Annotated in this window: 97 protein-coding genes, 8 tRNA genes and 1 pseudogene (2 of these 106 cut by a window edge); 83 read left to right on the forward strand and 23 right to left on the reverse strand. The window is 42.1% G+C overall.

The window, feature by feature from the left end:
• Together AB4Z50_RS04730 and AB4Z50_RS04735 are read right to left on the reverse strand one after the other, a co-directional pair.
• A protein-coding gene (locus AB4Z50_RS04730; RefSeq protein ID WP_441876316.1) for a peptidoglycan DD-metalloendopeptidase family protein crosses the window boundary here: on the reverse strand, positions 1-48 show its start. 966 nt of this gene lie to the left of the window's left edge; the window shows 48 of its 1,014 coding nt (coding positions 1-48); the start codon lies at positions 46-48; the stop codon falls past the left edge of the window.
• A 207-nt stretch (positions 49-255) separates the two neighbouring features.
• Complete coding sequence (locus tag AB4Z50_RS04735) at positions 256-2,517, reverse strand: O-antigen ligase family protein (RefSeq protein WP_441876318.1); 2,262 nt, start codon at positions 2,515-2,517, stop codon at positions 256-258.
• Between the two features lie 272 nt (positions 2,518-2,789).
• Here AB4Z50_RS04735 and galU point away from each other — a divergent pair, with 272 nt between their 5' ends.
• The 26 genes from galU (at position 2,790) to AB4Z50_RS04865 (ending at position 31,468) form a co-directional block, all read left to right on the forward strand.
• Complete coding sequence (gene galU, locus AB4Z50_RS04740; RefSeq protein WP_441876321.1) at positions 2,790-3,671, forward strand: UTP--glucose-1-phosphate uridylyltransferase GalU; 882 nt, start codon at positions 2,790-2,792, stop codon at positions 3,669-3,671.
• An 86-nt stretch (positions 3,672-3,757) separates the two neighbouring features.
• Entirely contained in the window at positions 3,758-4,582 is an 825-nt protein-coding gene (locus AB4Z50_RS04745) for an ABC transporter permease (protein WP_441876324.1), read from the forward strand.
• Positions 4,572-5,849 (forward strand): ABC transporter ATP-binding protein, encoded by a 1,278-nt coding sequence (locus AB4Z50_RS04750; protein ID WP_441876327.1) that lies wholly within the window; start codon positions 4,572-4,574, stop codon positions 5,847-5,849. The genes AB4Z50_RS04745 and AB4Z50_RS04750 overlap by 11 nt, the downstream gene beginning before the upstream one ends.
• 13 nt (positions 5,850-5,862) lie before the next feature.
• Positions 5,863-8,046: a methyltransferase domain-containing protein gene (locus AB4Z50_RS04755; protein WP_441876330.1), complete on the forward strand. Its 2,184-nt coding sequence runs from the start codon at positions 5,863-5,865 to the stop codon at positions 8,044-8,046.
• Between the two features lie 3 nt (positions 8,047-8,049).
• The gene (locus AB4Z50_RS04760; protein WP_441876333.1) at positions 8,050-10,095 is read left to right on the forward strand and encodes a glycosyltransferase family 4 protein; all 2,046 of its coding nucleotides are present in this window, start codon (positions 8,050-8,052) and stop codon (positions 10,093-10,095) included.
• A 32-nt stretch (positions 10,096-10,127) separates the two neighbouring features.
• On the forward strand, positions 10,128-11,723 hold the full coding sequence (locus AB4Z50_RS04765) for a glycosyltransferase family 2 protein (RefSeq protein WP_441876336.1): 1,596 nt from the start codon (positions 10,128-10,130) through the stop codon (positions 11,721-11,723).
• Positions 11,724-11,736: 13 nt separating this feature from the next.
• Positions 11,737-12,495, forward strand: a complete 759-nt coding sequence (locus tag AB4Z50_RS04770; RefSeq protein ID WP_441876339.1) for a hypothetical protein — start codon at positions 11,737-11,739, stop codon at positions 12,493-12,495.
• A 5-nt stretch (positions 12,496-12,500) separates the two neighbouring features.
• Positions 12,501-13,430 carry an NAD-dependent epimerase/dehydratase family protein gene (locus AB4Z50_RS04775; RefSeq protein ID WP_441876342.1) on the forward strand — a complete coding sequence of 310 codons (930 nt, stop codon included), beginning with the start codon at positions 12,501-12,503 and terminating at the stop codon, positions 13,428-13,430.
• Positions 13,431-13,440: 10 nt separating this feature from the next.
• The gene (locus tag AB4Z50_RS04780; RefSeq protein WP_441876345.1) at positions 13,441-15,552 is read left to right on the forward strand and encodes a DUF6020 family protein; all 2,112 of its coding nucleotides are present in this window, start codon (positions 13,441-13,443) and stop codon (positions 15,550-15,552) included.
• 14 nt (positions 15,553-15,566) lie between these two features.
• Positions 15,567-15,917 (forward strand): DMT family transporter, encoded by a 351-nt coding sequence (locus AB4Z50_RS04785; RefSeq protein WP_441876348.1) that lies wholly within the window; start codon positions 15,567-15,569, stop codon positions 15,915-15,917.
• A 45-nt stretch (positions 15,918-15,962) separates the two neighbouring features.
• Positions 15,963-18,158 (forward strand): hypothetical protein, encoded by a 2,196-nt coding sequence (locus AB4Z50_RS04790; RefSeq protein ID WP_441876351.1) that lies wholly within the window; start codon positions 15,963-15,965, stop codon positions 18,156-18,158.
• 23 nt (positions 18,159-18,181) lie between these two features.
• Entirely contained in the window at positions 18,182-19,306 is a 1,125-nt protein-coding gene (locus tag AB4Z50_RS04795) for an FAD-dependent oxidoreductase (RefSeq protein ID WP_441876354.1), read from the forward strand.
• A complete protein-coding gene (locus AB4Z50_RS04800; RefSeq protein WP_441876357.1) occupies positions 19,303-20,295 on the forward strand; it encodes a glycosyltransferase in 993 nt (330 codons plus the stop codon). The genes AB4Z50_RS04795 and AB4Z50_RS04800 overlap by 4 nt, the downstream gene beginning before the upstream one ends.
• A gap of 2 nt (positions 20,296-20,297) precedes the next feature.
• Positions 20,298-21,068, forward strand: coding sequence for a pyridine nucleotide transhydrogenase (locus AB4Z50_RS04805; RefSeq protein ID WP_441876360.1), 771 nt, complete (start codon positions 20,298-20,300; stop codon positions 21,066-21,068).
• Positions 21,065-21,877, forward strand: coding sequence for a sugar phosphate isomerase/epimerase family protein (locus AB4Z50_RS04810; protein ID WP_441876363.1), 813 nt, complete (start codon positions 21,065-21,067; stop codon positions 21,875-21,877). The genes AB4Z50_RS04805 and AB4Z50_RS04810 overlap by 4 nt, the downstream gene beginning before the upstream one ends.
• A gap of 19 nt (positions 21,878-21,896) precedes the next feature.
• Positions 21,897-22,685 (forward strand): glycosyltransferase family 2 protein, encoded by a 789-nt coding sequence (locus AB4Z50_RS04815; protein ID WP_441876366.1) that lies wholly within the window; start codon positions 21,897-21,899, stop codon positions 22,683-22,685.
• Between the two features lie 17 nt (positions 22,686-22,702).
• Positions 22,703-23,446 (forward strand): sugar phosphate nucleotidyltransferase, encoded by a 744-nt coding sequence (locus AB4Z50_RS04820; RefSeq protein ID WP_441876369.1) that lies wholly within the window; start codon positions 22,703-22,705, stop codon positions 23,444-23,446.
• A 16-nt stretch (positions 23,447-23,462) separates the two neighbouring features.
• On the forward strand, positions 23,463-24,020 hold the full coding sequence (gene rfbC, locus AB4Z50_RS04825) for a dTDP-4-dehydrorhamnose 3,5-epimerase (protein WP_441876372.1): 558 nt from the start codon (positions 23,463-23,465) through the stop codon (positions 24,018-24,020).
• A gap of 9 nt (positions 24,021-24,029) precedes the next feature.
• Positions 24,030-25,052 carry a dTDP-glucose 4,6-dehydratase gene (gene rfbB / locus AB4Z50_RS04830; protein WP_441876375.1) on the forward strand — a complete coding sequence of 341 codons (1,023 nt, stop codon included), beginning with the start codon at positions 24,030-24,032 and terminating at the stop codon, positions 25,050-25,052.
• 1 nt (position 25,053) lies between these two features.
• Positions 25,054-25,902, forward strand: a complete 849-nt coding sequence (gene rfbD, locus AB4Z50_RS04835) for a dTDP-4-dehydrorhamnose reductase (RefSeq protein ID WP_441876378.1) — start codon at positions 25,054-25,056, stop codon at positions 25,900-25,902.
• Entirely contained in the window at positions 25,899-26,849 is a 951-nt protein-coding gene (locus tag AB4Z50_RS04840) for a glycosyltransferase family 2 protein (protein WP_441876381.1), read from the forward strand. Before rfbD ends, AB4Z50_RS04840 begins: the two co-directional genes overlap by 4 nt.
• A gap of 100 nt (positions 26,850-26,949) precedes the next feature.
• Positions 26,950-28,356, forward strand: a complete 1,407-nt coding sequence (locus AB4Z50_RS04845) for an undecaprenyl-phosphate glucose phosphotransferase (RefSeq protein WP_441876384.1) — start codon at positions 26,950-26,952, stop codon at positions 28,354-28,356.
• Positions 28,346-29,317 carry a glycosyltransferase family 2 protein gene (locus tag AB4Z50_RS04850; RefSeq protein WP_441876387.1) on the forward strand — a complete coding sequence of 324 codons (972 nt, stop codon included), beginning with the start codon at positions 28,346-28,348 and terminating at the stop codon, positions 29,315-29,317. Before AB4Z50_RS04845 ends, AB4Z50_RS04850 begins: the two co-directional genes overlap by 11 nt.
• Positions 29,318-29,506: 189 nt before the next feature.
• Complete coding sequence (gene cls / locus AB4Z50_RS04855; protein WP_441876390.1) at positions 29,507-30,931, forward strand: cardiolipin synthase; 1,425 nt, start codon at positions 29,507-29,509, stop codon at positions 30,929-30,931.
• A 130-nt stretch (positions 30,932-31,061) separates the two neighbouring features.
• Complete coding sequence (locus AB4Z50_RS04860; protein WP_076271822.1) at positions 31,062-31,244, forward strand: hypothetical protein; 183 nt, start codon at positions 31,062-31,064, stop codon at positions 31,242-31,244.
• 41 nt (positions 31,245-31,285) lie between these two features.
• The gene (locus tag AB4Z50_RS04865) at positions 31,286-31,468 is read left to right on the forward strand and encodes an H-type small acid-soluble spore protein (protein WP_339204576.1); all 183 of its coding nucleotides are present in this window, start codon (positions 31,286-31,288) and stop codon (positions 31,466-31,468) included.
• A gap of 95 nt (positions 31,469-31,563) precedes the next feature.
• On the opposite strand, the gene AB4Z50_RS04870 is transcribed toward AB4Z50_RS04865, so the two are convergent.
• Together AB4Z50_RS04870 and AB4Z50_RS04875 are read right to left on the reverse strand one after the other, a co-directional pair.
• A complete protein-coding gene (locus AB4Z50_RS04870) occupies positions 31,564-31,875 on the reverse strand; it encodes a dehydrogenase (RefSeq protein ID WP_441876393.1) in 312 nt (103 codons plus the stop codon).
• A gap of 75 nt (positions 31,876-31,950) precedes the next feature.
• A complete protein-coding gene (locus tag AB4Z50_RS04875; protein WP_441876396.1) occupies positions 31,951-32,397 on the reverse strand; it encodes a cupredoxin domain-containing protein in 447 nt (148 codons plus the stop codon).
• 167 nt (positions 32,398-32,564) lie between these two features.
• Between AB4Z50_RS04875 and AB4Z50_RS04880 the strand changes: the two genes are divergently transcribed.
• The 6 genes from AB4Z50_RS04880 to AB4Z50_RS04905 all read left to right on the forward strand — a co-directional run bounded on the left by AB4Z50_RS04880 (position 32,565) and on the right by AB4Z50_RS04905 (position 38,160).
• The gene (locus AB4Z50_RS04880) at positions 32,565-33,173 is read left to right on the forward strand and encodes a DedA family protein (protein WP_076271826.1); all 609 of its coding nucleotides are present in this window, start codon (positions 32,565-32,567) and stop codon (positions 33,171-33,173) included.
• Between the two features lie 65 nt (positions 33,174-33,238).
• The gene (locus tag AB4Z50_RS04885; protein WP_339204573.1) at positions 33,239-33,805 is read left to right on the forward strand and encodes a thioredoxin family protein; all 567 of its coding nucleotides are present in this window, start codon (positions 33,239-33,241) and stop codon (positions 33,803-33,805) included.
• 18 nt (positions 33,806-33,823) lie between these two features.
• A complete protein-coding gene (locus AB4Z50_RS04890; RefSeq protein WP_441876400.1) occupies positions 33,824-34,477 on the forward strand; it encodes an MBL fold metallo-hydrolase in 654 nt (217 codons plus the stop codon).
• A gap of 23 nt (positions 34,478-34,500) precedes the next feature.
• On the forward strand, positions 34,501-36,759 hold the full coding sequence (locus AB4Z50_RS04895; protein ID WP_441876403.1) for a Tex family protein: 2,259 nt from the start codon (positions 34,501-34,503) through the stop codon (positions 36,757-36,759).
• A 103-nt stretch (positions 36,760-36,862) separates the two neighbouring features.
• Positions 36,863-37,309, forward strand: coding sequence for an RrF2 family transcriptional regulator (locus tag AB4Z50_RS04900; protein WP_441876406.1), 447 nt, complete (start codon positions 36,863-36,865; stop codon positions 37,307-37,309).
• A 179-nt stretch (positions 37,310-37,488) separates the two neighbouring features.
• Positions 37,489-38,160 (forward strand): nitroreductase family protein, encoded by a 672-nt coding sequence (locus tag AB4Z50_RS04905; protein ID WP_076271830.1) that lies wholly within the window; start codon positions 37,489-37,491, stop codon positions 38,158-38,160.
• Positions 38,161-38,343: 183 nt separating this feature from the next.
• Here AB4Z50_RS04905 and cmpA read toward each other — a convergent pair whose 3' ends face one another.
• The gene (cmpA, locus tag AB4Z50_RS04910) at positions 38,344-38,496 is read right to left on the reverse strand and encodes a cortex morphogenetic protein CmpA (protein WP_441876410.1); all 153 of its coding nucleotides are present in this window, start codon (positions 38,494-38,496) and stop codon (positions 38,344-38,346) included.
• An 80-nt stretch (positions 38,497-38,576) separates the two neighbouring features.
• Positions 38,577-38,939, reverse strand: a complete 363-nt coding sequence (locus AB4Z50_RS04915; RefSeq protein WP_339204568.1) for a hydrolase/acyltransferase — start codon at positions 38,937-38,939, stop codon at positions 38,577-38,579.
• Between the two features lie 131 nt (positions 38,940-39,070).
• On the opposite strand from AB4Z50_RS04915, the gene AB4Z50_RS04920 reads away from it, so the two are divergent.
• The 11 genes from AB4Z50_RS04920 to AB4Z50_RS04970 all read left to right on the forward strand — a co-directional run bounded on the left by AB4Z50_RS04920 (position 39,071) and on the right by AB4Z50_RS04970 (position 41,545).
• Positions 39,071-39,550, forward strand: coding sequence for a SprT family protein (locus AB4Z50_RS04920; RefSeq protein ID WP_441876414.1), 480 nt, complete (start codon positions 39,071-39,073; stop codon positions 39,548-39,550).
• Between the two features lie 27 nt (positions 39,551-39,577).
• A tRNA-Asn gene (locus AB4Z50_RS04925) sits at positions 39,578-39,653 on the forward strand.
• Between the two features lie 5 nt (positions 39,654-39,658).
• Positions 39,659-39,749: transfer RNA gene (locus AB4Z50_RS04930), tRNA-Ser, on the forward strand.
• Between the two features lie 105 nt (positions 39,750-39,854).
• Positions 39,855-39,929: transfer RNA gene (locus tag AB4Z50_RS04935), tRNA-Glu, on the forward strand.
• A gap of 56 nt (positions 39,930-39,985) precedes the next feature.
• Positions 39,986-40,061, forward strand: a tRNA-Lys gene (locus tag AB4Z50_RS04940).
• Between the two features lie 49 nt (positions 40,062-40,110).
• Positions 40,111-40,195, forward strand: a tRNA-Leu gene (locus AB4Z50_RS04945).
• A gap of 180 nt (positions 40,196-40,375) precedes the next feature.
• A complete protein-coding gene (locus tag AB4Z50_RS04950; protein ID WP_076267429.1) occupies positions 40,376-40,693 on the forward strand; it encodes a hypothetical protein in 318 nt (105 codons plus the stop codon).
• A 110-nt stretch (positions 40,694-40,803) separates the two neighbouring features.
• Positions 40,804-40,878 (forward strand) — tRNA-Glu (locus tag AB4Z50_RS04955).
• A 49-nt stretch (positions 40,879-40,927) separates the two neighbouring features.
• A tRNA-Lys gene (locus AB4Z50_RS04960) sits at positions 40,928-41,003 on the forward strand.
• 49 nt (positions 41,004-41,052) lie between these two features.
• A tRNA-Leu gene (locus AB4Z50_RS04965) sits at positions 41,053-41,137 on the forward strand.
• A 168-nt stretch (positions 41,138-41,305) separates the two neighbouring features.
• Complete coding sequence (locus tag AB4Z50_RS04970) at positions 41,306-41,545, forward strand: helix-turn-helix domain-containing protein (RefSeq protein WP_339204567.1); 240 nt, start codon at positions 41,306-41,308, stop codon at positions 41,543-41,545.
• Positions 41,546-41,597: 52 nt separating this feature from the next.
• Here AB4Z50_RS04970 and AB4Z50_RS04975 read toward each other — a convergent pair whose 3' ends face one another.
• Positions 41,598-42,170, reverse strand: a complete 573-nt coding sequence (locus AB4Z50_RS04975; RefSeq protein ID WP_441876418.1) for a 50S ribosomal protein L25 — start codon at positions 42,168-42,170, stop codon at positions 41,598-41,600.
• A 369-nt stretch (positions 42,171-42,539) separates the two neighbouring features.
• On the opposite strand from AB4Z50_RS04975, the gene AB4Z50_RS04980 reads away from it, so the two are divergent.
• Genes AB4Z50_RS04980 through AB4Z50_RS04995 form a run of 4 tightly spaced genes read left to right on the forward strand, consistent with a single transcriptional unit; the run spans position 42,540 to position 46,879 of the window.
• Positions 42,540-43,721 (forward strand): glycosyltransferase family 4 protein, encoded by a 1,182-nt coding sequence (locus tag AB4Z50_RS04980; RefSeq protein WP_441876421.1) that lies wholly within the window; start codon positions 42,540-42,542, stop codon positions 43,719-43,721.
• Complete coding sequence (locus tag AB4Z50_RS04985) at positions 43,721-44,818, forward strand: glycosyltransferase (RefSeq protein WP_441876424.1); 1,098 nt, start codon at positions 43,721-43,723, stop codon at positions 44,816-44,818. The genes AB4Z50_RS04980 and AB4Z50_RS04985 overlap by 1 nt, the downstream gene beginning before the upstream one ends.
• Positions 44,811-45,890: a mannose-1-phosphate guanylyltransferase gene (locus tag AB4Z50_RS04990; RefSeq protein ID WP_339204562.1), complete on the forward strand. Its 1,080-nt coding sequence runs from the start codon at positions 44,811-44,813 to the stop codon at positions 45,888-45,890. Before AB4Z50_RS04985 ends, AB4Z50_RS04990 begins: the two co-directional genes overlap by 8 nt.
• A 26-nt stretch (positions 45,891-45,916) precedes the next feature.
• Positions 45,917-46,879: a DUF1861 family protein gene (locus AB4Z50_RS04995; protein WP_441876880.1), complete on the forward strand. Its 963-nt coding sequence runs from the start codon at positions 45,917-45,919 to the stop codon at positions 46,877-46,879.
• A gap of 14 nt (positions 46,880-46,893) precedes the next feature.
• Here the strand turns inward: AB4Z50_RS04995 and AB4Z50_RS05000 are convergent, their stop codons facing one another.
• Both AB4Z50_RS05000 and AB4Z50_RS05005 read right to left on the reverse strand, forming a co-directional pair.
• Positions 46,894-47,232 (reverse strand): L,D-transpeptidase, encoded by a 339-nt coding sequence (locus AB4Z50_RS05000; protein WP_441876427.1) that lies wholly within the window; start codon positions 47,230-47,232, stop codon positions 46,894-46,896.
• Between the two features lie 115 nt (positions 47,233-47,347).
• On the reverse strand, positions 47,348-48,289 hold the full coding sequence (locus AB4Z50_RS05005; protein ID WP_441876430.1) for an NADP-dependent oxidoreductase: 942 nt from the start codon (positions 48,287-48,289) through the stop codon (positions 47,348-47,350).
• A gap of 209 nt (positions 48,290-48,498) precedes the next feature.
• On the opposite strand from AB4Z50_RS05005, the pseudogene AB4Z50_RS05010 reads away from it, so the two are divergent.
• Positions 48,499-48,932, forward strand: a pseudogene (locus AB4Z50_RS05010) (DUF523 domain-containing protein).
• Between the two features lie 73 nt (positions 48,933-49,005).
• Here the strand turns inward: AB4Z50_RS05010 and uraA are convergent.
• Positions 49,006-50,307 (reverse strand): uracil permease, encoded by a 1,302-nt coding sequence (gene uraA, locus AB4Z50_RS05015; protein ID WP_339204559.1) that lies wholly within the window; start codon positions 50,305-50,307, stop codon positions 49,006-49,008.
• A 141-nt stretch (positions 50,308-50,448) separates the two neighbouring features.
• Here uraA and AB4Z50_RS05020 point away from each other — a divergent pair, with 141 nt between their 5' ends.
• The 3 genes from AB4Z50_RS05020 (at position 50,449) to AB4Z50_RS05030 (ending at position 55,041) form a co-directional block, all read left to right on the forward strand.
• Entirely contained in the window at positions 50,449-50,877 is a 429-nt protein-coding gene (locus AB4Z50_RS05020) for an NfeD family protein (RefSeq protein WP_339204558.1), read from the forward strand.
• 6 nt (positions 50,878-50,883) lie between these two features.
• Positions 50,884-51,810, forward strand: coding sequence for an SPFH domain-containing protein (locus AB4Z50_RS05025; RefSeq protein WP_441876435.1), 927 nt, complete (start codon positions 50,884-50,886; stop codon positions 51,808-51,810).
• A gap of 201 nt (positions 51,811-52,011) precedes the next feature.
• Positions 52,012-55,041, forward strand: a complete 3,030-nt coding sequence (locus tag AB4Z50_RS05030) for a carbohydrate-binding protein (RefSeq protein WP_441876438.1) — start codon at positions 52,012-52,014, stop codon at positions 55,039-55,041.
• A 95-nt stretch (positions 55,042-55,136) separates the two neighbouring features.
• On the opposite strand, the gene AB4Z50_RS05035 is transcribed toward AB4Z50_RS05030, so the two are convergent.
• Positions 55,137-56,894 (reverse strand): sensor histidine kinase, encoded by a 1,758-nt coding sequence (locus tag AB4Z50_RS05035; RefSeq protein WP_441876441.1) that lies wholly within the window; start codon positions 56,892-56,894, stop codon positions 55,137-55,139.
• Between the two features lie 16 nt (positions 56,895-56,910).
• Complete coding sequence (locus tag AB4Z50_RS05040) at positions 56,911-58,485, reverse strand: response regulator transcription factor (protein ID WP_441876444.1); 1,575 nt, start codon at positions 58,483-58,485, stop codon at positions 56,911-56,913.
• Between the two features lie 196 nt (positions 58,486-58,681).
• On the opposite strand from AB4Z50_RS05040, the gene AB4Z50_RS05045 reads away from it, so the two are divergent.
• The 13 genes from AB4Z50_RS05045 (at position 58,682) to AB4Z50_RS05105 (ending at position 81,525) form a co-directional block, all read left to right on the forward strand.
• Positions 58,682-59,671, forward strand: coding sequence for an ABC transporter permease (locus AB4Z50_RS05045; RefSeq protein ID WP_256710846.1), 990 nt, complete (start codon positions 58,682-58,684; stop codon positions 59,669-59,671).
• Between the two features lie 26 nt (positions 59,672-59,697).
• The gene (locus tag AB4Z50_RS05050) at positions 59,698-60,585 is read left to right on the forward strand and encodes a carbohydrate ABC transporter permease (RefSeq protein WP_076267442.1); all 888 of its coding nucleotides are present in this window, start codon (positions 59,698-59,700) and stop codon (positions 60,583-60,585) included.
• Between the two features lie 94 nt (positions 60,586-60,679).
• The gene (locus AB4Z50_RS05055; RefSeq protein WP_441876449.1) at positions 60,680-62,296 is read left to right on the forward strand and encodes an ABC transporter substrate-binding protein; all 1,617 of its coding nucleotides are present in this window, start codon (positions 60,680-60,682) and stop codon (positions 62,294-62,296) included.
• A 70-nt stretch (positions 62,297-62,366) separates the two neighbouring features.
• On the forward strand, positions 62,367-64,430 hold the full coding sequence (locus AB4Z50_RS05060; RefSeq protein WP_441876452.1) for an alpha-galactosidase: 2,064 nt from the start codon (positions 62,367-62,369) through the stop codon (positions 64,428-64,430).
• Between the two features lie 152 nt (positions 64,431-64,582).
• Positions 64,583-65,653 (forward strand): FtsH protease activity modulator HflK, encoded by a 1,071-nt coding sequence (hflK, locus tag AB4Z50_RS05065; RefSeq protein WP_441876455.1) that lies wholly within the window; start codon positions 64,583-64,585, stop codon positions 65,651-65,653.
• Positions 65,650-66,516 carry a protease modulator HflC gene (gene hflC / locus AB4Z50_RS05070; RefSeq protein WP_076267445.1) on the forward strand — a complete coding sequence of 289 codons (867 nt, stop codon included), beginning with the start codon at positions 65,650-65,652 and terminating at the stop codon, positions 66,514-66,516. The genes hflK and hflC overlap by 4 nt, the downstream gene beginning before the upstream one ends.
• Positions 66,517-66,793: 277 nt before the next feature.
• The gene (locus AB4Z50_RS05075; RefSeq protein WP_441876459.1) at positions 66,794-72,301 is read left to right on the forward strand and encodes a glycosyl hydrolase 53 family protein; all 5,508 of its coding nucleotides are present in this window, start codon (positions 66,794-66,796) and stop codon (positions 72,299-72,301) included.
• A gap of 201 nt (positions 72,302-72,502) precedes the next feature.
• Positions 72,503-73,975, forward strand: a complete 1,473-nt coding sequence (locus tag AB4Z50_RS05080) for a glycoside hydrolase family 53 protein (protein ID WP_441876462.1) — start codon at positions 72,503-72,505, stop codon at positions 73,973-73,975.
• Between the two features lie 215 nt (positions 73,976-74,190).
• The gene (locus AB4Z50_RS05085) at positions 74,191-75,906 is read left to right on the forward strand and encodes a sensor histidine kinase (protein ID WP_076267448.1); all 1,716 of its coding nucleotides are present in this window, start codon (positions 74,191-74,193) and stop codon (positions 75,904-75,906) included.
• Between the two features lie 20 nt (positions 75,907-75,926).
• Positions 75,927-77,567: a response regulator transcription factor gene (locus AB4Z50_RS05090; RefSeq protein ID WP_441876466.1), complete on the forward strand. Its 1,641-nt coding sequence runs from the start codon at positions 75,927-75,929 to the stop codon at positions 77,565-77,567.
• Positions 77,568-77,670: 103 nt separating this feature from the next.
• On the forward strand, positions 77,671-79,368 hold the full coding sequence (locus AB4Z50_RS05095; RefSeq protein WP_441876469.1) for a sugar ABC transporter: 1,698 nt from the start codon (positions 77,671-77,673) through the stop codon (positions 79,366-79,368).
• Positions 79,369-79,703: 335 nt separating this feature from the next.
• Entirely contained in the window at positions 79,704-80,564 is an 861-nt protein-coding gene (locus tag AB4Z50_RS05100; RefSeq protein ID WP_076267739.1) for an ABC transporter permease, read from the forward strand.
• A gap of 82 nt (positions 80,565-80,646) precedes the next feature.
• Entirely contained in the window at positions 80,647-81,525 is an 879-nt protein-coding gene (locus AB4Z50_RS05105) for a carbohydrate ABC transporter permease (protein ID WP_076267451.1), read from the forward strand.
• Positions 81,526-82,481: 956 nt separating this feature from the next.
• Here the strand turns inward: AB4Z50_RS05105 and AB4Z50_RS05110 are convergent.
• Entirely contained in the window at positions 82,482-83,783 is a 1,302-nt protein-coding gene (locus AB4Z50_RS05110; RefSeq protein ID WP_441876472.1) for a glycosyltransferase family 39 protein, read from the reverse strand.
• 298 nt (positions 83,784-84,081) lie between these two features.
• Here AB4Z50_RS05110 and AB4Z50_RS05115 point away from each other — a divergent pair, with 298 nt between their 5' ends.
• From AB4Z50_RS05115 to AB4Z50_RS05140, 6 genes are all read left to right on the forward strand, one after another.
• The gene (locus AB4Z50_RS05115) at positions 84,082-84,861 is read left to right on the forward strand and encodes a YheC/YheD family protein (protein ID WP_441876475.1); all 780 of its coding nucleotides are present in this window, start codon (positions 84,082-84,084) and stop codon (positions 84,859-84,861) included.
• 176 nt (positions 84,862-85,037) lie between these two features.
• Positions 85,038-86,000, forward strand: a complete 963-nt coding sequence (locus AB4Z50_RS05120) for an ABC transporter permease (RefSeq protein WP_076267454.1) — start codon at positions 85,038-85,040, stop codon at positions 85,998-86,000.
• A 34-nt stretch (positions 86,001-86,034) separates the two neighbouring features.
• A complete protein-coding gene (locus tag AB4Z50_RS05125) occupies positions 86,035-86,931 on the forward strand; it encodes a carbohydrate ABC transporter permease (protein WP_076267455.1) in 897 nt (298 codons plus the stop codon).
• A 77-nt stretch (positions 86,932-87,008) separates the two neighbouring features.
• On the forward strand, positions 87,009-88,664 hold the full coding sequence (locus AB4Z50_RS05130; RefSeq protein WP_339204532.1) for an extracellular solute-binding protein: 1,656 nt from the start codon (positions 87,009-87,011) through the stop codon (positions 88,662-88,664).
• 127 nt (positions 88,665-88,791) lie between these two features.
• Positions 88,792-90,333, forward strand: a complete 1,542-nt coding sequence (locus tag AB4Z50_RS05135; protein WP_441876480.1) for a response regulator — start codon at positions 88,792-88,794, stop codon at positions 90,331-90,333.
• Entirely contained in the window at positions 90,330-92,108 is a 1,779-nt protein-coding gene (locus tag AB4Z50_RS05140; RefSeq protein ID WP_441876483.1) for a sensor histidine kinase, read from the forward strand. Before AB4Z50_RS05135 ends, AB4Z50_RS05140 begins: the two co-directional genes overlap by 4 nt.
• Positions 92,109-92,150: 42 nt before the next feature.
• On the opposite strand, the gene AB4Z50_RS05145 is transcribed toward AB4Z50_RS05140, so the two are convergent.
• A complete protein-coding gene (locus AB4Z50_RS05145; protein ID WP_441876486.1) occupies positions 92,151-93,029 on the reverse strand; it encodes a LysR family transcriptional regulator in 879 nt (292 codons plus the stop codon).
• Between the two features lie 110 nt (positions 93,030-93,139).
• Between AB4Z50_RS05145 and AB4Z50_RS05150 the strand changes: the two genes are divergently transcribed.
• Complete coding sequence (locus tag AB4Z50_RS05150) at positions 93,140-94,420, forward strand: adenylosuccinate synthase (RefSeq protein WP_441876489.1); 1,281 nt, start codon at positions 93,140-93,142, stop codon at positions 94,418-94,420.
• Positions 94,421-94,443: 23 nt separating this feature from the next.
• Here AB4Z50_RS05150 and AB4Z50_RS05155 read toward each other — a convergent pair whose 3' ends face one another.
• Complete coding sequence (locus AB4Z50_RS05155; RefSeq protein WP_441876492.1) at positions 94,444-94,989, reverse strand: hypothetical protein; 546 nt, start codon at positions 94,987-94,989, stop codon at positions 94,444-94,446.
• Between the two features lie 87 nt (positions 94,990-95,076).
• Between AB4Z50_RS05155 and rbsK the strand changes: the two genes are divergently transcribed.
• The 3 genes from rbsK to AB4Z50_RS05170 all read left to right on the forward strand — a co-directional run bounded on the left by rbsK (position 95,077) and on the right by AB4Z50_RS05170 (position 97,380).
• Positions 95,077-96,003 carry a ribokinase gene (rbsK, locus tag AB4Z50_RS05160; RefSeq protein WP_441876495.1) on the forward strand — a complete coding sequence of 309 codons (927 nt, stop codon included), beginning with the start codon at positions 95,077-95,079 and terminating at the stop codon, positions 96,001-96,003.
• A 79-nt stretch (positions 96,004-96,082) separates the two neighbouring features.
• Positions 96,083-96,793, forward strand: a complete 711-nt coding sequence (locus AB4Z50_RS05165) for an MBL fold metallo-hydrolase (RefSeq protein ID WP_441876498.1) — start codon at positions 96,083-96,085, stop codon at positions 96,791-96,793.
• Positions 96,794-96,813: 20 nt separating this feature from the next.
• Positions 96,814-97,380: a TetR/AcrR family transcriptional regulator gene (locus tag AB4Z50_RS05170; protein ID WP_441876501.1), complete on the forward strand. Its 567-nt coding sequence runs from the start codon at positions 96,814-96,816 to the stop codon at positions 97,378-97,380.
• A 63-nt stretch (positions 97,381-97,443) separates the two neighbouring features.
• Here AB4Z50_RS05170 and AB4Z50_RS05175 read toward each other — a convergent pair whose 3' ends face one another.
• The 6 genes from AB4Z50_RS05175 to AB4Z50_RS05200 all read right to left on the reverse strand — a co-directional run bounded on the left by AB4Z50_RS05175 (position 97,444) and on the right by AB4Z50_RS05200 (position 101,613).
• The gene (locus AB4Z50_RS05175) at positions 97,444-98,124 is read right to left on the reverse strand and encodes a class I SAM-dependent methyltransferase (RefSeq protein ID WP_441876505.1); all 681 of its coding nucleotides are present in this window, start codon (positions 98,122-98,124) and stop codon (positions 97,444-97,446) included.
• Between the two features lie 48 nt (positions 98,125-98,172).
• Positions 98,173-98,724 (reverse strand): glutathione peroxidase, encoded by a 552-nt coding sequence (locus AB4Z50_RS05180; RefSeq protein ID WP_441876508.1) that lies wholly within the window; start codon positions 98,722-98,724, stop codon positions 98,173-98,175.
• 236 nt (positions 98,725-98,960) lie between these two features.
• Positions 98,961-99,395 carry a BclA C-terminal domain-containing protein gene (locus AB4Z50_RS05185; protein ID WP_441876511.1) on the reverse strand — a complete coding sequence of 145 codons (435 nt, stop codon included), beginning with the start codon at positions 99,393-99,395 and terminating at the stop codon, positions 98,961-98,963.
• Positions 99,396-99,512: 117 nt separating this feature from the next.
• Positions 99,513-99,797, reverse strand: a complete 285-nt coding sequence (locus AB4Z50_RS05190; RefSeq protein ID WP_076267468.1) for a DUF4183 domain-containing protein — start codon at positions 99,795-99,797, stop codon at positions 99,513-99,515.
• A gap of 83 nt (positions 99,798-99,880) precedes the next feature.
• Positions 99,881-100,486 (reverse strand): DUF4183 domain-containing protein, encoded by a 606-nt coding sequence (locus tag AB4Z50_RS05195; protein ID WP_441876514.1) that lies wholly within the window; start codon positions 100,484-100,486, stop codon positions 99,881-99,883.
• 236 nt (positions 100,487-100,722) lie between these two features.
• The gene (locus AB4Z50_RS05200; protein ID WP_441876517.1) at positions 100,723-101,613 is read right to left on the reverse strand and encodes an ROK family protein; all 891 of its coding nucleotides are present in this window, start codon (positions 101,611-101,613) and stop codon (positions 100,723-100,725) included.
• A gap of 173 nt (positions 101,614-101,786) precedes the next feature.
• On the opposite strand from AB4Z50_RS05200, the gene AB4Z50_RS05205 reads away from it, so the two are divergent.
• The 9 genes from AB4Z50_RS05205 to AB4Z50_RS05245 all read left to right on the forward strand — a co-directional run bounded on the left by AB4Z50_RS05205 (position 101,787) and on the right by AB4Z50_RS05245 (position 114,221).
• Complete coding sequence (locus AB4Z50_RS05205) at positions 101,787-103,118, forward strand: MFS transporter (protein WP_441876520.1); 1,332 nt, start codon at positions 101,787-101,789, stop codon at positions 103,116-103,118.
• 97 nt (positions 103,119-103,215) lie between these two features.
• Positions 103,216-103,875: a hypothetical protein gene (locus AB4Z50_RS05210; protein WP_441876523.1), complete on the forward strand. Its 660-nt coding sequence runs from the start codon at positions 103,216-103,218 to the stop codon at positions 103,873-103,875.
• Between the two features lie 599 nt (positions 103,876-104,474).
• Positions 104,475-105,761 (forward strand): ABC transporter substrate-binding protein, encoded by a 1,287-nt coding sequence (locus tag AB4Z50_RS05215; protein ID WP_441876526.1) that lies wholly within the window; start codon positions 104,475-104,477, stop codon positions 105,759-105,761.
• A gap of 106 nt (positions 105,762-105,867) precedes the next feature.
• Entirely contained in the window at positions 105,868-106,764 is an 897-nt protein-coding gene (locus AB4Z50_RS05220) for a carbohydrate ABC transporter permease (RefSeq protein WP_441876529.1), read from the forward strand.
• Positions 106,765-107,598 carry a carbohydrate ABC transporter permease gene (locus AB4Z50_RS05225; RefSeq protein ID WP_076267474.1) on the forward strand — a complete coding sequence of 278 codons (834 nt, stop codon included), beginning with the start codon at positions 106,765-106,767 and terminating at the stop codon, positions 107,596-107,598.
• Between the two features lie 84 nt (positions 107,599-107,682).
• On the forward strand, positions 107,683-109,434 hold the full coding sequence (locus AB4Z50_RS05230; protein WP_441876533.1) for a family 43 glycosylhydrolase: 1,752 nt from the start codon (positions 107,683-107,685) through the stop codon (positions 109,432-109,434).
• A gap of 30 nt (positions 109,435-109,464) precedes the next feature.
• On the forward strand, positions 109,465-110,769 hold the full coding sequence (locus AB4Z50_RS05235) for an ABC transporter substrate-binding protein (protein WP_441876536.1): 1,305 nt from the start codon (positions 109,465-109,467) through the stop codon (positions 110,767-110,769).
• A 10-nt stretch (positions 110,770-110,779) separates the two neighbouring features.
• A complete protein-coding gene (locus tag AB4Z50_RS05240; RefSeq protein ID WP_441876539.1) occupies positions 110,780-112,603 on the forward strand; it encodes a cache domain-containing sensor histidine kinase in 1,824 nt (607 codons plus the stop codon).
• Positions 112,596-114,221, forward strand: a complete 1,626-nt coding sequence (locus AB4Z50_RS05245) for a response regulator (protein ID WP_441876542.1) — start codon at positions 112,596-112,598, stop codon at positions 114,219-114,221. Before AB4Z50_RS05240 ends, AB4Z50_RS05245 begins: the two co-directional genes overlap by 8 nt.
• Before the next feature lie 10 nt (positions 114,222-114,231).
• On the opposite strand, the gene AB4Z50_RS05250 is transcribed toward AB4Z50_RS05245, so the two are convergent.
• Complete coding sequence (locus tag AB4Z50_RS05250; protein ID WP_339204507.1) at positions 114,232-115,131, reverse strand: ArsR/SmtB family transcription factor; 900 nt, start codon at positions 115,129-115,131, stop codon at positions 114,232-114,234.
• A 180-nt stretch (positions 115,132-115,311) separates the two neighbouring features.
• Positions 115,312-115,343: the end of a hypothetical protein gene (locus AB4Z50_RS05255; protein ID WP_053372108.1), read on the reverse strand. 196 nt of this gene lie beyond the right edge of the window; 32 of the gene's 228 nt are visible here — the last part of the coding sequence; its start codon lies off the right edge, out of view — the gene reads right to left on this strand; the stop codon is at positions 115,312-115,314.

The following is a 115,343-nucleotide window of genomic DNA, read 5'->3' on the forward strand; positions in this document are numbered from 1 at the left end:
GCCGCGCAGCACGACAAAAGACCATTTTGGCTTCTGGACTCGTTTCAATAGACTTCTCCTTCCTACTTAAGATTGGCTATAAACGATCAGAACGTTCTATTGCTATTTATTCTTAAACGAAGTAAAACATGCCATAAAACTTGCGTGAAACATACAAGAAACTTGCGTGAAACTTGTATGAAACGAGAAAGACTGCCCGTCGCACATGAATTGTGCAAGCGGGCAGTCTTTGTAATACGAGATCATTACAACACTTTATTGTGCCGAAGCAAGCTCTATTTGGGCAACTGCTTCCTCAATACCTGGTGTCATTGCAAATGTACGTCCTTGCTGCTGCTCGGCTGGAAGTGAAGCTAGCTGACCGATTCTTCTTTTAACTTCGTTAGAGAGATCGACAACCTGCTGAGCATATTGATTTGCTTTAGCTTCATCCTTTTCTGTAAGTGCAGTTTGATTTGCTTTGGCGTATGAGGTTATCGCAGCTTCATATAGATTGATATCCCAAGGGAATTTTTTGACGCCTTCATTAATCGTTGCTAGGGACTCTTCAAAAAGCCCTTTTTCTTGCAGAAAACGATATTCCGACATTAGAAGGCTTCGATTATAAGGATCATATTTTCTGCCTTCTTTTACAGTACTAAGAGCTTGATCAAGGAATGTAGCGGTGTTCGTTTGCTTATAAGCCTGCTCCAGCCAGTCAGCTTTCGTAAGCTTATAATAAGGCTGTGTTGGTGAAGACTTAATGGCACGATCAAGTATAGGCAGAAGTTGTTCTAAAGAAGTTTGCTGCCCAACTGCCAAATCGATAGCTTTATTATAGTTACTAGTTGCGTTAGTTTCTCGAATCGCAATGACTAGAAGGAATATAGACAATAACGCCATAACCGCTGGATATGCGATTTTTGGCCAAGATTTATTAAGCTTACCATTCATACGTTCGATTATTAGCTTGTGGCTATATGGAGCAAGCATACAACCGAGAGAAATAAAGACGAGAGAGATAATATAAATATAGCTCATATCAAAATCGATCACACTGTGGACTAGCAGCGCCAAAGAAAAAATGAAAAAGACAAAATGGCTGCCTCTAAGCTCGGGATAACGAATAAAGGATCGGATGTATAAAAAATATACAAACGCGAGCAGTCCGACGACTGCTAATAGACCAAGCCAACCGCTCTCCACAAGAACTTGTACAAAGAAGCTATGTGCTTGTCTGCTCCAATAAGGGTTATTCTGATATTGCTCAAACATGGCTTGCCAAGCGCCGCCACCGCCTCCAAGCAGTGGGTAATCCTCAGCTACACGAAGACCGTCTTTGTAAAAGGTTAAACGTTCCAAAACGCTGTGCTGTTGGAGGTTAATATTTTCAAAGCGTGCAGCAATTTTGTCAGGAAGCAGGCCGCGAATAGCACTGCTGCCAAGAAGGCTGATCGCTGCTACAGCAGTAAGTACGATAGTAATGACAGGCACAGCCGCAAAAGACCATTTGTACGAAGAAAGCTTGGTAAGCTTCGTTTCTAGGAAATTAGCAGCTTTGGCATGGTAAAGCATAATAAGGCCAGTAACAATGAGTAGGCCGAGCACAAGTAATCCCCAGCCCTGCATAGGCAGTGAGCTGAACAAGGAAATTGTACTTGGCGCTTTCGTTTCAGTAGGTTGAACTAGTGTAGCTATTTTATCAGCAATCGTTGTTAGTTTTCCAAGGACAGCCATGGAAACCACTACAGATACGCCCATAAACACGATGTATGTAATTTGCTTCGTTAAGCGTAAGAAAGGCAGCACAATAAGCAGCATAACTGGAATAATAACAATTGCACCGCGTGAATATGTGAGCATGAATGAAATCCAAATCGGTACAAGCATGGCAGCATGAATGATTCTTGCAGATGGACGCACGCAGTGAACTGCATAATACAAACTAACTAGAAATAAAGCGACTAGGAAGCCGGCGTATGAGTTTGRGTATTGGAATACCGACGAAAGGCGGTAGCCGTCATGTGCAAGCCATAGCGCATCCTTATAATAGAGTTGACCAAAAAGGTTGAGTAAACCAAATAGAACAATTAAATAAGAAGAGAGCATAACCGCGTATTCAATCGTTTTGCGGGTTAGCTTATTTTCTGCAAAATACAGAGCGCCTATGAATAAAGCAGCAAGTAGGAAAAATACGAGAGTCATAAACTTCGCATAATAGGTTGAAACCGCCTGTAATGATGACAACCAATAAATGAAGGGAAGCAGCATGACGGCAATCGACAAAATTCCGCGATAACTGTTCATCTGTGAGTTGCGATACACATAAAATGCAGTAAAGGCAAGCATCACGTAACCGAAGATGAGTGCTCCATAAATAGGGCCTTCAAAGCTTAATTCGTAGCCGTTAAACAATGCTCTCTCATAGGGGAAGATGACTAGAAATAGAGCGATTCCAATTGCCCCAATCCACCTCAAAAGCGCAAAATCAGCATTTAAAGTGTTCGTATTCCTTTTTGATTTGTTCCGTGCACTCATTCGTATGTACTCCTCATCCATCGTTATGTAGATATGAAACATTTAGCTTTATTTGTATTTTAACAAATGGGGGAGTAGATTACTATATTAGGACAAGCGATTTGTATGTAGTTTACAAATTTGTAGAATATGAGGTTTTGTCGAAATAGAGAGGGAATCGGAAAAATTCTACAATTTATTCGGTCAGGGGCCCAGATTAAGGTATGATTATAGGTGGAATTTTGGTAAGATAACGAAGGTGGAGTAGATTTTATTGGAGGATTTGAAAAGAGATGAAGATAAGAAAAGCTATTATACCGGCAGCAGGTTTAGGAACCAGATTCCTACCAGCAACAAAAGCTATGCCAAAAGAAATGCTTCCAATTGTTGATAAACCAACCATACAGTACATAGTTGAAGAAGCTGTTGCTTCAGGAATTGAAGATATAATTATTGTAACAGGCAAAGGAAAAAGAGCAATTGAGGATCATTTCGATAGTAGTTTTGAATTGGAAAATAATCTTCGTGAAAAAGGGAAATTTGCATTATTAGATGAAGTACAAAGATCTTCTAATATGGCAGATATTCATTATATTAGACAGAAAGAACCAAAGGGGCTTGGACATGCTATTTGGTGTGCTCGTAAATTTATTGGTAATGAGCCTTTTGCAGTTCTGTTAGGAGATGATATTGTTCAAGCAGAGGTTCCTTGTCTAAAACAGATGATAAATCTATTTGAACAAAATGAATCTTCAATTATTGGTGTGCAGCCAGTACCATATAATGAAGTAAGTCGCTATGGTATTGTTGATACTGAATATATCATGGAAAGATTTTATTCTGTTAAAAACATGGTGGAAAAGCCATCTATAGAGAAAGCACCATCTAACTTAGCAATAATGGGGAGATATATTCTAACACCTGCAATTTTTGAAATTTTATCTAGTCAAAAAGTAGGGGCCGGCGGTGAGATCCAATTAACTGATGCTATAGATAAGCTTGGGAAAATTGAACAGGTATTTGCATATCATTTTGAAGGCAAACGTTATGATGTAGGCGAAAAGCTGGGATTTATTAAAACAACAATTGAGATGGGCTTAAAACATGATGATCTTGGAGAAGAGTTACTTGATTATATAATTGATCTTTATCACTCGAAATTTGTTCGATTATGATGATTGTATGTAAATATGCGTATGAAATGATCAAAATAATAGTTTTCAGTGAATTTTAATAACAATAAATGTATATGAGGTAATTTATGTTTGCTAAGAGATTTCAATTAATTCAAAACTATTTATTATCATTATATCAAGCTAGAACGCTTTTGTATGAATTTACAAAAAGAGATTTCCAACAAAGATATAAAGGGTCATTTTTAGGCGTAATTTGGGCAATGATCTCACCATTATTAATGCTAGCTGTGTATAGCTTTATATTTGTTGTTGTATTTAAATCAAGATGGGAAAATATATCAGAGAAAAGTGATTTATTATACACTTTAATGATTTTTTCTGGTTTAATACCATTTACCATTTTCTCTGAATCAGTTAACCGTTCTGTAAGTGTGTTAACTCAAAGTGCAAACTACATTAAAAAAGTAGTAATTAAGTTAGAAATTTTACCAGCAAGCATTGTATTATCCACGGCGATTAATAGTTCATTTTCAATATTACTTTTAGTAATTGGCAAGATTGTTTTTTTGGATACACCTAATGGTGTATTAATATTTGCTCCATTGGTTCTGTTTCCTACAATCATTTTGACTTTAGGAGTATCTTTAATTGTTTCAGCATTAGGAATTTATCTGAGAGATTTAGTGTATATTGTCGGACTTATCATAAATATTCTCTTTTATATGTCTCCTATATTTTATTCAACATCGCTAATTCCAGAAAGATTTAGAGTGTATCTTGAAATTAATCCTTTAAGTCCGATAATCAAAATGTATCGTGATATCTTTATTAATGGACAGTTATTTTCACTTACTAGTTATTTTGTAACATGTATAATAGCTATTTCGTTTTTAATAGTGGGATTAACAGTTTTTAATTTTTTGAGGAAGGGATTTTCTGATGTTATCTGATGAAACAGTTCTAAAGATAAAAGACATAAGTAAGTCATATAAAATGTATGATTCACCAGCTGCGAGATTGTTGGATTTTTTTGATAAAAAAGGAGCAGGCAGATTTGAAGAGTTTCATGCATTAGATAGCATTTCATTTGAAGTGAAACGTGGCGATACCGTTGGGATTGTAGGCAAAAATGGTTCCGGTAAATCAACGCTACTTCAAATACTTGCTGGTACTGTAACTCCTACTTCAGGTTCTATTGAGACAGTTGGAAAGGTTGTAGCATTACTTGAATTAGGTTCAGGATTTAATCCTGAGTTTTCCGGTCGAGAGAATGTTTATTTAAATGCAGCCATTTACGGAATTAGTAGAGAGGCAATACAAAACAAATTTTCAGAAATTGAAAAATTTGCGGATATTGGAGATCATATTGATCAACCAGTAAAGACTTACTCAAGTGGTATGTTTGCGAGACTTGCTTTTTCAGTTGCCATTAATATGGAGCCGGATATATTAATAATAGATGAAATATTAGCAGTAGGCGATGTTGCATTTCAAGCGAAATGTGTTTCTAAAATGAGGCAGTTAAAAGAAAAGGGAGTCACACTATTATTTGTAAGTCATTCAGTAGATTCGATTAAATCAATGTGCAATTCAGCGATTTTGCTAAAAAAAGGGAAGATGATTGAACAAGGAACAGCTGAGAGAATAACTAATCGATACTTAGCAATGGTTAGAGAAGAAATGAACGAAAATGTCGAGGATACTAAACCATTAAATAATGAGCATTTCGTTGAAGAAACAAATGCTCTTAAAGTTAGTGATACAAGTGCTTTTAAATATGGAACAGGAGAAATTAGATTTTTAAGTGCCTATATGAGTAATGAAAAAAATGAGTTAACAAAAGTGTACGAGTTTGGAGAACAAGCTACACTTGTTTGTGAAATAACTTCAGATATTGTTGCAGAAAATATAAATGTTTCTTTTTTGGTTAGAGATATTACTGGAGTTGATTTATTTGGAACTACTATGTTCGATGAGAATGTTACATTGATTTCAGTAATACCAAAAGAAAAAAAACAAATTAGGTTTAAGTTTCCAGTATCTTTGCGACAAGGAAGTTACTCTATATCTGTAGCAGTTAATGAAGTTACAAATCGTGATTATTCTGATACCTATTTGTATGAGCAAATTGATGGTATTACAGCATTTGAGGTTATCCGGAAGCTGGATCGTCCAGTGCATTATAAGGTGTATATTCCAATTGAAATAAAATTATAAGGGTGAATATTTTATGTCTAATAATATATATGAAAATGAAGCATGGTGGCAAGAAAATGGGTTTGATTGGGCAAATGAAGTTGATAAAAGAAGAGCTATGCAACCATTATATGGTATTCAAGAAGTTGTTTTGACCAGTATTTTTTCAAATATGCCAAAACAAACAAAGGTTTTGGAGTTTGGTGTGGGTTTCGGTAGGCATGCAGAATATTTAGATATGATCCCTAATGTTGAATTTTATGGTGTTGATCAAAGCCCAACTATGCTGGAGAGTTTAAAGGAACGTTTTCAAAGCCGTCAAGATTTAATTAACAGGATAACATTGATCGAACCGAGATCGAAGTTACCATTTCCTGATAATTACTTTGATTTTGTATATACAGTTTCAGTGCTAATTCATATACAACCGGAACATTTAAGTGGGATACTAGCGGAATTGGTGCGTGTCTCAAAGCATGGTATTCTCCATTTTGAGAACAATTTCATATCAAACTCTACTCTGCAATTTCCAGATCATAACGGCTGTTGGCAGCATTCAATTATAAAAGAATATGAATTAATAGGACAATCATGCACGTTGATGACTAAAGTATCAGATGAACAGGACTTATATTATACACAACTTACAGATATATGGCCTAAAGGTCATCTGGAAAATCAGGTTATGTTTTCAAGGCTTAAGCTAATGGATCAAAGGATTAGACCTAATATTTTAAAGTTTGAAGGTGAAGTAGGCTGGCGTACACAAGAATTAAAGATGCGTATTGAAAAAGAGATTCAAATGACATCTGAATTAAATGAGTTTCAAGAAAGAGACATACAGAATACGAAAGAGAAAGAAGCTATCAATAAACGTATTTTAGAGCAAGAATTAAAAATTAATAATTTAATTGATGAGAATAACGAAAAAACTGTTATTTTGCAAAATAAGATTACAGAAGAAACTCAGTATAAAGAGGAAAATCTAGTATTACGTTCTCGAGTCATTTATCTTGAATCCCGGCTACACGAGATTGAGTCGTCTCTTGCTTGGAGAATAATAAATAAACTTAGAAATATGGATCGTATCTATCGTTTAACAAAACCTTTGCGCAAAACACTTCATATTATAAGAAAATTAAAGAAAAATGATGTAGTTTCTGTAGACGTATTGCCTCAGAATATGATCCAAGAATCTAAAAATGATGAAATAAAGTATAAAGAATTGATTGGACTATTGTCAGCAGTTCCTTATGAAAAAAACATTTCTATTCACCAGCCAGAGTGGCTTGGGGTCACCAATTCTACAAATGAATTGTTTTCATTCGTAGTGCCGGTCAAAGAACTGCTTGATAGCAAAGAAATTAAATATATTGCTTCACTAATCAATAATAGAAAACCCCTTAGTATTACGTTTAGTGGTTTTGCAATTGGTTATTTTCAACTTGCTAAAATGTTGAAGGAATTAAATCCAAACTTATCATTAAAAATATTTTGGCATGGAAATACAACTCATATGTATGAGGATTACTCTTGGTATAGGTATCAAGAAATAATTCAACTTGTAAATGAAGGTATAATTGACGCATGGGGTTTTGCTAAACAGAGTATGGCAACTTTATATGAACGGAAAGGATTTCCAAGTTTTTTTATACTAAATACAGTTAATCTAGATAAAGAAATACTACGTAAACCTATTCAAGTTGAAGATAAGATTGTTAGGATTGGTGTTTATGCATCTGGAAATACGTGGAATAAAAATGCTTTTACTCAAATAGCGGCAGCTGCGCTAATTGATAATGTTCAAGTAAATGCAATCCCATACACTTCAAGGATGAAAGAGTTTGCTCAGCAATTAAATATTGATTTTAAGGGTATTGAGAATGCTGTGCCGAGGGAAGAGTTATTAAACCAAATGATGACTAATAATATTAATCTGTATGTAACATTTTCCGAATGTGCTCCTTTGCTTGTCTTGGAAAGTTTAGACATGGGGGTTCCATGCCTTACAGGTCCAAATCATCATTACTTTCAAGGAAGTCCACTTGCAGATTATCTAATTGTTAGTTATCCTGATGACCCGGTAGAAATTTCTAAGAAAATCCGGGTTGCTCTTCAAAACAAAGATGAAATAATTCGGTTATATCAAGAATGGAAAGTGGAAAATAATAGACTAGCGAAGCAAAGTATAGAGACGTTTCTTGGAGGAGAGCGTTGAAAAATGATTAAAACATATGTATTTGTTTCTTACGAACTTGCACCTATAAATGCAGGTGGCTGCGGTGTGTTTATTCATTATGCGATACAAGAATTATTAAAAAACAACAATAATCATATTATCTTATTATTAGATATGCCCAAGCATGAATGTGATCTTTATGAAAATAATTGCAAACAAGAGCTACCCAATTTTAACAATCTTACAATAGTTTGTCTTTCGCAGTTATTATTGGACGAGTCTGGCTGCGGTGAAGGATATGATAATGTTTTTTTGCAAAAAAGCTATCGTTTTTATAGAGGATTGGTAAAGTTAACTTCACTGTATTTAATTAACTATGTTGAATTTTTTGACTATGTTGGTATCGGTTATTTTTCTGTACGTGCAAAGCGTTTTGAAGGTGAATTTGCTCAAATAATTTTAACTATTAGGGCACATTGCACCATTGATCTCATGGATATGGAACAGATACCTAATGAATTAAATATCCATAAACTTGAAATGTATCAAATGGAGAAAAGCTCGATACAAAATGCTGATTTTGTAATGGTGCCTTCTAAGGCATGGAGCAACCTGTATATGGAGCGTTACGGTGTTAGACTAGAAAATTTAATTGTCTCTCCTCCACCCGTAATACCTTGGAATGATATAGAATACAGTGTTAATGAAAAACAACAAGATGTTTTATTTTATGGACGTGTATTTCAATTAAAGGGTGTTGACATCCTTGTAGATGCTGCGGTTATGTTTATGTTGAAGAATGTAAGTAACCAATCCTTATTTTATATAGTTGGTTATGACGGTATGGACTTATCAGGTCAGCCCTATCGTAATCAATTGTTAGCACGAATTCCAGAAGAGCTTAGAAATCGATTTGTATTCACAGGACAATTGAATCATAAGGAACTAGAGAAGGTTATTCAAAACGTCAGATTTGCGGTTTTTCCTAATCGTATTGAGTCTTTTTGTTATAGTATTCATGAGTTATATTCATTGGGCATACCTATTATATCTAATAACATACCAGCGTTTAATGATTACTTTCATCATGAAAAGAATTCTTTGGTCTACAATAATACTTCACTTGATCTTGTTTCGAAAATGGAAACACTGTTTTTAAGTAGTGAGCTAAGAAGTAAACTTAGTTATCCTTATTCTGTTATAAACAATGGCACATTTAATAGAACATATGAATCTATTTTTGAGGAAAATAATGATGATTTGAATGCAGATAAAGTTAATAAATATGATTGGAAATGCTCTATTGTTTTATTAAAAGATGAAGGAAATGATATTAGTAATTATCTTTCACTTTTAAATCATCCTGATGTAGATCAAGAAAAGTGTTACATTTTATCATTAGATCCACCAGGAATCCCCGTTTTGTTTCTTGGAGAAATTAGATTCGCCAAACGTTTCGATGGAAGTACTGATCATTTAATGTCGCTCATGCCATATGTTCTAACCTGTTACGAAGGTGATGTTATTGATCCATTATTCATTTCTGTTGCAAAAAGAATTTACTCAAAGTCTTCTGATCTTCGTTTTGTAGGATGCTATTACAGCGGAAATTCTAATATTTCACAGTTTGATTTGTATGAAAATCATAATTATTATCCTTATTCAAGATTGACTAGATCAATTGTAAGTATTGATGATTCATTGGCTAATCTTAGAGATGTCTTTGACAATCGAATGGGCAACTTGGGTGAGATGGAGTTGATAAATAAAAAAGGATATGTTATTCCAAGGGCATACATTGAGATTAGTTCAAAATTCCTTAATATAAATAAGGAGCAATCGGTCTATAAGCTGCACAGATCTACTAAAAATAAGACTTGGAACCCGAATATTCTTTATCCACTTATAAGACAAGCATCGGTTGCTGAAAGTGAGATCAAAGAAATATATATTAAAAATAATTTTAAAAGTTTCTATCATAAGTTAAAAAATAGAACTGATGGTATGGATGGATTAAAAGGAAGAATAGCTGTAAACGTTCTAAGAAAATTTTATTTTGTCGTAAAAAAACTTAGATCTAAAAGATAGCATTCTGGTGTAGGAAGTTGGTATGAAAAATAATGGAAGTTTGGTATGTAGAGTCAGCAAATTCTGAAGATAAAAATATGATGCCGGAAACTTTGGTTGAATGGTTAGATAGTCATGTGACCAAGGTTTTTTGTCATTCATCAGAAACAGATATTGGTGATTGGTTGAAAAGCAAATCAATATATAGATTTTCAGAAGATCAGGTTCCAGTAAATATTCAATTAGGAGAAGGCTTTGCTCGATCATTCTCATTGTCTAATTTAATTATAAAGTTACTAGGTGAGAAAAATACGGATTTAGTTAGGTCCGATCCAATTGTTTTATTTATTCATCAGGACGAGGTACTACCATACTTTATTTTGCAGCACATCTGGACACTAAACAAGCAACTTCATAATGTATTCGTTGTGACTTTACACAATAAGACACTATTAAATCAAATAGAATATCGATTTCCACAATATTGGCATAAGCAAATGGAAAAACAATGTATTTCATATTCACATGCTAATATAGCGTGGGATAAAGTAATATTAGATACTTTGAATCAAAATGGATATAAAGAAGTTATTTATTTTAATCCAATTAATTCTGTAATTTTTGATTGGGAAGCAAGATTAATGGAAATCATCAAGGAGAAACAAGCACATTCATCTAGGTTTCCTGTTAGTAGCAGCATACCTTTAAGGACAATATCTAGTATGGATAACAACGAATGCGAACTTTTAACAGTCATTATTCCATTTTATAACCTTGGATGCTTATTAACTGAGACAATTGAAAGTGTTTTAAAGAGTACATATTCAACGATTGAGATTATTATTGTTAACGATGGAAGCAATGACTCAGAAAGTTTAAAGGTATTAAATGATCTTAGAAATTTTAATAGTGTAGTAAAAGTAATCGATATTGAAAATCAGGGTTTAGCAAATGCACGTAATATAGGTGCACAGGCTGCTACTGGTAAATATATAGCGTTTCTTGATGCAGATGACATGATTCATCCTAGTTATTATACTAGATGCATTCAAATTTTAAATTATTATGTAAATATTTCTTTTGTATACTCCTGGGTTAAATTCTTTGGTTTAAAAGATGATGTTTGGGTGACATTTAATACAGAGTTTCCTTACTTATTAATGTCTAATATGCTAAGTGCATTCGCTGTTATTCGAAGAGAAGACTTTTTGAAATATGGGTTGAATAAACTCGAAATGGATAGAGGTATGGAGGATTACGAATCATGGATATCTATGTGTGAAAATGGTTGCGCGGGAGTAAGTATTCCCGAAGAGCTTGTATTTTATCGTATCAGAAGTGAGTCGATGTCTAGGAAATTTAACCGTAAAATAGTGAATGAATTGTACTCAAAAATCAGTAGTTTCCATAATGAAAGCTATGAGAAATACGGCAAGGAACTATTCAATCTGAATTATGCAAACGGACCAGGTTATTTGTGGAATAATCCTACAATATCATACCCTGGAATTGGATACGTTTCTGAAGAAGGGGAAATTACAAGTGCAAACAATCTTAAATATGAACTTATTCGTATGGCAAACTCAAAAAAAGGGAGATTAATAATTAAATGGTTGATTAAATTAAAAGTAAATAAATGGTTTAAATAGCGGAGTTAGGAATGTGATTACATTGTTGAAAAAAATAGCAGTGATTTTATTGTCAATTTCTTTTTCTTATTCATATTCAAAACTATTCATTGAAATGCATAATGAGTCTGTCTTTAAACATATTTTTATCTATTCTTATTTATTCTTGTTTGGTTTAGTAACCATAACTTACTTACTGAAAAAAAACAGAATGAAGCTTGTCTTATTTAATAAGAAAATAAAAATAATAATAGCTATGTCTTGTTTATTAATAAGTTCAATAGTGATATTGAAAATACCAGTTGATATGAATAAAGAATATGGTATTACCCATATTACTGTCAATGCAATAGGAGAAATGAATCCAGACTCAAAAGGTTCTGAGGTTTGGCTTACTGAGCTAGAAATTGATGGACAAATTTTCGTTTTAAGTACCCTAGATTTGCAAGGTAATTGGATAGTGAAAGACAAAGCAATAGTATCCCAAGGAACTGGTGAACCTTTGATATTAAATATATCAGCAAAAAAGAGTATTCATTTAAAATTTGGAACGCATGCTTGGTCTGGTAAGGTTCTAGTTTCGCACAATAATACCGAACAAAAAGTGGATTTATACTCTCCCGAAAGTGGAAAAAAAGAAGTTCTAATACAGCCAATTGGTAAAAAAATCAATATGTTATCTCGTATTTTAATTATTTCCACATTTACTATACTACTATCATTAATAATATTATTTCTTTCACTAATAATAAATAAGCGATTGAAAAGATACATAAACAAATTTAGGGGTTGAAAAAAATGAGAGTAGCTGTCACTGGTGGCTGTGGTTTTATTGGATCTCATTTGGTAGATTCATTAATTGAGAATGGACATGAAGTACTTGTAATCGATAATCTATCTACTGGAATTTTGGAGAATTTAAATCGTGATGCATTGTTTGTACATACAGATATAACTTCCGAACTGTCTAAAGAAGCACTGAATAACTTTCAACCAGAAGTAGTTTATCATCATGCTGCTCAAGTTAGTGTAATGCAGTCAATGAATGATCCATTGGCGGATGCCAATTGTAATATTATAAACACTCTCACTCTTCTTGAACACTGTAAAAAAGCAAATGTAAAAAAAATAGTATATGCCTCATCTGCAGCAGTTTATGGAAATCCACAATATCTGCCTATAAACGAAGAGCATATACAACTTCCGATTTCATATTATGGTATTTCAAAATATACACCGGAGCATTATATTCGAGTTTTTTGTGCTAATAATAAAATGAAATTCACTATACTTAGATATGCAAATGTTTATGGTGATCGTCAGGACGGTAAAGGTGAAGGAGGAGTTGTTTCTGTCTTCTTAGAGGCTTTAAATTCTGGTTGTGGTATAACTATTCATGGAACGGGGAAGCAGTCGAGAGATTTTATATTTGTAAAGGATATAGTTAGTGCAAATCTCACTGTTTTGAATCAAGGACATGACCAAATTTTCAATGTAAGTACGGGGCAACCTACCAGTATTAATGAATTATTTGAGATTATCACAAAATATTTAAATATAAATATAAGTCCAGAGTACATATCTGGTCGTGAAGGTGATATCGATCATAGCTATCTTGATAATACAATGATTACAAGTGCGACAACATGGAGATCATTATTTACTCTTGAGCAAGGTATTAATTACATAATTAATAAATCAAATGCTACAAGAAAAGTAGCGAAATAGAGAGGTATTTATGAGAAAGGTTCCATTCATTGCACTGACTATTTTTATTTCGGCAGTAATTAATCTTTTTTTTTATAACCATTTCTATTCGGATTTGAAGAATAAAATGAAAGAGAGTTATTTATTTATAATTGCTATATTCGTTCTAATAATTATTGTTTTTAGCTTTAATATTTTAAAATACTTATTACTTAAAGTGAATACTATGACTAGAAAAAATATGATAATACTAATATCATCTAGCTTATTTTTTAGTATTCTTCTTCATGTTACTATACCAATGAAAAGTTCAACTCTAGGCAAACAAACTTCGATTGAAGTAACTGTGCTATCTGAAAAAAATGATTTGGCCTCGGGAACTGAGGTTTGGTTTAACAGTCTATATAAAGATGGAAGTAAAGTCGATTGGGAAAATATAACTTTCAGTGAAAATTGGGTATTAAAAGATAATGTTGTGCAGTACGCTGTTCAAAGTGGTGAAACAATTAAGTGGGATGGAAAAGTTAATGGAAATGTTAGTTTAGAATTTGTTAATCATGCTTGGTCAGGCAAAGTGAGAATAAGCGTTGATGGAAATTCAGAAATTGTAGATTTATACAATGCTGAAGGGGTAACCAAAACATTCAATTATAATGTTGATGTTTCCTATATTCTTAAAGCATATAGTTTTTTTATAGATATTAGTGTATTTTCATTATTGTTTTTTTTACTCTTTATAGTATTAGAATATTTCAAGGTTTCATCTGATACTAGAAACATAAGTATAAAAAGAATACTGTTTTATTCTCTTCCGATCGCAGTTGTATATTCAATTTATTTCTTCACTTTCTTTCCAGCTAATATGAGTGAAGATTCTATAATTCAATGGGAACAAACACATGGTGGAGGATTTAACAATTGGCAACCTGCATATCATACATTAGTCCTTTGGATTTTATATAGTATTTGGTCGTCTCCAGCTATCGTGTCTATAGTTCAGATTTTATTTATGTCATTGACATTTGGAAGTATATTATATAGTCTAGAAAAGTTTGGATTAGATAAACGAATTATTTTTGCATTATTGTTTTTTTACACCCTGAATCCTGTAAATGGAATGATGTCTGTTACTTTGTGGAAAGATATACCTTTCGCAATAATGTCATTGATTCTCGTTTTTATGTTATTTAAAATTTATCAAACTAAATATATGTGGTTTAATACAAAAATAAATATAATAGCTTTTATTTTTGTAATAGTCAATATTGGTTTATTAAGACATAATGGGATTGTTACGGTAATTGGAGTTACTATTTTATTATCGTTTTTATATATTAAACAGTTTAAAAAAAATATCCTAATATTCTCTATCATATTTATCAGTATCTTAATAATTAAAGGGCCATTGTATCAATTGCTGAATGTAGTACCTGCTCCACCACATTTTACTTTTGCATTTCAACTACATCAAATAGGAACAATACTGCATGAAAATGTTCAACTAAATCCTGATGATAAAAAATATTTCGAAAAAATTTTACCAATAAATAATTGGAAAGGGGAAGATAACGTATTCACATATTCAAAGTATTCGGCTAATTATCTATTATTTCATCCAAACCTTAAAGCACAAGTCATAATAGACGACAAAATATTATTTTTAAAAAAATGGCTTAAACTTGTTATGAGTAACCCATCGATTGCAATTAATGATTGGAAAGCTATGACTTCTCTTGTATGGAGGATAAGTCAACCATCAGATGGTTATTTGTATACAGTCCCTAAAGGGATAATTTCTAATAAATATGGGTTAACACAATATAATAGTACATCTTTATTTAAAAATAATATTTTAAAAATTGTTGAGTTTACAGAGAAAAAAGATACGAACTGGTTATTTTGGAGACCAGCTATATTTGTATTTATTGTTATTTTGTTCGGATTCATTTTTATAAATAGAAACAAGGATCTGAAAGCAATTATAGTCATTTCTCCTGTGTTATTTGAAGCTGCAGGCTTATTAATATCAACACCAGCTCAGGACGCGAGATATTTTTATTCAGTTTCACTAATAGCACCAATCATATTTGGACTTTCTTTCATAAAGGTGCGACAACGTAATTCCGATGAAAAAATAAGATAATTGAGGGGTATATAATGATTTATGTATTGTTAATTCTTGCATTAGTATTTAACTTATTAGCTCAATCTCTTCTAAAAAAAGCAGTATTACAAATTAATGTGGATTCAATAAGTGTCGAATTTTTCACAAAGATTTTTGTATCTCCTTTGATATGGGGAGGTGCTATCTTTTATGGTGTTAGTTTCCTATTTTATATTATGGCACTATCGAGGGGGGAACTCAGTAGGATTTCACCAGTATCCCAAGCACTTACTACTGTAGGAGTAGTTCTTATATCTGTTATATTGTTTAACGAACCATTAACAGCCATGAAAATATTGGGGTTATTATTCTTAATAGGTGGGACTATTATTTTATTTATTTAGTTTGGAATAACATAAATATGAAACTTTTATTCGGGGGAGAACTTTTTGTCTATATTTGTTATTAGAAACTACGCTTGTAAAATATTTGGAGCAATAGGAGTCTTGCTTTTACTTTACATATTAGGAATCGTTGTTATAACTGGTTATAATGAAGCGCTGAATTTTAATGGTTTTTATGCTAATGGTTCATTCCAACTTTATAATCCTTTAAGGAGAATGAGCATTGGTGAGACTCCTGGAGTAGACTTTCAATTTTTTCATGGAATCGGTGTTTTGTTTTTTCATTATCCGATTTATAAATTGTTTGGTGAAAATTTATTTGCATCAGTATTTGCAATGTTTGTTGTCTCACCAATATTGTTTTTACTATCATTGGGTTTTGTTCTTAAGATGATATGTCGACGTTGGGATATCACTTTAGGCGTTTTGGCAATTAGTGTTATTTTTTCGCATTATTATCTTCTCCCTTTAATATATCATGGCAATTCTTTGTTAGGAGTTAGAAGTTCAGTCCCTTTGTGGATTTTGGGTTTTCTTCTCTGGAATCAAAAAACGGAAGTAATGTGGTTGAAAAAGAAATATGTCTTTGAAGGAATTGTTGGAATATTGCTTGCGGTGGCGTTTTTTTGCGGTAGTGAGCATGGTTTAGCGTCAGTTGTTGGATATGGCGTTTCTTATTTATTGGGTTTCAAAAAAGAAACTCTATTCAGTCAATTGAAAAGTCTGACGTTAACTGCCCTGTTTTTCTTAATTTCATTGTTTATGTTGTATTTCATTGTTGCAAAACAATATTTTTGGAAACCTATCAAATATGCATTAATAGATTTACCATCTGATCAATTTTGGTACTTTGGAGCGCCCCCAAACGATTTTATTGATTCATTTAAAGACTTCTTTTTATATCCTACAATATATGTCCCAATCATAGTGAGCCTTATATTACTGTTAATTATTCGTAGGAAGAGTTTACCGATTTCATTTGCACTTATATATGGTTTAGTAAGTACCTTCTCAATAATGGGTATATTTGCTGAACATTACTTAACGCCATTAATCAGAATTGAGTTTATTGTCATAGTTTGGATCATTTCTCAGTATAGGATGGTTTTTAAAGAGATAGGTCAAATAGTATTTATTTTAGTCATGATAGTTTGCCTATGTCTATTTTCATTTAGCGATAAAATGCCAACTATGTCAAACTCACTGAAAGCACTAGCATTATCTAATCAACCTAGTGGCATCGAAAGTGCTGAGGGTGTTTTCTATAGTCAAGATTGGTTTGAATTAATCAATACGTTTAATAAATATAAATCGTTCATTCAAACTGAACCATTATCAGATGCGAATTGGGAGAATGGGATAAATAGAAATAAACCATTATTTTTTCTTCCTTATTCAGATATTCTGTTAAATCGTATTCAAAATATGAAGACAATAACTTTTGCGTTCAGCGGAGAGAGAAATATTGTAAATGTATCAAGAGAAGGAAATTGGATGCATATTCTAGTAGATGGCGAAGCATTAAACCCAACTCTCGATGGTCATCCAAATAAAATAAGAATAGGTAGTGGTGGGGATAAAATATGGTCCACATACGCGAGTGTCTTAGAATACGAAACGGATCAATTTCATCCTGAAACTGACTATATCATTCATGCTTTAGGTAAAAAAGGAAGACAGCATTATGTTGATACATTTATCGAAACAAATCCCGATTTTGTAAGAACATTGAATAAATCATTCATATATGAAGAATGGTTGCAGAACAGTCATTGGGATTTTTATGAAGAGTTATTGTTACGTTATGAAGCTATAGAGCAAGTAAATACTGGGATGTTTTGGATGAAAAAGGAGAAAAGTTCTGTAAGAACTTCATTTCAAGAAGGCATATTAGAAAACGAAGAAGCTACGCTTCCAATTCCATACTCTGCTGAAAAACGATTGTTTACTGTTGAAATAGATTATACAGTGAAAAATCCATATAATTTTATACCGATTTTTTCTAAATTACCTCGTTACTTAGTGTATCGTGAGAATAGTATGAATAATTTTGGGGTATCTCTACCTCCTTACGAAACTCAATTTAAATTTCCGCTTTTAGTAGATGGAAACACTACACCAAAATTAAGCTTCAAGACTAGTTCTTTATTACCGGGTGGAAGGCTTGTAGTTTCAAAAGTTAAATTCAGAGAGATACTTTTGTCTGATAAGACCAAACAAATTTTTATTCCAAATAAGTAAATTATTAATTTTAAGGGGTTATTATGAATAAAAATAAATATGATTTTGCCATAATAGGAGCCGGAATATATGGATTATATGCTGCAAAGTTGCTAGGAGAGCGAGGGTTAAAAGTTGCCTTATTAGAGATGGATGCAGAACCATTACAGAGGGCTAGTTACATTAACCAAGCTCGAGTTCATAATGGCTATCATTATCCAAGAAGCGTATCAACAGCAGAAAAATCAGCCCATTATTACGAGAGATTCAATAAAGAATTTAATTTTGGTATTCACAGTCAATTCAAAAAAATCTATGCTATATCAAAATATGATTCTTTGACAAATGCAGAACAGTTTTTGAAATTTTGTTTGCATGTTGATATTCCAGCAGATGAGATTAATGCAAGTAAATATTTTAATAACGGAACAGTTGAGGCAGCATTCGAAACAAAAGAGTACACATACGATGCTGTAATAATAAAAAAATGGTTTATGGAGCACCTAAAAAAATATAAAAATGTCGATATGTTTTTTAATACACAAGTAAGAAAAGTAGAGCAATCTAATGATATGTATAGTATCGTTATCAATGATCAGGAAATAATTTCATCTTTAAAAGTTTTAAACGCAACATACGCAAGTATTAATCAAATTCTAAGTGTTTTTGGACTAGATACTTTTCGAACAAAATATGAACTTTGTGAAGTAATATTAACGAAATCCAATGCAGAATTGAATGGAATTGGTATTACTGTGATGGATGGTCCCTTTTTTTCAGTGATGCCATTTGGTCATTCGGGGTATCATTCGCTAACTTCTGTCAGTTATACTCCACATGAATCATCTCCAACAGAATTTCCAAAGTTTTCATGTCAAAATTTTAGGAGAGATTGTACTCATTTGTCATTACAAAACTGTAATCATTGCGAGATGAGTCCACAAACGGCATGGATAAGTATGAAACAGCAGACACAGAAGTATTTAAACCCAAATTTACAGTTCGAATATCACAAGTCGCTGTTTTCTGTGAAAACTATTCTAAACTCTGCTGAACTTGATGATTCTAGACCTACTGTAATAAGGAAGTCATCAGAGAATCCGACATTTATTTCTGTTTTGTCTGGTAAGTTTAACACAATTTATGATTTGGAGGATGTCTTGCTGTGAAAGAACAGGTATTTGTGTCTGTAGTGTTATATGTTCATAATGAACAAGATTTAATTAAAAAAGCATTGCTTAATATTGATAAGACCATGAGTAAGACATTCTACAACTATGAAATAATTGTAATTAATGACGCGAGCAACGATTTAACATTGCAAGAGATTAGGTCTGCTTCGGAAAATATAGAGTCCACTCTCATTGTACTAAATCTTGCACGTAAACATGGTATCGAGAAGGCAATGATGGCAGGTTTAATAAAATCTATGGGAGACTTTGTTTATGAATTAGAAGGCTCAAGTATAGATTTCAATTTTGAAAAAATTATTGAAATGTATCAAACTGCATTAAAAGGATCAGACATTGTTGTGCTAACACCTTCCTTAAATCCATCCTGGACATCAAAGATGTTTTATAAATTAATAAATAAAATTTCTTATTTGAATCTTGACCTTACCACAGAAACTGCACGTCTGGTCTCAAGAAGAGCACTAAATGCTATGCTAAATTTAAAAGAAAAAGTGCGATATAGAAAGGCGTTATATTCATATACTGGATATTCCAAGAAAAGTATTCTTTATGCACCGAATAATAATGTTGCTGCTCAAGTTAAAAAGTTTAATAGTGAAAATATAGGTACAGCATTTGATATTATTGTCTCTTTTTCGAATTTAGGTCTTAAGTTTGCTCATTATTTATCTATAATCTTCTTTGTATTTAGTATGTTTATGGGGGGCTATGCCTTGTATAACTACATATTCAACGCATATGTAGTACAAGGATGGACTACATTAATGATTTTAATAAGTGCAGGGTTTGCAGGGCTGTTTTTTATTGTTGGGATGCTAGGAGAATACATATCAAGAATTCTGATAGAGATACAAGATCGGCCAGCGTATACGACTAACTCAACAGAAGTAATTAAATCGAAAATAAGAAACGTGGATTTTAATAACAGTGAACTTGAGGTAGCAGTATCTAAACAGGAGGGGTAATTATGAAAACAGCACTTATTGGATTTACAGGTTTTGTAGGCACAACTCTTTTATCACAAACAACATTTGATGATTGTTATAATTCTAAGAATATCGATGAGATTAGAGGGAAGAATTATGATCTTGTTGTTTGTGCAGGTGCTCCGGCTGTAAAGTGGAAGGCAAATCAGCAGCCAGAAGAAGATCTTGCTAATCTTAAAGGGTTAATGTCACATTTAAATACAATAACAGCCAATAAGTTTGTATTAATATCTACAGTAGATGTATATCAAAGACCACTTTCAGTTGATGAAGATACAAAGATATTTGAAGAAACGTTGGAGCCATATGGTAAACATCGTTTTGTCTTAGAGAATTTTGTACAAGACAAATTTGAAGGAAGTAGTATTATTCGTTTACCAGGGCTTTTTGGGAATGGGCTTAAGAAAAATTTTATTTATGATTTGATTCATGATAATTGTCTGCATTTGACTCATTATAAAAGTGTGTTTCAATTCTATGATATGTCACGATTGTGGAAAGATTTGAGTATTGTTATAAGTAATGATCGTCCAATCATCAATTTTGCAACAGAACCGGTGTCAGCGGAAGAGATCGCTCAAAATTGTTTTAAAAGTGTATACACAAATGATAACGGTAAAGCACCTGTTAATTATGATATGCGAAGTAAGTATGCAGGTTTATTTGGACAATCAGGACCATATTTAAGTACTAAGGAAGAGGTTTTTTTACAAATAGAACAATTTGTTGCAAATGAAAGGGGAATAGAATGAAACTAGCGATATCCAATATAGCTTGGGACTCTCATGAAAACGATAAAATGATTCCATTACTTAAGAAATTTGGAGTTAAAGGTATTGAAATTGCTCCAACAAAGCATTGGGATGAACCGGCAACAGCGAAAGAAACTGAAATAGCAAATTATAAAGAATTTTGGGTAAATCAAGGATTTACTCCCATTGCAATGCAATCTTTATTGTTTAACAAAAATCAGTTGTCCATTTTTGGTGATGTAAAGAAAGAGACAATGAATTATTTAGTATCTATTTTAACTCTAGCAAGTAAGTTAGGAATAAAAGCTGTAGTGTTTGGATCTCCAAAGAATCGTCTTATTGGCGGTTCTGATCGTGAAGAGAGATATGGAGAAGCTATCGATTTTTTTAGATTATTGGGAGAACGGGCGACTCAGCTAGGCGTACATCTTTGTATTGAACCTAATCCTGTAAAATACGGTTGCGATTTTATAACAACAACTTTAGAAGGATTAGATTTTGTTAAAAATGTAAAAAGTGATGGAGTGAAGCTTCATTTAGATACAGGTACAATGTTGTTAAATGAGGAAAAACCAGAACTATTAATTCCAGAGTGTCTTCCCTATTCGGGACACTTTCACATCAGTGATCCTTTTCTTAATATACCAGGGAGTTATAATCAAGGACATGAAGCCATTGCAGAAGTCCTACATGATTACAACTATCAGGGATGGGTGTCTATTGAAATGAAAAACGGTATTCTTAGAGACAATAGCGAGGCTTTATTACAAGCATTGGAATATGTAAATAGACACTATACTCAAATATGAGGGTGAGGATTTGTAAGTAATGGCGAATCGGTCAGATTGGATAGTTCCTAAACACGATGTGAAAGAATTTTCAAATAGAAAAAACTCATATTGTGTATGTATCCCTGTCATTAACGAAGGAGAAAAGATTCAGAAACAACTAACTAAAATAAAATCTTTTACGAATATAATAGATGTTATTATTTTAGACGGAGGAAGTACAGATGGTTCTTTAGAAGATGACTTCCTGATAAGTAACGGAATTAGATCAATCCTAACAAAGAGAGATAAAGGGAAATTAAGTGCTCAATTAAGAATGGGATTTGCATATGCTTTGGATCAAGGCTACGAAGGGATTATTACTGTAGATGGCAATAACAAAGATAGTATTGATTCAATACCGTTGTTTATCGAACAATTAAAAAAAGGCTATGACTTTATTCAAGGTTCAAGGTATGTTCCTGGAGGGAGTGAGGTAAACACTCCACTTAGTAGAAAACTAGCGATAAAATTAATTCACGCTCCTTATCTATCACTTATTTCAGGGTTTAAATATACAGATACAACAAATGGATTTAGAGGACATTCAAGGAAGCTTCTTTTAGATCAAAGAGTCAAACCTTTTAGAGAAATCTTTGAAACTTATGAACTTCTAGCTTTTTTATCATACATATCTCCTAAAATTGGAATGAAAGTCATTGAAATACCAGTTAGCAGAGTATATCCGAAAGGTAAAATCCCAACAAAAATTAGTCCAATAAAAGGGAATATGTTATTGTTACGGACCCTAGGTAATCTCTTGTTAAGAAAATACGATGTTGAACAATAGAATAGGGAGGGGAATAATTGAAAGGAATTATCCTTGCAGGTGGAACTGGTTCACGCCTATTCCCTTTAACGAAAGTAACAAACAAGCACTTACTTCCAGTAGGACGTTACCCTATGATCTTCCACGCAATAGCTAAGTTAAAAGAAGCAGCTATTGAAGACATACTTATAGTAACAGGGAAAGAACATATGGGTGATGTTGTGAACCTTTTAGGAAGTGGTAAAGAGTTTGGGCTTTCTTTTACTTATAAGGTTCAAGATGAAGCAGGTGGGATAGCACAGGCGTTAGGTATGGCAGAACGATTCGTCAACAATGATCGAATGGTTGTCATACTAGGAGATAATGTCTTTAGTAATTCAATCGTATCATTTGTTGAAGGGTTTGAAGAACAACAGTCTGGAGCAAAAATTCTCATACAAGAGGTGCCAGATCCACAGCGGTATGGTGTGCCGGAGCTTGCAGGAGAAAAGATTGTATCGATTGAGGAGAAACCCAAGAACCCTAAAAGTAATTATGCTGTAACCGGAATATATATGTACGATAACCGTGTATTTGATATTATTCGTTCCTTAAAGCCGTCGAACCGGGGAGAATTAGAGATTACTGATGTTAACAATGCCTATATCATTTCCAATGAGCTGTCATATGATGTATTAAGTAACTGGTGGACGGACGCAGGGACTCATGCATCATATAGCAAGGCGAATGAACTTTCAAAGGACCTCATTTACGGTGACGAATTTGGAAGATTCAAATTGTAATAGGCGGTGATTGATATTGATAGTAAGAGAGACTAATCTTCCTGGAGTGAAATTGCTAGAACCCGCAGTGTTTGGTGATCATCGTGGATTCTTCATGGAGAGCTATAATGCTAGAACATTTGCTGAGCTTGGGCTTAATTATGACTTTATCCAAGATAATCATTCCCTTTCAGTAGAATTGCATGTTCTAAGAGGTATGCATTATCAGCTTGGACCAAAGGCACAAACAAAGCTTGTTAGAGTTTCTGCGGGTAGGATCTATGATGTTGTCATCGATATAAGACAGGGCTCACCTACTTTTGGACAATGGCAAGGCTTTGAATTAACTGCAGACAATAAACTTCAACTTTTGGTTCCACAAGGATTCGCTCATGGTTTTTGCACTCTAACTCACAATTGTGAAGTTCAATACAAAGTTGATGCCCTCTATTCCCCCGAACACGATCGTGGCATCGCCTGGAACGATCCGGCACTAGCAATCGACTGGCCGACATCTACTCCGATTTTATCGGATAAGGATGGCAAGCATCCGGTGCTTGCCGATGCGGAAATCAACTTTGTATATGAAGGGTGAGTTAGACTCGTGAAATTACTAGTTACCGGCGGTGCCGGCTTTATAGGCAGCAATTTTGTATTGTATATGATTAAAAACTATCCAAATTACGAAATCATTAATGTTGATGCACTCACCTATGCAGGCAATCTTGAAAACCTGCGATCGATTGAGCAGCATTCAAACTATTCATTCGTGAAAGCAGATATTGCTAAACGTTCAGAATTGGAGCCGTTATTCCAACAAGGCATCGACGCTGTTATTAACTTTGCAGCAGAATCTCATGTGGATCGCAGCATTTTACATCCAGAGATTTTCGTACAGACAAACATTCTTGGTACTCAGACGCTTCTTGATCTTACAAAGCAATATAACGTAACTAAATTCGTTCAAGTTTCTACGGATGAAGTGTACGGAACGCTGGGTGAGACGGGGCTCTTCACGGAAGATACGCCGATTGCGCCAAACAGTCCATATTCGGCGAGCAAGGCCGGGGCGGATCTGCTCGTTAGAGCTTATCATGAAACGTTCGGACTAAACGTTAACATAACACGCTGTTCTAATAACTATGGTCCATACCAGTTTCCAGAGAAGCTTATTCCATTGATGATTCAGAATGCGCTTCAAGATAAGCCGCTTCCTGTATACGGGGATGGCCTCAATGTCCGTGATTGGCTTTATGTAGAGGATCACTGCAGCGCAATAGATCTTGTACTTCATAAAGGTGTTAATGGTGAAGTATACAACGTTGGTGGACGTAACGAGCGGAACAACCTGCAGGTTGTTCGCACGATTCTTGAAGAGCTTGGCAAGCCTGAGTCGCTGATCTCCTATGTGAAGGATCGTCTTGGCCATGATCGCAGATATGCAATTGATGCTGACAAGATTCGTAATGAATTAGGCTGGCAGCCGAAATTTAACTATGAGGACGGAATCAAGGAAACGATTCGATGGTACCTCAGCAATACAGAGTGGATGGAGCAGGTTGCATCCGGCTCTTATCAACAATATTATGACACTCAGTACAAAGATCGCCTGGAGGCGAAAGAATAATATGGCTACTTTAAAAATCGTAGTTACTGGTGCGAATGGGCAGCTAGGCCGAGAATTGTCGCAATGGACGACGGATACAGCTGAAATTATTGGATTAAGCCGTAGTGAGCTTGATATTACGAGTCTCCCAGCCTGCCGGAATTTATTTGCACTGCATCGTCCTGATGTTGTCATACACTGCGCCGCCTATACTGCTGTAGATAAAGCCGAGTCCGAGCCGGACGAGGCTTTCCGTGTGAATGCAGCTGCAACACGCAATGTTGCGGTAGCTGCTCGTGAGATCGGTGCAAAGCTTTGTTATATAAGCACCGATTATGTTTTTGATGGAAGCAGCACTGTTCCTTACAATGAATATGATCAGATTAATCCTCAAACGGTATATGGTAAATCGAAATATGCTGGCGAACAAGCAGTACAGACACTACATGATCGCTTCTATATTGTTCGGACCTCATGGGTGTACGGGAAGTATGGCAATAACTTTGTGAAGACGATGCTGAAAATGGCTGGAGAGCGAGATAAGCTTAAAGTAGTTGCAGATCAACTCGGTTCGCCTACCTACACCTATGATCTTGCAGCTTTTTTGCTTGAGCTAGTGCAAACTGATTATTATGGTATTTATCATGCATCCAATAGCGGAGTTTGCTCTTGGTTTGAGTTCGCAAATGCTATATTTGAAGACAGCGGCACAACTATTCTTGTTGAGCCTTGTACGACAGCAGATTTTCCGCGACCAGCACCGAGACCAGCATATTCAGTTATGGATCATACTGCTATCCGCAGTAATGGGCTCAACATGCTGCGGCCGTGGAGAGAAGCGCTTAACCACTATCTCAAAGACAGTGAGTGATATATGCAATGCCAACAGTAAGCGTTTGTATAGTAACTTATAACAGTGCGAAAGACATTCAGAACTGTTTGCAAGCTGTTTTAAAACAAAGCTTTCCTGTTGAACGCATTGTCGTCATCGACAATGCGTCAACTGATGGAACGGCTGATCAAGTGAAGCCTTTTGCAGAGCATGTCCATTTCATAGCGAACACGATCAATAATGGGTTTGCCGGCGGCCAAAACCAGGCTTTACGTGAGACATCCTCCGATTATGTTCTTGTGTTGAATCCGGATGTTACGCTAGACCCGAATTATTTACAAGAAATTATTGGTTTTATGGAACAAAAGCCGGAGGTTGGAAGTGCAACCGGACGGCTTGTTTTTGCGTCTAATATTGTAGTAATGGATAGTGCAGGACTTGGAATGAAACGAACTCGAAATGCATATGATCTAGCCGCAGGCGACCAAGCAGCGGACTGGAGTACAACAAGAGCCGTATTTGGCGTATCTGGTGCAGCAGCGGTATATCGAAAGGCTATGATTCGTGATATCGAATATGATGGTGAATTTTTTGATGAACGCTTTTTTGCCTATAAGGAAGACGTAGATGTAGCATGGCGAGCGCAGAAGCTTGGCTGGACCTCATATTACATACCTGAAGCGAACGCAGTACACCATCGAGGCTGGAAAAAGGGAAGCAGGAGCAACGTTCCGCTGTTTGTACGTCAGCATTCCTATCAGAACCGTTTTTTCACCCTTATAAAAAATGAACCTATCGGTTGGCACTCTCTATTAATAGGGCCGTTAATTCTGGCAACGGAAGCGGTGAAGCTTGGTTATATTGTTTTACGTGAGCCAGGATTGTTACGCTGTTGGTCAACTATTTTCAAATCGCTTCCGAACATGCTTCAAAAGCGTAAATGGATTCAGGAAAAGGCAGTTCATAAACGACATACTAAACATTAAATTAATTTTAAATGGGAAAATGTGGGGTTCTCCTCCTATCCTATTTTTGGTACAATGCAGATAGAGTCGAAATTTAAGAGAATGCGGGTGAACACGGCGAATGCTAAGGCAAAACCAACGGTTTTTGACGCAATTATATATGCTGGCGGATTTATCCTGCACATTGGTCGTCTTTATGGCCGCGTATTGGCTTAAATTTTATAGCGGTCTGCTGCCAAGCTTTAACTCGGTAGCGTTCTCTACTTATTTACTATGGGGAACGATTTATTCCTTTTCAGCAGTGCTGATCGGTTTTTACTTTCAGTTTTATTCKCCCAAACGACGCAAAAATTATTCCTACGAAGTGCTTCGTATTTTACAGATTCAAACGATTAGCTTTTTAGGTTTACTTAGCTTGTTCTTCTTTACCCGTGAAGTACATATCTCTCGTGAATTTCTAGCCATTTTCTTTTTCATGAATTTTATCGCCATTGCGTCATACCGATATTGGGTCAAATCGATCCTCGCTTCATTTCGTCGCAAAGGCTTTAATAAACGTTTTGTGCTTATCGTTGGGGCGGGTTCAGTGGGACGCAGTTTCTATACGAATCTGCAGCAACACCCGGATCTTGGTTATGAGGTAGTCGGCTTTTTGGATGATTATCAAGATGAGCATGCGACTGAGCATCAGTATATGAAGCCGATTATCGGAAGGCTTGATGCTTTGAAGCAAAAGCTCGATATGATGCCTATTGATGAAGTCATCATTGCACTGCCGCTTGAAGCGCATGCGAAGTATGCGGAAATTATTGAAATGTGTGAACGGACGGGCGTCAAGACGCTAATTATTCCTGATTTCTTTGATCTGCTGCCGGCTCGGCCATTTTTTGATAATTTTGCGGGCATCCCGCTTATTAATGTAAGGGATATTCCGCTCGATGAGCTGAGCAATCGGATATTAAAGCGCTGGTTTGATATCGCCTTCTCATTAGTAGCGATTGTTATAACGTCTCCAATCATGTTGTTCGCTGTCATAGGGCTTAAGCTGACATCGCCTGGACCCGTATTGTTTAAGCAGGAGCGGATGGGACTCGATCGCAAAACGTTCCATATGTTTAAATTCCGCTCGATGCGTGTATCAACGGATAAAGTATCAGATACACAGTGGACGGTAGAGAACGATCCAAGGCGCACCAAGTTTGGCAGCTTCCTTCGTCGCACAAGTCTGGATGAGCTGCCGCAGTTTTTTAATGTTCTGCTCGGCCATATGAGCGTGGTTGGTCCGCGGCCAGAACGTCCCTATTTCGTGAATCAGTTCAAAGAGGAAATTCCAAAATATATGGTTAAGCATCAGATTAGACCTGGAATAACAGGCTGGGCACAAACCAATGGCTTAAGAGGCGACACTTCCATACAAGACCGTATTATGTTTGATATTTTTTATATTGAAAACTGGACTTTTTTCTTTGATATCAAAATTATTTTCAAAACGGTACTGAAGGGCTTGATTAACAAAAATGCTTACTAACAGCGATTCAGCATGCCGAGTATCGATTATTATTCCTACATTAAATGCAGGGCCAGAGCTGGAAGAGCTATTAGAGCGATTGAAGCATCAGTCGCTTCCTCCCTTTGAAATCATCATCATGGATTCCTGCTCGGACGACGGAACGCAGGAGCGAGCGCTCAAGGCTGGCGCCCAAGTGATGCGCGTTGAACGCCGTGACTTCGATCACGGTGGTACGCGCAACGTTGCAGCGATGCAAGCACGCGGCGATATTTTGCTTTTTATGACGCAGGATGCCCTTCCTTGCAACGATAAGCTCATTGAAGAGCTGACTCGCCCACTTTTATCTGGAAATAATGTGGCGTATGCCTATGCAAGGCAGCTGCCCAGACCAGAAGCTAATGTGCTGGAACGACTGGCAAGGGAACATAACTATCCGGCACAGTCGCAATTGAAAGCATATGAGGATATTGAAGAGCTTGGGATTAAAACATTTTTTTGCTCCAACGTATGTTCAGCGATTTGGCGTGAGACGTTTGAGACGATGGGACGATTTCAGGAGCCTGTCATCTTTAATGAAGACTTGTTTATGGCTGCCAAATGCATATTGACTGGCTATAAGGTTGCTTACTGCGCAGAGGCTCTAGTGTTTCATTCGCATGACTATTCGATAAAGCAGCAATTCAAGCGTTACTTCGATAATGGAATATCTATGCGATGCAATACATGGATCACGCCTTACAGCGCGGTTGGCAAAGCAGGCTCAAAGCTCGTTAAGCTGCAGCTGAATGAGCTCAATCGAACCGGCAAATGGCATCTGATTCCCAAGCTGATCGCTGAATCAGCAGCTAAGCTGATCGGCTATAAGCTGGGCATGAATTACCGTTTACTGCCGCAGTTTATAACAAGAAGGCTTAGCATGCATCGCCTTATCCTTACTCATATCGAAAATAATAATGCTGGCGTGACAATGAAGCAATAATCCAATCATCAGATTTAATCATTAATCTGCAATACTTCAAATTCTAAAGCTCGTCCGATTAGCAATAATCGGCGGGCTTTTTTTTCATGTTATAAGATTTTATAAGAATAGGTATGTAAGCATGCGTTCAAACTAGAGGGACTTGTAAGATTCTGCACGGTAAGGAGAAAACGAGGTGTTATTTTAACTATGGTGTTCATTTGGCTGTCGGCAATATTAATCGTATATATTATTCAGCTCGCTGTGGTTTTTGTGATGGAGCATCGTCGTCAGGTACAGTTGACTGCATGGCTTTTCATTACATTTATGTTCCCGTTCATAGGCTTTATAGCCTATATCATGCTTGGGAAAGATTTTGTCAGACGCAGGCGTATGGAACGATTTAAGCAGGAGACTATATGCTATGCGAATCAATTATCCCAGCAGGTTACAGAGGCAGCGGATATGAAAAATGAGCAGGTTGAGACACAAAAGAAACTGTTTGCCATGCTTACTGGCTTAGCTCCGTTTCCGATTACCCGTAATAATGAAGCATTCGTTCTGAATAACGGTGATGACACATATGAGGAGATATTGAGAGAGCTGAGACGAGCGACCCATCATATACATATGGATTATTACACGATTAGAGATGATGAAATTGGCCAACGTTTTTTGCAGGTGTTAACGAGTAAGGCGAGAGAAGGAGTGCAGGTTCGAGTCGTATATGATGGGATAGGAAGCCTGCATTTAAGTGATAAGTATATCGAAGAGCTTCATCTTGCAGGAGTTCGGACAAGCTGCTTTTTACCGCCGCGCATCGCTTTTTTTGACAGAAAATTAAATTATCGCAATCATCGCAAAATCGTTGTAGTAGATGGGACCGTAGGTTTTATCGGAGGTATCAATATCGGTGATGAATACTTAGGAAAGGACCCTAAGCTGGGCTTCTGGCGGGATACCCATTTACGTTTAAAAGGGGACTCCGTTTATTACCTGCAGGAGCTGTTCATGAACGACTGGGCCTTCGCGGCAAAAGAAGAGCTGGATGGTAAAGCGTATATGACGCCTCATCATTGCCTAGGAAATGAAAGGGTGCTGATGGTTTCAAGTAAACCGGGACAGCATGCTCATAAGATTGATGAAGTCATGTTTGCTGCGATAACAGCGGCTTTGACGAGGATATATATAACGACGCCTTATTTTATACCTGATTCCAGCCTGCTTATGGGTCTCAGAACTGCTGCACTCAGCGGGGTGGATGTGAGGTTGATTATACCGGGTATTGCGGACTCCAAGCTTGTGCTGCTTGCCACACTATCCTATATGCAAGAGATGCTGGATGCGGGAGTGAAGGTTTATCGCTATGAGAAAGGATTTATTCACTCGAAGGTGATGATTGTAGATCACATGCTGGCCACTGTTGGAACAGCAAATGTAGATATGCGCAGCTTGCTAAGTAATTTTGAGCTGAACGCGGTGCTTTTTGACGAAGGGACGATTAAGAAGCTGGAAACGGATTTTATGGAGGATTTGAAGCATAGCCGAGAATTGGACAAAAAGACCTTTATGAATCGACCGAATCGACAAAAGGCAGCAGAAGAATTACTGCGCATGTTATCGCCGCTGCTGTGAACGATGCATGCTTGACTGCGTTTTCGGGCATATTTTTCGAAGGTGGATAAACCATGTTATTACCGCCGCGAATGCGAAATCAGGCCTACACGGTATACGTATTCGCCAAAACAAATGGGAGGGTATAACTATGACAGATACTAACGACGAGCAAAAACAAGAGGCGGCAGATCCGAAGCATGAGGGTCGAGAGGATTATTTTATGGATATCGACAGAATGGTAAATGAAGGATTAGGCGGCGGCAATGTAACGCTGCAAAACGGCCTTATTGACGAATCAACAACAGATACGATGGAACGTGAATCCAGATAGCAATTGTTCAATGAACTTATAAAAAAGGAGGGGTAGGCAGTATGGACGTAGCACGCGCGAAGCAAATATACGAATCAGAACAGACAGTTAAAGTTCATCTGGATGAGGATTCGGTCTGGATTGAAAATGTCGACGAGGCGAATGGGATGGCAACCGTTATGGTCGGCAACAATCCTGTGAACACAAAGACGGTATCCTGTGACCGATTGAAGGAAGAAGGTTAATCGTTACAAGCTAAGCAACAAGCAGCTGTACAGAAAAAGAGGCAATCCCAATAATAAATGGGAAAGCCTCTTTTTTTGTTTACCCAATAACCATCTTAACCGCCAAAAGCTTCTCTAAACGCGATACAAAGCTGATTGCGATCGACTTCCCATAACTCGGCAATTTCAGCGCTGACATTCTCTTCCCACCAGTCGCATTGGATCTTCCGATTGTCTTTATTTTCGTGAACCCAGATCAGGTTGACAATAACCTTTTTAAAATAAAGTTTTTCAGCTTGCTCCATTTTCTCTTTGGACACCCAAAGTTTCATGCGCTTCACGGTGCGGTATAGCTCGTTGCTGCAGGCTCTGCGGATTTTACGCGCAGTCGGTAAGCCGGCTGTATGTTTTGGCGCGTTAGCTTTCATTATAGACCGACTCCTCTCTACCCCATATGTATGCGCCCGGGGAGAAGGAGGTCACTCGTTACAGCTGTTTGCCTGCTAATCTACTGTGATATATCCAACCATTGGTCCACCGTGGCGCATATCAGTATGGGTCAAGCATAAAATAGGATAAGTCCCCTCTTTTTTGGCAGTGAATCGTACAACCGTCGTTTTGCCTTTTAGTACTTCTCCCTTAATGCCAAGGCCTTCAATGACAAAGGGATGGCTTGCTCCACTTACACCACTAATATGCAGCTCAGTTAGTTCATCCTTTTGGACAACAATTTGACCCGGATCCCAGCGATACATTTCATGCTCTTTGCCGTCAGCGGTTTGTGACTTGTATTCAACCGTAACAATCTGGAAAATTCGCGGCTCTGACGGTTGTCCATCTACCTCTTTTGATCTGTCCCAGCTTAAGTAAACGCCGGTGAATACGATAAGGACTGCAACTACAATAAACAGTTGAATTTGTCGTTTACTTACAATAAAGACCTTTGACATGAAACGCTCACCTCATCCATTCGTATCATTTAAGGCTAGTCTATGCAGGGGCTTGTCAGCACATGACAAAAGTGGAAGGTTGTCTGTATCGTATGTTAGAATAGCTTCAGCGCAGCAAAAGCAAGCGAAAGCCATATTTTATGCAGGAAGGCGGATTGAGAACAGGAATGGATTTTATTCATGAAGTATTGGACAATGTATTGCAATGGGTAGAGAGTCTAGGGTACTTTGGTATTTTGATCGGACTATTGATTGAAGTTATACCAAGTGAAATTGTGCTCGGCTTTGGAGGTTATCTCGTATACAAAGGGGATATTTCCTTCTGGGGGGCAGTGTTGTTCGGTACGTTAGGTGCAATTGGACAAAACTGGATTTTATATTGGATTGGCAGATATGGCGGACGGCCGATCGTCGAGAAATACGGTAAATATATAAAGATCAAACAAAAACATGTAGATATTTCTGAAAATTGGTTTAACAAGTATGGCGTAGGCATCGTGTTCACTGCACGTTTTGTCCCGGTAATGAGACAGGTTATTTCAATTCCAGCGGGTATGGCAAGAATGAATTTTGGATTATTTACATTGCTGACTGCACTTGCGTCTCTGCCATGGTCTATATTGTTTATTTATCTGGGCAAATCACTTGGCGAGAACTGGGATAAAATCGATGAGAAAGCTGCGCCTTATGTACAGCCTGCTATTCTTATCGCAATTGCACTCCTTATTATTTATGTCCTTTTCAAATTTGTACGCTCACGCCGCAAATCGGTATAATAGAACAGTCAACCTTGCATTTTTTTCTGATGAGCAACCATTAAATAGACGAAAGAGGGATTCATATGAGCAAAAGCATTGCAGATAAACTGGGCAAAGGAATTAGCCCGCAACAATTTATTGACGGCATGACCAAAAATAAAGAGCAGTTTTTGGATTGGTCGGAAAAGTTCGTATGGACCGATGAGAGCGACAAGGAATATTTCGATTCGCTTAACAATCGTGATGATCTTCGTGTATTGATACTGATGGCTGATTGGTGTGGCGATGTTGTACGTAATATTCCTGTTGTGTTCAAAGCGCTTGAGAACAGCGGCGTGCCGATTGACGTGCTCATTATGGAAGAGCATCTCGACACGATGGATCAATTTTTGACACTTGGCGGCCGTTCTGTACCTGTCGTTATTGTTGCGGATACAGGCGGAGCAGTGCTAGGTAAGTGGGGACCGCGTCCTACTCATGTTCAGGAAGCTATGCTCGCGTTCAAAAAAGAAAATCCAGACCGTGAAGCAGCTGACTATCAAGAGAAACTGGCGATTACAAGACAGGAAATTGGCCGTCGTTATGGAGAAGGAACTGAATATCAATCCGTTATTGTGAAAGAGCTCCGCACTTTGTTGGAGTCATTTTAAACGAATATGAGTGAGAATATGAAGATTGAAACTTTTACATTAGGTCCCCTGCAAACGAATGCTTATCTCATCACGGTGAAGGAGCCTGCAACGGTAAATGGTGAAGAGGCGCAGGAACGCGGCATCGTGATTGATCCAGGAATGAATCCACGCAAGCTGATTGAGCGCCTAAAAGATGTGAAGGTGGAAGCAATTTTATTGACTCACGCTCATTTCGATCATATGGGCGGAGTGGATGAAGTGCGAAAGCTCGCTGACTGTCCTGTGTACATACATGACTTGGAGGCAGACTGGCTAACGGATCCGCGTAAAAATGGTTCAATGAGATGGCAGGATGTAACGCCTCCGCTTTCAACGGATCCCGCTGAATATGCGCTCGCGGAAGGTCAAACCTTATCGCTGCTTGGACTATCTTTCCGAGTTATGCATACACCGGGGCATTCTCCCGGCAGCGTAAGCTTCCTGCATGGCAACCATCTGTTCTCAGGCGATGTGCTCTTCAAAATGTCAGTTGGCCGAACGGACCTGCCGGGCGGACGTGAACGTGATTTATATGACTCCATTCGCTTGAAGCTGTACAAACTAAACCCAGAAGTCATTGTATATCCAGGACATGGCGGACGTACGACGATTGGTTTTGAAATGGCGAACAACCCATATACGGGTGCATGAAGCATGAGGAAGGGGCATGACGTTTGGCGGATACAAAGGTACAGCATTTTACAGATGATGTAGAAGAGAACGCGGGAAAATCGAAATTGACAGTGGAACAGAAAGCTGCCGAAAGTCAGCGAATTATAACTGGAATAGCTGCACAGTTATCGATCCCGGTCACAAAAGTGAAATCTGCAGTAGGCTTGCTCGATGAGGGCAACACCATTCCATTTATCGCGCGTTATCGGAAAGAGATGACGGGTGAGCTGGATGAGAATGATCTAAGAGCAATCGAAGAGAAGCTGCAATATATGCGGAACCTGGAAGAGCGAAAACGCGAGGTTATTCGTCTAATTGATGAGCAAGGCAAGCTGACTGAAGAGCTGCGCGCTTCGATTACCCAATCGGTTAAGCTGCAAGAAATAGAAGATCTATATCGGCCATATCGGCAAAAGCGGAAGACTCGTGCGAGCGTCGCGAAGGAAAGAGGACTGGAGCCGCTATCAGAATGGCTGTGGTCACAGCCGCGTAGCGGTGATCCGCTTGTTGAAGCTGCCCGTTATGTGAACGAGGAAAAAGGTGTACCGACTGCTCAGGATGCTTTAAATGGAGCTTCGGACATCATTGCAGAAAATATTGCCGATGATGCATCTATTCGCGCTTGGGTTCGCAAATTCACATTTGATCAAGCGCTAATCAAGACAGAAGCAAAAAATGCTGCTGAGGAAACGGTATACGAAATGTATTACAGCTATCAGGAGCCGGTTCGAAAGCTTCCTCCACATCGTGTTCTTGCGATTAATCGTGCTGAACGCGAGGATGTGCTGCGTGTTGCCTTTGATGTTCCTACGGAACGCATTCATGAGCATATCCAGAGAAAGCTGCTTAGAAACGGGACTGCGCAATCTGTACGCGATGTGCTTGTATCGGTCATTGAAGACTCTTATAAGCGTCTTATCTCGCCATCTATTGAGCGTGAGGTTCGTGGCGAGCTGACAGAAAAGGCAGAGGAGCATGCCATTTCCATTTTCTCTGAAAACTTGCGCAATCTGCTGCTTCAACCGCCAGTTCGCGGCAATATCGTGCTCGGAGTTGATCCGGCTTTCCGTACCGGGTGCAAACTAGCAGTCATTGATGATATTGGCAAGCTGCTGGAGGTCGCGGTATCTTATCCAACTCCTCCGAACAACAAAGTGGCTGAAGCTGAGAAGCTCATCAATGGATTAATTGATAAATACAAAGTAGAATTGATCGTTATAGGCAATGGAACAGCCTCACGTGAGACGGAGCAATTTATTGCTGACTTAATAGGCAAGCGCAAAGCGGCCGGAGCGGGCGGCGCTGAGCTTAAGTACATAATTGTCAACGAAGCAGGCGCAAGCGTTTATTCGGCCTCTAAGCTCGCTCAGGAGGAGTTTCCGGCGCTAGACGTCGCAGAGCGCAGCGCAGTGTCGATTGCCCGCAGATTGCAAGACCCGCTTGCAGAGCTCGTTAAAATCGAGCCTAAAGCAATCGGAGTTGGACAATATCAGCATGACGTTAGTCAGAAGCGCCTTGATGAGACGCTTGGCGGAGTAGTTGAATCGGCAGTTAACCACGTTGGCGTCGATGTGAACACAGCATCAGCATCCTTGTTATCCTACGTGGCGGGCATTAATGCTACCATCGCTAAAAATATCGTGAAATATCGTGATGAAAACGGACGCTTCATTAAACGAAACCAGCTGCAGAAGGTACCGCGTCTTGGCGCAAAATCATATGAGCAATGTATTGGTTTCTTGAGAATTGCTGAACCAGTCAATCCTCTAGACAGCACGCCGATTCATCCGGAATCTTATGAGGTTGTAGACAAGCTGTTTATTGAGATGGGTCTTAGCCTTAAGCAGTTAGGCTCAGAGGAGCTAAGAACGAAGCTTGCGGAGCTAGACGCAGATCGTATCGCGCCAACGCTTGGCGTGGGCGTACCTACTTTGCGGGACATCATGGATAGCTTGCTTCGTCCGGGTCGCGACCCGCGTGAAGAGCTTCCTCCTCCGATTTTCCATACTGATGTACTCAATATCGAGGATCTGGCTCCAGGAATGGAACTTCACGGGACAGTGCGGAATGTCATCGATTTTGGTGCGTTTGTCGATATCGGCATCAAAAATGATGGGCTCGTTCATATTTCACAGCTCAGCGATAAATTCGTTAAACGTCCGATGGATGTTGTATCTGTCGGTGATACGGTTACGGTATGGGTGCTTAGTGTCGATTCGAAAAAAGGCCGAGTAAGCTTGACGATGCGCAAGCCTAACTAACGGTTTCCATATATAAAGGGCTTGCCTGTTAGGAGGCAAGCCCTTTATAATTTAACAAGTGCATGGGCATCGCCTACTACCCTACAAAAGGAGTGAGATGACTATGAAGACAGAAAAGGCAAGCGGATCAGCCCATTCAAAATGGTTTGGACTCGCTTTGCAGGCACTCGTTATTTTATCGCACAAATCAGAATGTTATCCAAGTGCGGCTATTGCCGGCTGTTTGAACTCGGAAGCAACACAATTGCGGAAAGTGCTGGCTAAGCTGGCTGCTGGGCAATTAATTGAAACAAGAGAAGGCCGTGATGGAGGTTATAGGCTGAAACGCCCTCCAGAGGCGATATCGCTCGCTGAGGTGTACATTGCTCTCAAAGTAGGAGAACCTCTCTGCAGCGGCATGCTGGATACAATCAGCCTGCATGATGCTGGAATGAATATGAAGTCAGCATTCATGGATATTGCAAATGAGATTGAACAGAATACGATCGAAACACTGCAGCAGTTTACAATTGCGCAGCTTGCTCAAAAAACATTGCCTAATTCTTCTTAAAAAGTAATTAAATTTACTAAAGTTAGTCGATTGACAAAACTATCGACACGACCTATACTGTGTATATAAATGATACAGTTCATCTTTCATTAACTGTGCCGTACGAAGCACAGTATATTCGCGAGATTAACTGAGTAGAATCTTGCACAGATAAAAAAATTTCCTTTGGAGGGAACCATATGACAACAACTCAAAGCAATTCACAAGAAACTCAAACGAATGAACAATTGAATGCAACTTTCTTTGATGTTTTAAATAGCCGTCGTTCTGTACGTGAATACGACAGCAGTGCAGTAATTTCTGAGGAAGAAATCAGAGACATTCTTGCAACTGCGATCAAAGCGCCATCTTCATCGAATATGCAGCCTTGGCGTTTTCTCGTTGTAACTGATCCTGAACTGAAGCAAAAGCTGCTTCCCATCGCATTTAACCAAAAGCAGGTAGCTGCTGCATCAGCGATTGTTATTGTTCTAGCTGATTTGGAAATGTACACGTTGTCCGAAAAAATTTATGGATCTGCGATTGAAGCAGGTTTCATGACTGAAGAAGTGGGCAACAACTTTATTGCGAATTCTACGAAAATGTACTCAGCTTTGCCAGCAGAGCGCTTGAAAGAAATCGTTGTATTTGACACAGGCCTAGTGGCGATGCAGCTTATGCTGACAGCTCGTGCTAAAGGGTATGATTCCGTTCCTATGGGCGGATATAACCGTGATCAAGTGATGGAACTGTTTAATATTTCGGATCGTTATTTGCCGACGTTGATGCTTCCAATCGGCAAAGCAGCAGTAGAAGGCCGTGAAACAACTCGTCTATCGGTTGATGATGTTACATTTTTTAACAAATTTTAATTTATCGATAACCAAACAATAACAAAAAGCGACCCTCAGATAGTGGGGGTCGCTTTTGTTATTCTAACGATAAGTAATTAGGAGTTCGCCATTACATTCTGCTTTATTTCACCGTTTAAACGAGCTAATCCCTTAAAAGTATGGCAGCAGCCCTATACGGTTATGTGGTTGGGCAGTGATCGTTTACTGAAATTCGGTGAATTCGGTTTCGGTGCCTTCTTCCTTTGAACCTTGTTTGTTGCGGTAAAAATACCAGCAGTCATTAAGCAGCTTAATTTGTCTGCGGTCTTTCTTTTGAAATGCACGCATCATTTGATTGCACAGCCACTGTGGCATACCTATCGTTCTCCTTCCCCAGGCCTAACTTGTTGTAATACTACAATATGGGGAAGGGCGTGTGTCCGTGCAGGTCCTACCTATATACTCTGTTCTTCTTCATACTCTTCGTACCACTGTTCAAGCTGAGCTTGCAGAGCACGAATTTCTGTTAAAAGCGAAATAAGCGGATAGGACTTCTCTTGTACGCCGGCAAAATCCTTCTCAAGGCTGTTGATGTAATCCAGGCCTGAGACGATATTAATGGAATTGTCGTGAAGCTCAACATCGTTGCACTCAGCTACAGCATAAGGCAATACTGGAACATGCTCTGCCGTTAGCTTGTCAATTTCTTTATGAAGCCGGAGGTTAAGCGCACTTAGCTGATAAGCGTGCGATTCAGGCATTTCCACGAAAAAGATGATGTCATTTTGTTTCAATAGGACGTAGCGCATAGTTGCCATAATAATTATTGATCTCCCCTTTAGTTTGTTACCGTACATATACTGTAAATTTTCTGCACATTTAATAATTCCTACTTGACAGTGTAGCCTATGCCAGCTTTAAAATTCAAGTAGTTGGGGGAGAATAATGAATGAATAATGAGGCGCTGCAGCAATGGGTTGAGCATATTTCGATAACCTTTTTTAATCGTCCGTTTTTACATCAAGCTACATTCAACAGCCGACTTAAAGCAACAGGAGGACGCTACTTTACAAGGTCCCATAATATTGAGATCAGTCCTCATCAGCTTTCGGCTTTCGGGCATGAAGAAACCGAGAAAATTATTAAGCATGAGCTTTGCCATTATCACTTGCATATATTGAAGCGGGGATACCAGCATCGTGATATTGAATTCAAACAGCTGCTGGCTCAGGTAGGCGGCTCACGCTATTGTCAGTCCTTACCTGAACGCGCGCAGCGTAAGCAGCAGCCATTTCGGTACAAGCTTGTTTGTACCAAATGCGGGATGGAGTATCTGCGCAAAAGGAAGATTGATCCGGCTAAATACGCTTGTGGAAAATGTCGCGGAAAATTAGTGTTAAAAGTGATTGACAATCAAAGTAGTACATGATATATTATTACTTGTCACTTTTACTTTTCCCTGATAGCTCAGTTGGTAGAGCACTCGACTGTTAATCGAGTTGTCACAGGTTCGAGTCCTGTTCGGGGAGCCAGATTTGGAGAGATACCCAAGTGGCTCAAGGGGACCCTCTGCTAAGGGGTTAGACTGCGTAAGTGGTGCGAGGGTTCGAATCCCTCTCTCTCCGCCACATTTTTCTCACAAGTGTTTGCAACGGGAAGACCGTTCATCCGGTCTTTTTTATTTGCCACAGTGGTTGCAGCATCGTGGAAATCTCATTTGAAGTGTTCTGTATGGCCCGTTGGTCAAGTGGTTAAGACACCTCCCTTTCACGGAGGTAACAGGGGTTCGAGTCCCCTACGGGTCACCAATTATTCACACAAAAAAATGTACTAGCTCTTCGGAGCTCGTTTACAATTACAGCGAGAGCCATTAGCTCAGTTGGTAGAGCACCTGACTTTTAATCAGGGTGTCGAAGGTTCGAGTCCTTCATGGCTCACCATTTTCTTGATTAAGAAGATGCGAGCGATGAACGTTCGACTTATAAATGTGCGGTAGTGGTGGAACGGCAGACACGCTATCTTGAGGGGGTAGTGTCCCATGGACGTGCAGGTTCAAATCCTGTCTACCGCACCATAACTTACTCTTTGCCGATGTATATAGGTGAACTTAGAAGGTGCCATTTTGCTTGCACTTTTCTGATAGATGATGCCACTTTATATTCAGATCATAAATCTGACTAGAGAGTGGTTTTTTCGTTATAAGTTGCTCGAGCCGTGAAAACAGATGCATCATTAGAGATGAGGAGCTGTAAACATGAAAATAAACTTAAACTTTACGAACAAGGGACAAGCAGCGATTAGCAAATTTAACAACGAGGAATTGCTTGAGATTTTCGCACGGTACAGCAATACCTTAATGAAAAAATACTCAATCGAAGTAACTGTACCAGCAGAAGGCAATGAAGCAATTATCGAAAGAGGCAAATTATCGGTATTTGTAGACAAAATCGAATGTGACGTTGAAACCTTCTTCAAAGAATTGGGAAGAGACGTTAAGGTGCCGCTTAAGAAAAGACTTACGCCTGAAGACAAGTTAGACAATGTATTTAAGGCTGAAACGATTGAATCGTAAGGCTAAAATTATATTTTAAAAAACTTGAGAAAAAATGCTTGAACTTCTGATGATAAGCTGATATAATCATTTTTGTTGTCTCAAGCATATTTGTTCTCTTAGTTCCAGACGGCCCGTTGGTCAAGTGGTTAAGACACCTCCCTTTCACGGAGGTAACAGGGGTTCGAGTCCCCTACGGGTCACCATTAATCCTCAAAGTGTACCAGCTCTATGGAGCTCGTTGCAATCACACGAGAGCCATTAGCTCAGTTGGTAGAGCACCTGACTTTTAATCAGGGTGTCGAAGGTTCGAGTCCTTCATGGCTCACCATTTTCTTTGATAAGAAGATGTGAGTGAAGGATCGTACAATTTACAATGTGCGGTAGTGGTGGAACGGCAGACACGCTATCTTGAGGGGGTAGTGTCCAATGGACGTGCAGGTTCAAATCCTGTCTACCGCACCAAAGTATATAAATCGTACGGCTCTAGTGATAGAGCCGTTTTTTTTTGTGTGTTCTAACAAAAAAAGAAGCACTACTTATCGTCATATTTAAAAAGTGGGAATACTAGAGGTTGGAATGGTTGATTATATATTTAGACCGTTATATATTTATCGAAGTGGGGGTGTTCAAATGCCGGGGGTTCATAGTAATTTAAAAGAAATCATGAGAGCTAAAGATCCAAACCTATCGATTAGGCAGCTTGCCAAAGATATTGACTATCATTTTGATTCTGTTCGGAAGATGTATAAGGATGAGATGGTTCAATATCCGCGGGATCTGTTATGGAGGTTATGCAAATATTTTGATGTAAGTCCTGGACAGTTTATTGTAGTCGTTCATGACGATAAAGATATAGATCCGGATAAATAAAAGGGAACCCTGTACATTTTGTATAGGGTTCCCTTTACTATTTATATGATAATTATGCGGAAGCGACTGCTTCTTCGGCTTGTGCTTGCGAGATTTTAACTAACATTGCATCAGGATCGGACAAAACTTCGATGCCTTCATGGAAGGAGAGATCAGACACTAGTAAATGATCTCCTATTTTAAGGCCGCTAATATCTACCTCGAATGCGCTGAGCAGATTGTCTGGCATGCAGCGAACCTCTACTTCGTACATCTCAACTTGAAGCATTCCGCCTTCTTTGACACCTGCTGGTTCTCCGGAGAAATGAATCGTTACTTTCGAATCTAAACTCACATTCATATTCAATTGATAGAAATCAACGTGAACAATTTTGTTGCTTAGCGGATCTCTTTGTATATTTTGAATTAATACTGGCTTATTCCCTTTTTCCGGAATAGCTGCATTTAAAATAGCGCGCGGGTTGTGCTTTATGACTGATAATATTTCTTTCTCAGCGACGATAACAGAAATGCTGCCGACATCCTTACCGTATACAATAGCTGGTACCTGTCCTTGCTTTCTTAATAGATTAATCTTAGATTTGCTTAAATCGACCCGTTCGTTTAACTGGATAGTATTGCTCATCATTTGTTGCCTCCTAATCGAATGGGGTACTGTCAAACCGACAATAAAAAAGACCGATTAGCAATAGAATGTCTAATCAGCCCGCTAACGACCATATTTTCTTGTCATATGTTAATTTTATCACAAGTTCTCGACTTGTCAAATCAGTGCAAATCCGGCTCGATTGACAAGAAAATATGGTCGTGTTAAGGTTTAAACAGCAGATAGGAGCGGAATTGCAAGAAAAGGCAGCAACTGAAAGCTGTTAAGTGGTAACACTGGGATAGCTAAAAACCAAAAGCATATCGTTTAATCTCGGAAATAAAGACATCTTTATTTCTTTTTTTTATTGTCATTTGTAAATATTTTAAAAATAAGGGAGTGATTTCATTGAAAAAAGTTTTAATCAAGCGGAATATAGCATTTTTGGGAACGAGCTTGCCTAGAGAATGCGGATTAGCTACTTTTTCTCAGGATCTGATGAATGAGATCGAACAAATTCAAGATTTTAATGCACCACGCATGATTGCGGTTAACAACAATAAGTCCTATGCGTACGGCAATCAGGTGATGGCTCAGATTGGACAGCACAATCGTGCAGATTATAGCAAAATAGCAAATGATCTTAATCAATCCAATATCGATATGTTAGTCATTCAGCATGAGTTCGGCATTTACGGCGGGGAAAGCGGAGAATACGTTTTGGATTTGGCAGCGAAGCTCAAAATCCCGTTTATCGTTATTTTTCATACCGTATTGTCCGAACCGAGCGAGAAGCAGCGTTTAATTATGAAGCAGCTGGCGGATCTAAGCTATAAGGTCATTACGATGGCCCATACCAAAATACAGGATTTGCATGAGGTTTACGGCATAACGCTTGAAAAGATAGAGATGTTCCATCATGGGGTTCCGGTAGTTGCGACCGAATCTAGAAATGAGCTTAAAGAAAGGTTCGGGTATACGAATCGGCAAATCATTTCAACATTCGGTTTTTTAAGCCCAGGCAAAGGGATTGAATATGCCATAGAGGCCATGAGCGGCGTAGTGAAGAAGCACCCGGAAGCACTTTATATGATTTTAGGCAAAACGCATCCTGTTGTGAAACAAGAAGTTGGAGAAGTGTACAGACAGAAGCTGACAGACCTAGTGGAAAAGCTTGGCCTTCAGCATCATGTTAGGTTTGTTGATAAGCATCTGACGCAGGAGGAGGTTGTTCAATCTCTTGTATTGTCGGATATTTATATAACGCCTTATCTTGGCAAGGATCAAGCTGTAAGTGGAACACTAGCATTCGGAATAGGTTACGGCAGGGTGATTATTTCGACTCCGTATCGCTACGCTGTTGAGATGCTGGCTGACGGAAGAGGATTGCTCGCAGATTTCCACAATTCCGCATCATTAGAAAATCATATTGTAACGATACTGGACGATCCGAATCTAAAAGCGGAGATGGAGAGCAAGACGCTCGCTTTAGGCAGTACAATGATGTGGAATGAAGTCGCCAAATCTTACGCGGTACTTTTCCGTGAAACGATGGCACATCATTATGTGTTAAAAGGGAGTGCGGTTTAATGGGAGTAAGTATGATCAAGCCGTTATCAACGAATTATTTGCGCTCATTAACAGATGATACAGGCATCTTCCAGCATACTAAATTCGGTATTCCCGACCGTTCCAAAGGTTATACCTCCGATGATAATGCAAGGGCTTTGATTGCGGCAGTTATGCTCAATAAGCGCATTAGAGATAAGGAATCTTTGAACCTTATAAATACGTATTTGGCCTTTATTCATCATGCTCAAAATGAAGACGGCAGCTTTCGAAACTTTATGGACTACAACCGTTTGTTCATAGAAAAAACAGGCTCTGAGGATTGTCTGGGGCGCTGTTTGTGGGCGCTTGGATTTACACTTTCGGAGCCATCCGTCCCGCATAATGTGCAAAATACATGTAAATATATGATCAATCAAGCGCTGCCGCATGTGCGGAGCTTGAGATCGCCAAGAGCGATGGCTTATGCAATTATCGGCTTAACTTCCATGATGCAGACCGAGAACGCGCTCCGTTATAAGTTCCCATATCCGAATATGGAAAGCGATGATCCAGCCTTTCTTCCAGAGGCTCAAATCGTTTCGTTAATTGAGGAATTAGCGATGAGGCTGCATACGCAGTATCAAAGCAATAAAGGAGAGGGCTGGCAGTGGTTTGAGGATCGTATTACTTATGGCAATGCGATGCTGCCTTGGGCGCTTTTCAAAGCATCACATTTTTCGCATATAGAAGCATTCAGACAAACCGCTAAAGAAAGCTTGGACTTTCTAGCTTTAATTACTTTTGCAAAAGAAGGTTATTTCAAACCCGTGGGCAGTCATGGCTGGCTTGATAGAGGCGGAGAAGCAGCGTTATATGACGAGCAGCCGATAGAAGCTTGCGAGATGCTGTTAGCCTGCTTAGAAGCGTACAAGACGTTAGGGAAGGAAACCTATCGCGAGCAAGCTTCCTTATGCTATGAATGGTTTCATGGGCGGAACTCCCGTCATGAATCGTTAATAGATGCAGAGACCGGCGGCTGTTACGATGGCATACATGCAAGCGGCCTGAATTTAAATCAAGGCTCGGAAAACATTGTTTCATACTGCATGGCTCATGAGGTGATGCACAATGAATAAATTTGCTACGATTCTCGCAGGCGGAGGCGGAACACGTTTTTGGCCTTTATCCCGGCAGGAGCTGCCAAAGCAGCTGATCAATATAAGCGGTACCGACATTATGCTCAATGATACGATTGAACGCTTTAACGGTGTTATTCCGATGGAAAACACGATCGTAGTAACGAATCGCACCCAAGCGGTGCTGCTCGAGAGGATCATGCATAAGAGTGTTCAGCACGTTAACATTCTGGTAGAGCCTGTTGCCAAAAATACGGCAGCGAGCATACTCCTTGCGGCTTTATTTATTGAGAAAAACCATGGTGATTCTCTTATGGTCGTATTTCCATCCGATCATCATATTACCGAATCGGATAACTTTAAGAAAACATTGAATGATGCTTGCATCGTGGCTATGGAGACAAACAAGATTGTTACGATTGGCATCAAGCCTACCTTTCCTTCAACTGGCTATGGTTATATTTCTTGCAAGAAAGACTCTTTCATTAAGGAGCCTTGTCATGTTTATGAGGCAGCCGAATTTGTCGAAAAACCTAATTTTGCAAAAGCGCAATCCTATCTTCAATCCGGTCATTATTTGTGGAACAGCGGTATGTTTATTTGGAAAACCTCCTGCATCATTGATAATTTCAAAAGGTTTCTTCCGAGGCTCTTTAAAACAATGCTCCCTTTAATTGCGTACATGGGCACGGAGCGCGAAGAGGAAATGATTAATGAGATTTATCCTTTGCTGCAAAACATTTCAATCGACTATGGTATTTTAGAGCGCAGTGACGAGGTTGTCGTTATTGAAGGCGATTTTGGATGGAATGATATTGGAAGCTGGGATGCGCTCGGCGCGATATTTCCTCCAGATGAGCATGGAAACATTGTCAAAGCGAACTATGTAGGCATCGACACACAGAACTCCATCATCTACGGCGATGACCGGCTCATTACTACAATTGGAATTGATGGTCTGATTATTGCGGATACCAAGGATGCGCTGCTGATATGTGCCAAAGACAAGGCGCAAGAGGTAAAGGAAATCGTTAGAATTTTGAAGGATAAGGGAATGCACGAATACGCCTAAGAAAGGCTTACATTCAAATGAACCCCATGATGAAGCTGGAATGGATAACGAAAACATGCAAAGAGATGCTGCTAGAATATGAGCCTGCTCAAAAACAAGGCACGAAGCTTTATTTTGCTGGCGTTGGGGACCGCGATGTTTACAATATTACTGCTCCATTCTTGAATGAGGGGGAGCTGTATATTGCCGGCCGTGTGGAAGATCGCCATTCGGAGGAATCCGAGATTATCTTCTTTACATGCAAAGATGGGATATGGACTCCGAAGCTGGATTTGCCTAAGTTTCAGCTGCAGGATCCCTTTATTACGAAAATTAACGGCGAATGGATCTTCGACGGTGTGCATCTTTATTTTGACTCTGAAACATCGAGGTCGATCATAGGCTGGAAAACTGTGCTTTACCGAGGGAAAAATTTGCATGAGCTTGTACATGCTGCAACAGGCCCTTGGAACATGAAGGATATTCGCTTAACACAATTATCTGATGGGAAGATCGGTATTTTTTCGAGACCATTTGGGATTGAAGGCACGAGAGCTGTAATCGGCTTTAGCATCATTGATTCCTTTGAGGAGTTGTCGGAAACAGCTATTATTAAAGCTCCATTGTTTCGTGATCAATTTCTAAAGGATGAATGGGGAGGGGCAAATGAAATTCATTTGCTCAAAAATGGGCATCTCGGCGTATTAGGCCACATCTCTTATACGGATGAGGATTCCAATCTTCATTATCATGCGATGTCATTTGTTCTCAATCCTTGGACGAGAGAGAAGTCACCGGTCAAAATCATAGCAACAAGAAGCGACTTCCCTGAGGGCCCGGCTAAACGCCCGAATTTAGTTGATGTAATCTTCAGTGGTGGACTGGTTCGCAAGGCTAACAACCGAGCGGAGCTCTATGTGGGAGTTAGTGACACGGAGGCGCATCACATCGATATTGCAGACCCGTTCACGGAGTACGAAGCGATGAAGCAAGATGAAGCTGAAAGCTAAAGCTGGCTTCTAGTCTAAGGGCGAATGGTAACACGCGTGCCAATAGGCACTATTTTGGACAAGGCGAGTACATCATCGTTAAACATTCGGATGCAGCCGTGTGAGACGATATGTCCGATGGAAGAAGGATCGTTTGTGCCATGGATGCCATAATGCGGCTTTGAGAGCCCCATCCAAAAGGCGCCGAACGGTCCGCCGGGATTGGGCTGCTTATTAATAATCGTAAATTCACCTGTAGGCGTTTGAGTTACCATTTTGCCGATGCCAACGGGAAAAGCTTGAGTGACGACGTCGTCATCCAGCAGATAGAGCTGACGATCGGAAAGATCGATGATAATACGGTAGTCGGGCATGGGGGACTCACTCCTTTTCTCCTATGTTATGTAGAGCGGTAGCGGTTTGCTTCAAAGATTTAGGCGCGCCCAAAAAAAGAGCCCAAAGGATGTGTCCTAGGGCTCTTTGGTCATTTTATTTTATAGTAAATAACTCTAGCAATATTCTGCCTCGCCCTCGTTTTCCCTCGCATTGTTTATGCGCTTGTTTTACATCTGCTAGAGAATAGACAGTGTTGATCTCTGCTTTGATCGTTCCATCTGCAATGAGTTGAGCAAGCTGTTCAAGGTTAGCATGAGTAGGGAACTTTGTGTTGAATGTAGCAGTTACATTAAACGCCTTGGCTTTTTCTTTGGAGGGAAGCTGCGTTAGTGCGACCAATCTGCCGCCTTGTTTAATAACAGACCATGAATGATCTTCTGTAGTTCCACCGACTGCATCAACGACAAGATCGACATTATGAACTACGCTCTCAAAAGCTGTAGTCGTGTAATCAATGACTTGGTCTGCACCGAGCGACTGAATATAGTCTATATTTCCTGTGGATGCCGTTCCGATGACAGTGGCGCCTTTCCACTTGGCCAACTGCACTGCAAAATGCCCCACACCGCCAGCAGCAGCATGGATAAGTACGGTCTGTCCTGCGCCTAGCTCTCCTTCTGAAAATAAAGCTTTCCAAGCGGTGTCAGCTCCGCCTCTAATGGTAGCAGCCTCTTTCAGCGAGAGTCTGTCTGGCATATGCACCAGCTCTTTTGGCTCAGCAATCGCATACTCTGCATAAGCTCCTTTTACAGAGCCAAATACGCGATCACCTGCTTTAAACTCGCTTACAGCGGAACCGACAGTGTCTATGACACCGGACATGATTGTGCCTGGAATATAGGGAAAGGTTTGCGGAAATCTGGCGTGCATCCAGCCATTTCGGATTTTGTAATCGACAGGGACAATTCCTGCATAATGAACACGTATAAGAACCTCATTATCTTTTGGGACAGGAACGGGGATGCTCTCAAGCTGCAGCACCTCTTCATTGCCATATTGATATACTCGTATTGCTTGCATCGCTTGATCCGACATAGGGAAGCAGCTCCTTTAATTTTTTTATATCGTTCAAATGCTCGGCTATTTGTATATGAGTTAAATGTACCTTGATGCTATTAATGAAGCAAGCAGGCACTTTTTTGCGAATCGTAACGATTCCTTAAGATTAGCTTGCTCAGCTTCTATGGTACAATAAAAGTAATAGATGAATGAACATCATGATTTTTCTTAAAGAGGTGCAGTTTATGATCCTAGTAAGCTCTTGTTTAGCAGGGTATGAGGTAAGATATAATGCAACGCATAGTGTAAATGAAATCATCCAACAATTGGTGCAGCAAAAGAAAGCCATTGCTGTATGTCCTGAATTGCTGGGCGGTTTCTCTACTCCACGAGAATCAGCTGAAATTGTTGGCGGCGACGGCGATGATGTGTTGAACGGTACAGCTAGAGTAGTAGAGAAATCGGGCAGGGACGTAACGGCGATGTATGTGGATGGTGCACACATTACGCTAAAAAAAGCGAAGGATGTAAATGCGGAAGTGATTGTACTTATAATGGAGAGTTTAAAGGCAATAAGAGAACTGGAAATGGGGTTACGACCGCCCTGCTTAGAAGAAACGGCATAAGAGTGATATCCGAAGAGCAGCTTGGGGAATTTTTAGTGGAAATGAGTTTCTAGTAGAAATAAATATTTGAAAAATAATAGAGTCATAAATAAAAAGGAGCCTCCTAGGAGGCCCCGTCTTTCGTGTTTAGTGACCTGATGATTCGTGGTCGTTGGATAGCTTAAGTACGTCAAATACTTTGAACAATAGACTAAGTATAATAGCTACTACGGTTGCAAGCGCCATCCCAGTAAGCGAGAAGTCGCCGATTGTAAGCTTTACGCCGCTAAGTCCAGTCACAAGAACGACGGTTGTCAAAAACAGGTTGGTCGGTTTGCTGTAATCCACTTTGGATTCAACGAGCATCCGGAAGCCGGAAGCAGCGATAACACCGAACAGCAGCAAGGATACACCGCCCATAACTGGCGTTGGAATTCCGGAAATAAGTGCAGAGAATTTACCAGAGAATGAAAGGACGATCGCAATGACAGCCGCGCCGCCAATGACAAAGGTGGAGTAAACCTTTGTGATCGCTAGAACACCAATATTTTCGCCATAGGTCGTGTTCGGCGTAGAGCCTACAAAACCTGATAGAATGGTGGAAATACCGTTGCCCAGCATGGAGCGGTGCAGACCTGGGTCCTTCGATAGATCTTTGTCTACGATATTGCCTGTAACAACCAAATGCCCAATATGCTCGGCAATGACGACAAGCGACGCAGGTGCAATCGCAATAATCGCCGACCAGTGGAACTCAGGGAAAGTGAAATGCGGCAATTGAACAAAGCTATTCTCAGCGAGTTTGCTGAAATCAGTGAAGCCCATGAAATGAGCGAGTACATAACCTGTAGTAATACCGATCAGAATCGGAATAATGCGCATGAATCCACGGAATAAGACGGAACCTAGCACCGTAACGGCAAGGGTGACGGTAGATAAGATTACGATTTTTGGATCCGGGCTCCATACGACGGCAGGATCGGCATCAGTCGGAATAATCCAGCCTGCCATCCGAGCAGCAACTGGAATGAGCTCTAAACCGATAATCGCGACGATTGCCCCCATCGCTGCTGGAGGAAATACAACATTGATCCAGCCGGTGCCTGCTGCTTGGATGATGAGAGCGACAATCGTAAAGATAACGCCTGAAATAATAAATCCGCCTAATGCGGCTGCATAGCTGCCTCCGCCCACTTGATCGCCGATTACAGCGCCTGCTGGAGCGAGAAATGCAAAGCTGGAACCGAGATATGCTGGAATCTTATTGTTGCATATCCAAAGATAAAGAAGTGTTCCGATTCCGTTCATAAGCAAACAAATTGCCGGATCAACACCGAGTATATTCGGTACGAGCACGGTAGAGCCGAACATAGCAAATAAATGCTGCAAGCTTAGCAGTGCGCTTTGCAGAGCAGGCGGTCTTTCATGAACCCCAATTGCTTTTTTCATGAGAATAAGCTCCTTCAATTTAATAGGTTGTCTATTTTTGACCCTTGTTGATTCTACATAGTGAAGCGGGGTTTGACAAGTGTTTTCTTATCATACGCTGGTCATATACGAATACATTAATGAAGAAGGGGAGGTGAAAGGATGGAATTGTGGGTGATATGGCTTATTCTCGCTGGCATACTGATCGTCGTGGAAATGCTGACGCTTACATTTTATTTGCTTTGGCTTGCGATTGGTGCCATAGTCGCTGCTGTCATTGATTGGTTTTGGCCGGGCTCATTTGTCGTGGAGCTGGTGGCTGGGTGTATTATTGTCCTTATCTTAACTATCTTCACTGGTCCAATTACTCGTCGTTTCCATTCCTCAAAAGGTTTTAAGGATGCCGTGGACGAGCTCGTCGGCAAACAAGGAATTGTGCTTGAGGATATTGCGGCAGATGTACCCGGTATCGTCAAGGTGGGAAACGAAACGTGGAGTGCAGCATCGAATGAACGGTTATTGAAGGGTGATACGGTTAGGGTTGTCAGTCGCGGAAGTGCAGTGCTTCAAGTTGAGAAATGGGGAGGCTAACTAGATATGGGTTATATTATTGCTATTATTTTATTGGTTATCGTTGTCGTGTTTGTATCATTATCGATCAAAATCGTACCTCAGCAAAGGATAGGCGTTGTCGAGCGCCTAGGGAAGTTTAATCGGCTGCTTACGCCGGGGGTTAATATTCTAATTCCGATTATTGATCATGTACGAACGTATCATGATTTGCGTATTCAACAGGCGAACGTTCCGCCGCAAACGGTCATTACGAAGGATAACGTACAGGTCAAAATCGATACGATTATTTTTTATCAAGTGACCGGCCCAGAACAGGCTACATATGGCATATCTGATTATGTATACGGGGTGCGAAATATAAGCACAGCTACGATGAGGCAAATTATTGGTAAAATGGAGCTTGATGAAACCTTATCAGGCCGCGAGAAAATATCGACCGACATTCGAATTGCCCTTGATGAAGCGACAGAGAAGTGGGGCGTGCGCATCGAGCGTGTAGAGGTCATTGATATTCAGCCGCCAGCGGACATTCAAGATGCAATGGATAAGCAAATGAAGGCGGAGCGAAGCAAACGAGCAATGGTGCTTGATGCAGAAGCGGCGAAGCAGGATATGATCTTGYGGGCAGAGGGCGACAAGCAAAGTAAAATATTGAAGGCTGAAGGCGATAAGGAAGCCAGAATCCGTCAAGCGGAGGGTCAACGCCATGCGCAGGAGCTGGAAGCGCTTGGCGAAGCGAAGGCTATTCAATCCATTGCAGAAGCTGAGAAAAATCGAATTGAGCTTATACGCTCTGCGGGACTAGATGAGAATGTGCTGACGTACCGCTCACTCGAGGCGTTATCCGATATCGCTCAGGGAGCTGCGAATAAGGTTTTCATTCCAACACGGGCAATCGATACACTTGGCAGCATTGGAGCCATTGGGGAAATGCTTAAAGCGAGCAAATAAATATAGTGATTACAAAAAATGTCTCAGGAGCAGTGTATTCTGCTTTTGGGATATTTTTTTTGCAATCCGATATTATATTTTTCTAAAGTCAGTGGGTTTGCAGTACGAATCATAACATTCTTGGATAGTTCAACATGAGATTCCCCCTTAAACTTAAAAAGAAAGCGCTTTATATTAAACGAGTAAGAGGAGGAAATAATGTTGAGTAGATTTAAATTCAAGAAAGGTTGGTCCATTATTTTTGCATTGCTTGTGTTATTCCAAACGGCGGTCGGTGCGAATACGACAGTTGCTGAGGCGCAGACGCCGGTTGCTGCTGTAAACAGCCAATCCTATGAGGCTGAGGCAGCCATTAATCAGCTTAGCGGTAAAGCAGAAGTTAAGGACTGCGAGCTTGCGGCAGGCTGCTCAGGCAATAAGCTGGTAGGCAGTCTGTGGGGCGGTTCTGCTTTGCAGTTCAACGCTGTGAATGTGGATACTAAAGGGATCTATACGATGACGGTGCATTACATATCGGGCGATCCGAGATCACTAGCCATCAGTGTGAACGGAGGCGGAACCGATCATTATGATTTGCCGAAAACGGCAGATTGGAGCACGCGAGGGACTTACGAGATCCAGCTGGAGCTTCGTCAAGGCGAGAACGTCATTCGTTTCGATGATGAAGGCGGATACGCGCCGGATATTGACAAGATCGAGCTGAAATTGCTGAATGCTGTTCCGGGCACAGATCCGAATGAACCGCCTGCTGGAAGCGGACAAGTGTATGAAGCGGAAGGACCGGACAATAAGCTAGCCGGCAATTCTGCTGTAAAATCCTGCAAAGCGGAAACGGAATGCTCCGGTGGAAAAAAGGTAGGCGACATTTGGGGCGGATCAACGCTGCTTTTCCAAAAGGTTGCTGCTCCAGCAGAGGGGATCTATACCTTGAAGGTGAGCTATATTTCCGGCGATCCTCGGTCATTTTCCATTCGTGTGAACAATAGCGAGAAAGAGACCTATTCCCCGCCTGCGACTGCAAACTGGGATACGGTTGGTGTGTTCAGTATTGAGGTACAGCTGCAAGCGGGCAGCAATACCATTTTATTTGATGATGACGGCGGATGGTCGCCGGATATTGATAAAATCGAAATCATCAGCTCGCAGGCACCGGGTGAAAATCCGGGTGATGTGGATGGGATCGGCAATATTGGCAAGCAAATCGATTCCAGCAAATTTGGCTCGATTAAAGTGGAGCAGCATAAGTCAGGCGTCACTTTAACAAACGGCGTCTACAAAATCATTTATAACACAGAGTCTGGACTTTCAGCGTTCGAATGGAACAACAAGACGATAGCCAAAGGATTGTACAGCAGTATCCAATTGGACAAGCAGCTCGACAGCAAAAACTACGCTGAGCATTTGTTCTCCATGAAAAAAGTTGAAAAAATAAATGACGGTCATGGCAAAGGCATTCGGGTAACGATTGAGAATCGTGAGTCCGGCCTGCCGACGATGAAGCAAATTTATCAAATCTATGAGCGTTTGCCTTATTTTCTTATTAGTCAACAAGTAACGGGTAAAGACATGCTCAGCACAAATGATATGGCTCCTCTTGTCCTTAATGCCAAGGGTGGAATCGATATTGGAAGCTACTCGGATAATAGGGTGCTGGTCGCTCCGTTCGATAATGACGCGTGGTCTAGATACCAAGCGCGGACGATGAATACTAGTCTGAACAACAATAACTATGTCAGCTCAGAATTGACAGCTATTTATGATAATACTAGCCGAAATGGATTGGTTATTGGTTCAGTCACACATGACAAATGGAAAACAGGAATCTATTGGAGCGGTTCTGATAATCGTTTAAACAAGCTTAAGGTATACGGCGGTTTCTCTTCCCCTACCTCGACACATGATACGATTCCACATGGAAAGGTAACGGGAACGACGATTACTTCGCCGCAAATTCTCGTTGGCTACTATGCCGACTACCGCCAGGGCCTTGAGAGCTTCGGTCAAGCGAACGCTGCAGTTGCGCCGCCGCTTGCATTTAAGCACGGTGTGCCAAAGGGTGTGCCTGTGGGCTGGAACAGCTGGGGCGCATATGAAAGTGATTTAAGCTACGATAAAGTAGTCGCTGTGTCTGATTTCTTCAAGAAAAATTTGCAGAAAAATTCCTTCTCGAACAAAGGCAATGTTTATATTAATTTGGACTCCTATTGGGATAATCTGTCCGAGGAGCAGCTGAAGCAAGCAGTTAAGGTTATTAACAAAAATGGGCAAAAAGCCGGCATTTATTATGGCCCTTTTGTTTATTGGGGCGATAACATGAGTCAGGTCGTAGAGGGTACAGACGGGAAATACACGTATGGAGATATTATTTTGCGGGATCAAAGCGGTAGCCCGCTGCCGAAAGTAGACGGCGCCTACGCGATCGATCCGACTCATCCGGGTTCTAAGCAGCGGATTGAATATTATTTCAAACGGTTTCTTGATTACGGATATGAGTATATTAAAATCGATTTCCTAAGCCATGGCTCCTTCGAGGGCAAACATTATGACCCTAATGTTCAAACGGGCATTCAGGCTTACAATCAAGGCATGGCTCATATCAATAAGGTGCTTGGCGGAAAAATGTTCATCAGCGCCTCTATTGCTCCTTTATTTCCGAGTCAATACGCCCACGCAAGACGGATCTCATGCGATATTGACGGCTCACTGAGCCGCACGGAATATCAGCTAAACAACCTTACCTATGGCTGGTGGCAGAACGGAACGATCTATCCGTATACCGATCCAGATTATATGACGCTTGTGAAGGGCGGTTCGTTTGATGCTGCGCAGTCTCGGGTCAATTCAGCGGCTATTTCCGGTACTGTATTTCTAAACTCAGACGATGTCAGCAATCCGGCAGCACAAGAATTGATGAAGAAGCTGCTCACTAACAAGCAAGTTAATGAGGTTGCACTTAAAGGTCAGGCGTTCAAGCCAGTAGAGGGCAACACAGGTACAGGGGCTGCGGATACATTCATCATGCAAGAAGGGAAAGATTACTACCTTGCTGTATTTAACTATACGAATGCCCCTGTGTCGAAAACAGTAGATTTTGCGCGTGTTGGCATTCCATCGTCCTCCAAAGTAAAAGTTACGGACCTATGGACGAATGCATCCAGTCAGGCAGCAGGTCAACTTAAGGTTGACTTGAATGGCGCGCAATCGAAGCTTTACAAAATTACCGTAAAATAAACCAGCAGCAAGAATCATGACTAAGCAGCTATGGCTGTGAAACCGAAAAATCCCTCAAGCAATAGTGCTTGAGGGATTTTTTATTGTCTAGCATTTTAACGTCCAGGAATTTTTATCGTTACCGTCGTGCCAATTCCGAGCCTGCTGTAAATAGAGACGCCATATGATTCGCCGTACAAAAGTTTAATTCGATTGTCGACGTTGCGAATGCCATAACCAGACAAGTTGTCGCTGCTAACCGGCAGCTCTTCTCCGCTATGGCCGCGCATATGCATGCCCATGCCGTCATCGATGACTTTGAGAATGATATCATGGCCGTCGCGATATGCTTTTAACATAATGTTAATTCCGAGCGTGTCGTCCCAAATGGCATGGTTCATCGCGTTTTCAACGAATGGCTGCAGCGTCAGCTTTACGATTGGGCAGGGCAGCACAGATTCTTCGATTTGATAATGCACGCGAATGAGTTCGCCGAATCTTACCTGCTGGATGGCAACGTAGTAGCGGGTAAGCTGAATTTCTTCATGGATTGAAAGTTTGTTTTTCCCTTTGTTGAGCGAGATCCGGTAAAACTTTGCTAGATCCGTAACCATTTTGTTCATTCGCTGATCAGAATTTCGAATGGCAAGCGACGATATGGAGGCGAGTGTATTGTACAAAAAATGCGGATTAATTTGCGCTTGCAGCACATTCATCTCGGCTTCTCGCTTATCGATTTCTTTCTTGTATACGTCGGAAATTAAATTGCTGAGCCGCTGCGCCATCTTCCGCAGCACATTTCCGATTTGGCCAATTTCATCGCGTCCAAGCGGCCTCATGTCGAAGAGATCGAACTCCTCTCTTTCGATGCGCCGGATCATGCCGACTAAATAATCGACGCGTTTCGTAAATTGTCTGGCTGTGGCGTAGATGAACAGCGTCATAAGCCCAAAGCTGATTAACGCAAAAATTAAAATCCGCTTAGCTGTTTTATTCGCCTTGGTAAGGAAGCTGCTGTAAGGGACTAGCGAGATGCTTTTCCAACCGAATTTGGTCGTATTATATACGACAAGCATTTTTTCTCCATTAAAGCTGCTGTCGAATCTTCCTTCTCTAGCGCTCGGAAATTTTTCCTTCACAAATTGATTAAGCGGACGATTTAACATGTTTTTGTCCTTAGCGGACATAATAAGGCCGCTATCATTAACGATTAATATCGTTTTCTCTGATGTTTCTTTCTCCATCAAACGGAAAATATCCGATTCCAAAATGTTGATGGTCAAAATCCCATAGGCATTGTCTAGATTGCTAATATTAAGCATGCGTGTCAGCGTAAACATGGAAGGCTGGTCAACAACAGGGGGCGTTGCTACAAACCGAACATTTCCGTAGCTGTTAAGCAATGAGCGGTACGTAGTTGACCGTTTGAACGCATCATCCATTCGTTTAATGTAAATGCCGTCAGCTGGAAGCGAATCGTTATTAATATAAATAGACATGGAATGAATATCTGGATTTGTAGTCAGCATATTCGAAAAGGTGTTATTAATGTATTGATAGGCATCAACAAACAGAGACGGCTCCTCTGTATAGTTATTCGTTAAGTAAGCGCGCAGCGAATTGTTTAAATAAAGATTTGCTGATAGCTTTGTGTACGTATCCAGCTTATTTTCTAGATTTGAATTGATTTGAGCAACAGACGCAACGGAGTTCGTGTACATTTGGTCAGAAAGCTCGCTCTTAATCGTCTGATAAGAATATAGAACAAAAAACACTAAAGGAATAATGGCCCCGAGTAAAAACATGACAAACAGCTTTTCTCTTAGCCGCAAATTGTTAAAAGGCCTCGTCAGCCAGCCGGTTACCTTTTTCATGCACTCTCACTCCAGCCTATAGATACATTTTCCGAAACTCATTAGGTGTACTGCCTTTGTGCCTATGGAAGATGGAGCAAAAATAAGAGACGTTCTCATACCCGACGCTGTGAGCGACCTCACGCACCTTAAGGGATTTGTCCTTTAACAAGTCAGCTGCCCGGTTCATACGAACCTTCGTTATATAATCAAGAATCGTCTCACCCATTTTTTCTTTAAAAATGCTTCGAATATAGTTGGGTGATAAGTAGACCTCCTTGGCAATCTCCTCGACTGTAAGCGGCAAATGATACCTTTCGTTAATAAGCTTAACGATTTGGTCGGCTATGGCCTGATTGCGGTCAACATCTCTTTCGCTTAAAGTCTTTCTTATTTCTTCGCAGAAGTGCATGACATAAGCTTGAATCTGTGAGGATGAGCTCATCGACGAAATTTCCTTCCAATGGTCCACAAGCAGCAAGTCCTTGAGCGAGCCTGCAAGCAGCATGGAGAAATGCTGCTCTAATGCAGCCATTAGCCGAATAATGGCTCGGATAGTGAAATTTCGATGGATACGTTCCACGCGAATCGTTGAGAAGAGCGCTTCTAACTGCATGGTTACCTGCTTGGCGTCTCCTGACTGCAAGGCGGAAGCAAGCCGAGCTGCAAGCTGCTCGCCATCATCATCCGTTTGTTTGGTAGGCAATAAATCATCCGGCGTTATAACGGCTCCGCCGAGCTTGAAAAACTTCTCCTCATTGCAAGCTCGCGCCTGCAAGTAGGCATCCCAAATAAGATCAAACCCGATATGCGGCGCGGACAATCCTATCGTAATTTGTGCGCCGAAGGAGAGGGAGAGCTCCTCTCGGAACTTCTCCCAGAAATCCATTGCAGCTTTTGCGGCTCTCTGCTCATTGCGCCATTGAAAGAGAACGAATAAAGCATGCGGCTCGCTTTCAACAACAATAAAGGAATCGAGATATTGTCGGACAATAGTCCGCATGAGCTCCACTCTATCGGGAGAGGCTTCGCTTGCTGGCTGTGCCGAAATAGGATAGTCTGCCGGCGCATCTATCGTTGCATAAAAGGCTGCAAACTCCCTGTTTGCACTGAAATCGGATGAGCTAAGCTCCCATTTCCGAATCCAATCCTTTCGCTTCTCTTCATTCGGCTCGCGTATAATACGGGTCATCCATTTTTCACGCAGCCATTCTCCGCCCTGATCTGACAACTGTTCCTCCTCGCATTTTTTCTTTACCTTCTCAATTAACGCAATCAGCTCCTCCATATCTATCGGTTTTAACAAGTAGCCAGTCGCCTCAATGTTCAGCGCTGCCTTAATATACTGAAACTCGTTATGTCCGCTCAAAAATATGATTTTTACGTTCTTATCGATTTGTTTTGCTCTTCTTCCGAATTCCAGCCCGTCCATAATGGGCATGCGGACATCTGTCAAAATAATGTCAGGCTTTAACTCAGAGAGCTTGCTAAGCGCTTCCTTGCCATTTCGCGCCGTTCCCGCGACCGTAATGCCGATTTTGTCCCATGGCACATAATGCTCCATCGTTTCGAGCTCAATGGCTTCATCATCCACTATCAAAATGCTGTACATGCTTGTTCCCACCTTTTATCATGTATCTGTTTTTGAATGTTTATTTAGTTTATCTGCAATACCGCATTTCAACAATGGAGCATATGGAAGTGTGTCGTTTTGAGTTACAAATCGGTAAATGCTTGTATAGAATGGGCAGGGCGGCCGACCTATAATGAAGTCACTAAGCAACGCAAGATTGGCAGGAGGTTATTAAATGGAATCCATAATGAAAGCGGAATCAAGTAAATCTGTTCCACCCAAAAAGAAGCGCAGCATTGGAAATTCAAATGTATGGGGCAGATTGAAGGAACAGCGGCTATTATTTGTGCTCATGCTTCCGGCTTTAATCGTCACACTCATATTTTCTTACGTTCCCATGTTTGGCTTATACATGGCTTTCATTAATTACTCGCCAGGCGGAGGATCGTTTTTTGGACAGTTTTTTACAACAGAGTTTGTAGGGCTGGAGTGGTTTAACTACTTCTTTACGAATGGCGATTTCGTCAGAGTAATGCGCAATACGCTGGCACAAAGCTTTCTATCTCTGTTATTCGGTTTCCCAATGCCGATTATTCTTGCCTTAATGATTAATGAAATGCGCAATGGCTGGTTCAAACGGACGTTTCAAACAGTATCTTACATGCCTCATTTTATTTCGTGGGTCATTGCCGCAAATATTATTATCACGGTACTTTCTTCAAGCGGTGTCATCAACAATTTGTTGACGGGGCTTGGAATTATCGATGAGCCGATTCAGTTTATGCAAAATGGTCCGCTATTCTGGTGGATTATCGCTTTCTCCAACACATGGAAGGACATGGGCTTTAACGCCATTATGTATTTGGCCGCTATCTCAGCTATTAACCCGGAGCTGTACGAGGTGGCGAAGGTAGACGGGGCAAGCCGATTAAAGCAAATGCTGCACATCACGCTGCCGTCTATTAAACCGACCATTATCATTCTTGCCATTTTAGCGGTAGGCGGAATATTGAATGCAGGTTTTGATCAGCAATTTTTGATGCAAAATAATACGGTGCTCCAATATTCGGAAGTTATTGACACGTACACGTACAAATATGGTTTGCAAAACGGAATGTTCTCTTACGGAGCAGCTGTTGGATTATTCAAATCGGTCGTCGCGTTTATCCTTGTTCTAAGCGTCAATAAGATGGCCAAAAAAATGAATGAACAGTCGTTGTTCTAGGACAAACAAGAAAAGGAGAACACTTCATGGCAAAATTTAAAAATGATTTTCTGTTTATGTCGATCGTCTACTTATTCATCATCGCAGTTTTTATCGTAACCTTTTATCCTTTCTGGAACATATTTATCATTTCGTTCAATAGTGCTGAAGATACGCTGCGAGGAAATCTGTATTTGTGGCCAAGAGATTTCAGCCTAGCCAGCTATAAGCAAATTTTATCCGATAGCGAGATTTGGACGGCCATTAAAGTTACGGTGCTGCGGACGCTAATCGGAACGCCACTCGCGGTTATTGTCATTAGTATGCTTTCCTATTCACTAAGTAAACGCGAGCTCGTTGGAAATCGGTTCTGGTCACTGTATTTTGTGTTCACGATGTATTTTGGCGGCGGACTCATTCCATATTACATGGTGCTCAAAAGCTTGCATCTCATTGACAGCTTTATGGTGTTTATTTTACCGGGCATGATGAACGTCTTTTATATGATTATTGTTCGAACCTTCATGCAGCAGCTACCGCAGGAGCTGGATGAATCAGCCAAAATAGACGGCGCTAATTACATGCAAATTTTCTTCAAAATTATATTGCCGCTAACGACACCAGTGCTCGCGACGATCGGCATGTTTACGGCCATTGGCCACTGGAACGCTTGGTTCGATTCCTACGTGTTCACGTATAACTCTGATCTTAAGACGCTTCAGGCCGTGCTTGTAAAAATCTTGAACCAGTATCAAACCAGCTCCATGGTTGGCGATGCGCAGCAGCTCGCTGATGCTTCGAAAAGACTGGCCGTGTCTCCGGATACGATTCGGATGGCGGCAACTATGGTAGCAACGCTTCCGATATTAATGGTTTATCCATTTTTACAAAAATATTTTGTTAAAGGCATGACCCTTGGTGCAGTAAAAAGCTAATGAAGCGGGAACTTTGTTGGAGGTGATGCCGATCACGCTTAAATAGGGATGAAAATGTACTATAATAGAATCACTTAAGAGGGGGATTTATACTATGCGTACTAAAAAATGGATCGTATTATTTTTAAGCATGATCGTTGTCATTTCCGTATTATCAGCTTGCGGCTCCAATAATGCTAAAGAAAAYGGCAACTCGAGTGCTGGCGAGAATAGCGCTGGAAATGACAAGTCTAACGAACCACTGACCATAACCTTTTTCGATAAAAATACGGGAGATAAATTCAGCAACGCGGTAGCGGCAGAAATTACGAAGCGGACAGGAATTACAGTAGAAATTCAGCAGCCAACCGGCAATCCAGCGGAGAAGCTGAATCTGATGCTTGCAAGTGATGATCTGCCGGATCTCATCATGTTTGAGAGAAGCAGTGATTTGGTTAACAAATACATTGAGTCGGGTGCTATCATTCCACTAAATGATTTGATTGAAAAAAACGGCCCAGATGTAGCAAAAATGTATGGCGATGTACTTAACAAAACGCGTTATAAAGATGGTAAAAACTATTACCTTTCCAACTGGTATGGGTTTGAGAATGAGCCCGTATTCGGCTTCAATATGCGTAAAGATATTTTGAAGGAGCTGGCTCCTGATAAAGCAGAAGGCGGAGTGCCTTTCACGGAAACTGAATTCAAGCAGCTATTGCTTGATTTTAAAGCGAAATATCCTACGATGGACGGTAAAGAAACGATTGCTCTATCGATGGATGGAGAAAACTTTGGCGGTACACTAGGCACTTTCAAAGGTATGTTCGGCATGCTGCCTTTCTATGATGAGAATGGTGAGCTGAAGTTTGATGTGAAAGACCCGCAATACCGCAAAATGATTATGTACATGAATGATTTGTACAGGACAGGCCTGATCGATAAGGAATGGGCGATTAACAAAAAGCAAGCTTGGGAACAAAAATTGGCGACAGGTTCTGTATTTGCTTCAACAGGCGCGTATTGGGATGCTGGAGGAGCAAACACGATTCTGAAGAAGGATCGTGGTGAAGAATCACAGCTGTTCCCTTACAAGGTTGTAGCAGATGGCGTAGATCCTGCAAAAACGACATACGGCGGACGCAGCTCACTTGGCTGGGATGCGATTACGATTACGAAGAAAAATAAAAACCCGGAACGCACGATGAAATTTATGAACTTCCTAGCGAGCGAAGAAGGACAATATTTGTTGATGTGGGGAATTGAAGGCCAGCACTGGGATATGAAGGATGGCAAGCATACGCCGCGTCCAGAAGTGCTGCAAAGCTTTAAAGACGATTGGAATGCCTATACAAAGGAATCTGGCATTCGCAAATGGACTTGGTTTATCAAAAACGGAAATGGTTCCGACGGCACACCTTATGACTTAGCGGGCCGCTTCGAACGTGGCGCTGTCGATAAGATGGCACTCAAAAACTTGTCTGACTCGGTGTATGACTCCGTACTCTACGATGGTCTTGGACCGCAGGGAGGAACGCCTGAAGCACTGAATGAGCAGAAGGTTAATGATATTGTGAAGCAGGGGCTGACGAAAGCGATTATGGCGAAGTCTCCTGAAGAAGCAAACAGCATTTTTGATAAAATGCTTAGTGACATGAAGGCTGCTGGAGATGCAAAGGTTGAAGCGATTTATACAACCAATTACAAAAATCGTGTTGAACTTTGGAAATAAACATAATGCAAGCATAATGGAGGCCGGCGCTGCCGGCCTTCTTCCATTATAAAAGAGGAGCGGATGAGCGATGAAGATTGGGCAATTCGAGCTGGAGCAGCGCATGGAGGAATATGTTGTTGATAACGGAGTCATTCAGGCAACCGTACATTTGACGGATGGGCATGTATCGCTGAAGTGGGGCAGCGGTGCGGCGCTGGTTGGCCTTTATGCCGAAGCACGTTATGGTTTGGAGCAGCTTCGCTCTACTTTTTACAGCAAACATGTTGTTAATGAATCGTCTATCCAAGCCATTGAGGATGGATTTGGCAAAGGGCTGCACTGGAGCTTTGAGCATGAAGAGCTTGGCAAGCCATTAATGCGTCAGCATTTCCGTATGTACGAGCAGCTGCCTTATTTGTTAATGGAGCTTGAAGTGGAAAGCGAGCTCGAATGGGAGACGAATGAAATCACGCCGCTAGCCGCATATTTAAATGATGGAAGTATTGCACAATTTGGGGCAGATGCAGGTGCCAGCGAGGAAATCAGGGCCTTATTCGTTCCATTCGATAATGACAAATGGGTTCGTTTTGCCTCACATGCTATTCCTTGCAGCGTACACAGCTATGAGACAACCGCCATTTATCGTGCGCAAAGCAGAAACGGATTTGTTATTGGATCAGTCACACATGATACTTGGAAAACAGGCGTAGTTGTAGAAGGGACGTTCCCTGAGGATCTGGGCAGGCTGCGCGTTTATGGCGGAGCCGCTGATATGCAGACGAGAGATACAGTTGCACACGGAACAATTCGCGGTAAAAGCATTGTTTCTCCGACGATTTTTGTCGGTGCGTTCTCGGATTACCGCGATGGGCTTGAAGTGTATGGCAAGGCGAATGCCGTATTGACACCAGCACTTCCTTGGGAAGGCGGCGTACCGATGGGCTGGAACAGCTGGTCAGCCGTCATGGGCAAGCTTGATTATGATGTGTATACGTATACATCTGATTTCTTCTCCAAACAATTGCAGCAAAATAGCTTTGCTGACGATCAGGGAAGCCTTTACGTCAACTTCGACTCCTTCTGGGACAATTTATCGGAAGAGCAGCTAAAGGATGCGCTAAGACGGGTAAAAGCGAACGGTCAAAAGCCGGGCACTTATTATACGCCATTCGCTTTCTGGGGCAACGATCCGGATACGCCGGTGGAAGGAACAGATGGAGCAGTGCTTTACCGTGAGATTTTGATCAAGGATACAGCTGGACAGCCGCTGCCGAAGCTGGATGGCGCATTTGCGATAGATCCATCGCATCCAGTCGCGCTGGAGCGAATTAGAAAAAGGCTGGAGAGCTTTGTAGATCAGGGCTTTGATTATGTTAAGCTGGATTTTCTGACGCATGGCGCAATGGAAGGCGTTTTCTATGACCCCGATATAAGAACAGGAATACAGGCGTACAACAAAGGTATGGCTTGTGTACGTGAAACACTGAATCCTGAGAAAATTGGCAGACCGTTCTTAATTAATCTGTCTATTGCTCCGCTATTTCCGCATGGCTATGCACACAGCCGCCGTGTATCCTGCGATGCATTCGGAACGATCAATGATACCGAATATATGCTTAACGCGTTAACGTATGGCTGGTGGATTAACGATAGCCTGTATCGTTTCAACGATCCCGATCATGTTGTCCTCTACAAAAGCGACAACCAGCGTGCGATTAGCGAGCATGAAGGGAGAAGCCGTTTGAACAGTGCGGTGATTGCGGGTACCTCGCTTCTGCTCGGCGATGATTACCGAATGGAGGAGGCAGCGCGGCGGGCCAAGGAATGGATGACGAATCCAGAAATCATGGCGTTAGCTAAACGAGGTGTAACCTTCCGTCCCGTTGAGTGCAGCAGTGGGAACAAAAGTGAAAATCTGTTCATGTTGCGAGCAGAGGAAGGGACTTACGTCGCTGCTTTTAATTTCGAAGTAGAGAAGGAAAGCTTGTTGCACGCATCATTTGCAAGAATGGGCATAGATTCCTCTAAGGGGATAGTCGTTCGGGATTTGTGGAGTGGACAGGAGGGGCAAGCCGTGACAGAGGGCGACGGACACCACATTGAGCTGGCACCATCGGAGTCTAAGCTGCTGCTCTATGTACAGGCGCAATAGCGACTAAAATGGATTAATAGCAAGTAAAATGCAGGAAATGAGCTATTTAATACGAAAGCTAAGAAAAATATGACAAAATCGGTTACTTTTTCATCGTTTTCGCGTATTATCCCCTATAGCCATATAAAAGATGCTTGGAAGGGGAGATTTCTTTGAGCTTTACAGATCAAAATCAGAACCTAGGCGAGAATCACAGTATGAGCGGTCGAAGGCCGCCAGAGCTAAAGCCAAGTACGGTTAAAAAAATCGTATTCGGTATCGTCGCCGCAGTTATCGTCATTTATTTAGGAACAACCTCCTTTTACACAGTACAGGAGCAGGAACGGGCAGCCATTTTAACCTTTGGCAAGTATTCGAATGAAACTTCAGCAGGTTTGCATTTCAAATGGCCTTATCCAATTCAAGATGTCAAAATTGTAAAAGCGGAGCTGACACAGCGGATTCATATCGGTTATCGTCAAGTGGGCTCTGAAGCCATTCCAAATGATGATGAAGCGATGATGATCACGGGTGATGAAAACATCGTTTCCGCGGATGCAGTTGTACAATGGAAGATAAGCAACATTCATGATTACTTATACAATATTTCCGATGCGGAGCAGTTTCTGCGAAATGCAGCAAGCTCCTCGATTCGTGCAGTAATCGGCTCGGAGAAGCTTGATTACGCCATTACTGACGGTAAGACAGTCATCCAAGACAAGGTTCGGGAGAAGCTGATTGAGCTGCAGTCCAAGTACAAAACGGGCATACAAATCATTGATATTAAGTTCCAGGATATCGAGCCGCCAAGCGGTCAAGTGGCTGAGGCCTTCCGTGAGGTAACGAATGCACGCGAGGAGAAAAACACAAAAATTAATAATGCTGCGAAGTACGAGAATGACCGTATTCCGAAAGCGCGCGGTGAGGCGCAGGCGCTTCTTGAAAATGCCGAAGGACAGAAGAAATCTCGGATTCTGAACGCCGAAGGTGACGTTGCCAAGTTTAATGCGATATTCGGCGAGTACAAAAAAAATCCGAATGTTACCCAAAGTCGTTTGGTGCTGGAGACGCTTGAAAAAATATTGCCCAACGCGAAAATCTTTATTACGAATTCGAACAGCGATACCGTAAATTATTTGCCGCTAAATGAATTGCTGCGCAGCGGTAGCGGCAGCACGACGACTCCGCCGGTAACAACGCCGCCGCCAGTCACAGAAGCTCCGCAAGGAGGTGACGCACAATGAAAAGAAACCAATGGTTAACAATTATTGTTGTGTTGGTTGTTGTCATATTGGGCTCAGGCTCGATGTATATCGTGAAGGAAGGCGAATATAAGGTTGTGCTTCGATTTGGTGAAGCGATGAGAGCTGTGCCAGAGCCGGGCCTTAAATTTAAGCTTCCGTTTATTGAGAACGTATCGACGCTGCCGAAATATCAAATGACATATGAAAGCACGCCGACGACGATTCTAACGAAGGATCAGAAGCCGATCGTAGTAGACAATTATACGGTATGGCGCATCACAAATGCATCACAGTTTTTAAGAACGGTGCAGTCGGTCAGCGGCGGTATACAGCGGATCGATGAGGCCGTGTACAACTCTGTTCGCCGTAAGCTATCAGAGGTTAATTACGATAATATCATTAGTGAGAACACAGCGCGCGGCAATATTAACGATGAGATTACGAAGGATGTTGTGTCTGCGTTGACTCGTGATAATTATGGTATTGAGGTTATCGATGTTCGCATTAAACGTACCGATTTGCCGGAAGAAAACAAACAAAGCGTATACAACCGGATGATTTCAGATCGTCAATCGATCGCAGCACGCTACTTGTCCGAAGGTGATGAGGAGTCGCGAAAAATTACTTCCAAAGCGGATCGTACAGCTACGGAGCTATTAGCGCAAGCGCAGGCTGATGCCAAAAAAATCGTCGCTGAGGGCGAGCGTGAAGCAGCCGTTATTTATAACAAAGCATACGGCAGCGACCCGCAGTTCTACAATTTCTATCGGACGTTGGAGAGCTATGCGACGACGTTGAAAAACGAGCCAGTTATTATGATGCCTATCGATTCACCTTATGCAAAAATATTATTAGGTCAATAACCGGAAATCCCCTTCGCCTCAGCGTTGGGGATTTCTTTTTGTAAAGGCCAGCTAACGGCATTTTGAGAGTTAAAACTCAAAATGCTGTTTTTTTGCATAGAAAAGGCTATCAAACCTGCATAAATATTGCATTTGTACTGCTTGTAGTATACTTCAAATCCTTTAAAGTAAAGAGGTAATATCTCATAAAGCGATTTTCATTGCCATAAATGACAGCGCTTTATTTGGTTCGTGTTTGACGCAGGGGATCGATAACAGGGATGAAGGGGTGAACCAATTGAGTAGAAGAAGCAGTAAAAAGGGCATTAGTATTTTGGTTATGTTTTGTATCGTATTGGGGTTGTTTACAAGTGTTCATAGGCCTGTAGTTTATGCCGCAGGCACGCCGATTATTGTGCCAAACGGAAGCTTTGAGAGTGATCTTGCTTCGTGGAATACATCGTTTACACCGGCTGAAGGAACGACGCCGATTACGATCCAGGGAAGCTGGATTCCAACCGGAGGCGGTACCAAACGATTAGATTATTGGAGCGCGTCAGCTTATACAGCTAACACGCATCAGACCATTACTGGTTTGAAAAATGGTTCCTACACGTTATCCGCATGGGTAGAGCGCGGAGCAGGATTTAATGAGAGCTATATGTATGCCAAAGACACGGGACTTGCAGAAGTGAAAGCAAATGTGCCGGAAAGCAGCACATGGGTACAAATCAGCATGCCATTAGTCGTAGCAAACAACCAGCTGACATTTGGTTTTTATGCGGATGGCAATGCAAACAACTTTATGGGCGTTGATTTGATTACGCTCGTCTTGGATGAAGCTGCTCCGGCAAGAGCTCTTGAAAATACGAGCTTTGAGCAGGATTTAACAGGATGGGAGACGAGCTTTGGACCAGAAGGCAGCGAGACGCCTATCTCTATTAAAGATTGGACTCCTGAGAATGGCGGCGCGAAGCGTCTGAACTACTGGAGCGCTAACGCTTATACAGCGGATACGTTTCAGACCGCAACGGGACTGGAGAACGGTACCTATACGTTATCGGCTTGGCTTGCAAGAGGCGACGGCTTTACACAAAGCTATATGTACGCGAAAAACACAGGAAGAGCAGAAGTGAAGGTGAATATTCCGGTCAGCTCATCCTCGTGGACCAAAATTAGTTTACCAGTCGTTATTGAAAATAATCAGGTTACGATCGGCTTTTATGCAGACGGAGCTGCAGACAAATGGCTTGGTGTCGATCTGATTTCACTGGTTAAAGAAGAGGAAGCCCAGCTGGAGCCTGTTGGCGTAGCGATTGGCAATCAGGGCTTCGAAGCGGAAGAACCAGCTCAGGTCATCAGCTCCTGGTCAGAGGAAGGCGATATGGACGCTTCCTATACGGAAGCACCGGGCTATTTAAGCAGCTATGGCTTAACGCATTATTCTGATCATGATTATAAGGTGACTACCTCCCAGACGATTACGGGACTAGAGAACGGGTATTACACGCTGACAGCATGGGCGCAAAATGGCGGTGGCCAGCATGCGAGCTACATATTCGCCCGTGACCATGGCACCTCGGAGGCGAGAGCTGCGGTACCGATCGGCAGCACCTGGACAAAGGTGTATTTGCGCGGCATTCAGGTTACGAATGGAACAGCGACGATCGGTTTATTCTCAGATGCAAAAGCAGGCAACTGGACGAAGCTTGATTTTGTCGAGCTGGTGAAGGATGACCAGCCGTACAAATTTCTCAAAGGCGGCGATGTCTCAGAGCTTACTTATGTAGAATCGCAAGGCGGCAAATTTTACGACAGCAAAGGGAATGAGAAGGATTTATTTCAGCTGTTGAAAGAAAACGGCCACGATATCGTACGTCTGCGCGTCTATAATGAACCGGGCAAAGGCCATGGCGACGGCAGCTATTACCGTCCAGCAGGCATTATGGATAAGGCGGACATTCTGAAGCTTGCCAAACGTGCAAAAGCTGCAGGTTTGCAAATTCAATTGTCCTTCCACTATAGCGATTACTGGACGAACGGCGCTACGCATAATATCCCTAACGCATGGCAAACGGCGATTAAGGATTTGGCAGACGATGCTGCAAAGGTGACTAAGCTGGAGGAGCTTTTGCGTGCATACACGTTAGATGTTATGGAAGCAATGGTAGACCAAGGCACGACGCCGGAGTTCGTGTCGTTAGGCAATGAAATGCAATCGGGTATTTTGTTTCCTTACGGCAGAGCGTCTGGAGGGAGCTGGGCTAATCTAGCAAGATTCCTTAAAGCCGGAGCGGAAGAGGTTAAGAAGGCTTCTCCGACCTCAAAGGTCATTCTRCATTTGGATGACGCAGGCAACACGAGCAAATATGAAAACTTTTTTGATGAGATAGAGGCAAGAGAGGTCCCTTATGATATTATCGGACCGTCCTATTATCCGTTCTGGACGGATGACACGATTGAACAAATCGTAGCGTTTTGTAATTATTTCAGCAAAAAATATGATAAAGATATTATGATTATGGAGACTGGATATAACTGGAATCCCACGCTGCCAAATGGCACAATTGGCCAGCTAAACGATAACGGACCATACCCAGCAGATACGAGCTCTCCACAAGGGCAAAAAGAATTTATGATTAATTTATTCAACGGTCTGAAGAGCGTAGATAATGGCAGAGTTATCGGCGATCTATATTGGGACCCGATTATGATTGCTGTGCCGGGTGTAGGCTGGGCAATTAAAGAGATTGACGATCAACCCGATTTGAACGTGGTGTCAAATACGACTTTGTTTGATTTTGATGGCAAAGCATTGCCCGCTCATGATGCCTACAAGCAAAATACGGAAGGGTCGACGCTTGGACATATTTCGGGTGTTGTGCGAGGTGCGCTTGGCAAAAGCATCGCTCATGCGACGATAGCTGTTGATGTAAATGGTACGATGCTGACGACAAAATCGGATGCAGCTGGGAACTATTTCATTCCGGATTTGCCAATCGGCAAAGCCTATACGATTACAGCTGTAAAAAGCGGGTATGAAGGCGGAAATATTTCCGTTAACCTCATGGAACCGGGAGCTTTCACGTCGAATCAGAATATTGCAATGATCGGCGGCGCTATTACAGGAACCGTTAAGGATCAAAACGATAATTCGGTTATTGATGCGAAGGTAAGTACGATCATTGATGGCGTTATATACAGCGTAGTTACGGATAGCTCAGGTCAGTATACGCTTGCAGATTTGCCTGCTGCTCCAAATGTGACTGTGACGGCTGCTAAAGAAGGTTATGTTAGTGAGGGAGCTGTCAACGCTTCGGTAGCAATTGGGTCGACGGCTGCGTCGATTGATTTATCTTTAGCATTAAATTCAGGCACGATAACAGGTACAATCATTGGAAGTGACAAAGCACCAATCGATAAAGCGCAGGTTAGCGTTGCTGCAGCAGGAAAAGTGTATTCCGCATGGACCAATGCAGCTGGTGAATATCGACTAGTGAACATACCTGCGGGAATCAACTATAAGGTCGTTGCCATAAAATCAGGTTATTTAAATGCAGAGTCATCCCCTGTTTCGGTTAAAGTTGGCGAAACGACTAGTGATGTTCATTTGACGCTATTGAATAATCTTGGGGCGATAACAGGTATCGTATTAGACAGCTCATACTCGCCTGTTGAAGATGCGACGGTCATTGCAGTTATGGGTGAGAAAACCTATACCGCAAAGACGAATGCAGCGGGACAATATGTACTTGCTGATGTATTAGGCGGCAATGGTTACGCCGTTTCGGCAAGCAAAGAAGGATATTTAAACGGCTCGGCCTCAGCGGTTGATGTTAAGACTCGTCAGACAACAAAAGCTGGCAACATCATTTTAGCTGCGAAAATACCGTTAATCAATGCTGGTTTTGAGCAGCAGGGTGCCGATAAATACACTCTTCCAGGATGGAACATAACGGGAACAGCAAATGCAACCTTTGCTTCGAAAGATAATCCTAAGGAAGGAAGTTATGTTCTAAATCTTTGGCATGCTGGAGCCTATGAATCGGATGCTAATCAGACGATTACAGGTCTTGCAAACGGTTATTATACGGTTTCAGCATCGTTCTATAATGGCGGTGAGCAGAAGGAATATTATATGTACGCAAAGGACTCGAAAGGTGAACTGGCACGTCTAAATATTCCGAAAACAAATGTAATGACGCCATTCAGCATGGTTGTGAAGGTAGAGCGCGGGGAGCTGACGCTTGGCTTCTACGCAAACGCGAATGCAGGAAACTGGGCTTTAGTTGATGCGGTTGCAGTAGGTTTTCTAGGTGAAGGAACCGGTGCGATCAGCGGTGAAGTGCAGGATGCAGCGGGCAACAAGCTGGCGGATGCTGCCATAAAAACGGTCATTAAAGGAGTAGAATATGCGGCGGTTTCGAGTGCTGCAGGTGAATTCACCTTGTCAGATATACCGCAAGGATCAGGTTATTCTATTGCTGTGAGTAAAGCAGGCTATATCACGAGCTCAGTAACTGAGGTGGCTGTTACCGATAAGCAGGTGACATCTGGAGTAACGATTGTGCTGGAAGCAGAAGCGGGACTGTCACCAACGCCGACGACACCAGTGGATCCAGAACCAACACCAACGACGCCGGTGGAGCCAACACCGACACCGGCCACACCGGTGACACCGCAGCCTACACCAACAGTGCAGGCGGTGAATGTTGATTTGAGGCAAGGACTGAAGAATGATAAGGATCATTCAATCACAGTAACCACGATGCCGACAACGGGAGCTTTAGGCATCATTGCGAATATGGCTGCAAAGCAGATGACAGAGTTAGCAAATGAAGGACTGCAAGCGGTGATTTTCAAAACTGGCTTTGCAACGATCTCGTTCGCACCTGACCTGTTCAAGGATGTAATCAACTCAGCATCAAACAACGTACAATTTTCAGCTGCTAAAGTGGATGCTTCAGACTTATCCAATGAAGTGAAGAAGGCTGTAGGCGACCATACGGTTTATGATTTTAATCTTACCGTCGATGGGGTGAAAGTTCCTCATTTTGATAAGAACAAGGTCATCATCGAACTTCCTTATACGTTGCGTCAAGGAGAAGAGCCTCATAACATAGTTATTTATTACATCAACGAGGATGGTAAGCTGGAAATAGTGAAAAACGCGATATATGATGCTGCGAAGGCGACAATCACTTTTAGTCCATCGCATTTCAGCAAATATGCAGCGGTTTACAAGGCTGTTTCATTTACCGATCTAGCTAAGGCCGGATGGGCACAGCAGAGTATTGAGTTCCTTGCGGCAAGAGGCATCATAAGCGGATTTGAGGATCAAACCTTTAAGCCGACAGATGCCGTAACAAGAGGACAATTCCTGCAAATGTTAATGGGGATTTTGGATACAGCAGCTAAGGGAGATGGACCAGGCTTCTCGGATGTTAAAGAAGGAGCATGGTATGCAGAAGCAATCATAAACGCTCAAAAGCTCGGTATTGTGAAAGGCAAAGATGACGGCAGCTTCGGTGTGCATGATGTCATAAGCCGTGAAGAAATGGCTGTTATGATGTACCGTGCTGTAAAAGCAATCAACGTAAAGCTGAGTAATCTAACAAACGTTGAAGCTTTTGCTGATCAAGCGCAAATAGCTGATTATGCCGCAGAAGCTATTCAACAGATGCAGCAGGCCGGTTTAGTCAAGGGAGTCGGGCAGGGTGTATTTGCACCAAAAGGCCATGCGACAAGAGCACAGGCTGCTGTTATTTTAGAAAGATTGTTTCAAATGATGTATTCTGTCCATTAATTAGTTAGACAACAAACAGGGTATGTCCTTAGATGGATATGCCCTGTTTGTATTAAAAAACCGTTTGATCGTTCACTCATCATGCCTAATCAAACGTATGGTTGAAATAGCAACCAATATGTTGTGAATATGCCCTGTATGGCGTGGAATCGGTTTGATACGATAGCAAAGAACGATTACGAATGAAATCGGAGGTATATGATGTATTTTTCTTTTGAGACAAACCAACAGGCTGACTGGAGCTTGTTTTCTAACGGCAATCAAGTCGCAGAGGGCATCCAGCAGGATCATCCGTCATCTACTGAGTATCTTATGCTTCAACATACCGCTTCTTATTGCTCAGCGGCGTCTAGGACTATTGAAAAGCTTGAGAACGGCTATTATACATTGACAGCATTGACGCAAAACAGCGGAGGACAACAAACCTGCTATATTTTTGCGGAGGCTGTAAGTGGTGAGACTCGAATAACAAGTCTTCCAGTATCATCAGAGTGGATACCTGTCATTATACGAGGCATAGAAGTAAGGGATGGAAAGTGCACCATTGGTCTCTTTACCGAAGGGAACGGCGAGAATTGGTGTAAGGTGAAATCGTTTGAGCTTGTGAAAAGTGATGAGGCTTATGAGCTGCTGAAGGGCGGGGACATCTCCGAGATGCCGCGGATTGAGGAAAACGGCGGTATTTATAAAGATCATCATGAACCGATGGACGGCCTTGAAATATTGAAAGCTTACGGGCATAACATTGTTCGGATTCGACTATATAATGATCCTGGAAACAAAGACTACTGGCCTTCGAATCAGCTGGACGCTAGAGGTTATCAGAACGAGGAAAGAACGCTCGCTTTAGTAAAAAGAGCGAAGGACATGGGATTCCAAATTCAATTCTCTTTCCATTACAGTGATTATTGGACAAATGGTTTAGCTCAGCACAAGCCCCATAGCTGGGAAGGACTTTCTTTTGCGGAGCTGAGAGAAGCCTTATATCAATATACACGAGCCTTTATGACGCGTTTGGTCGAACAAGGAACAGCTCCTGAGTATGTATCGCTTGGCAATGAAATACAAGGCGGCATGTGTTATCCCGATGGTGCTATTGCGAATTGGCTGCAGCTGGCTGAGCTTCTAAAGGCAGGTTATCAAGCGGTGAAGGAAGTATCTGAAACGAGCAAGGTCGTTATTCATTTGGACGGCGCGACTGAGGATGAGAAATACGAGCAGTTTTTTGGCAATTGCGAGCGGTATGGCGTTCCCTATGACATTATCGGACCATCCTATTATCCGTTCTGGACACAGGCATCGGTTCAGCAGCTAGTAGCCTTTTGCAATAAGCTGGTCGCCAGATTTGATAAGGATATTTTGCTCATGGAAGCGGGTTTTAACTGGAGCGCGGTTACGGGTGCCGGCATGCGAGGTCAGCTTGAGAACAATGGGCCAGAGCCGTACGAGAGTACGCCAGAAGGTCAACGTGATTTCATGTATTCTCTGATGAACGGCATTAAGCTGGTAGACGGGGGAAGATGCCTTGGCGTGCTCTACTGGGACCCCGTCATGATTTATGTACCAGGCGTAGGCTGGCAGAAGGATGCTCCTAATGTGGTTGATAACACGACGCTGTTTGATTTTGAAGGAAACGCGCTGCCCTCCATGCTTGCGTACAAATATAACAATTAACGTAAACGAAAGAACCGGGATGTCGGAGTAAAAACCGATATTCTGGTTCTTTTTTTGAAAGAATAGAAATGTTGTGCAATAAAGTAGTTGTAAAAACATAACATACATTTCGATTTTACGGGTTGAATTGAATGGAATGTCCACGTATGGTGAAGAGGAAGAAAATGATTTTTAAGCAGCAGCCCAAATGACATCCAGCAGAGGTGCAAAGCAATATGCCTAAAATTAATTTATTTACTAAAATCGTTGCTCTAATTATTATTATGCTGGTTCCGATTATGCTGCTCTACTTCTACTCTAATAAGACTAGCACCGACATTCTTGGCGAGGAGCTTAACAAGTCGAACACGAATCAGCTCCTATTCTTTCAAAATCAAGTCAATACAAGCATTGATTCGATGGCCCTATGGCCGGACTTATTAATACAGGATCCAGATATTTCGTCGCTTCGCGATATTTTTACGGAAATGCCGGAGCTGAGTCTGGGCATGATTACTTTGATCAAAAGAATTCAAACGAAGCTGGCCATTCAGCAAAATTCATCGAAATGGCGAAGCAGCCTTCATATCTATTCACCGATTCTCCATAGAGATATTTCGGATAATGACGTTGTGCTTTATGACGACGCCGATTTGAAAAAAAGATTAAAGCCTGGCTGGCAAGTGAAGGCCGCTGAAAATAATGAATTTGTTTTCTCTCGTTATGCGGTAACACCGTATTCCAGTTACTTGGACCCAAGCAGCTCGAACCTGGTCATTGAGGTGCAGTTCGACAGCTCGAACATTAAAGATATGCTGGACAAGTTCAAGAGCGATGGCCGCCGAGAGCCATTTTATTATTTGGAAGGCGTCGGCGTTATTTATAATCGCTCGGCAGATAAGGAACTGACGAACAACGTGATCCATTTGTTGAAGCAACAGCCGCTTCAGGACTTGGAAAGCCGTACGATTGATTTGGGCGGGGAAAAATATTTGGTCAATATTGTGAAATCAGAAACGATTGGTTGGCATTTGATCGATTATATTCCGATTTCCGAAATCATTCGGCCTATTCAAAAGACGAATCAATTATTTTATGTATCTTTGGCAGGCTTATTGCTGTTATGCTGCATCGCTGCTTATCTTTTATATGCGCAGGTACAGGTTCCTATTAAGCATCTCATCGTTGGGTTTCAGAAGCTGAAAAATGGTGATTATTCGGTTCGAATGAAGCCGCGTGGCAGGAGCGAGTTTGGTTTTCTTTATACGCGCTTCAACTTAATGGTCGCTCAAATTCAAGAGCTGTTTGAAACGGTATATTTGGAAAAAATTCATGTGCGGGAAGCACGTTTAAAACAGCTGCAATCACAAATTAATCCGCATTTCTTCTATAATTGCTTCTCGTTCATCTCGAGTATGGCCAAGCTTGAAAAGAATGAAGCAGTCGTTGCCATGTCGCATCATTTGTCCAACTATTACCGTTATACGACAAGGCAGGAACGCGATCTTGTTGCGATGTCAGAGGAAATTAATTTTGTGACCAGCTATTTGGAAATTCAAAAAATGCGCATGCCGCGACTGCAGTATTCGATCAGCTTGCCTGCGGATATGCGCCATCTTGAAATTCCGCCGCTGATGCTGCAGCCGCTCGTTGAGAATGCAGTTATTCATGGTATTGAGGCATGGACGGATGCATCTATTATTCAAATAACGGGAGAGTGGCATGAAGAAGGAGCACGGCTTGTCGTAGAGGATGACGGCAAGGGGATGAGCATGGAGGATATTCTTATTCTTCAGCACAAAATGCAAAATCAAATGGATGAGCAAATGGGCTGCGGGTTATGGAATGTTCATCAGCGCATGCACTTAAGATTTCGCGGATCAGCAGGGGTTAGCTTCTCATCTTCAAATCTTGGAGGTCTAAAAGTCACGATTACTTGGTCACCAAGCTAGATAAAAAAAGGGGTTTTCAAATGATTGAAATTTTATTGATTGATGATGAGTCGTACGTTACGGGAAGCTTGGAGAAGACCATTCCCTGGCTCTCGATTGGCGTAAAAAGCGTGTATCAAGCGACATCTGCCTTTGAAGCGCTGGAGCTTCTTGAAGAAAACTCGATAGATATTGTCGTTACCGATATTGCGATGCCGGAAATGAACGGGCTTGAGCTCGTTCAAGAGATCAGCCAGCGCTGGCCTAACATCAAATGCATTCTGCTTACAGGACATTCTGATTTTCAATACGCCAAAAAGGCCGTTCAGCTGCAAGCATTTGATTATATATTAAAGCCGGTAAATGATGATGAATTTGTGAAAACGATATCGGGAGCAATCGAAGCGTTAAAGGATGAATGGGAGCAGGCAGAGAAATATCAACAGCTGCTGTATGATCGCAAATCTGATTTCAAGGTGCTGCGCGCCAATTTTATGGTCGACTTGGTATTAGGCAGACAGCTTTCGCCAAAGACGATTAAAGAGAAGCTGGCGCAATACGAAATTTCTCTTGAGATAGAACGTCCAACTGTCATGATGCTCGTCCAACTGGGCAAACAATTTTCACATCTGGATTATAGCTCTTCCTCACTTATGGAGTTTGCCGTAGGGAATATAGCGGAGGAGTCGTTTGCTCAGCACTTTCATGTATGGCATTGCAAAGCTCCGCATGAATATTTGCTTATTATGGCGCAGCCTAAAACGGAAGCAGGCGAGAAGTCAGAATATAGTGTGGAAAGCCGCAATTTACGTAAAACGATACTTGCCGAAGCAACCAAGAAGCTTCGTACAAATGTGAGCAACTATCTCAAAGGAGATATCTCCATTGTCGTTACGGATTGGTTCGAGTTTCCAAGTGCGATTACGACTGCGTATCGTTCAGGCCTAGGAGCGATGTTCATGATTGCAAATGAAGAGCAGCACTCTATTCATTATTTGGAGGATCGCTCGGGCAAGGATAACACTTTTGTTAAATCGATGGAAAGCTTATATAAGCCGCCTACGATGATAACCTTGCTGGAGTCGAAGCGCTGGGATGCGGTAGAGCAGAAAATTAAAGATGTTTTTGCCGATTTGAAAAATACAAGATTCTCAAGAGAGCATCTATACGAGGTATATTTAGCGCTTACCAATGCTTTTATGTATATTACGCATAGACAGGGCCAATACGTATCCCAAATCAATGAGCTGGGTATCGATTTTATTTTGGATCAAACGGTTGTACTATCGCCTGATCGGCTGGAGGATTGGTCAATTGGTGTATTGCATAAGCTGCAAAGCGTGCTTTCAGTGAAGGAGGAAAGCTCCAAAAGCTTTATCGTTAAGCAGGTGCAGGAAATTGTTGCGAACAACCTTAGCTTAGATACGACTGTAAAAACGATTGCTGATCGCGTGTTTCTTCATCCGGTTTATCTCTCGAAAGTATTTAAAGCGGAAACGGGAGAAAGCTTAAGTGAATGGATCATCGGAATGAAGATGGAGCGGGCGCTTTATTTGCTGAAAAATACGAACAAAAAAATATATGAAATAACGAGTGAGCTTGGTTATCAGAATCCGCAATATTTTAGCAAAACGTTCAAAAAATATTATGGTATGACACCTCAGGAGTTTCGCGAACAGTAAAGTGGTTGTAAAAGGTGCTGATATGTTCGCTTTGTGTCATAGGCTGAAATTGCCCCTAAGCCTATAATTAAGCATGTAGAACATAATCATGAGGGGGATTACAATGAATATGAAAACAAAGAAACGGTTCACGTTCATGCTTTGTATGCTTCTAATCGTATCAGCCATCATTGGCTGCTCGAACAGCGGCAACAAGGCAGAGCCGTCGAATAAGCCAAGCGACAACACTTCCGTGGGCAATGAGGAAAACCCTTACAAAGAGAAATACGATCCGCCGGTTACGATTTCCACTGTATGGGGAGTAGACCCTGCGCTAACCTTCCGTGAGGGAGAAACGATTGAAAACAACGTGGCAACAAAATGGGCACTCGATACGCTTGGTATTAAAGTAGATTCCCTTTGGTCTGTGACAGATACAAATGGAGCATTTGCAACAAAAATGCGTCTTGCGATGTCTTCAGGGCAAAAAATGCCGGATGTTGCTGTCGTTGGTGACAAGCTGCTGGCACAAGATCTAATTGACTCCGGCATGTTCCAAGACGCAGGCGAGCTGTTCGATAAATATGCCGGCGAGAAATGGAAAGCGGCAATGAATCTTGATACCAGCGTATGGAATGCTTACATGCGTGATGGAAAACGAATCGGTATCCCTTTACTTGATTATGCTTACAACAACGACTATGTGCTCTGGATTCGTCAAGACTGGATGGATAAGCTTAATTTGAAAGCTCCAAAAACGATTGCTGAGCTGGAAACGGTAATGGAAGCTTTTAAAAACAATAATCCACAAGGATTGTCGCCAGAAAAAGTTGTTCCACTAAGCGTTGGCTTTAAAACGTCAATGAACACTTGGATGGGTGATCCATCGTGGGTATTTGGCGCATATGGCACACTTCCTGCACAATGGAATGTGGCAGCGGATGGAACTCTGGAATACGGTTCTACGAACGCAGGCATGAAGCAAGGTCTAATTAAACTTAAAGAATGGCGCGACAAAGGTTATATTCCGAAAGAAGCAGCACTTTGGGATGAGAATAAAACGTCTGAACCAGCTGTAGCTGGAACAGCAGGCATTATCCCTGGACCTTACTGGATGAGCGGCTGGCCGCTGCTCGATACAGCAAAAAATGCTGAAGGCGCAGTATGGAAGCCTTATGCGATTCCAACTGGTGAAGACGGTAAAGCAATGCGTCACGGCACTTCCTTTGTAAATGGCGTTATTCTGATTAATAAAGATATGAAAAATCCAGAAGCTTTCTTCACTTACGAGAACTATCTATTCGAAAACCTAGCTGACCCGCAAGAAGGAAGCCCGTTCGAGCTAGGCGCTTTTGAAGGTTATGATTACGCTCTTGATGCTAGCGGCAAACCGCTGTACTTGGATGATGTTCCAGGCGGTGCCATTACGGCTCCACTACGTTATTTCATTGTACGTGACGGTGCGCGTATTCCTGATGCACAGTTTAAAGCATTGCTTAACCTAGCTGACGGTAAAGAAGCAAAAACTTATCGCGAGAAGGAAGTTGTTGCACAGTACGGACCGGAAACGGCACTTGCGGCAACTGTCGTTATGGAGCAAGATGCGATTTCCAAGAAAGATATGTTTGTAGGACCTCCTACCAAAACAATGAAATCACGCATGGACTATTTGAAAAAAATTGAAGCTCAAACGTTTAACGAAATCATTTATGGCGCTAAACCGGCTGAAGCTTTCGATGAATTCGTGAAAAGCTGGAAGTCATCCGGCGGCGACGATATGACGAAAGAAGTTAATGAGTGGTATGCTAGTTTAACGAAATAAGCTTGACGAAATGCGGTCCCTGAGGGGCCGCATTTTTTTGTGTAATGCAGCAAGCTAAATTCACATGTTGGATCGCAAAAGTGGTTGCATTTGTGCCATGAATGTTGGGTTTGTTAGCTACTTCAATTTTTCCGTCGCTGATATAATTTTTATATAAGGAACGCGATGCATACGTGCCGTGAAAGGCTGATTGCGTTCTGCATTTCATCCAGCGGGAGGAACAAAACATGTCTCAGCAGCAAACAATTCAACAAGAAGACATTTCGGTATCTGTTGTCAAATCAAAAGGAAAACCGCTGTTTTATTACCTCATAAAGCAATGGCCATTCCATCTTATGGTGCTTCCATCCCTCGTCTTTCTAATCATCTTCGCATACTTGCCAATGGGTGGACTTGTAATGGCTTTTCAGGATTATAAACCATGGCTAGGCCTGACAGGCTCGGAATGGGTTGGACTGGATCAGTTCCGCTATTTGTTCGAGAGGCAAGACAGCCTGCAGGTGATCTGGAACACGCTAATCATCGCTATTTTCAAAATGGTACTGAATCTTTTTGCTCCATTCGTATTCGCTATTCTTTTAAATGAAATTAGAAAACAGCTTGTCAAACGTTTTGTACAGACGCTAGTCTATCTGCCGCATTTTTTATCTTGGGTCATCTTGGGCGGTATTCTTACAGATCTTCTATCGACGGAAGGCGGGCTGGTGAACCGTCTCCTAACAGGAATATTCGGGATCGAGCCGATCTTCTTCCTAGGCGATGGCGACTGGTTCCGCTTCACCGTTATCCTCTCTGATGTGTGGAAAGAGTTTGGTTTTGGTACCGTTGTATTCCTTGCAGCGCTTGCCAACGTAAACCCATCGCTTTATGAGGCTGCAGAGGTGGATGGCGCAAGCCGCTGGAAGCAGACGCTTCATATTACGGTTCCGTCGATGATTCCGATTGCTATTGTAGTCGGTACACTGGCGCTCGGAAACGTGCTGAATGCGGGCTTCGATCAAATTTTCAACCTTTATAATTCCTTGGTTTACGCGAAGGGCGATATTATTGATACGTTTGTATACCGCACAGCTATTTTAAGCGGCGAAATGGGCTTTGGTACGGCAATCGGATTGTTTAAATCGGTGATCAGCTTTGTTTTAGTCGTTATCTCCTATCGCCTTGCTTACAAACTAGCCAATTACAGAATTTTTTAAAAAATATAAGCAAGATCGCGAAACGAGTTAGCCGTCTGAGGACGCGATGGCCGTTTACGCTAGCAAAAGGAGGACCTGCCGAATGTATCATAAATCACCATCCTATCGCGTTTTTAACACGTTTAATACGATCCTATTGATCGTTCTAGCCCTGCTATGTGTGATTCCGCTGCTGCATGTGCTTGCCGTTTCGCTAAGTGCAAAGGCGGCAGCGGATGCCAATATCGTCGGTTTATGGCCGGTCGATTTTACGTTGGATGCTTACCGAAAAACGACAAGCAATCCGATCTTTCTAAACTCGATGTGGATCGCCGTTCAGAGGACGGTAATCGGAACGCTGTTGACTTTGTTGTTAGCCTTCTTGGCAGCTTATCCGCTATCCAAAGAAAACACCGCATTCCGCGGCAGAAATATTTATGCTTGGCTGTTCGTATTCACGATGCTCTTCAACGGGGGACTTGTCCCGTTTTATATGGTCATTCAAAAGATTGGCCTTATGGACAACTTTTGGGTGCTCGTGCTTCCAGGAGCGGTTAATGTCTTCTTAACCATCCTTATGCTCAACTTTTTCCGCGGAGTACCCAAGGAGCTGGAGGAAGCAGCGCTCATTGATGGAGCAGGTCATTTCCGTACATTGTTCAGCATCTATCTACCCGTTTCGTTGCCGGCCATTGCAACGCTCGCTTTGTTCAGCATGGTCTTTCATTGGAATTCATGGTTTGACGGCCTGCTTTATATCGGAGATCCAAAACGTTATCCGCTGGCCACATTCCTTCAAACGGTTATCATCCAGCGCGATATGAGCTCGATGAGCATGAACCCAGCTGATTTAGCGCTAATCTCACAAAAAACAGTGAAATCAGCTCAAATCTTCATCGGCGCTCTCCCGATACTTATCGTATATCCATTCCTCCAAAAGTTTTTTGTCAAAGGTCTGGTAATGGGTTCAGTAAAAGAGTAATCGAGTAAACACAACACGCACTCACATCCCACCAAAACAGAGGGGCTGTTCCAAACGTAGATTTATCTACGCTAGGAACAGCCCCTCTGTATTTCTGTGTTTTATTGATGAAGTTTAAGCAGAGCAACGCGATTGCTAACTCTAACGAACCGAGCAGTTCTTATTCAAACGTTTCGTAATCGATTAACAATTTAACGAACCCCAGAATCGTTATTTCGGGAAAAGTAACACATATCACCCCAAATAACATGAGATAACGTCACTAGGATTCGTTAGAACTTTAGTAAAGTAGTTTTCAGCCAAATAAGCATCATACAGTTCCTTATAGAAGTAATCAGCGGGTTATGCGCCCAAAATAAAGCGTGTCCCAAAGGGACGAAAGCGTTCCAACGCAAACGCAGCAAACGAGCGCATGTTTAGCTTTAACGTTAGTCCAATTGCGGGTGTCCAGAGGGCGCAGCCCTTGGGGCCCTCCCTTGGAAGGGAGGGTTTGGGTGGGTTCGAAACGCCTTGAAGGTTTGGTTATTGTATTTAAGTAATCAGCGAATTATACACCCAAAGTAAAGCGTGTCCCAAAGGGACGAAAGCGTTCCAACGCAAACGCAGCAAACGAGCGCATGTTTAGCATTAACGTTAGTCCAATTGCGGGTGTCCAGAGGGCGCAGCCCTTGGGGCCCTCCCTTGGAAGGGAGGGTTTGGGAGGGTTCGAAACGCTTTTGAAGTTTGGTTAACAAGTAATCAGCGGGTTATGCACCCAAAGTAAAGCGTGTCCCAAAGGGACGAAAGCGTTCCAACGCAAACGCAGCAAAAGAGCGCATGGCTAGCTTTAGCGTTAGTCCAATTGCGGGTGTCCAGAGGGCGCAGCCCTTGGGGCCCTCCCTTGGAAGGGAGGGTTTGGGTGGGTTCGAAACGCCTTGAAGGTCTGGTAGAAGCCTCTAAAGGTTTGGTTCCTCCCTCTAATGGTTTGGTTGTCTCAAAGAACTTCTCTTCTTCGAACGCACAGCTTCAACTAGCTCATGAATGAGATAGGCTGCATATATCGTGATAAACGCCATAATGAAGTAACCGTATCTTTCAAACGTAATGAATGGCAGTGAAGTAAATATGAAATATAAAATGGTTATTATCAATATAGATAGTTCTTTGCGTTTGCTTTTAAAAATAACGGTCATGAGCAATCCAATTACTCCGAGCAATAGCAGCACGTAGTGATATACGCCCACGATGGGTTTCGAAATATGAAGTACGGGCTTCCAATAATAAGGTACTTTGACCATATCGACTACCCGATCAACGGTGTAATGTTTAATATAACGATTGCGATCCGTTTCAAATCCATAATTTCTAATTTTTTTGGCAAGCTCAGCTTGAATTTCATTGGATTCGATGGCATCTTTCGCCTCGCCTAACCGCGTAAAATCCTCTTTGAATTTCTCTTCTGCACCAGCAGGATATCTCCAATCGATCATAGCTCCTAATACAGATGGATTGCCGGACGAGAGCGTGAGCGGAATAAACTTATCAAATACGACAGCATTTCTTATCCACCAAGGGGAAATGCAAATTAATATTACAGCAGATACTACAATCGCAGGTTTAATAATCTCTTTTATTTTATATCCTCTAACTAGCATGTAGATTAAAAATACGACCGGAAGGAGTGCAAAGTTTGGCCTTGCATATATCCCAATACTTAAACATACTGCTGCAATGGCGAACCAACTCAACTTCTTTTTATCTACAGCTACAATTCCGGTATAAATAAAGAGCCATAAAAATAACTGCCCAAAGGCTTCCGTTAAAATCAAATTTGCTGCCATATAGTTAGGTGCATATAGCGCGAACAGCATGATTGCTATTACACCAATTCGTTCATGGAAAAATCGTCGACAAACTTGATAAAGAAGAATCATCGTTCCTGCCATCATTAAAACTTGAAGAATGCGGAATGCGGTAATTCCGTTCCAATATCCAAATATCTTCATACAAAATGCCAACACCATCGTAAGGGCAGGCATAATAAATACAGTCGAATCTTCTACTTTGTGATAAGTAAATGTACCTTCATTAAGTAATGTCTCGGCACTTCGTATATATTTTACATCATCGTTATTATATTCTTCGAAATTGCCTAAATACATATCGCTGCCTTGCTGGAACGTTATGAATGTTCCTATTGCAATGAAAAACACAACAACAGCTGCTAAAATAATACGGTATAAAAGTGCTTCATTGCCTACTTTTTGAAAAATTTTCATTTCATTGCCCCGCTTTTCATGATTTATAACACTTATAAATAATAATGTGACCTCAAGCTTTGTGTCTAATGGGTCTATTTGGGTTAAACGAGTTCTTTCAAGTTACAACCATTCCTATCATTCCTAGTTTTTATTCTGCTGCTCACCTTTCGCTTATATTAACTCCATTATAACGTGTATCATATGAAAAATGTTCCAATCCGTTGGAAGAAAAATGGATTAGTATATTTGCTGTCTATAAACGTTCGTACAGTTGCACTTGTTCATCCTGTCATAAAGTAAGCTGAGGTGAACTTTTGTGTATAAGAAAAAGTATGCAAGTCGCAATATAAGAGGAAAACTGCGGGTCTGCAAATACTTATGTGCGAATAAAAAATTGAAGCGGTATGTACCGAATACGGTATCATTCAGCCGTGAGCACTTGCAGATGATGCTAAACCGTCATGACACCGTTTATGTCAAGCCAGATATTGGCTCACTCGGTTTGGGCATATTTAAGCTGAAACGGGTGAATTCGGGTTATGAGCTTTATTCAATCGTTAAGAAAAAACAAATACAAAAATTTTATAATTCCGTTTCCGAAGCTTATTCGCAAATAAAGAAAATGAAATCGAGTAAGCTCATTATTCAAAAAGGAATATCATTGGATCGCGTGGATGGATGTCCCTACGATATTCGAGCGATGGTTCAGCGGAAGCCGGAAGGCAAGTGGGTTTGTACGGGTTTAATGGTAAAGGTAGGAGCTCGCCATAAAATCGTAACGAACTATTATCAAGGCGGAGCAATCTATTCGATGAAAAAACTTGGAGAAAGGCAAGGACTTTCTATTGAAGCAACTGATAAGCGGATTAGCAGACTAAGCAAGGTGGCCTTGCGAATATCACGGACATTAAGTAAAAAACGATCGGGTATGCACGAGCTTGGCATCGACTTTGCATATGATCAGAAGCAGCAGTTATGGGTTCTTGAGGTGAATTCCAATCATCCGCAATTTCATCCGCTTAAAAAGCTTGATCCTTCGGCCTATAAAAAAATGAAACATTTTGCTGCCAGCTACGGAAGGCGCGATGCAAAATGAAAAAAAATGTAAAGCAGATCGAGACGATTTCTCGATCTGCTTTTTTTATACTTATTAATGATTGCGCTTACTCCAATGATTGAAAAGTATCATTTTTAGTTGTTCAGATAGCTATTAGTGCGTTTATGATCGCGATAGAATACTAGTAGAACAACTAGAGCAAGGGGGATTGAGTAGTGGCGCAACTATCCGTTAATGAAGAACTATTAAAAAAACCAAAACCTAAAACTAAAAATGCGTTTCTGCGTTTCGCAAAACAATGGGACATTCAAATGATGGTATTGCCGGCATTGTTACTAATCATCGTGTTTAGTTACATCCCAATGTACGGTATATTGATGGCATTTCAAGACTACAGCATCTTCAAAGGTTTTATGGCAAGCGAATGGGTTGGATTAAAACATTTTGACATGTTCTTCAGCTCCCCGGAGTTTTTCAAGGTCATGCGAAATACGGTTATTATCAGCTTGTTGAAATTTTTCATTGGATTCCCGGCACCGATTTTGCTGGCGCTTATGCTTAACGAAGTGAAAAACCTAATGTTTAAGCGGCTGGTTCAAACGGTAAGTTACCTGCCTCACTTTATGTCATGGGTAATCGTTGCGGGACTGATTATGTCAATGCTGTCCACGGACAATGGAAGCATTAACATCGTACTTGAGAAAATGAACTTTATCGATGAACCGATCAACTTTCTATCACTTCCAGAATTATTCTGGTCCATCCTCGTTTCGACTGGAGTATGGAAGGAAATTGGATTTGGCTCCATCGTATATCTAGCAGCAATAGCAAGTATTGATCCTAGCATGTATGAAGCAGCATCTATGGATGGCGCGAGTAAATTCAAACAAATCTTTTTGATCACATTGCCTTCGATCATGCCGGTTGTCCTTATCTTCATGATTCTGGCGATTGGTAATCTACTCAATGCAGGTTTCGAAGACATTCTATTGCTTGCTGTAAACCCTGTACTCAGGGACGTGTCAGATGTTATCGATACGTACGTTTATCGAGTCGGGATACAAAGCTCTAGATACTCATACGCAACAGCGGTTGGATTGTTCAAAGCCGTTATCAGCGTAGGACTTTTGACAATGGCGAACTTTCTGGCACGCAGGGCCGGCAGCAGCTTGTGGTAAACTATACAATTAGCCCGGAAAGGCGGATGATGCAGTGATCAGGCTCAGTTTTGGAGACCGCGTGATGACGGTGACCATCTACATCTTACTAACGTTATTAGCTTTTATGACCTTTTATCCATTCTGGAATGCACTTGTCATATCCTTCAACAGCGGAATAGACACCTCCATGGGGGGCGTAACCTTTTGGCCGCGTGATTGGACTTTAGAAAACTACGGTATCGTATTCAAGGATGAACGATTGGTAACTGCGTTTCTGGTTTCGATCAGTCGGACAGTTGTCGGTACAATCGCATCCATATTTATAACGGCATTATTCGCCTATGGCCTCTCGAAGAAAGAATTGATGGGCCGCAAGTTTTACATGATCTTGTGTATCATTACGATGTACTTCAGTGGTGGACTTATTCCTTCTTTCTTGCTCATTCGTGAGCTTCACCTTATGAATACATTCTGGGTATTCATTATTCCAACACTAGTCAGCGTTTGGAACATGATCATCTTCCGCACATTCTTCCAAGGCTTGCCTGCAGGGCTTGAGGAATCGGCGAAAATCGATGGAAGCGGCAACTGGGGTATTTTCTTCCGCATTGTTGTTCCACTCTCTGGTCCCGTTATTGCAACGTTGTCGCTTTTCACGGCTGTTTTTCATTGGAATGATTGGTTTGGTCCAAGTATCTACATCACCAATGAGAAGCTGCTTCCTATACAAACGATGCTTAAGCAGATTTTGAACTCTAATATCGTATCGGATCAAATGTCACAGCTAGATTCTGCTGCACAAGGGCAGTTAGCCAAAATGAGAACGGTAACGAGCAAATCGTTGTCTATGGCAACGATGATGGTTGCCACGATTCCTATCATTATGGTGTATCCATTCGTTCAGAAATATTTCGTTAAAGGTGTTCTTGTTGGATCATTGAAAGAGTAGCAGGCAGTTTAAGACATGTGGTTTAGAGCGAAAGCTTTGAACATATAAAAATGAGCTTGAAAGGGGATAATAAACAGATGAAAAAAAGAAAACTACTCGTCCCAATCGTCTCTGCATTTATGGCCGTTTCTTTAATGGCAGGCTGTAGCGGTAATTCCGGTAAAACAGAAAACGGAGAAACAGGAAGCAAGCCGGAGGAAAATAGCGGCAATAAGCCGGCATCGGTTTATGAACTTGGCAAGGAGCAGCTTGATTTTACCCTTTATGGCCATTATGACTGGTACACTATGCCAGCATGGGGCGGCGACATTACGAGTACTTGGATTAGAGATACAAAGAAAGTAAACGTAAAACCAATCCACTCCGGTGGTGCGGCTCCACAAAAGCTGAATACGATGATCGCGACTGGCGAGCTTCCTGATGCGATCTGGCTAGAGCGCGTTGATGTTGAGAAATTGCGCACAGCTGATCTGCTTGTTCCATTCGATGACTATCTTGATAAATATCCGAACTTGAAAAAATGGTTGGGCGATGAAGGCATCAACATGCTTCGTTCAGAAGATGGCAAGCTTTATCAATTCCCTAACTGGTATACAAAACAACCTAACGGCAACTCTGGTTATGTTGTAAACAAAAAGATCTACACAGAGCTTGGTTCACCTAAGCTTGAAACAACAGATGATCTGTACAGCTACTTGAAGCTGGTTAAAGAAAAATATCCGAATGTTGTTCCTTACGAGCCGCATTTAGCAAAAGATGGACAAGGCCTTGATGTATTGTACTCTGCATTCAAAGAAAACGATCAGAAGTTCCCAGGTATGCGTGCTGTACCTAACGGCGACAAGCTGACTTCGATTTTCCTTGACCCTGAGTACCGTGAAGCAATGCAGTACACTTCCAAGCTGTTCCGTGAAAAATTGATTACGCAAGATGCAATGACACAAACGGTTGACCAAATTACTGAAAAAGTAATGACTGGCCGTGTAGCAGTATTTGCATCAGCAAGCCCGACTGAAATTGCAATGCAAGCTCATGCTGAGCTTACGAAAAACGATCCAGAAGCTGGATATTTCATGATCTGGCCGATTCACAAAGAAGGCGTTGACAAAAACAAAGTATTCCCTGGTACGTATGGTATGTTAGGCTGGAACGTAACGGTTATTACGAAAAGCGCTAAAAACCCAGAAGCAATCTTCGCTTTCTATGACTGGTTGACTGGTCCTGAAGGACAAAGCGCTTTGATGTGGGGACCTCCAGGAATCTATTGGGATGGCGTAGAAGCTGACGGCGAAACTCCGAAGTTCACAGAAAAATACACTTCTGATGCAGGCGGTCTTGGTAAGCTTCAAGCGATTACAACGAACCTTAACTGGGTTGGTAACACAGTATTCCTAGATACAACAAAAGCTAAATTTGAAGAGTCGTTGCCAGTTGAGCAACAAAACTGGTCTACTCGTTACCAACGTGAAATTACGTGGAAAACGCAATCCAATGCAACAGAATTCATTAACATCGATCCACAGCCGGATACAGAAGAAGGTATCATCCGTCAACGTATCGAGGACTTGTTCCTAGAAGTTAGAGCAAAAGCGTTGTTCGCGAAAAATGATGCTGAAGTACTAGCTGTTCTTGATAAAGGCGAAAAAGATGCTCAAGCTGCTGGTTATGACAAATTGCTAGCTTTCAAAACAGAAAAATGGCAAGCTAACCTTGCAAAAATGAAAGCTGAATAAGCCATAGCTTTTCGTAAAAACGACGGGTATACTAAGATCTTTAGTGTACCCGAGTTTTTTCGTTTTAATAGAACGATGAAATGTTCGATGAACGTAAAGCCTTTGCCTAATTGGAGCTGATAACATCATGTATAAAGTATTGCTGGCGGACGACGAAAAGCTAGATTTGGAAGGTATGCGTGCTTTTATTCCTTGGACAGATCTCGGTATGGAAATCGTAGCGGGTGTGATGAACGGATTTGATGCTTGTAAAGTGCTGGATACGGAAAAAATAGATATTCTTGTGACTGACGTCCGTATGCCTAATATGACGGGGCTTGAGCTGGCTAGACGCGCACTCGAGATGTCGAAGGATATTAAAATTATTTTCGTAAGCGGATATCAGGATTTCAGCTATGTTAAGCAGGCATTGTCGCTTAATGCTGTCAATTATGTTTTAAAGCCGATGGATGATCAGGAGCTGATTGATTCCCTTCTTAAGGTTCGAGATGTTTTGGACCATGAGCAAGAGCGGCAAAATACATATGGTCAAATGGTTCCGATCGTAAAAAATGAATATATGCTGCAATTGCTTGAAGGAACGAGCGATGAAAAAACCATTGAGGTATTGAGTCAAGAATATGAGATGAATCGTTTTCTCTATCCCGGCTTAGTAGCCGTAATTGAAGTGGATGATTTGTCTTGGAAACTGAACGATGAGACGCGGGCAGAGCAGGATGAGATTCAGCAAGTGGTATCGATCTGTAAGGAGTTTGGCATTCAGCATATTTGTAAAATCAGCAAATTCCGGGTTGCGATTCTCATTGAGCAATCGGATAAAGATGTTTTGCCACTCAAGATCGTAAATCGAGTCAACGAACAGCATACCTTCTCCATTACCGCAGGCGTTGGCGAGTTATGTGAATCAATCAACGAATTTTCGACCTCCTATCGTCAGGCAGTTGAAGCATTGGATTTGAAAATGTTTTACGGCAAAGGCAAGGTCATTGGCCACGGTGAGGTTAGGCCGGCAGAGAAAGAGGATGTTAAGCATCTCGATGCGAAGCTGGAAGCATTGTTTGTTGCGATGTCGGGTTATGAGCTCGTTCGCATTCATGATGAGCTGGATGACTTATTTCAGGTTGCCAAAAACTTAAAGTCAAAGTTTACGCTGCGCAACTATGCGCTTTATATCGTAATGAAGCTTGATAATTATTTGCAAAGAACGAATGAAAATGTATTTCAACTGCTTGGCATGGAGCTGAATAATTACGATATCATTATGCAGTTTGAGACGATCAACGATATTCATGTGTGGCTGAGACGCAGGGTTTACGAAATATCCGAAACATTGCAGGCAAACAAGCACAAAAAAAATTGGAAGCTTATTAAACAAATGATTGATTATATGAAAGAACGTACACATGATAACATTACATTGCGTGATTTGGCGGAGCAATTTTCATTATCGCCGAACTACCTTGGCCTTATTTTTAAAGAGGAGACAGGTAAAAACTTCAGCGAATATTTTATTCAACTGCGCATGGAGAAATCGTGTGAGCTGCTCAAAACAACAAACATGAAAATTTATGAGATAGCCGATCAAGTAGGCTATCGTCACTTGCCATATTTCAGCAAACAATTTAAAGAAATGTACGGTATGACGCCGTTGGAGTTTAGACGAAAATGACCAAACATAAGAAGGAGCATCGTTATATTCCGTTTGGGATTAAAATTATGCTCACCTACAGCTTGTTTATCATGGTGCCGGTGATCCTAATTGGCTATGCAGCGAATGTTATTTTTACAAGCTCCATTCAAGAGCGAACCCGCGAGATTAATCTTGGTACGCTGGCTCAGATGAAGGATAATATTATGTACAAAATGGAGGATGTGTCACGTATATCCGGCATGCTTTATTTTGACAGTAATCTTGCATCCTATTTGCGTCATTATGAAGAAGGCTGGGTTAGCTACGAAGCCACAACGAAGCAGCTCCTTCCAAAAATGCAAACAACGGTGGAGGCAGCAAGCAATAAAATGCGCCTTGCAGTCTATCTACATAACAATACATTGCCGGAAATTTATCACAATTATAATAATACCGATCCGCTTAACGCGGAGGGGCCATTATTTGATTTGTACCATATTTCTAGAATTAAGGACAGGGCATGGTATATAGATTACCCCGTGGAGCGGTATGGCGAGACCATGCAGTGGAAGCAGGTTGAAGGGGATACAAAATTCGGGCATATTTCCTTGCTCAGAAGACTTGTTAATATGAATGATCCCATTACGCTTGAGGAAATTGGTTTCGTTCGTATTAGCCTGAGACTTACCGATCTGCTCGAGAGCGTTGATTCTGAGAAAATCGGTAAAGGAACGAAAATTTTTGCACTCAACGAGAATGGAAGAATTATGTTCTCCTCCGGTGATACCGATTTTAATATTGGTGAATCGCTGAGTGAAGCGGAAATGGCGAACTATTGGGCCGTAGAGGAAAAGATTCCACAGCTGAATTGGAAACTGCTCGCACTCGTTCCAACCGATATAATGGAGAAGGCTACGGACAAGGTAAAGTTTTGGACCTTCTTAATTTGCTTGGCTTGCTTTGTTGTATTTTCACTTGCAGGCTTGTATATTTCTCGTTTTTATTCCCGTAAGGTTATCAAAATCGTTCGTGTGCTGGACGCCTTTCAAGAAGGGAATTTCAAGAAAAAGATTCATTTTAAAGGGAAGGATGAATTTACGCGCATTTCCTTCGCTTTAAACGATATGGGTCATAATATTGACGGATTAATTCAAGAAGTCTATATGACAAATATGAAGAAAAAGGAAGCGGAGCTGGAATCGCTGCAAGCGCAAATCAATCCGCATTTCTTATATAACACATTGTCCTCGATCAGTAGATTGGCTAAGTTTGGACAGGTAGATAAGCTGCAGCGAATGGTGCTTGATTTAGCGAAATTTTACCGGCTATCTCTGAATGAAGGTAGAACCGTTATTCCGATTCGGAATGAGCTGGAGCAGATTAATGCCTATATCAATATTCAGAAGACGAAATTCGAAGACGGTATGCAAATCTGGTTTGACATTGATCCTGATATTTTAAGATTTACGACCGTAAAGCTTATTTTACAGCCCTTTATCGAAAATGCGCTTGAGCATGCTTGGTATGGAGCACAGATTAACATTCGAATCGTAGGCAAGATGGAGGGARATTTAATAACCTTCCAAGTCATTGATGACGGCGTTGGCATTAATCCTGAGATTTTACGCCAAATGTCCGATCCTATTGAGAGAGTGAATGTGGGCTACGGGGTTCGGAATGTGGACGAGCGGATCAAGCTTCATTTTGGAGCAGAATACGGCGTGCGGATCGTGAGCAAAAGAGGAATGGGCACATCCATTTCGATTACTATTCCAGCTAGAAAAAAAGATATGGAACCAGAACGTCCTATTTAGAATAGGACGTTTTTTTTATGCATTTAGTTTTTTGCCAAGCGGCTAAGGCAGCAGCTCCAAAAATCGTTTGGATGCTGCGGATTGCGGCACACCGCGAAGCGTTGCGATACCAATGCTGCGTGCGGGGATGGGCGGGATCAGCGGAATTTCGACAAGCTCGCCTGTAGCAAGCTCATCAGCAGCATAGCTGCGAACGAGGAAGGCCAGCCCAAAGCCGCTTCGTGCGAACTTTGCAAGCAGATCCATGCTGCCAAGCTCAAGCTCTGGATTGAGCTTTGTACCATGCCCTGCGGCATACTCGTCAAGGAACTCTCGTGTGCCCGCTCCTTTTTCTAGAAGCAATAACGGGTACTTGCTAATATCCTCAAGCTCGATGGCGGTATCGCCAAGAGATAAATAAGCGGGACCACCGACGAGTATATCTTGCAAGGGCACACTTAACCGAAAGTCTAACTGACTGTCTGAAGCAGGCATATGTACGATGCCAAAATCAATTTTTCCTTCCTTTAGAAGCTGGATGGTTTCAGGGGTCGTTCGATTCGTCACACGAATGCGAATCTCTGGATATTCCGAATGAAACTGCTCCAAATATGGCATCAAATAATGTTTGCATAACGTGTCGCTTGCACCGATACTAATTTCACCGCTTTGCAGGTTGTGCATTTCTGCGAGCATTTTTTCCCCTGTTTCAATAAAGCTATACGCTTGCTCGATATATCGAAAGAGTACCGCGCCTTCAGTCGTAAGCTTAACCCCCTTGGCCATACGGAAAAAAAGCTGGCCGCCTAGTTTTGCCTCTAATTGCTTAATCGTATGCGTGACGGCTGGCTGTGTAATATAAAGCTGTTCTGCAGCGCGCGATAAGCTTCCTGTCTTAGCCGTCCAATAAAAGACGCGATACCACTCCATGTTTACGATCATAGCTATAATCCCACCTAATATGAACTATTAGTTATATCAATTATTTTAATGTCACATCATTCATTATAATAAACCTTAAAGGGCAATAACAACATTAGGAGGCGATTGAATTGACGGTAACCGCTATAGTGGGAGCGAATTGGGGAGATGAAGGCAAGGGGAAAATGACAGATGCGTTAGCTGCCAAATCCTCATTTGTCGTACGTTATCAAGGAGGCAGCAATGCTGGGCATACGATTATTAACAGCTACGGTAAATTCGCGATGAATATGCTGCCGTCTGGCGTCTTTTATCCAGAGATTACGAACGTCATTGGCCCAGGCACAGCTCTTGATATTGAAGTGCTGCTGCGGGAGAGGACTGAGCTGATAGCGCGAGGAGTACCGGAGCCGCAAATTCGAATATCCGAACGAGCACAGGTTGTACTGCCTATTCACCGCTTATTTGACGAGCTGGAGGAGGAAAGGCTTGGCTCAAACGGCTTCGGATCGACGAAAAGAGGCATTGCTCCATTTTATTCTGATAAATATGCGAAGCTTGGCGTACAAGTTGCGGATCTGTATGATGAGCAGCGATTGCTGCAGCGTTTAGAGCAATCCTTGGCAGCCAAGAATGTACTTCTTGAGCAGTTGTACAATAGAAAGCCGATCAAAGCGGAGGAGCTTCTGACCGTGCTGCTCGAGCAAGCGGAGAAGCTGCGGCTTTTCGTTTGTGATACAACGAAGCTGTTAAATGRTGCGTATCAAGCTGGAAAGTCGATATTGCTGGAAGGACAGCTTGGGGCGCTGCGTGATCCGGATCACGGCATCTATCCTTACTCCACATCATCGTCTACGCTGGCGGGCTTTGCGCCAGTAGGCGCGGGTCTTCCACCCTATGCAATTACGAGAATTATTGCGGTAGTTAAGGCGTATTCCAGCTGTGTTGGAGCCGGACCGTTCGTCAGTGAACTGACAGGTGCGGAGGCTGATGAGCTTCGCCGTTTGGGAGGCGACGCAGGAGAATTTGGCGTGAATACAGGGCGCCCGCGCCGAATGGGGTGGTTTGATGCGGTGGCTACGCGTTATGGCTGCATGCTGCAAGGGGCTACGGAAGTTGCGCTGACCAATCTTGATGTTCTAGGATACTTAGATGAAATTCCAGTATGCATAGGTTATGAATTGGGTGGACAAATCATTAAGGATTCATTCCCGGTGACAGCAGCGCTTGCTTCCGCTAAGCCAGTGCTTAAGCGTTTGCCAGGCTGGAACTGCGATATTTCGCAAGCTACAACTTTTGAGCAGTTGCCTGAAGCAGCGCAGCAATACGTTCAGTTTGTGGAAGAAGCTATTGGCGTAAAAGTTGCAAGCGTATCGGTAGGACCGCGTCGTGAGCAGCTAATCACACGATGATTTAGTATAAAAAAAGCAGAATCCTAATTGGATTCTGCTTTTTTGGCGCGTGGCCATAGGCTATAGCTAAAGCTGATGACAAAATCAATGACGAGTATGATCGACCATAAACGAAGCGTGTTAAATAAAACCTCCGTTCGCACCGCATCGCCAACCATTAAAATCATGCCATACAAAATGGCAGCGCCTATCACCCATGCGAGCAAGTGATGCAGCCAGCCATTTCGCTCGTAGCGAGCATGATCTTTGCCATATTTGGGCTTGCGAGCAGGAGCAGGTCCGCCGGCAAAGCGATGAGCGAACCTTTCATCAGCCCATTTGATCATCCGATGTCCCCAAGCGATGGAAACCCCGATATATATTGCAGCCAAGCTATGTGCGAAGGTAGCTGTTGCGCCGCCGCGGAGATCATAAATAGTAGCAATAACCAATGCCAAATCGATGAGAGGTGTTGCAATCAAAAATATAGCGCCAAGCTTTTTTAAACGGAAAATATAGCGGCATAATAAGCCGATAAGTACAAATAACCAAAATCCTATCTCGCAGCCGATAATAAAAGCGGTAATCATGTGAAGATCTACTCCTTCTGTTAAAATAGGTACATGCAGTCAAAAGAATGAAATGAATTGTTAATTAGGGAAGGGTATGAATAAACGATGAAAAAAATACTCGTTGTTGGAAGCATAAATATGGATATCGTTAGTCAGGTCGAAAAATTCCCGCTGCCGGGTGAAACAATCTCGAGTGCAGCCACCTCGTTTTTTCCGGGCGGCAAAGGGGCAAATCAAGCGGTTGCAGCGGCTCGCGCAGGTGCGGAATGTGTGATGATCGGCGCAGTTGGCGAGGATCCTTTTGCTCAGACATTGATCACATCTTTACAAGATAATGGAATTTCCACTAGTCAAGTATTACGCAAGCAAGGAACATCAGGTTTCGCTATTATTACTGTGAATGGTGAAGGCGAAAACCATATAGTTTTATCTGAGGGTGCGAATGGTCAACTGACAGACAAGGATGCAGCCGCGGGTTATGGAGAGTGGTCGGATATTTATGCCGTGCTGCTTCAAAATGAAATACCGTGGGAGACGACGCTATCCGTCATGAATAGTGCTAGCAGCAGCGGCAGTAAAGTATTTTATAACCCTGCCCCGGCAAGGGCTATTCCTGAGCATGTTTTTCCGCTTATTGATACTCTTATTATAAATGAAACCGAGGCGGCTGTTGTTACGGGCTTAACGGTAAACGATGTTTCCTCAGCGCAAGCGGCAGCAGAAGTAGTCATGGGCAAAGGAACAAAAAACGTCATTATTACATTAGGGGAGAAAGGCTGTTTCTATCWAAATAAGCAAGGCGACACAGCTACGATTCCTGCGTTCAAAGTAAAACCTGTTGATACGACGGCAGCGGGCGATACTTTCTTCGGTGCATTCGCCGCTGCAAGCGCTGATGGATGCCAGGCTGAACAGGCTTTGATCTTTGCTGCAGGAGCAGCAGCACTAGCCGTTACGAAGGAAGGTGCCCAAGCATCGATTCCCACTAAAGCAGAAATTGAAGCTTTTCTTCAAAGCGAACAGAAAAATTAAAAATAGGCTTGCTAAAACTAATGGCATTAGTTTATTATAAAACTAATATCATTAGTTTTTGTTGAGGAGGCCATTTGAAATGAGAATGACACGCGAGAAAACGGTTGTACAGCTGACCTATTTACCGAAGGTATTTCCAGTAAATTGTTACTTGGTAGAGGAGGCGGAAGGATTGACGTTAGTGGATGCCGCACTTCCAAACAACGTCAATGCCATCCTGAGGGCAGCGGAACAGCTTGGCAAGCCGATTACCCGTATTGTTTTGACTCATGCTCATGCGGACCACATTGGTTCGCTTGACGGGCTGAAAGAAAGGCTTCCAAATGCACAGGTGTTTATATCCAAGAGAGATGCAAGGCTGCTTAGCGGTGATCATACGTTAGATCCTAATGAGAGCAGCTTGCCCATACGTGGCGGTTTGCCTAAAAACGTTCGAACAAAACCTGATGTTTTGCTGGTGGATGGTGATCGCGTAGGCTCTTTGCTTGCGGTAGCTGCACCGGGACACACGCCTGGTTCAATGGCATTTCTAGATACGAGGAATGACATTCTCATCGTAGGAGATGCTTTTCAAACTAGAGCAGGCGTTGCAGTATCTGGACAGATAAAGCTGCTGTTTCCCTTTCYTGCAATGGCTACTTGGGATAAACAAACGAGTTTGGAGACGGCTCGAAGGTTAAGAGATTTGAAACCATCGTTGCTCGCTGCTGGCCATGGCAACATGGTGCTGCAGCCTAAACGTTTATTGGATAAGGCGATTGCCACAGCGGAACGTTTTTTGGTTAAATAAATAGGAGAGGGGGGGATTCTATGTCACCTAGAAGAGGGCTTGATTTGGCGACTATCGTAGAGGAAGCAGCTACCATAGCAGATGAGCTAGGCATCGAAGAGGTTACGCTGGCGACGCTTGCCAAGAAGCTTGGAGTGCGTTCTCCTTCATTATATAACCATGTGGATGGATTAAACGCTTTGCGCATCCAGCTGGCTATCTACGGTTTACAGAAGCTGCTTGCAGCGATAAATGAATCGTTACAAAATAAAGAAGGCGATGAAGCAGTTCATGCTATTGCTTCTGCCTACATTTCTTTTGCAAGAAAACATCCAGGCGTGTATGAGCTGACGCTGCGCTCGCCAGATGCGGATGAAGCAGAATATGCAGCAATTGGAGAGCAGCTTGTGGATTTGCTCGTTAAGACGCTAAGCTATTATGAGCTTGGGTATGAGAAGGCCATTCACAGTGTACGGGGATTGCGCAGCTTGCTGCACGGATTCGCTTCGATTGAACAAAAGGGTGGATTTGGCATGCCGCAGGCTATCGACGAAAGCTTAAAAATTGTCATCCAAACGTATTTGAACGGTCTCCGTGTTAAATCATGATAGAAAAGAAGCAGGAGCCAGAGATGCTTAATGGAGTGGATAGGCTCCCGCTTCGATATTAAATTAAGGTTTGTTAGCTTTCCAAATATATTTGTATTCTTTTACGCCTAGTTTTCCATTGATTTGATTCTCTTCAACTTTGGCGTCGAAATCCTTGCTTAATGAAGGATCAGTATAGTCAGGATTCCCGGGAATGCCTGTGAGAAACTTAGCAAATTCATTTGTGTCTGGAAAATAGAAAACAGCTTGATTAAACTCTTCAATTTGAATATTTATAAATCCATTACTGTGTAATCTTTCTTTGACCATTTCTAGCGCGCCTGAGTGTATACCAAATATCGTGCCTCCCGAGCGTAGTATTCTGCTATGATTCAAAATGGACGTTGGTCCGCGCCTATCGTAAATAAAATCAAATTGCCCGTCGGTGAATGGCAAATCGGTTTTTGTAGTCGCGTAAATAAATGATATATTATGAGCTTGGCTCTCATCTCGCATGGAGTTGGCAATCTTAATCATTTCAATTGAATTATCAAATCCAACAATCGACTTAGCATGACGTGACATCTTTAGTGTAAAATCGCCGTGTCCGCAACCCGCATCAAGAACCGTATCAAATGCAGGCAGCATTTCAACTAATCTTTCTTCAAATAATTGCTCAGCTGAAATGCCTTCGATCGTAAATACCGCATTGCTTCGATATCCGCCATTTTTTCGTGCAATTCGATCGTACCATTCTATCCCCATCCGTTTACCCTCCTAGACTACTCGAATATGTTCTCACTGGCTTACTGCTTAGGTACATAGAAGCGATATGATGGCAGGCTCAATAGAGATGGGCTCTATCGTCGATTCGAATCTTTCTTGAACAAATCCGTCGCGATTAATTAAAAACTTGGAAAAATTCCACTTGATCCCGTCCCCAGCATATATTTCTGGGTATTTCTCTTGCAGGAAGTGCTGCATCCATTGTCCGCTCGCAGTCTCTGTGTCGAAGCCTTGGAACGGAGCTTGCTGCGTCAGATATTGAAATAATGGAAGAGCTGATGCTCCTCTCACATTCGTTTTCTCAAACAGCGGGAACGTAACTTTGTAGTTGATGTCGCAAAATTGCTTCACTTCAGAATTGCTGCCTGGCTCTTTCTCGTTGAATTGGTTGCAAGGAAAAGCGAGAATTTCGAATCCTTGTTCCTGATATTTTTCGTATAACACCTGCAGATCATTGAATTGACGTGAATAACTGCATTTGCTTGCCGTGTTGACGATCAAGATAACTTTTCCATGGTAGGATGACAGCTTTACTGTTTCTCCGAAAATGGAGATCGCTTGAAAATCATAAATCGACATGTGGTTAACCTCCCTGTGTTACTGATTTATTTTTTCCTCAATAACTGCGCAATATGGAAACCATTTGTATGATTCAATCTATCATATAGCCAAATATTCTATTGGTCTAATATATAAAGAAAATAATGGTTATAGGCAAATGCAATAAACTGTCGATGCCATTAGCAATAATTATAAAGTTAACTAATTATGCAGGAAAGAAAAATCCACATCCTCGTGAGGTTGTGGATTAGAAATCAACTTAATTTTTTGATTATAACAGAAGCATTTACATTTGTTTGAGTGCCACCGGTCAGAGTTTGCAGCGTAACGGCAGCAGTTGAACTATGATTTCGCAGTGTGAGAATACTTCCAGCCGCTAGAGCCATAATAGACTGCCCATTATTTTGCTGAGTACCAGCTCCTGAACCATATATGGATCCTGTAACTAGCGTACCATTTGAAAATAAGGCGAATTGATTTGGTTCTACTCCCGGCACTGAAAAAGTAACTTCGTAATTTCCAGTGGTGGAAACAGTAATCTGACTGGTTCCAGGGGAATGCGTAATACCGGGTGTGAAAATAACACTTGTATCAAAAGTAATATCTGCCTCCACCGGAACCGTTTGAGCACTGATATTATAAATATATCCCGAACCTATTGGGGGAGAGATAGGGTAAATGATCGGCATTCATATTCAACTCCTTATTTATGATTAGAAGCTATGTAAGGAATTAATAACCTCTAATGAAAAACAATGCCGACAATAAAAAAAGAAGTATTGTCGGCACCAAGTCAACAAATTAGGTTAGTTTACTACAAATTCGATTACAATTGGAGTCAAAGGATCGAGTGTATCACCGTCTGGAATAGTAATAGCAGTAGTCGTAACCGTTGATGTGTCTGCAGTTTGAATCTGTGCATTAATATATAGATTGTAGTAGGCGGGAGCAGTTGGAAATGCTGTTGCTGCTGTACCGGTGTCATTCGTTGTTGCTGTTGCAAGAATATTATACGCAGCACCGACTCCAGTTCCGTCCCCTGCTGTGGCACTAAATCTTCTGGCAGCCATGAATGGTTTTGTGATTGGCATATATATCACCTCTCTTCTCTCTACTAACTTATGCTAGTATTCGAAAAAGGGAAGGTTTGAATCGCGGAGTTTAATAGATTGAACTAAGGAACAACGATAGCCGAGAATGTAACGGTTTCGAGAATGATTGGCGTTCCCGAATAAATAGTTTGATTATCGAGATTAATGTTCAAATTATTTTCATTAATGATATACAAACTGCCTGCTTGCAGTATCCCATTAATATAGAGATTGCTATAGCTATTTGGATCATTGCCTACAAATGCGGTTATGAATGCTCCCTCATCGTTTGTAAAATCATCGGCTGGAATCGTGAATTGGGATTCGGCATCTGAGGTCATCTTATAAAAAAATCTTTGGGCAGCTGGTAAAATGATAACAGAAGGGACGATAATAGATCCCGATTCGCTTTGGGGCCCTTGAGGACCTTGTGGTCCTTGAAGACCTTGAGGTCCCTGAGGTCCTTGAGCACCTTGAAGTCCTTGAAGACCTTGAAGACCTTGAAGACCTTGTGTACCTTGATGTCCTGGAGACCCCTGCGAACCTTGTAGCCCTCGAGATTCTTGTGAGTCATGTTGATAGGCAGCATGAGGCTTCTTCTTGAAATTAATGATCTTTTTGTGCTTTTTCTTTCTTTTTATTGGGCATATACGAATTGTTTTCTTCTTTGTAGCGAGTGGATTTCCCAAGCTCATTCATACCTCCCTAAATATTAAACTATATAGGGTATGATATGACGCTATCGAACAGCGGTATGGACTAAACGTCCATTACAATTAGGCTGTAAACTATTTAAATGAAAATAGGTAACGGAGTAACCAACTGTTCCAATATAACTCTATTCATTCATCACGCAAAAAAGGAGCTGCTGTACAAGGCTTATAGCCTCGAACAGCAGCTCCTTCAATATTATAATTTCAACCGCTTAGTAAGCTTGTTGAATTAATGCGGCAGCGCCGATTAGTCCAGCGTCCTGCTGTAGCTTCGCTGGTACGATAGCCGTTTCCCTGCCTGATGGGTTAAGCGCGTTTTTGGATACATAGTCTCTAACGGCTGCAAAAAGTGGTTCGCCTACTTGTGAGACGCCGCCGCCGATAACGATTTTGTTCGGATCAAGAATATTAATTAGCGATACGCATCCCATGCCGATTGTTTTGAATACACGGTTAACGAGCTCGGACATTTGGGGGTCGCCTTGCGCCGCCAGCTCAAATGCTTCTTTGGAAGAAACGTCTCGGCCGAGCAGCTCCGTCGCTTGACGGGCAACGGCTGTACCGGAAGCGACGACTTCCCATGGCGTACCGGCTTGATCCATAATCATAAAGCCAGCATCGCCGGCATTTCCTGTTGATCCAGTAAGCAGCTTGCCATGCATAAAGATGCCGGCGCCAATGCCTGTGCTTATCGTAATAAAGATGAAATGCTCGGAATCCTGTGCAGCGCCGACCCATTTCTCAGCAAGGGCAGCAGCGGTGGCATCATTCTCCATCTTAATCGGCAGCGGCAGATGGGCTTGCAATGCGTCTACAACGGGGAAACCCCACCAGCTTTTTAAGTTTGGAGGGCAAGTCAGCTCACCCTTGATCGTATTAAGTGGTCCGGGTGCACCTACTCCGACTCCTTTAAGCGTCTCTAGTGATAGCCCATTTTGCTCGGCCAGCTGCTTTACCGCGTCTGCAACCTGCGCAAGCATGTCTGCGGGCGTGATCTGCAGATTAGTTTTTAATGAACCTTTCGCAATAACGTTTCCTTGCTCGTCTACGAAGCCAAATGCTATTTTTGTTCCACCAATATCAATTCCTACTGCAATACTCACGTAATACCCTCCAATGATATGAAAATGACTGTGAACCTTTGAGAAAAAGTCTATCATACTACAGGAATATTAGAAAGAACCGAACGTATCAGTGCCTTTTGGAAGCGTATGCTTTTTTGATCAACTAATGCTGTACAAAAAGTGAGGAGTGTAGTAATATCCAATCGAATGAAGTGCTTGAGAGAGGATCCTTTGCGGCGCAAGGGGTCCTCCGTGCGTATATTATCAACCTAGAGAAGAAGGTAGCTGCCCAAATGGAATCCGAGGCCAAGGAAAGTTCGCGAATCATGAAGTTCGGTATGCCAATGACTGCAAATGTATGGAGAAATGCCCGCATCGATTTAGGTGCATCCTGTCTATTCAGCTTATTTAATGTCGTCATGAACCAGTTCTATGTAGCATTCGCGATTCAACAAGGAGCAAGCAATTTTCAAGTTGGATTATTGTCAGCAGCACCTGCCGTTGGTTTATTGTTTTCACCATTTTGGGCGTCTTGGATTGAGAAAGCGAACAACCCAAAACCGTTCGTCGTTATTCCTAATGCCATCGGCAGATTACTGCTGCTGTTGCCGGCTTTTTTCGCTTATCCATCCTTGTATGTAGTGGCTGCGCTTGTATTTCAGCTGTTAATGGGCGTGCAGGCTCCTGCGTATGCGGCATTAGTATCGCGTATGTATCCTTCTGATTTGCRCGGAAGACTAATGGGGTATGTACGGGTGGCAATGGGGATTATTATGATTCCGCTTGCTTACTTTGTTGGCAGCTGGTCGGATGCCTTTGGGCCGTCAGGACCACTCATTGCAGCTTCCATTGCGGGTTTTCTCTCTATAAGTCTATTTAATACACTGAAGCTGCCTGTACAGAAGGCTCCTGATAAACCTGCTTCTCTGAAAAAAACGAGCCGATTCCCGCTTCAGGAGCAGTGGAAGCTTATTAAAGAAAATCGAACGTTAGCTGTTTTTTTAGCGGCGACTACACTTACCGGGTTTGGCAATATGTTTGCAAATCCGTTGTATCAAATTATACAGGTAGATGTGCTTCAGCTTTCCAATTTGCAAATTGGTTATGCTCGTGTCGCTTATTTTACAGCGCTGCTGCTTACGTTCTGGATAGCGGGCTGGATGATCGATCGCATCGATATTAAATATACGCTGTTATGCGGCATTGCAGCTTACGCTATAGTGCCGATGTTATATGGACTTTGGGGCAGCTATGCTGCGGTCATAACCGGCAATGCGATACAAGGAATCGGGGAAGCGATTTGGGATATCGGCATATTGGCATTTGTCTTCCGACTGGCGCCTGGCCGGGAAGCAATGGTTTTCGGGCTGCATTTGATGCTTTTTGGCGTTCGAGGAACGATTGGGCCGACTTTAAGCACATCGCTTTCGCATAGTGTATCTCTGTCGCTGCTGCTGGTTATTGCTTCTATATGCGGATGGATCGGTACGTTTCTATTTATATCAGGCAATTGGAAGCGGAATCCGCTTACTCAAAAAGGTTGATTTTCGCTTCAGTTTCCGTTCATCTCATGTTCATAATCGAATGCTAGAATGTTATGAATAGAAGCTATTCATTACATATTCGTAGGAGATGAACGATATGAACAAATGGAAAGTGATGCTTAGCGCTGTCGTTATCGCTGCTGCTTTGGCAGGCTGCGGAGCTCAGGACGAACAGGTTTCATCCGATCAGCAAGTGGATGCTCAGGGCAAAGTACAGCGGAATGGAGCCAGAGCGGGCATGGGGCAGATGGGGGCTCAAGCGGATTTGATGGGTAAAGTGAAATCGGTGGATGGCCAAACGATTACCCTCTACAAATCGGCTATGGGACAAGGCGGTCCGCCGCAAGGGGATGGAACGGGCAATATGCCTGGAGCGGGCGAGGGGCAGCAGCCTCCAGAAGGCGCTGAACTTCCAGCAGAAGGTGAGGCTCCGCAACCACCCGCTGGTGATGGAACGTCTCCTGAGGGCGGCGGCAGGATGAATATGGACGCTATGTTCTCAGAGGAGACGGTGGACATTCAGGTGACAGATACGACTAAGATTATGACAGTCACCTTCGAGAATGAACAAATGGTCGAGAAAGAAATAGCGCTGGCAGACCTAAAAGCCGATGATATTTTGTCTATTATGCTAACTGACGATACGCAGATTGCAGAATCCATTACTGTTCGTATGGGAGGTTTCGGTGGTTTTGGCGGAGGCGCTGGCGGCGGCAGACAGCCAAGGCAGCAGGAGCAGCAGACAACAACCCAATAGATATCTCTCTTCGTATCGGCCTGCGGCGGTTCGAATAACACAAATAGCAATGCAGCAACTAATGCACCCTCCAAGAGCGAAGCACCTGCAGCGTTAATGCTAATTTAGTCGTTTCACCAACCTATGCACATGAGAAGTAGGCGATCTCAAAACTAGTCTACTCGCTGGTTTCTCTAACGAACTGTATTATGCTTATGCTGCAGAAAATTGCTTTTCTTTCATTTTAACGAACCGTAGTAACGCTATATTATGATTTACAGGGTATCATGAGCTGCTTTCTTCGAAATAACGATTCTGGAGTTCATTAGAATGTTAATCCATTTAGAATGCTTTAAATAAGGCTTAGTAGGTTCGTAAGCTATAAGTATAATAAGGAGAGGACATCATCGTTCTTCCTAAGTCTCGCCATATTATTAGGTCAACCAGAGCTTACTGGTTGGCCTTTTTTTGCTGTGTACACACATTCGGTAACTGCAGCTATCCAAAAATATGTCCATATCATCTATAAATGCGGCATATGTTTGCTTTGCCCCTCCGCTTATGATGAAACCACGGAAGACACCAAGTCTATCCAATATCATTTTTAGGGGGACAAAAAAATGAGTAAAGCACGCAATAAGTTTTCAATGCTGCTTCTAATGGTCACGATCATTGCGCTGGTTGCAGCTGGCTGCAGCGGCAACAAGGATGGCGGAGAGAAGCCAGCAGACGGCGGTAAAAGCTCCGGCAGCGGCAAAAAGACAGAAATTTTGTTCTGGTCACCATTCTCTGGTTCGGATGGCCCGTTCATGAAAAAAATCGTAGACAAATATAACGGCTCGCAAGATCAATATAAAGTGAATTTCGTTATTCAGCCAAACGGCGAATATTACAAGCAATTGGACGTAGCGCTAAGCACAGGCAAAGAAAGCCCGGACATGATGATTATGCACGTTGATCAAGTACCAACCTACGCTAGCAAAGATCAATTGCAGCCGATCGATGAGATTGCAGCGGGCGCAGGCATCAATAAAGCGGACTTTGCAGATGCAGCAACGACGTATTCGACGCTCGATGGCAAGTGGTATTCCATTCCGCTTGATATCCATCCGCTTGTGATGTATTACAACAAAGATTTGTTCGATAAAGCGGGCATTTCTGCAGCTCCAACGAACCGTACAGAGTTTGATGATGCCGTTCAGAAGCTGACGGACAAAGAGAAAGGCGTTTACGGTTATGTTGTTCCAACCTTATGGCCACAGCAGTTCATTTTCCCAACACTAGTATGGCAAAATGGCGGCGAGCTTTGGAACGGAACGGACGTAGCCTACAACTCTCCGGAAGCGGTTGAAATGGTTCAATGGCTGCGCGGCATGGTGGATAACGGCGTTTCGCCTGGGAATGTTCAACAGGACGGCGAAAACACATTGTTCCTGCAAGGAAAAAATGCGATCCAATTCAACGGCCCGTGGATGAAATCACAATTTGATGAAGCAGGATTAAATTATGGCGTTGCCCCTGTTCCACAAATCGGTAAAGCGAAACAAGCGGTATTCGCAGGCTCCCATGGCTTCGTTATTCCAAAAAGCGTAACGGATGCAGCCAAAACAGCAGGTATCGGCGATTTCTTGAAATACGTATCCACAAATTCAATGGACTGGGCGGAATCCGGTCAAGCGCTGGCATCGAAACCAATGCTTGAGAGTGATGCGTTTAAAGCGCTAACGTTCCAAAACAATGTAGCATCGGCATTTTCTTATGTACAATTTGCGCCAAATGTATTGAACTGGGGCACGATCTCTGAGCCAATCTGGGGCGAGCTGAACAATGCATTGCTTGGCAAAAAAGATGCACAAAAGGCTCTTGATGATGCGGCGGCCAAATCGAAGCAAGCAATGAAAAAATAAATATTCGTAAGCAGCGAGGAGGATGGGAATAGCAGAGTCCGTTCCCATCTTCTAAAGCTGCGATTGCTTGTGCTAGAAAATATGGAAAGCGTCAGGGGGACTCCGATTGAAAACGACATTTGCGTCACGATTCACTTCTTTTTTATTCGTACTGCCATACTTAGCAGCATTCAGCATTTTTTTGCTGTTCCCGATTCTGTACGGCGTATATATCAGCCTTCAAAATTTCGAGCTGCTATCAAAGGAACATGAATTTGTTGGACTTGCCAACTACATCAAAATTTTCACGCCAGGCACGTATCTCAACGATATTTTTTTTAGAGGGTTGTGGGTAACCGCTCAGTTTGTCATATTTTCCGTTCCACTCTTAATCATTGTTGGGTTGTCATTAGCGATGCTTGTTAATGCGCTTCCTGCCAAAATTCGCGGTTTGTTTCGTACCTTTTATTTTCTTCCGTACGCGTTGTCAGCTTCCGTTATGGCGGTCATTTGGCTGATGATGTTCGATACGAATGCCGGTTTTCTTAATAGTATGCTTGCGAAGCTTGGCATCAACAGCATACCTTGGCTAACGGATACGCCATGGGCGTGGATCTCACTTATTGTGACGACGCTTTGGTGGACAATTGGCTTCAATATGATTATTTTTATAAATGCACTGAATGAAGTGCCAGAGGATTTCTATGAAGCTGCTTCGATAGATGGGGCAAATGCATGGAATAAATTTACGAAAATAACGCTACCGTCGATTCGTCCGGTTATGCTGTTCATTATGATTACATCGACGATTGCTTCCTTTAATATTTATGCGCAGCCTTATTTATTGACACGCGGCGGACCCGGCGATACGACGAAAGTGCTGCTCATCAATGTGCTGGATCAAGCCTTTTTACGCAAAGAAGTAGGTTCAGCTTCAGCGATGGCGATCGTTATGGCACTGCTCATTATTATTATATCCATCGTACAGTTCAAGCTGACGAGCGGCAGAAAGGGAGAGGTTTAAATGGTAAAGACAAAAAAGTTATGGCTTATCGTGCTTGCCATAATCATTGCGGTATTTTTCCTCCTCCCGCTCGTTTGGATGATTTCAACATCTTTTAAAAATGATTTCGAAGCATTATCTGGGAAAATGAACTTTTTTCCGATAAAACCAACGATCGATAACTTCGTACAAGGCTTGACCGGTGAATTAATGAATGTCCCCATTACGCGCTGGATTGTTAACTCCTTGTCGGTTGGGCTCATTGGCACCATTCTCGTACTCATTATCGATTCTATGGCGGCTTACGCATTGGCGAGATTAAACGATTTGCCGCTTCGCAGAATTATGCTTTCCTTATTTATCGCTTCACTTATGATTCCTGGCGTGCTGACGTTTCTGCCCATGTATTTGGAATTTAATGCCCTCAATTTAATCAATACGTATCCCGCACTGATTTTGCCGGCAACTGCGGGGGCGTTTGGCGTCTTTTTGCTCTATCAGTTTTTCGCTTCCTTTCCAAAGGAAATCGAAGAAGCGGCGCGTATTGACGGAGCGAACAAGTGGCAAATTTATGCTCGCATTTTATTGCCATCCGCCGTTTCTATTATGGTGACATTAGCTATCTTCACATTCATGGGGATCTATAACGATTTTGTATGGCCGCTTTATGCGACAACATCACCAGAGATGCGCACGATCACGGCGGGAATAGCGATGATGGCAACAGGAAGCTATACCCAAAGCTACGGCAAGCTTATGGCAATGACGACAGTCGCAACGCTGCCAGTCGTTATTGTGTTCATTCTTGGACAGCGTTCCTTTGTAAGAGCTATTACACAATCGGCAGTGAAATAATTAATGATTACACCGATATGGCAAGGAGAAGAGACCGATAAGGTCTCTTTCTGTCCATGCTGGCGAGTAAGCGGAGGGAATGGCATGAAACTTAAACGTAAGCGTATAACTCTGATCGCTTCTATGATTGCGGTAATTATTATTATTTTGGGGGCTTGGATCGTGAATAAAATGAATCATGACACTACGGCTGCGGGAGCTTATAATGGGCATGGTGGAACGTTCAAAAATACGTTAGCATCTATGGACACACCAGATCCAAGCATCATTTACGTCAATGGATTTTATTATATGACGTTTACGCATAATGGAACGGATATTATGATTATGAAATCGCGATCGCTCGACTTCAATCACGCAGAGCGGAAGGTGGTATGGTACCCGCCTGTGGATACGATGTTTTCGGCAAATTTGTGGGCACCGGAAATTCAATATATTCAAGGAAAGTTTTATATCTATTTTGCAGCAGATAACGGTGAAAATGAAAACCATCGCATGTATGCGCTCGAAGCGGAGACCAGCGATCCGATGGGCAGCTATGCGTTTAAAGGTCAAGTGACGGATTCGACAAACAAATGGGCTATTGACGGCCTCGCGCTTGAGCATGAGGGGCAGCTGTATTTTGTATGGTCGGGCTGGGATGGCGATTTAAATGTACAACAAAATACGTACATTGCACCAATGAGCAATCCATACACGATTAGCGGACCGCGAGTATTGCTTAGCGAGCCGGATTTGGAGTGGGAGAGAGCAGGCGGACCTCCGTTCATTAATGAAGGCCAAGCGATTTTGAAAAAAGGCGGCCGTGTATGGATTGCCTATTCTGGTGCAGGAAGCTGGACACCGTTCTATAGCATTGGGTTATTGTCACTAGAGCTGGGAGCAGATCCGCTTGATCCGGCGAAATGGACAAAAGCTGAGCAGCCGCTTATGCAAATGGATGGAGACGCTGAGGTTTACGGTCCTGGTCACAATACGTTTGTTGCCTCGCCAGACGGAACCGAGGATTGGATCGTCTATCATGCAACAAGCAGTCAAGGGGACGGCTGGAATAATCGGAAGGCGCGTGCCCAGCGGATTGAATGGCAGAAGGATGGTTTGCCTGTCTTTGGTTCTCCATTATCGCTTGCTTCACCAATTGAAGTACCAGCGGGCACAGGATTAATCCGCGCAGAGCATGCAGCAGCTGCTGATAAAGATAACTTAGTTTTCAGCGGGATATCCTCGTCACTTGATACGGATGCCCCATTATTAGTCCATTACACAAACGATGCGGAAACAGAGCAGCGTATTCAGATCAATGTGAATGATGCGGTTGGTGCAGAAATTATACTTCCACCTACTAAGCCAAATGAAGTGGGATATGTATATGCTTCAATTGCGCTGAATGAAGGGCAAAACAACCTTTCTTTTATAGGAAACCAGGCAGCTAATCTGATCTCGGCGATTGAAATTCCACGTTTTGAAGCGGAGTACGCGCAGTTCTCATCAGACAGTGAGCTTATTGAAAGCTCGACAAAATCGAATGGCCGTTCTGTTCAATTGGCAGAGGGGGATAAGGACGCGATTCGATTTGATCATGTTAGAATTCCGATGGATGGGAAATATGCCTTACATTTAAGTATAGCTAATGGGACTGGAAGCAAGCAGATGCTGGAGCTGAAGGTTAATGGCGGACGTGTACAAAAGATAAGCATTCCCGCAAGCGAGTCAGATGCAGTGCAGCAGATAACCGTAAGCGTAAAGCTGAAAATGGATGACAATGCTTTGCAATTTGGAAATGCGACCGGTCCGCTTGAAATCGATTATATCGATGTTGTATCCGATAGAAACTAACTAACAACTCAGGCAACGGAGGCGCTAAACATGAATATAAAAAAATGGAGCGCGCAGTGTGTCTCCTATACACTAATCGGTCTCCTGGTCATTGCCTTGACAAGCTGCGCCTCCGAGCAAGAAGCAAATCAGAAAAATGAAGAGACGAAGCCTGAGGCTATAAGGCTTGAGTACTGGACGCCGTTTAGCGGCGGCGACAATCAGTTTATGACGGAAATGGTCACACGATTTAATGAAGAGAATCCGGCGATTAACGTTGTGCAAGTAAACTCTCGATTGGATGACTATTACACGAGGCTAAAAACGGCGATAATGTCTGGCAATGCGCCGGAGCTTGCGATTTTGCATCAGACAAGTTTGCCGCAGTTCGTTCAGAACGGCTATATCGAGAATCTGACAGAGCCTGCTAAGCAGATCGGGCTGGACTGGTCGGGCTTTAATCGCAATATTCTCGATTCTACCATGTATGACGGAATCCCTTACGCCGTACCGCTTGATACGCATGCGCTTGTTATGTTTTACAATAAAACCTTTTTGCGTAAAGCGGGTCTAATTGATGAGGCGGATAAGCCATTAATAGGGGCAGGAGCTGCGGGATTTGAAGCTTTCCTGCAGAAGCTTAAGTCTTCGATACCAGCCGACATTGCGCCGATGGCTCAGCCGAGTACTCGGATTGATTCCGTATGGCTTTGGTGGAGCCTTTATAACCAAATAGACGGCGGGGGCAGCTTCTATAATGAGGATGCAAGCGCTGCCGTATTCAACAATCCGCAGGCGCTGCAAGCGCTAAGCTATATGAATGATTTATACAAGAAAGAGCTTATTCCGCCTGATATTAATGATGCATTCAAGCTTTTTTATGATGGAAAAGCTGCGGTGCTAATTACAGGGATGTGGGGAACGGGTGCATTTGAGAAAGCAAAAAATTTGGACTTTGGCGTAATTCCAATGCCTGCGCTATTCGACCGCGCTGCGGTATGGGGGGATTCGCACACCATTGCCATACCGACCAAGCATGGGATGACGGATGAGAAGAAGCGAGCGGCGCTTACTTTTGTTAAATGGTGTGTAGAAAACGGTGCGATGTGGGCGGAAGCGGGCCATGTGCCAAGCATGACAAAGGTCGTTGCCAGCGAACCGTTTAACAGCTTGAATTACAGAAGCTCTTATGCAGCCTCCGCAAACTATGTAGCTTATTGGCCGCGTCATGTCCGGCAATGGTCGATCGTTGAAATTTTAATTCAAGAATTTGAAAAAATGAATTATTCGGAGCAAACGCCTGAGGAAACGCTGCAAGCAGCCGTGAAAAGGGTGAACATCGAGCTGAGGAAGTAAGGAGATAGCTATGAAGCGGGTACTCGCGGTGATTGGGTGGTTCAAAAATCAGGAGCTGGCACGAAAGCTCATCCTCATAAACTTCATACTCATCGTGCTTCCACTCAGCGTTATGGGGTATTTCGCCTTCACTCGGTTTGCTTCGACGCTTGAGCAGAAGGTCGGCGACTATCAACTGCAGACCATGAAGCAGCTGACGCTAAATCAGGATACTTATATGGCAGAATTAGATCGTTTGACGCTTATGCCCTATCAATATGAGCAAATTACAGCTTTTCTAGAGAGCAAGCGAGAGCAGGGTCAGGCTTTATCACTGGAAGAGATTAAGCAATTAAACAGCTTTGTCTCCCAAGTATTTCTGAACGGCCGCATCGATATTGTAGGCGTCTCGTTATTTGGGGAAAGCGGCGCATCCTATGTTGTACTGCCAGAAAGCCAATATGTCACGACGTATCGACTAGATGAGAATGCGCAGTGGCTCCAAAACGAGAAGGGCGGCAATGGACAATCCATTTTTATTACAACCCACAATATTCAGTCTACCAGCGGAACGGTATACCCCGTGTTCTCAATTGCAAGGGAGCTGCGCAGCTTTGATAGCGGGAAAAAGCTTGGATATATCGTTATTGATGTAGATCCAACGGTCATTCATAAGATGATATCGCAGGTTACGCTCGGAACGAAGGAAGCTTTATATATTATGGATCAAGACGGTGGAGTCGTTGTCGGTAAAAATCGAACGATGCCGCAAGAGGCTTTGGGAGGCCTTTATAAGGATAAAGCGCCGGAAGGGGTTACACATGCTGCACTTAACGGAGAGCGGCAGCTCGTTTCTTACGTGACGTCATCGATCACCAATTGGACGACAGTTGGAGTCGTTCCGGTGTCGGAGCTGATGAAGGACAGTTTAATTATGCGGAATTCGATTATTCTGTTTGGTGTCATCTGTATGGGCCTTGCTATGCTTATGTCGGTATTCCTTGCGTTTCGAATAACAGAGCCGCTGCGGGGTTTGATTAGGCTCATGCGCAAGGTGGAACGCGGCGATCTTCTCGTATCCTTTCCCGTCAAGCAATGGGATGAAGTTGGCCATTTGGGCAAAGCGTTCAATACGATGGTATCCAAGCTAAGCGAGCTTGGTTACTTGCTTTATGAGACAGAGATTCGTGAGAAGGATGCGCAGATTGCGGCTTTGCAAAGCAAAATCAATCCGCATTTTTTGTATAATACGCTTGGATCGATCAGTATGTATGCAGAAGTCGACGGCAATCAAGAGGTTGTCAAAATGACGAACAATTTAAGCAGGCTGCTGCGTTACAGCTTGAGCAGCCAGAAAGAGCATGTCAACCTTGAGGATGAGCTGGGACATGTCTTGGGCTACATGACGATTCAAAAAATGCGCTATGAGGATCGGATCGATTTTCGATTAGACCGAGACGAAGCTTCTTTAACCTGTACGGTCATTCCCTTAATTATTCAACCGATTGTCGAGAATGCCATTAATCACGGCATCGATCAAGGTGTGGGCAGCGGACAAATTACATTAACCTGCAAAATTGAAGAAAACGTGCTGCGTATTGTCATTGAAGACGATGGCATTGGAATGACGGAGGAGCAGCTCGCGGATATTCGCCGTCGGCTGCAGCATTCGAAGGATTTAGGAGGCAGCTCCGGCAATGGATTATTAAATGTCCATCGCAGAATTGTTCTTCATTATGGTGAATCGTATGGATTAACGCTGGAGAGCATGCCATATCAAGGCTTGAAAGTAACGATGACTTTTCCTGCTGTATTTGAGAAGCCTGATCAAATGAAAGGGGATGCTCATGCCTAGAATCGTTATTGTAGATGATGAATCGATATTTCGAAAAGGCTTGCGCAAAATGATAATAGAACTCGACCCGGAATGGGAGGTCGTTGGTGAAGCGCGGGATGGTTATGAAGCATTGCAGCTGGTGGAGGAACTTGAGCCAGAAGCTATTCTGACGGATATTCGGATGCCTCGCATGGATGGCATTCAATTGCAGCAGATGATGAAGGAGCGTTTTCCGCATGTGTTATGCGTCGTTATCAGCGGGTTTGATGATTTTGTCTATATTCAGCAATCGATGAGGCAAGGCGCGAAGGATTATATGATGAAGCCGATTGAGCGCGAAGAGCTGGATAAGGTGCTTCAAATGCTTAAAGAGAAAGTGCAGCTTAACCAAGAGGTTCCCGTCAGCAACCCCCATCGTGATGAGCACCGGATTAGGCAGCATGTCAGTGAACATCTGTTAACCGGCCTTCTGAAGGGCAGCGTAAATGAAGCGGATTTGGAGCTGCTTCGGACCATTGGGATTGACTTTCATCAACCTTACTTCACATGCATGGTTGTGAAATTAGACAAAAATTCAATCGGCAGTGAGCGGTATAATCAAGCTGATCCTTCTTTGTTTCAATTATATATTCAACAGCTCGTGCAAGAAGTGCTGAGCAGGAGAACAAATGGCTTTTGTTTCATCATGTCGGAGACAGAAGTAGCGGCGCTGCTAAATATTGAGGACAGCGACCAAGCGATGGCTGCCGTGCGGGAAATTGGCGAGACGATTCGCAGACAAATTACAAGCTTGTCAAATATGACGGTTACGATCGGCATAGGCCAGGTGGCAAAAGGCTTTAAATCGATATCCGATGCGTACAACGAAGCGGAAATTGCTTTGCTTCACAGGCTCATCGTTGGCGGAGATAAAGTGTTGGTCTACAGTGATTTAGGCACGGATGACCGTTTCAAAGGCGAGCTGAAAACATGGTCGTGGGAGAAGCTGGATCTGGCCATAAATGAGGGGAAGCTGGAACAGGTCGCGGCGGCAGCCCATGCTTTCGTAAGTGAGCTTTGCCTTGATGCCAAAACGCCGGAAACCGTGCATCAGCAGCTATGCAAGCTGCTCATTCATTATTATGAGGCAGCAGGGCGGCTGCGGCTAACGAAGCAGTGGCTGGGCATGAAGGATATGAAAACCGTTCTATTTGATATTTGCTCGATCTCTTCCAGGGAAGAGCTTATGGATGCATGCTCACAGCTGCTCGTTCGTTTAGCCGTATGTATCGCTGAGAGTACGGTGCAGCCTGAGCATGATCCAATTGAAAAATCGATTCGATATATTGAACAGCATTATTCCAAGGCGCTGACGCTTAAAGAGGTAGCTGATTCCGTCTATTTAAATGCAGCTTATTTCAGCACCTTGTTCAAGAAGCAAACCGGGAAATCCTTCGTTGAGCGGCTTACTGAGATTCGAATCTTTGAAGCAAAGCGGCAAATGGTTCAAACCGATAATAAAATTGCGACGATAGCTGAACATACGGGCTTCACGAATATCCGCCATTTTAACCGTGTGTTTCGCAATGAAACCGGTATGTCGCCAAAGGAATACCGTGAAGATATCCATATCAAACCGAATGTTATGCAGAACTAGCTACTAGCTGCTAGTAGGCGACGTAAACTTGAATGTCCTGATCATAATTTCCGAATTGTTTGCCGAACATACTTAACCCTCCGCTGTGGGTTGCAGTCTCCGGCGCACATATGCGGAATCTGATGTCGTCGCCAAAGCCAACATCAAGATCCGTTATCGTCCGATCAGACATCCGAATGCCATCGATGAAGGAGCCTCCTGAGTCGATGGTTATTTGTTTCAGCAAGCCATGCTGAGTCCCCAAATCCCACCAGCTAGGCGTATACACACCCTTTACTGCACCGAAGTCTCCTGGACAAGTCCATACGCCGAGCAAGATGTCATTAATATAAAAGGAAAGATCGGAAGGCCAGTTCTCGTTGTAGTGCGGTGCTTCCGAGCATATTTCAAGCGATATGGAAATGCTTTTTGCTGATTGTTTTCCTACTAAATAATTAGGAATACGATATTCAATATAGCCGCTTCCGAACCACAGGTGGCATGCCTTCACATGTTCAGGATCGGAGAAGTAGCGCGGGTCATCCACCATGCCGATAATTTTGGTGTCCGATGTCAGTCCGCAAGTAGGCTTTACTTCATAAGAGGAATATTGACCAATTGGAATGGATACGGCATACCTATTTTGAATGGTTTGCTCCTTCACACGAAATTGCAGCGTAGCAGAATCGAGTGTGAGATGGCACACCTTTTGGCGGCCTCTCGTGCTGGGCACACTTTCTGTCGTAATAATGGATGCTTCTTCTAGCTTCTGAATATGTTTAGTCACAATGGCTGACGAAATGCCTAGCGCTTCAGCTATTTCTTTAATGTTCATTGGTTTAATATTTAATAATTCAATGATCTTCACTCTTGTGTCCGATGCAAAGCATTCAAGAAATTTGATATTGCGGCTGTTAACCTCTATGTTCATCGATTGATCCTCATTCCGTTATGTTTGCTAACATTATATAATTCGAAAGTTAATTACACAACTCAAATGTTTACTAATTAAAGCGTTTGAACGTTGTAAACAAAAGAAGAGGGTGTCCTAATGGTCTGTATAGACCAAAAGGATCACCCTCTTCGTATTTCGGTATATGGGAAGTCTAGATTAATATAGGGAAATGGTTAGAGTGTCACGTT

Origin of the sequence: Paenibacillus sp. 2TAB26 (assembly GCF_052115145.1) — a bacterium.
Taxonomy (GTDB): Bacteria; Bacillota; Bacilli; order Paenibacillales; family Paenibacillaceae; genus Pristimantibacillus.

What these genes read in the sequence shown, in the direction of transcription:
- galU (WP_441876321.1), top strand. Translation starts at nt 2,790, where the DNA reads ATGAAGATAAGAAAAGCTATTATACCGGCAGCAGGTTTAGGAACCAGA.
- AB4Z50_RS04745 (WP_441876324.1), top strand. Translation starts at nt 3,758, where the DNA reads ATGTTTGCTAAGAGATTTCAATTAATTCAAAACTATTTATTATCATTA.
- AB4Z50_RS04750 (WP_441876327.1), top strand. Translation starts at nt 4,572, where the DNA reads ATGTTATCTGATGAAACAGTTCTAAAGATAAAAGACATAAGTAAGTCA.
- AB4Z50_RS04755 (WP_441876330.1), top strand. Translation starts at nt 5,863, where the DNA reads ATGTCTAATAATATATATGAAAATGAAGCATGGTGGCAAGAAAATGGG.
- AB4Z50_RS04760 (WP_441876333.1), top strand. Translation starts at nt 8,050, where the DNA reads ATGATTAAAACATATGTATTTGTTTCTTACGAACTTGCACCTATAAAT.
- AB4Z50_RS04765 (WP_441876336.1), top strand. Translation starts at nt 10,128, where the DNA reads ATGGAAGTTTGGTATGTAGAGTCAGCAAATTCTGAAGATAAAAATATG.
- AB4Z50_RS04775 (WP_441876342.1), top strand. Translation starts at nt 12,501, where the DNA reads ATGAGAGTAGCTGTCACTGGTGGCTGTGGTTTTATTGGATCTCATTTG.
- AB4Z50_RS04780 (WP_441876345.1), top strand. Translation starts at nt 13,441, where the DNA reads ATGAGAAAGGTTCCATTCATTGCACTGACTATTTTTATTTCGGCAGTA.
- AB4Z50_RS04785 (WP_441876348.1), top strand. Translation starts at nt 15,567, where the DNA reads ATGATTTATGTATTGTTAATTCTTGCATTAGTATTTAACTTATTAGCT.
- AB4Z50_RS04795 (WP_441876354.1), top strand. Translation starts at nt 18,182, where the DNA reads ATGAATAAAAATAAATATGATTTTGCCATAATAGGAGCCGGAATATAT.
- AB4Z50_RS04805 (WP_441876360.1), top strand. Translation starts at nt 20,298, where the DNA reads ATGAAAACAGCACTTATTGGATTTACAGGTTTTGTAGGCACAACTCTT.
- AB4Z50_RS04810 (WP_441876363.1), top strand. Translation starts at nt 21,065, where the DNA reads ATGAAACTAGCGATATCCAATATAGCTTGGGACTCTCATGAAAACGAT.
- AB4Z50_RS04815 (WP_441876366.1), top strand. Translation starts at nt 21,897, where the DNA reads ATGGCGAATCGGTCAGATTGGATAGTTCCTAAACACGATGTGAAAGAA.
- rfbD (WP_441876378.1), top strand. Translation starts at nt 25,054, where the DNA reads ATGGCTACTTTAAAAATCGTAGTTACTGGTGCGAATGGGCAGCTAGGC.
- AB4Z50_RS04850 (WP_441876387.1), top strand. Translation starts at nt 28,346, where the DNA reads ATGCTTACTAACAGCGATTCAGCATGCCGAGTATCGATTATTATTCCT.
- cls (WP_441876390.1), top strand. Translation starts at nt 29,507, where the DNA reads ATGGTGTTCATTTGGCTGTCGGCAATATTAATCGTATATATTATTCAG.
- AB4Z50_RS04860 (WP_076271822.1), top strand. Translation starts at nt 31,062, where the DNA reads ATGACAGATACTAACGACGAGCAAAAACAAGAGGCGGCAGATCCGAAG.
- AB4Z50_RS04865 (WP_339204576.1), top strand. Translation starts at nt 31,286, where the DNA reads ATGGACGTAGCACGCGCGAAGCAAATATACGAATCAGAACAGACAGTT.
- AB4Z50_RS04870 (WP_441876393.1), bottom strand. Translation starts at nt 31,875, where the DNA reads ATGAAAGCTAACGCGCCAAAACATACAGCCGGCTTACCGACTGCGCGT.
- AB4Z50_RS04875 (WP_441876396.1), bottom strand. Translation starts at nt 32,397, where the DNA reads ATGTCAAAGGTCTTTATTGTAAGTAAACGACAAATTCAACTGTTTATT.
- AB4Z50_RS04880 (WP_076271826.1), top strand. Translation starts at nt 32,565, where the DNA reads ATGGATTTTATTCATGAAGTATTGGACAATGTATTGCAATGGGTAGAG.
- AB4Z50_RS04885 (WP_339204573.1), top strand. Translation starts at nt 33,239, where the DNA reads ATGAGCAAAAGCATTGCAGATAAACTGGGCAAAGGAATTAGCCCGCAA.
- AB4Z50_RS04890 (WP_441876400.1), top strand. Translation starts at nt 33,824, where the DNA reads ATGAAGATTGAAACTTTTACATTAGGTCCCCTGCAAACGAATGCTTAT.
- AB4Z50_RS04900 (WP_441876406.1), top strand. Translation starts at nt 36,863, where the DNA reads ATGAAGACAGAAAAGGCAAGCGGATCAGCCCATTCAAAATGGTTTGGA.
- AB4Z50_RS04905 (WP_076271830.1), top strand. Translation starts at nt 37,489, where the DNA reads ATGACAACAACTCAAAGCAATTCACAAGAAACTCAAACGAATGAACAA.
- cmpA (WP_441876410.1), bottom strand. Translation starts at nt 38,496, where the DNA reads ATGCCACAGTGGCTGTGCAATCAAATGATGCGTGCATTTCAAAAGAAA.
- AB4Z50_RS04915 (WP_339204568.1), bottom strand. Translation starts at nt 38,939, where the DNA reads ATGGCAACTATGCGCTACGTCCTATTGAAACAAAATGACATCATCTTT.
- AB4Z50_RS04920 (WP_441876414.1), top strand. Translation starts at nt 39,071, where the DNA reads ATGAATAATGAGGCGCTGCAGCAATGGGTTGAGCATATTTCGATAACC.
- AB4Z50_RS04950 (WP_076267429.1), top strand. Translation starts at nt 40,376, where the DNA reads ATGAAAATAAACTTAAACTTTACGAACAAGGGACAAGCAGCGATTAGC.
- AB4Z50_RS04970 (WP_339204567.1), top strand. Translation starts at nt 41,306, where the DNA reads ATGCCGGGGGTTCATAGTAATTTAAAAGAAATCATGAGAGCTAAAGAT.
- AB4Z50_RS04975 (WP_441876418.1), bottom strand. Translation starts at nt 42,170, where the DNA reads ATGAGCAATACTATCCAGTTAAACGAACGGGTCGATTTAAGCAAATCT.
- AB4Z50_RS04985 (WP_441876424.1), top strand. Translation starts at nt 43,721, where the DNA reads ATGGGAGTAAGTATGATCAAGCCGTTATCAACGAATTATTTGCGCTCA.
- AB4Z50_RS04990 (WP_339204562.1), top strand. Translation starts at nt 44,811, where the DNA reads ATGAATAAATTTGCTACGATTCTCGCAGGCGGAGGCGGAACACGTTTT.
- AB4Z50_RS04995 (WP_441876880.1), top strand. Translation starts at nt 45,917, where the DNA reads ATGATGAAGCTGGAATGGATAACGAAAACATGCAAAGAGATGCTGCTA.
- AB4Z50_RS05000 (WP_441876427.1), bottom strand. Translation starts at nt 47,232, where the DNA reads ATGCCCGACTACCGTATTATCATCGATCTTTCCGATCGTCAGCTCTAT.
- AB4Z50_RS05005 (WP_441876430.1), bottom strand. Translation starts at nt 48,289, where the DNA reads ATGTCGGATCAAGCGATGCAAGCAATACGAGTATATCAATATGGCAAT.
- uraA (WP_339204559.1), bottom strand. Translation starts at nt 50,307, where the DNA reads ATGAAAAAAGCAATTGGGGTTCATGAAAGACCGCCTGCTCTGCAAAGC.
- AB4Z50_RS05020 (WP_339204558.1), top strand. Translation starts at nt 50,449, where the DNA reads ATGGAATTGTGGGTGATATGGCTTATTCTCGCTGGCATACTGATCGTC.
- AB4Z50_RS05035 (WP_441876441.1), bottom strand. Translation starts at nt 56,894, where the DNA reads ATGAAAAAGGTAACCGGCTGGCTGACGAGGCCTTTTAACAATTTGCGG.
- AB4Z50_RS05040 (WP_441876444.1), bottom strand. Translation starts at nt 58,485, where the DNA reads ATGTACAGCATTTTGATAGTGGATGATGAAGCCATTGAGCTCGAAACG.
- AB4Z50_RS05045 (WP_256710846.1), top strand. Translation starts at nt 58,682, where the DNA reads ATGGAATCCATAATGAAAGCGGAATCAAGTAAATCTGTTCCACCCAAA.
- AB4Z50_RS05050 (WP_076267442.1), top strand. Translation starts at nt 59,698, where the DNA reads ATGGCAAAATTTAAAAATGATTTTCTGTTTATGTCGATCGTCTACTTA.
- AB4Z50_RS05060 (WP_441876452.1), top strand. Translation starts at nt 62,367, where the DNA reads ATGAAGATTGGGCAATTCGAGCTGGAGCAGCGCATGGAGGAATATGTT.
- hflC (WP_076267445.1), top strand. Translation starts at nt 65,650, where the DNA reads ATGAAAAGAAACCAATGGTTAACAATTATTGTTGTGTTGGTTGTTGTC.
- AB4Z50_RS05080 (WP_441876462.1), top strand. Translation starts at nt 72,503, where the DNA reads ATGTATTTTTCTTTTGAGACAAACCAACAGGCTGACTGGAGCTTGTTT.
- AB4Z50_RS05085 (WP_076267448.1), top strand. Translation starts at nt 74,191, where the DNA reads ATGCCTAAAATTAATTTATTTACTAAAATCGTTGCTCTAATTATTATT.
- AB4Z50_RS05090 (WP_441876466.1), top strand. Translation starts at nt 75,927, where the DNA reads ATGATTGAAATTTTATTGATTGATGATGAGTCGTACGTTACGGGAAGC.
- AB4Z50_RS05095 (WP_441876469.1), top strand. Translation starts at nt 77,671, where the DNA reads ATGAATATGAAAACAAAGAAACGGTTCACGTTCATGCTTTGTATGCTT.
- AB4Z50_RS05100 (WP_076267739.1), top strand. Translation starts at nt 79,704, where the DNA reads ATGGTGCTTCCATCCCTCGTCTTTCTAATCATCTTCGCATACTTGCCA.
- AB4Z50_RS05105 (WP_076267451.1), top strand. Translation starts at nt 80,647, where the DNA reads ATGTATCATAAATCACCATCCTATCGCGTTTTTAACACGTTTAATACG.
- AB4Z50_RS05110 (WP_441876472.1), bottom strand. Translation starts at nt 83,783, where the DNA reads ATGAAAATTTTTCAAAAAGTAGGCAATGAAGCACTTTTATACCGTATT.
- AB4Z50_RS05130 (WP_339204532.1), top strand. Translation starts at nt 87,009, where the DNA reads ATGAAAAAAAGAAAACTACTCGTCCCAATCGTCTCTGCATTTATGGCC.
- AB4Z50_RS05135 (WP_441876480.1), top strand. Translation starts at nt 88,792, where the DNA reads ATGTATAAAGTATTGCTGGCGGACGACGAAAAGCTAGATTTGGAAGGT.
- AB4Z50_RS05145 (WP_441876486.1), bottom strand. Translation starts at nt 93,029, where the DNA reads ATGATCGTAAACATGGAGTGGTATCGCGTCTTTTATTGGACGGCTAAG.
- AB4Z50_RS05155 (WP_441876492.1), bottom strand. Translation starts at nt 94,989, where the DNA reads ATGATTACCGCTTTTATTATCGGCTGCGAGATAGGATTTTGGTTATTT.
- AB4Z50_RS05170 (WP_441876501.1), top strand. Translation starts at nt 96,814, where the DNA reads ATGTCACCTAGAAGAGGGCTTGATTTGGCGACTATCGTAGAGGAAGCA.
- AB4Z50_RS05175 (WP_441876505.1), bottom strand. Translation starts at nt 98,124, where the DNA reads ATGGGGATAGAATGGTACGATCGAATTGCACGAAAAAATGGCGGATAT.
- AB4Z50_RS05180 (WP_441876508.1), bottom strand. Translation starts at nt 98,724, where the DNA reads ATGTCGATTTATGATTTTCAAGCGATCTCCATTTTCGGAGAAACAGTA.
- AB4Z50_RS05185 (WP_441876511.1), bottom strand. Translation starts at nt 99,395, where the DNA reads ATGCCGATCATTTACCCTATCTCTCCCCCAATAGGTTCGGGATATATT.
- AB4Z50_RS05190 (WP_076267468.1), bottom strand. Translation starts at nt 99,797, where the DNA reads ATGCCAATCACAAAACCATTCATGGCTGCCAGAAGATTTAGTGCCACA.
- AB4Z50_RS05210 (WP_441876523.1), top strand. Translation starts at nt 103,216, where the DNA reads ATGAACAAATGGAAAGTGATGCTTAGCGCTGTCGTTATCGCTGCTGCT.
- AB4Z50_RS05215 (WP_441876526.1), top strand. Translation starts at nt 104,475, where the DNA reads ATGAGTAAAGCACGCAATAAGTTTTCAATGCTGCTTCTAATGGTCACG.
- AB4Z50_RS05225 (WP_076267474.1), top strand. Translation starts at nt 106,765, where the DNA reads ATGGTAAAGACAAAAAAGTTATGGCTTATCGTGCTTGCCATAATCATT.
- AB4Z50_RS05230 (WP_441876533.1), top strand. Translation starts at nt 107,683, where the DNA reads ATGAAACTTAAACGTAAGCGTATAACTCTGATCGCTTCTATGATTGCG.
- AB4Z50_RS05235 (WP_441876536.1), top strand. Translation starts at nt 109,465, where the DNA reads ATGAATATAAAAAAATGGAGCGCGCAGTGTGTCTCCTATACACTAATC.
- AB4Z50_RS05240 (WP_441876539.1), top strand. Translation starts at nt 110,780, where the DNA reads ATGAAGCGGGTACTCGCGGTGATTGGGTGGTTCAAAAATCAGGAGCTG.
- AB4Z50_RS05245 (WP_441876542.1), top strand. Translation starts at nt 112,596, where the DNA reads ATGCCTAGAATCGTTATTGTAGATGATGAATCGATATTTCGAAAAGGC.
- AB4Z50_RS05250 (WP_339204507.1), bottom strand. Translation starts at nt 115,131, where the DNA reads ATGAACATAGAGGTTAACAGCCGCAATATCAAATTTCTTGAATGCTTT.